Here is a 110,635-nt window from a genome sequence, read left to right as displayed (position 1 = left end):
CTCGACCGGCCCGTCGTTGCGTTCGAAGGCAATGTTCTCGAAGCCGGCGATCTCCAGCTGCTGGGTAACCACCTCGGGATTGGCCATGGAGAAGGGCCCCGGGCCACAGGTGCGGGCGTCCTCGCCGGGCGGTGGCAGGAAGTCCAGCACCACCTGTTTGGGCAGCCCCAGCCAGGGGTTGTCCTCGATATCGCGCCAGACGATGAACATCAGCTTACCGCCCGGCTTGAGCGCCTTGTGGACGTTGCGCATGGCCACTACCGGATGTTCGAAGAACATCATGCCGAAGCGCGAGAAGCACAGGTCGCATTCAGGCTCGAAGGGGTAGCGCTCGACATCGGCGGCGATGAAGCGCACGTTGTCGACGTCCGCCTCCGCGGCGCGGCGCTGGGCGTCCTCAAGGAACTGTGTGACGCAGTCCAGGCCCAGGACCTCGCCCCAAGGACCGGTGCGGCGTGCCAGCTCGATGGCGGTATCGCCCCAGCCGCAGCCGACATCGAGGATCCGGCTACCGGGTTCGATATCGAGTCGCGTGAGCGGAACCCGGCTGTGGTAGCTCAGGCCGTTCATCAGGATGTCCTGGAAGCGATCGAACTTGTCGGCCAGGGTGTCGTTCCAGAACTCGACGTATTCGCTGGTGGTTTGCGTGGTCTGTTGCATGGCGTACCTCCGGGATGGAAGCCATGGGACTCGCGGCGCCTCGGCACCGCAGCACGGCGACGGGGCATCACGCTGCCACGACCCGCCGCCTGCCTATCAGTTCTAGCAGTTGGTCTCCCTTCCTGCGGCCCCTGTCATGATTCAGGTCCTTGAACGGGCCAGGGGCCTGTCGAATCTGACCGATCGTCGCGAAGAACGAAGAAAGAGTCGGGTTTCGAGACAGCTTTATCGATCTGATGAACAGCCAGTATTTCAGTACGCAATTACCTTATGCCAGACGGATTGGCCTCATTTTAGCTAGCGATAAAGCAGAGCTTTTTGTACATCAGGAGGTCACTCGTGAAGCCCATAGATGAAAAAAAATCTCACATCGAAACCATTCAGCTTACGCGTCGTGGGCTACAATTAAGCAGCCAAAGCCAGACCTCCCTGACGGCGATCATCCCCCTGCACACCAGCCATGAGCTTGTCGTTCTGAGCAGAAAGCGGGTCCTGCATGGGCGACCTTCTTGCCTCCTCGAGAAGCGCCAGGCCGACGGCACGGCCCATACCGGCAAGGCATGGCGTCGTATCACTTACCCCGGTATCGGGGTGTCACTCGGCACCCAGGATCGGTTACCGATGACAGTTACTGCCTCGATACCTCAACGAGGCAACTTCCATGAAACTCATGGTATGCAGTTCGGCACTGATCATCGCACTGCTGTCCATCTCTCCCGTCATGGCGGCAGACTCGGTGTATCTGGAAGAGCGCACGAAACGTCTTCATGAAAAGACGCAGACATCCACCATGGAACCGGCCATGATGCAAAAACGGGTGGGACCGCGCACAACGGGAGCGAGGGCATTACCGGCGGCGACCGTCGCGTCCCCCGACCCCTGGTGGCACTGACGCCAAGCGACGGATATGGAGCTCCACCCAGGCCAAATCATCGGGGTGCAAGCAGCACTCCCCCTCACCGCCACGGCTCGCCATCGCGCCGTGGCGTCTTCGTGTCGTTCCGAGGGAATTCCGCAGCGTTCCGTCACTCGAGCGCGCCCTACCGGCGCATGGGACGGCAAGAGTTCGTGCCGTCTCGGCACCCTACCGGGAACGGTCAGGCGTTATGGACCACCCGCCCGAGTTCGCCGATGTCATAGCCACCCAGCGCCTCGGCCCGCTCGGCGAAACGCGCTTCCCGGGCGAAGGCGAGAAGCCTCTGGATCGGCGGCTCGAAGTAGCTTCGCCGCCACAGGGCCAGGTCGAAGGCCTCCTCATGCAGGGGCACGAAGGCCAACCCCTGGCGGCGGGCCGCTGCCTCGACCCCGAGCCCGGCGTCCGCCTCGCCCTGGCGGATCGCCAGCGCCAGGTCGTCCTCGTTGAGCGACGGGTGCGCGGTGAAGCGCAGCCGCCTGGCATCGACCCCCGCCCGGGCCAGCAGCCAGGTCAGCAGCCGCTGGGCCCCGGCATCGGGCTGGCGATGGGCCAGGCGCACCGCGTCCCCGGCCAGGGCCTCGAGGCCGGTGATGCCCAGGGGGTTGTCCGGCGCCAGCAGCAGACCCTGGCGCCGCGTCGCCCAACGCACCATCACCAGGTCCCGCATGCCGGAGAGCCCCAGCGACTCGGGCCGGTTGTAGCCGCCGCTGTGCGCATCCAGCAGGTGCAGCCCTGCCACCATCGCCTCGCCGGCCAGCAGGCGCCGCACTCCATCGCCGCTGCCGTGACACAGCAGCGCCAGCCCCGCCCCGCTCTCGCGCACCGCCCACTCCAGCAGCGGATCCTGGCTGCCCGCGAGCACCAGGGGCACCGGCCGGCGGCTGGCCCGGTCGCCCTCCAGGTGATTCATCAGCCAGAGGTCGATGCTCTGGCGGGGGAAGAGCAGCTTGCCGGTCACGCGCACGCAGGGCATCGCCCCCTGGCGCACCAGGTCATAGACCTTGCGCTCCTTGAGGCGCAGGTAGTCGGCCACCTCGGCGGTGGTCAGGTAGGCAGGGGACGCATGCCCCCGTTCGGTCTCCATGGTGCAAGGCCCCTCGTGGTGCTAGAACCGTCGTTATCCTGCATGGTACTGCATGAATTACAGCGTTGGATGCGTCACCGTGCTTCAACGCACATGATGCAGGGAGACCGCAGGAGCGCGCGATGTCCGACGATCCCAACGCCTTCCAGACCGCCCTGGCCCTGATCCTGGGCCGCGACCCCGACCTGATCGGGATCGTGACGCTGTCGCTGCAGGTCTCGCTGTCCGCCGTGCTGATCGCCGCGCTGATCGCCCTGCCGCTGGGCGCGGCCCTGGCGCTGTGGAGGTTTCCCGGCCGCGGGGCGGTGATCGTGATGCTCAATGCACTGATGGGGCTGCCCCCGGTGGTGGCCGGGCTGGCGGTCTACCTGCTGCTCTCCCGGGCCGGGCCCCTGGGCGAGTTCGGCCTGCTCTTCACCCCTGGTGCCATGGTGATCGCCCAGGTGATCCTGGTGCTGCCGATCATCGCCGCCCTGACCCGCCAGCAGGTCGAGGAACTCCACGGCGACTACCGCGAGCAGCTCGCCTCGCTGGGCGTGTCGCGGGCGCGCCGCATCCCGACCCTGCTGTGGGACGCCCGTTTCGGCCTGACGACCGTGATGTTGGCCGGCTTCGGCCGGGCCAGTGCCGAGGTCGGGGCGGTGATGATCGTCGGCGGCAACATCGACGGCGTCACCCGGGTGATGACCACCGCCATCGTGCTGGAGACCAGCAAGGGCAACCTGCCCCTGGCGCTGGGCCTCGGCATGGTGCTGCTCGCGCTGGTCGCGCTGGTCAATGCCGCCGCGCACCTGGTGGGCGAGACGGCGCAGAGGCGGCTGGGATGAACGATCTCAGGCGGCTACCCGTGGCAGCCATACCCTCGCTCGCGCTGGAAGGCGTCGGCTTCGTCCATCGCGGCCAGACCCTGCTGCATCCCCTCGACCTGCGCCTCGAAGGCTGCCACCGCACCCTGGTGATGGGCCCCAACGGCGCCGGCAAGAGCCTGCTGATGCGCCTGGCCCACGGGCTGCTGGCGCCCTCCCGTGGCCGCGTGCGCTGGGAAGGGCGCCCGCCCCGCCAGGCGATGGTCTTCCAGCGCCCGGTGCTGCTCAAGCGCTCGGCCCTTGCCAACCTCACCTACGCCCTGGCGATCCACGGCACGCCTCACCGTCGACGCAGGCCGCTGGCCCGGGAGGCGCTGGAGCGCTTCGGCCTGGCGGCCCTCGAGAAGCGCCCGGCCCGGGTACTCTCGGGGGGCGAGCAGCAGCGCCTGGCCCTGGCTCGGGCCTGGCTGGTGGAGCCCGAGGTGCTGTTCCTCGACGAGCCCACCGCCGCCCTCGACCCGGCCGCCATCCAGGCGGTGGAGGCCGCGGTGCGCGACTTCCACCGGCGCGGCACGCGAATCATGATGACCACCCACGACCTCCAGCAGGCCCGCCGCCTGGCCGACGACATCGTGCTGCTCTATGGCGGCCGACTGATCGAGCACAGTCCGGCCGAGCGCTTCTTCGCCGAGCCGCAGACCCCGGAAGGCAGGGCCTTCGTCCGCGGCGAGCTGGTCTGGTAGACCGCTCACGTCCACCAGGCACCCCCCAGAAAGGCACCCCCCAGGAAAGAAGGAAGGGCACCATGAAGACGACAGGACTCACCCTCGCCGCCATTGGCCTCACGGGGTTCGCGCTGGGTGTCTCGGCCCGGGAACAGGCCCCCTTCATCACCCTGGCCTCGACCACCTCCACCGAGGCCTCGGGCCTGTTCGACGCCATCATCCCGCCGTTCACCGAGACGACCGGCATCGAGGTCCGGGTGGTGGCCGTGGGCACCGGCCAAGCCTTCGAGATCGCCCGCCGCGGCGACGCCGACAGCCTGCTGGTGCACGACACCGTAGGCGAGGAGCGATTCGTCGAGGAGGGCTATGGCAGCGAGCGGGCCGACGTCATGGTTAACGATTTCGTGCTCATCGGCCCGGGGAGCGACCCGGCCGGCATCGCCGAGGCCGAGAGCGTGGCCGAGGCGATGCAGCTGATCGCCGAGGCCGAGGCGCCCTTCGCCTCCCGCGGCGACGACAGCGGCACCCATCGCGCCGAGCTGCGTCTTTGGCAGGCCGCGGGGGTCGAGCCCGAAGGCGAGTGGTACCGGGAGCTCGGCAGCGGCATGGGCCCGACGCTCAACACCGCCGCCGGCATGGACGCCTACGTGATGGCCGACCGCGCCACCTGGGTCGCCTTCGAGAATCCACAGGACCTCGAGCTTCTCTTCGAGGGCGACGAGGCGCTGTTCAACCCGTACGGCAGCGTGCTGATCGACCCCGAGCGCCACCCCCACCTCAAGCACGACCTGGCCGCGCAGTGGCACGCGTGGCTGCTTTCCGACGAGGGCCAGGCCGCCATCGCCGACTTCGAGGTCAAGGGCCAGCAGCTGTTCTTCCCCAACGCCCGCTCCGACTGACCCGGCGATAACATCGCCTCACCCGCAGACCCGCAAGTGCCCGGCCACGTCCAGCCGGGCCATGAAAGGCCTGCTCTCCGCCGTCGAGCCTATCGGGTATATCGCTTGAGCTCATCGGCAAATTCACTCCGCAATCGCGTCCACTCCATCTTGAACCAGGGCGTATAGTCTTCCGGGCGGGAGGCCAGCTCGGCATCGAGCCCTGCGGGTGATATCCAGCACCAGTTGGCGATCTCCTGGCGGTTGGGGCGTGGCTCATTGTCAGTGCCCCCAAGATATACCCAGCAAAGCTCGTGCTCGGCGCCGCTTGAACCGTACTGGACCTGATAGCGGAACTTGTAGAGGAAGGCGAGTTGCGCCTCGATGCCGACCTCCTGCCATAGTCGCCGGTGAATCGCCTCTTCCATGGGCTCGCCTCGGCGTGGGTGACTACAGCAGCTGTTGGACCAGCACAGCGACCAAAGACGCTTGCCTTCCGCCCGCTGCTGCAGAAGAAGCTCCCCGTCATGATTGAACACGAACAGCGAGAAGGCGCGATGCAGCACACCGCTTCCTTCGTGGCACTTTGCCTTGCTCAAATGCCCCAGCTCCCTGTCCTCGTCATCGACCAGGATCAGTTCCTCGTCATCGAAGGAAACGGTCTCGTCGCGCTCGCTCGAGCCAGTGCTAACCAATGGTCACCTCCTTGGCCATGATACCTGTCTACCCCTCGTCATTGCCTAGCCGAAGGGCATAACGTGCCGCTGAAGCGCCATCACCATCGGAAAGTTCGGAAGCCCATGCACTAAGTTCCGGGTGTGGGCCCCCGAGCGGCCCGAGTGGCAATCCTCTGGTCACACCGCTGAACAGCAGCTTGAGCATCCCATCATGACGTGTCACCAGGCGGGTACTCGCGATGACGGCCTTGACCGTGCGGCGTGACACCTTGACCTGTCGCCCCGTGCAATAGGTCGGCCGAGCATCTATCCGCCTGAGTGTTAGCACGGCCAGGCCGATGGCCCATAAGCAGAAACGCCTGATACCCGTTTCTTTCGCGGGAACCATCAGGGTGTAGCGAAAGGCATTCCGCAAATGGGCATGCGCAATACCGACCATGTATCGCAGTGCGGTGGCAAACTCCGGATCACTGCGTCCCGGCGCCAGGCTCGCCACGTCCACACCAAACTCCCGAAATTCCTGGCGGGGCAGCCAGCAGACGCCACGTTGCCGATCGTCCCAAAGGTCCTTGAGGATATTGGTAAGCTGCAGGCCTTGTCCGAACGACGGTGCCAGGGCCAGCATCTCGTCACGCTTCTCATGCATGTCGCCTGAATGCTGACAGAACAGTTCGGTGAGCATTTCACCCACGACGCCTGCCACGTGATAGCAATAGCGGTCCACCTCGCCCAGGTCTGCCAAGCCCTCCAGGCTGGCATCGTCCTGGTAATGGCCCATGCCCCGGCACATGATGCTCACACACTTGACCAGCGCCTGCTGTTGGGGCACTTCGAGGCTATGGGTGCAACGGACGACCAGTGGCGTGTTGGCCATCAACTCTCGCTCATCCGGTGACGTGGCCGGCGAGAGTAGCGGCGTGACCTGTCTGGCGAAACGCTGGGCCTTCTCCTCTCCTCTCAGCACCGCCAGAAACCGTTCATGCAAGAGGGTCTTCTGAACCGCGGAAAGCGTCGGTTCATCCTCCAGGGTGTCGGCAATACGACAGAGCAGGTAGGCATTGGTCACGACCTTGCTCAGATCGGCCGGGAGCTGAGGAATGGTGAAGGCAAAGGTGCGTGACACCCCGCGAAGGACCTTGCCCTGATAGGCTTCTGCTTCTGCAATTCCGGAAGCCGTCGCAAGGACCTTGGCCATGGCAGTACACCCATTCATGTGTGGCGATTGACCGACCCGCGTGACGTGCGAGTATCGAGACAGGTTGATCGGGCAGGCTATCACGCTGGCGTTGGGAGACTAACGACGCCCAGCCAACGTCAAGGCCCCCTCCCCCGGCAGCTTGCTTGTGATCATTGCGCGGTGGCCCTCCTTCCGGTGTCAGACCGTTAACGGGATGTCAGGGTCTGACACCGGGCGCAGGTCACTCGCTACGCGCCGCGTAGGCGCGTGACGTTCGTGTTTCCGGCTTCAGCCCATCAACACGAAGCCGTTGAACTGCCAGATCGTCAACAGCGTCAGCAGCAACACCACCACCAGCCCGACATGGCGCAGGCGCCGGCCCCGGGGCCAACCCTCCTCACCCAGCACGGGCACCAGCAGGGCAAGCGCCCCCAGGCTGGCCGCCCCCGCCAGCATGGCGACGCCCTGGGCGGCCACGAAGGCCGGTGGCGGGAAGTCGAAGAAGGCGAGTCCCACGTCCTGCGTGATGGGCAGCACACCGGCCAGGGCCAGTCCCATGCTCACCAGCCACAGACCGGCGGCCAGCAGCGTCAGCCGTGCGGCCCAGCGCACCACGGCGCGACGTGCTGGCGGCCGCTCCCGGCCGACCAGCGCCACCACCAGGGTGGCGACGAACATTCCCCCGGCCAGGCCCAGGAAGGCCAGCCGCCATCGCGGGTTGGCCAGCGGCCCGACCCGCTCCATCACCATGATCGGCTCCGGCACGGCCAGGTGCGTCACGGCGCCACTCTCGTCGGCGAGAAAGCGCAGCGACTCGCCGCTATCGGCCTGGCGGAAGTGCCCCTCGCCCGGCGCCTGCACCAGGCGCACCTGCCGCCCCCGGCGGCTCAGCACCAGCCGGCCGTCCCGGTCCGGGTGGACGCCGGTCATGTCGTGGTTGAGCAGCGCCTCGACGGTGGTATAGGGCCGCCGCGTGGAGAGGTAATCCCCCGCATAGCGCGCCGGGTCGTCGGGCGCCGTGGCCGCAGCGGGGGCTTCGGTCGGGAAGTAGCGGCGCACCAGCTGCTCGACGAAGCCGCGGATCAGCGCCTGGCCGCCGTTGCTGTTGGTGGAGATGAACACCCCCAGCTCGAGTTCGGGGATCAGCTGCAGGTCGGACACGAAGTGCACGGTACCGCCGCCATGGCCGATGGCCCGGTAGCCGGCGATCTCGCTCTCGATGAAGCCGTGGGCCATGCCGGGCTGCCCCGGGGCCACCCGATAGTGGGTTCGCTGCATCTCGCGTGCCGTGTCCGGCGTGAGCAATTGCACGTCGCCGAGGCGACCCTCGTTGAGGTGGGCGCGCATGAAGCGCGCCATGTCGGTCGCCGTGGTGGAGAGGCTGCCGGCCGGGCCGATGCCGCCGACGAAGGTGAAGCCGCCCGGCCGGAAGGCGCCCTCGACCCATTGGTAGCCCTCGCTGACCCGCTCGCGCAGGGCCGGCGCCATGGGGGCCTGCTTGCGCTGCGGCCCCCAGGGCTCGAGGAAGGTGCTGTCCCGCATGCCCAGCGGCTCCAGCAGGTAACGCTCGGCGTAGGCTTCCCAGGAGAGGCCGCTGACCTCGGCGACCACCAGGCCGGCCATCGCCACCCCGTAGTTGGAGTAGGCCGGCCAGGTGCCCGGCGGTCGCACCTGGGCCGGGGCATGGCGGCGTAGGTAGTCACGCAGCGAGAGCACGGCGTCGGGGTCATCCTCGAAGAGATGGCCCATGGCCGTGTCCTCGAAGCCCGGGGTGTGGGCCATCAGCTGGCGCAGGGTGATGGGCGCCGGGTAGCGGGTCGCCAGGGGGAAGTCGGTCAGGATGTCGCGGATATCGGCGTCCAGGTCGAGCCGTCCCTGCTCCACCAGCTGCATCACCGCCGTCCAGGTGAAGAGCTTGGAGATCGAGCCCGGCCGGAACAGGGTCTGCTCGGCGACTACCGGGCGCCCGGCCTCGAGGTCGGCCGACCCGAAGCCTTTGGCCAGCAGCAGTTCGTCGTCCTTGACCACCGCCACCGTGACGCCGGCCACGCGGTGGGCCTCCATGCGCGCCTTCACGAAGCCGTCGACGAAGGCCTCCAGGTCCTGCCTGTCGATGGCCGCCCCCATGGCCATTCCCGCCCACAGCCAGGCCAGCAGGCCGCACAGGACGCCTCGCACGAGGTTCATGATCGTGTGCCTCCCCGTGTCGCATCGCTGCCCTTCGCAGGGTCAAGCATCGGTCACCTCCAGCCCCGCCAACAGGTCGGGGATCTCGTTGCACAGGAAACGGGCCTCCACGCACTCACCCAGGTGCCCCTCGGCGAAGCGCAACAGCCCGAGTGCGGCATGCGGCAGTCGCCGGTCGCGGCGCACGATGAACTGCCAGTGGCTCTCGATGGGCAGCCCCGCCACCGGCAGGATCACCAGATCCGGATGCTCCGGCGGCAGCACGTGCTCGGAGAGCACGGCGAGCCCCATCCCCGAGGCCACGCCGACCCGGATCGCCTCGTTGCTGGCCATCTGCAACGTCGGCCCCAGGGTCAAGCCCTGCTCCTGCAGCCAACTCTCGAAGAGCATCCGCGTGGCCGAGCCGGGCTCGCGCAGCAGGAAGCGCTCGCCCAGCAGCTCGCTCATCGCCACCCGGTCGCGTTCCGCCAGCGGGTGGCCCCGCGGCGCCACGGCCACCAGGGGATTGCGCAGGAACCGGCCGGCCCGGGCATGGGCCAGCGAAGGGGGGTGGCTGAACACGTAGAGGTCGTCGTCCTGGCGCTCGAAGCGGGTCAGCACCTGGCGGCGGTTGCCGATATGCAGGGTGACGTCCACCTCGGGAAAGGCCCGGCTGTAGGGGCCGAGCAGGCGCGGCAGCACGTATTGGGCGGTGTTGACCAGGGCGATGGAGCAACGCCCCCGCGCCCCGCCGCGCAGCGAGGCCAGGTAGTCCTCGAAGTCGTCGAAGCGCCCCAACACCTCGCGGCTCGCCCGGTAGAGCTCGCCGCCCGCCTCGGTGGGCACCAGGCGCCCCTGGCGGCTCTCGAGCAGCGGCTCGCCCACCGTCTCGGCCAGGCGACGCAGCTGCTGGGAGACCGTAGGCTGGGTCAGGTGGAGCCGACGCGCCGCCTCGCTGATCGAGCCGGCACGCACCACCGCGGCATAGACCTGCAGCAGGCGGAAGGTCAGGTGTCGGATGTTCATTGGCGGGGTGCCCTGGATCGTCTATAGATGATCGTCAATGATGCAATGCGAAAGAGTTTATTGGAATCAATGTCCGGGGCTTCGCAGAATGCGTGGCGTTTTCCTTCAGCCACCAGAGACCTCCCGATGCCCGATATCGTGGTGATGTTCTTCCTGCTCGGCCTGCTGGCCGGGCTGGTGAAGTCCGACCTGACCATCCCCAAGGCCGCCTACGACACCCTGAGCCTGCTGCTGATGCTGACCATCGGCCTCAAGGGCGGCATGGCGCTCTACGGCAACCTGAGCTGGTCACTGGTGCCCGAACTGGCCGCGGTGGCCGCCCTCGGCGCGCTGATCCCGCTGGCCCTGATGCCGGTGCTGCGCCGCCTGGTGCGCCTCTCCGCTGCCGACAGCGCCAGCATAGCCGCCCACTACGGCTCGGTGAGCGCCGGTACCTTCGCCGTGGCGCTGGCCTTCGCCGAGAGCCGCGCCCTGCCCATCGGCGCCGAGGTCACCCTCTATCTCGTGATGATGGAGCTGCCCGCGATCATGGTCGCCATCGCGCTCTATCGCCGTCATGCGGGCAAGGCCGCCGGGGAAGCGATGCAGGGGATCTGGCACGAAACCCTGACCAACCGCGGCGTGATCCTGCTGGCCGGCGGCGCGGTGATCGGCGCCATGTATGGCCCCCAGGAGGGCGCCAACGTCACCGAGCTCTTCACCAGTGCCTTTCATGCCGTGCTCGCCCTCTTCCTGCTGCAGATGGGCCTGACCGCGGCGGACACCCTGCGTCCGATTCCCTGGTTCCACTGGCGACTGCTCACCTTCGCCCTGGTGGCCCCGCCGCTGCTGGCGATGGCCGGCCTGAGCGTCGGCCTGGCGCTGGGGCTGCCCCAGGGCTCCCTGCTGATCCTCACCGCCCTTGCCGCCAGTGCCTCCTACATCGCCGCGCCGGCCGCCATCCGCACGGCGATCCCCCAGGCCAACATCGGCCTGGCGATGCTGGCCTCGCTCGGCTTCACCTTCCCGCTCAACGTGATCCTCGGCATCCCGCTCTACCACCAGCTGATCACCTGGCTGGCCAGCTAGGCTCTCGAGACCGGCCACCGCCCGGTGGCCGGTCTCCTCACGCCTCACGCCTCACGCCTCACCCCTCACCCCTCATCCCTCATCCCCCTTTCGACATTCGTCGTAGCCGCCAAAACCTGCACTTTACGTTAACGTCAACCTCGCCTAGTCTTGTGCCATCTGCCATCCTGATGACCAACTGTTTGCCCCTGGCGCCTCACCCGAGCGGTCGGCGCCTCACCTGACAAGAACGGGAGCCCGCCATGCATACGCCCTACAAGCCCCTCGACTTCGGCCTCGACGACGAGCTGAACATGCTGCGTGACCAGGTCAACGCCTTCGCCCGGGACGAGATCGCCCCGCGCGCCGCCGAGATCGACGAGAAGAACGAGTTTCCCAACGATCTCTGGCAGAAGTTCGGCGACATGGGCCTGCTCGGCATCACCGTGTCGGACGAGGACGGCGGCAGCGGCATGGGCTACCTGGCGCACTGCATCGCCGTGGAGGAGATCTCCCGGGCCAGCGCCTCCGTGGGCCTCTCCTACGGCGCGCACTCCAACCTTTGCGTCAACCAGCTCAAGATCAACGCCAGTGCCGAGCAGAAGGCCAAGTACCTGCCCAAGCTCATCAGCGGCGAGCACGTCGGCGCGCTGGCCATGTCCGAGCCGGGCGCCGGCTCCGACGTGGTCTCCATGAAGCTCAAGGCCGAGAAGCGCGGCGACCACTACGTGCTCAACGGCAACAAGATGTGGATCACCAACGGCCCCGACGCCGATGTCCTGGTGGTCTACGCCAAGACCGACCCGGAAGCCGGCTCCAAGGGCATCACCGCCTTCATCATCGAGAAGGGCATGCCCGGCTTCTCCACCGCCCAGAAGCTCGACAAGCTCGGCATGCGCGGCTCCAACACCTGCGAGCTGGTGTTCCAGGACTGCGAGGTGCCGGAAGCGAACGTGCTCGGCGAGGTCGGCAAGGGCGTGCGCGTGCTGATGAGCGGCCTGGACTACGAGCGCACCGTGCTCGCCGCCGGCCCCATCGGCATCATGCAGGCGGCGCTGGACATCGTGGTGCCCTACGTCCACGAGCGGAAGCAGTTCAATCAGTCCATCGGCGAGTTCCAGCTGGTGCAGGGCAAGATCGCCGACATGTACACCACCCTGAACGCCTGCCGTGCCTACCTCTACGCCGTGGCCGCCGGCTGCGACCGCGGCCAGACCTCGCGCAAGGATGCCGCCGGCGTGATCCTCTACTGCGCGGAGAAGGCCACCCAGGTGGCGCTGGACGCCATCCAGCTGCTCGGCGGCAACGGCTACATCAATGAGTACCCGACCGGGCGCCTGCTGCGCGATGCCAAGCTCTACGAGATCGGCGCCGGCACCAGCGAGATCCGCCGGATGCTGATCGGCCGCGAGATCTTCAACGAATCCAAGTAAGGGCCGCGTTCCATGAGCATCCTCCAGACCCAGATCAATCCGCGCAGCGACGTCTTTCAGGGCAACGACGTCGCCATGCGCCACGAGGTCGGCAAGCTGCGCGAGCTGACCGCGGCCATCGCCCAGGGCGGCGGCCCGAAGGCCCGCGAGCGCCACGAGTCCCGCGGCAAGCTGTTCGTGCGCGACCGCATCGACCACCTGATCGACGAGGGCTCGCCCTTCCTCGAGTTCTCGTCGCTGGCCGCCCACGACGTCTACGACTCCGCGGTGCCCGCCGCCGGCGTGGTCACCGGGATCGGCCGCGTCTCGGGGGTGGAGTGCGTGATCGTCGCCAACGACGCCACGGTCAAGGGCGGCACCTACTTCCCGCTCACCGTGAAGAAGCACCTGCGCGCCCAGGAGATCGCCCGCAAGCACCGCCTGCCGTGCATCTACCTGGTCGACTCCGGCGGCGCCTTCCTGCCCCGCCAGGACGAGGTCTTCCCCGACCGCGACCACTTCGGCCGCATCTTCTACAACCAGGCCACAATGTCCGCCGAGGGCATCCCGCAGATCGCCGTGGTGATGGGCTCCTGCACCGCGGGCGGAGCCTATGTGCCGGCCATGGCCGACGAGTCGATCATCGTCAAGGAGCAGGGCACCATCTTCCTCGGCGGCCCGCCCCTGGTGAAGGCCGCCACCGGCGAGAGCATCAGCGCCGAGGACCTGGGCGGCGCCGACGTGCACGCCAAGGTGAGTGGCGTGGCCGACCACTACGCCGAGAACGACGCCCACGCCCTGCAGCTGGCGCGCGGTTGCATCTCGCGGCTCAACTGGCAGAAGCGCGGCCAGCTCGCCATGCAGGCGCCCAAGCCCCCGCGCCTCGATCCCAGCGAGCTCTACGGCATTGTCGGCACCGACCTCAAGAAGCCCTACGACGTGCGCGAGGTGATCGGGCGCATCGTCGACGACTCCGACTTCGACGAGTTCAAGCGCTACTACGGCGACACCCTGGTCACCGGCTTCGCCCACATCCAGGGCTACCCGGTGGGCATCGTCGCCAACAACGGCGTGCTGTTCTCGGAGAGTGCCGTCAAGGGCGCGCACTTTATCGAGCTGTGTGCCCAGAGGAAAATTCCGCTGATCTTCCTGCAGAACATCACCGGCTTTATGGTGGGTTCCAAGTACGAGCACGAGGGCATCGCCAAGCACGGCGCCAAGCTGGTCACCGCGGTGGCCTGCGCCAAGGTACCCAAGTTCACCGTGCTGATCGGCGGCAGCTTCGGCGCCGGCAACTACGGCATGTGCGGCCGCGCCTATGACCCCAACCTGCTCTTCATGTGGCCCAACGCGCGCATCTCGGTGATGGGCGGCGAGCAGGCCGCCGGCGTGCTCTCCCAGGTCAAGCGCGAGCAGATCGAGCGCGAGGGGCGCGAGTGGACCAAGGAGGAGGAAGAGGCCTTCAGGGCACCCACCCGCGAGCAGTACGAGCACCAGGGCCACCCTTACTACGCCAGCGCCAGGCTGTGGGACGACGGCGTGATCGACCCGCTGCAGACCCGCGAGATCCTCGGCCTGTCGCTGGCCGCCGCCATGAATGCCGAAGTGGAAGAGACCCGCTTCGGCGTGTTCCGGATGTGAGGTCGAGATGACACAGACAACTTCCCGACTGACGATCGACGACCGCGGCGTGGCCTGGCTGACCCTGGAGCGCCCGGACGTCCACAACGCCTTCGACGACCACCTGATCGCCGAGCTCAACGATCATCTGCGCCGCGTGGGCGAGCTCGCCCACCGTAACGAGGTGCGCGCGCTGGTGCTGGGCTCCCAGGGCAAGAGCTTCTCCGCCGGGGCGGACCTCAACTGGATGAAGCGCATGGTCGACTATGACTTCGAGGACAACCTGGCGGACTCCCGGGAGCTCTCGGCGCTGATGCACGGCCTGGACACCCTGCCCTGCCCCACCGTGTGCCGCGTGCAGGGCGCCGCCTTCGGCGGCGCCGTGGGCCTGGCCGCCTGCTGCGACATCGTCATCGCCTCCGAGAAGGCGAAGTTCTGCCTCTCCGAGGTGAGGATCGGCCTCTCGCCGGCGGTGATCAGCCCCTACGTGCAGCGCGCTGTGGGCTCCCGCCAGATGCGTCGCTACGCGCTGACCGCCGAGGTCATGGACGCCCCCACCGCCGAGGCCCTGGGCCTGGCCCACCGGGTGGTCGCCCACGAGGAGCTCGACGCCGCCGTGGCGGCCATGGTCGACACCCTGCTTGGCACCTCGCCCCAGGCCAGCCGCGCCACCAAGGCGCTGCTCGCCGAGGTGGCCCGCGAGCCCGACAGCAACACGACCCGCGATCATACCTGCCGGGTGATCAGCGAGCTGCGTGTCAGCCATGAAGGCCAGGAGGGACTCACCAGCTTCTTCGAGAAGCGCCGCCCCGCCTGGGCCCCCGACTCCCCCTCGAACACGGAGCGCCGACAATGAGCCAGACGACCCATAACACCAAGCGCTTCGACACCCTGCTGGTCGCCAACCGCGGCGAGATCGCCTGCCGCGTGATGCGCACGGCGCGTGCCATGGGCCTGCGCACCGTCGCCGTCTACTCCGACGCCGACGCCAACGCCCGCCACGTGCGCGAGGCCGACGAGGCCATCCGCCTGGGCCCGGCCGCGGCCCGCGAGAGCTACCTCAAGGTCGAGGCCGTGGTGGAGGCCGCGCGGCGCAGCGGCGCCGGCGCCATCCATCCCGGCTACGGCTTCCTCTCCGAGAACGGCGCCTTCGTCGAGGCCCTCGACCAGGCCGGCATCGTCTTCGTCGGCCCGCCCGCCTCGGCCATCGCCGCCATGGGCGACAAGTCCGCCGCCAAGTCGCGCATGGCCAACGCCGGCGTGCCGCTGGTGCCTGGCTACCACGGCGATGACCAGGACGACGCCCTGCTCAAGGCCGAGGCCGACAAGATCGGCTACCCGGTGCTGCTCAAGGCCAGCGCCGGCGGCGGCGGCAAGGGCATGCGCGTGGTGGAGGCCGCCGCCGGCTTCCAGGCCGCCCTGGACGGCTGCCGCCGCGAGTCCCAGGCCGCCTTCGGCGACCAGCGCATGCTGATCGAGAAGTACCTGACCCAGCCGCGCCACGTCGAGGTCCAGGTGTTCTGCGACAGCCACGGCAACGGCGTCTACCTCTTCGAGCGCGACTGCTCCGTGCAGCGCCGCCACCAGAAGGTGCTGGAGGAGGCCCCGGCCCCCGGCATGAGCGAGGGCCTGCGCCGCGAGATGGGCGAGGCCGCGGTGCGCGCCGCCAAGGAAATCGGCTACGTGGGCGCCGGCACCGTGGAGTTCCTGCTGGACATCGACGGCTCGTTCTTCTTCATGGAGATGAACACCCGCCTGCAGGTGGAGCACCCGGTCACCGAGATGATCACCGGCCAGGACCTGGTGGCGTGGCAGCTGCGCGTGGCCATGGGCGAGGCGCTGCCGCTGACCCAGGACGAGCTGACCATCACCGGCCACAGCTTCGAGGCGCGGCTCTATGCCGAGGACCCGGAGCAGGACTTCCTGCCCGCCACCGGCACCCTGACCCGCTTCGCCATGGACCTGGAAGGCGCCGGCCTGGACCCCGAGCGCGTGCGCCTGGACAGCGGCGTGGAGACCGGCGACGCCGTCTCGATGCACTACGACCCGATGCTCGCCAAGCTGATCGTCCATGGCGACGACCGCGCCCAGGCGCTGGCGACGCTGAACCGGGCGCTGGCCGCACTCGACGTGCAGGGGGTGGTCACCAACCGCGCCTTCCTGCAGCGGCTGGCCACCCACCCGGCCTTCAAGGCCTGCGAGCTCGACACCCGCTTCATCGAGAAACACGAGGAGACCCTCTTCGCGCCGCGCCGCTACAGCATCGAGGAGTATGCCGGGGCCGCCCTGGTGGGCCTCAACCAGCTCTCCCGCGAGTGCGAGAGCGACTCGCCCTGGGACCGCCACGACGGCTTTCGCGTAAACGCCCCGCACACCATCCGCATCGCCCTGTGCGACCCGGCCCATGCCCAGGACGACGACGATTCCGAGGCCGTGGTGGTGGTCGAGGGCACCCGCGAGGACAACGCCGGCCCCTGGCACCTGACCATCGGCGGCGAGACGCTCACCGCGCGCCTCGACCCGCTGGCCGGCGACGCCGTGGCCATGACCCTGGACGGCCACCGCCGCCGCCTGCAGGCCCGCCGCGACGGCAACGTGGTGGTGATGGTCGACCCGCGCGGCGAGACCCGCCTCTTCTGGCGGCGCATCGACGCCATCGACCACGGCCACCACGAGGCGGAGTCGACCCTCACCGCGCCCATGCACGGCACCGTGGTGGCACTGCTGGTGGAGGCCGGCGCCCGCGTCGAGAAGGGCATGCCGCTGATGGTCATGGAGGCCATGAAGATGGAGCACACCATGTCCGCCCCCGCTGACGGGCATGTGGCGAGCTTCCACTTCCAGGCCGGTGATACCGTGGGCCAGGGCGACGTGCTGCTGGAGTTCGCCCCCGACGAATAGCGCCGAGCGCCGAACTCAAGGCTAAGCCGCAACGCTATCCTCCAATGCTAGCGGCGCCGGAGACAGGTCGTATAGAGGGGGTCCTATGCCAGGGATGGCATCGGTAGCGCCCAGGGAGGGGTTCACAGCGCCCCCGGAAGGCCGGCCCCGCTCGTAGACCTGTCGCCGGGTAAGCCGCGGCTAATAGTCACCTCATCGGTTCGCCCTGAGCAAGACAGGAGAAGATTCATGGCATTCCCCCAACACGTGCGCCTGGTCGAGGTCGGCCCGCGCGACGGGCTGCAGAACGAGCCCGAGCCGATCAGCACCACCACCAAGCTCGAGCTGATCGAGCGCCTCGGCGCGGCCGGCATTAGCTACATCGAGGCGGCAAGCTTCGTCTCGCCCAAGTGGGTGCCGCAGATGGCCGACCACCGCCAGGTGATGAAGAACCTCGCCCGCCGCGACGGCGTGACCTACGCGGCTCTCACCCCCAACCTCAAGGGGCTGGAAGGCGCCCTGGAGTGCGGTGTCGAGGAGGTGGCGGTGTTCGGCGCCGCCTCCGAGGCGTTCTCGCAGAAGAACATCAACTGCTCCGTGGCCGAGTCCCTGGCCCGCTTCGAACCGGTGCTCGAGCGCGCGCAACAGGCCGGGGTGCGGGTGCGCGGCTACGTCTCTTGCGTGCTGGGCTGCCCCTACGAGGGCGAGATCGCCCCGGCCAAGGTGGCCGAAGTGAGCAAGGCGCTCTTTGAGATGGGCTGCTACGAGGTCTCGCTCGGCGACACCATCGGCACCGGCACCCCGCTCAAGGCCAAACGCATGCTCGAGGCCGTAAGCCGCGACATCCCCATGGACAAGCTCGCCGCCCACTTCCACGACACCTACGGCCAGGCGCTCGCCAACCTCTACGCCGTGATGGAGGAAGGCATCGCCGTGGTCGACAGCTCCGTCGCCGGCCTCGGCGGCTGCCCCTACGCCAAGGGGGCTTCCGGCAACGTGGCAAGCGAGGATGTGGTTTACCTGCTCGACGGCCTCGGCATCGAGACCGGCATCGACCTGAACGCCCTGGCTGACACCGGCACCTGGATCACCCAGACCATCGGCCGGCCCAACCGCTCCAAGGTGGGGGTGGCACTGGCCAGCCGCTGATCGGCGGCTGCCCTCTCTCTACAGCCACAAGGGCGCCTCGGGTAATGTGGCAAGCGAGGACGTGATCTACCTGCTCGACGGCCTCGGCATCGAGACCGGCATCGACCTGAACGCTTTGGCCGCCACCGGCACTTGGATCACCCAGGCCATCGGCCGGCCCAACCGCTCCAAGGTGGGGGTGGCGCTGGCGGCGAGATAATCGCAACGCCAACAAGCAAAAGCCCCGAGTCAGGTGACTGACTCGGGGCTTTGTTTGTGGGCAGTTGAACGCTTTTGTTCAGCGGCGCGCTCTAGCCCGTCCGGTGGAGGCCCAAAGGGCCGGAACGCACTGCAACTATTTGTTAGACACAGGTTTCCCAATGCTTTAGATACAGCGACCCGAACTCAATTATTGCTAGCCCATCAGAAAGCACTTGAGGATGGAAGAGAATGGGCTTTGGAGGTTCCTCCTCATAGGAGTGCAAGAACACAAAGGATGGCCTTCCGATTTGCGCTTGCTTTTCATACGTCTCCTCCAATTCCTGCCATCTCATCGCTTTAATCAGTTCAATTTTGAGGGACTCCAACTGATTGTATTGCTCTCCTTCCTCAGCGGTGAATTCGGCGGGTGGAATATATAGAGGAATTCTATGAGCCAGCGCGTCGCGGAATGACTTTAAGTACTTTTCCCGCCATTCGATAATGATATTCGACGACAAATAGTCTTTTAGGGGCTCAGGGCAATATTTTGCAGTGTTCTTGTGGAAGAGCCCCACGCCATGTTTGCCGCCCACCTTCTCCAAAAGGTCGTGTCGAAAAACAAACGCCCAAGCCCAGTTATCGAATATGCCGTAAAGGTTCATAACATATGCATGAAGATTTATTTGAACGTCGTAGAGTTTTTCTCTACTAATCGGCCTTTTAGTGCTTGGCGGAAATTCAGTGAATATGTTTTCAATTGACCTTTTAATAACACTTATTCGACGACCTGCTCCGTGTAACAAGTGCTCCTTTACGCTCGGGTGCGCGGAATTCTGACCAGCAATCACCGTTTGCAGCATCAGATTCTGAAGACCTTCGCAAACCCGACCATATTCTTGTTCGAACTTCGCAATTTGCTCATCAGAATATGGCACGAAAATATCCCATAGTTTGTCTAACGTTTGCAGCAGGGCGCGACGTCAGGAGCGCCCCCTGCCTGCGTTTGTTAGCTGATTTTCCAAAGCCTCTTTGATAGCGCCCCAAAATCGTTCGCGATCAAACGATATTCGATCGTATGGATAGCGTTCAGCAAGCTTCGAGCCCAATACTTTTGGTGCGTCGGAACTATGATCAGTCAACAGTACGAGGGTAACCGCAGACTGCTCGTGTGGCACCAATGTTTGGTGATATACTCCACGAGGAACCTCATAACGACTCCCGGACCGACGTAATTCATCCACTTCTGCAAAGGTATCGACTTCATTAGGTGTTCTAACTATCTCTGAACCACCACTATAATAACTGACGGAGTATTCACACCACTCCGTCCCCGGCTGAACACGATACTGTAAGTCCCTCACCGCTCCCGCCAGTACGAGGCTCTCCAATCTGTAAGTATGGGTATGAATGGGCCAATCAGGGTTTTTGACTCTTCGCTCACCTTCAGGCCAATAATGCACGCGTGCAATATGGCTTGAAGAAACTTCGTCGATAACACAGGAGACGAACCCAAGCGGATGCCAAAGCGGAACCAAATTGGCCGAGAGAGAACCAAAGTTTTCTCGAAGAAAACCGAGCATATCTGAAATTTCAGTTTTCATATGGATTTTTCGACTCCCGACACGCCTGAAGAACAACCGCCGGTTTAATTTTGTTACATAGCTCCGTCATTCCGGCCCTTTCAAGAGCATCAAATACATCACTTTCCTCAATCTGGGCGAATTCAATTCCACGCCGCATACCATCAAGGTTTACTTTCGTCCCCTGATCTCGCGCAAATTCCATTGATGTCTCAAAGTGTTCATAGATGAAATGATCTCGGTTGATTTTGAGCGCCGGTTGTCGACGGTCTTCCACTGTTATGATCATTGCCTCGTCATTTGAATCTATCCTAACAGGATCAAATGAAGCACTTAGATACAAATCTATGATTACCCTTCGATTATTTGAGTACCAAGAACAAATAACGACAGTTACTAGAATCTGAAGGGCGACGGTATCGGCATCGTACTGTTTTCCCTTATCGATTGAGTTTATTTGGCTTCGGTATGACGCGTGTTTTTCGCACAATGCCTTATTGTTAGGGTCGATCACGCAAGCACTAATATGGCAATTTTGTCGATCTGCCAGGGTTGGGAGAACCTTACCTCGCATATACCGGCCAAAGTTTCCCTTGTAACGCCACCTCGTGGCCGTGCTCAATAGCTTGTCAAATTCCTTCGTTATTTTTCCGGCTTCAAGCTCAATCATACCTTCGGCAGTTTTTTGCCGAGGAATGAAAGAGCTCACTACCCACAATAAGAACAGTGACGTAAAAATTGCTGCCGCAATAGCTCTAATATATCCAAGCAGCGTTTCAATGAAGGGTAATGTTCCGAGCTTCCAATCGAGCAGTAGCGCGATCGTAATAAAAGCAATCAACAGCACAACGAAGGTTCGTCGGTGTTTTTGGGGCAAAGTGAGAATAGATTGTGTATCCATCTTTTATTTTTAATCCAGAAGAAACGGTTATGATTTGACTTGAGCAGCTAACGCCCGCATTTGTGGCTCGTTTGGAGCGCAGCGGAAAACCAGTCCGACAACATGCGCTTGTTAGCCTAGCTTCGCTTCAAGCTTTGACAAAAACATTGCTTGAAATTCTGGCTGCATTTCTGTTTCCACACCCATCATAGAAACAACTTTTTCAACCAATTCGTTCTTGTTATACGAAACACCATTTCTCGATACGACATCCCCATCAATTGTCAATTCTTCGCCTAGACCGTATATCCTATCGATTAAAGAAGGTGGATAGTAGTATTCAATTCCGTTCTTAGGCCAAATGACAATGTTTTCAGGAAGGACTCCCATTCTTTCAAGTTGATCAGGAAGACCTGCCGAATGTACAGAATCCAAAATGATAAATATCCTGTCACGATATGGACTCCGCTGAAGATCCGATAGAAGTCCTTTTGCTACAGTAAGAACCTCCTTAATGCGATTATCTGAATTGGCAGCAATAACACTTATTTGCGAGCTAGAATGCTTAAGAGAAATCACTCTCTCTATGAACTTATGATCACACTTTCCTTCAACAAGAATAATTGACGAAGGCAGATATAGAGTTTCAAACCTATTACCTAATAAGAAAAAGTGGATGCTATTAAAGTCAGCTTGGGTTTGTACAGGTAATACCGTTATTTCATCCCCCGCCTTTGATACAGTGTAGTTATTGGATATGTTCAGTTTGTCGAGAAAAATTGTAGAGTGAGTTGCAAAAACCAAGGTTTTAATATGTGGAAAGTATTTTTGCCGATGTGCTCGGTCAAATAGAAAATCTGCCAAAATACCTTGAGCTTCTGGGCTTATCCCCAGCTCCGGCTCGTCAATAAGAAATGTATCATAGTCTTCGTCTAAAAGACTTGTTACTAGGGTTGTAATTAGACGAAATCCAGAGCTAGTGTATGAAATATTATGCCCATCGCATGAAATGTATTTTTGCGACATAGAGTTGTTTTCTACTGTATACCTAAACTCTAACGTAACTCCTAAAAGGTCGAATATAATCTCTGTCAATTTATCTCGCTGCTCATCGGCTAACTCAGCAATAGCCTGCTGCAAATTGACAGGGGAGTTATCGATATTCTGTTGCTGCTGTTGCCATTGCTGCATAAACTGTCGCCACTTTTCGTCGCGACGGTTTCTATTTGGAGTGTAGTGTCCTAGCAGATTGAAGTTTTGATACCTTGCTGGTCCAAGATACGAAGCGTTCTGTCCCCATTGCTGAGTGAGCGTCTTAAGTAAGAAGGATTTACCGCAGTTATTCCGACCAACTAAAACTGCATACTCAGATTCTCTTATTCTTTGAAGTGTTTCATTGGACTCATCTGTAAACCTTGTCCCTGGTTTTTGATCGTATCTGTACATTGGGTAATTCCTTATAAGGCTAACGCCGCAATAAGCGGTGAGTAACAGTTTGCTAAGATGTGAAGCGAAGCAGAACCGAGCAAACTGTTACGAATCCGAATTTATTGCCTTGTTAGCGATCAATATCTTCCATACCTTGAATACAACTTCCACATTCCCCACACCGCACCAGACGTAGATAAAAATGACAATATTGAAGAGAAAAAAGGAAAAATTATATTAAGCCAATCATCAAATGGTGAAATGCCATAGTCAGCACCAGAATTCCATTTATATATGTAAAGCCAAGAAAAGATTAGGGCTAACACACCTGACAAAATAAATGGAGCTAACAAAATAGCCCCGAAGTAGCTTTGATCTTTGTAATCAACTTTATTTTCAATATAGTTATAAATCCAAATACACATTATCGACCAAGGTATTCCCCAAACAAATGCATTTACTTCTTCTTGGTGCACGTACTACTCCATTTGATTGCTAACAGGTATTAGACAGCGCGCTCGTTTATTGACTTGAACGAGCATGCGTGTTCAACAATATTATCAGCGCAACCTTTCCTCAGCTAACCCTCTGATTTCATGACACCCAAAGGAAACCTTGGCCACCTATACAGAATTCGCACGCTTGCGCGTTTTGCCAACGCCAATAATACTGTATGTACATCCATGCATCGAGAGGATGGGAGTATGGATACGCACAGCAAACCGCCGAAGCTGAGGAACCGGATCAGGGTCACCCTGCGGGTGAAACGTTACAGCCCGCGCACCGAGAAGACCTACTGCTACTGGATACGCTACTTCATTCGCTTCCACGGGGTCCGGCATCCCGCCGGCATAGGATGCCGCGAGATGGAGTAGCCGATAGATCGCGCTCTTACCTACAGGGGTTCATTCAATAACTGAGAAGTTCTCCAGGCACGCTACCGCCCCTACCCGGCAAGCCATGATGGCGCCCTGCCATCCCTGCGGTAGTCCCTGCGTTCCGGCGATGTTGGTATACCGCCTGGTCGTCTAAGCAACCTTAACCAGCTAGCGTATGCAAGAGTCATGATGGATGCCACACATCGATTGGTCGCAGACGTCGCTCGCCCCGGCGTCTGGGGTCTTGGGCCCCGGGCCAGCGGGAATCCCAACCCTTCCATAGCGGGCGTGGCAAACGGCGTGAGGTGATGGCACCGCTGCAATCAAAAGCCCGCAAGCCGGATTACGGGCCCAGGGGTTTCGTGATGGTCACGCTCACCTACCCTTGCTGGAGCTTTGACCCTTGGCACAGCGGGCTGGCCATCAGCCGCAAACTGGTACGACGTGTTGAATGTCGTCCAGGCTGCCGGCTCACCCACCTGGCCGAGCGCCCGAACATTCGTTTGACTCGTAGTCAAACCGCCCCCCGTTGTCTAAACAGCGATCGATTGCCACCTGGCGGGCCACCCAGGGACCTGAAGTCAGGGCAAGGACAACGGTCACCGTTACAATGACCAAGGCCATGATCACTGCTTTCTTATGGCGCAACGGGCAAGTCCTGGCGACGCGCGGTACCTGGATGTGGAGGCCGCTCCGCTACCCCTGCCATGCGACGATCCTGATATTTCACCATGGGCATCACCGGGCGCCGGCTTTTCACTGCCACTTGAAAGTGCACCATCACTGGCTCCGCGTTCATGGCATGGTCATGTGTCTGCTTCGCGGTGCGGTTAGCCATCATCTTGTCGACGGACGGCTGAAGTGGTCAGAAAGTCGTTCAACTGATAGTCATCGATGAAATCCGGCGTGCCCGCGGGGACGGAAACGATCATCGTCGAGTTGATCACACGGCGTTTCGATTCGTCCGGTGGCGCAATCGTCGCGGCATGCAGGGTGCCCTGCCATGCCGGTTGCGACTCGGAATATGGCGAACACGAGTTGTTGATGCAGAGGACCTGGTAGTCGGTGCTCGAGAAGCAGGGCACGCGAGTTTTATAGGGCCGCAAGAGGTCGTGGCCGGGCTTGAACATGGGATTGTATCTGGCCATGAATTCATTCGGCGAGAGATCATGATCGAATGCGCATTTCGCGTAGTCGAAGATCTCGATGTCGGAATCGATGGCAGAAGGCTCGTAGCCGAGCATCAAGAAGCATTCATCCGGCCCGCCATCGAGATGCGGCCGTGTGGTTTCCTGTTGATCGAAGCGTGCGGCCGACAGGTACGCCAGCGTGTTGCCGGTGGTGGATTCATGGATCGCGGCCATTTCGCGCTTGAGGTCCACCATCACCTGACGGAGGTCGACGGAATCGATGTCTCGACCGAGAGGGAGCACGCAGAAGCCTGGCCTGTCGAAGTTGACGCGACACGTACGGCGGTAGATGTCGTCGGCAATCGACCTCAGGACCCACGATGAGGGACGAAGGCAGATCGCGTCACGTGACCATGTGAGGGGGTCATCGTTCATGGACGGTGGGATGTCCCCATGGGATCATTATGCATGTCGCTCATAAGACCTGATCCTTTCCTGGTGAATGGGGCTTTCAAGGCACGACAGGGTGTTCGGCGTCCTTTCCCGCAACGGTGGTCCATTCACGGACATGCCAGGCGGTCACAAGACCGTTGATGACGTAGGGATCCGCTTCGGCGAAAGACGCTGCGACGTCTCTGGAATTTCCCTTGAAGACGATGGCGGCCCCATCCGCCGGATCGGCAAACGCGCCCCCGAGGAAGAATTCCCCCCGCTCGATGGACGCCTTTGCCAGTGCGAGGTGCTGATCCCGGAATTCCCCACGCCGCTCCAGGTAGTCAGGAGCGTATTCATAGAACAGGATATAGTGCATTACCTCACCTCCACATTATCGGTCGTGCTCTTTTGTGGTTCTGGTCAGCAGCTTGCCTGCATCCAGGACACGCGGGCCATCCGCGCTGCCCATTTCCACCTTGACGCCTTGGTAACTGAACTGGACATAGGTCAGGCTCCAGCCCTCCTCCCGGCGGTGAGCGGCCGCCTTGGATGCGAATGCCTGGCCGGCCTGACCCACCGACGAGAAATGCTCGCCGGGCACGAAAGGATCGATGTCGTTCAGGGCACGCTCGGGGCCGTACCCCCTTGCCGCGAGCCCACCGCAGATCAGAAACGGGATATTCCGATCTTCCGGTAACCCCACCATCCACCGGACCGCGACGCGATGCACGCGCCCTCCTATTGCGAATAACGCTAATATACCGTGCGACTCTCCATGCAACGATGGCGGTGAACAGGATGGATAGGTCCGGCTGGCGTTCCAACGATGTCGTCATTGCGCCCGGTCGTCTCGGCGACCTTGAGCGGTCAGCGTATGCGGGAGTCCCGATGGATGCCACTCGCCGATTGGGCGCAGGCATCCCATGATCTGGCGAGGAAGCATCCCGAATACCCGGCAGGCCAGCCCTCCAGGGTCGGCATGGGGCTGGCCGCTGGGTCATCCCCTTGCCAGAGGGGTGAGTGACTCAGGGGCCGTTCGGCTGACGACGACGCCCCGTCAATGGCGGCGAAAAGGCAGCATATCCCGCCACCAATGCGCCAAGGAAGAGCCCCCAGTCCATTGACACACCGAGCCATATGGCGCCGAGCACCCCATAGAACAGGCCCATCGTGGCCAGCACGAGACACCACGGACGAGACCTCAATCCCCCCAGTGTCAGCGTGACCCCGATGACGATCGAGAGCGTTGGGCAAGGGATGAGCCCGGTTGGCGCAGCGTACAGGTACTGGACGGGGCTCGCGGGTTCGAGAAAATGCGGGTAGACCCACCCAAACCCTATCATCAGAGCGCCGAGAACCGTCAGCCAAGGTGGCGCCACTTCCACGGGGTTGCCTCCCAGCCGGAAGGCAACGGCAAGCAGGGCGATCCCCGCAAGCGCGAAGGATATGCCGTTGAACGGATTGGAGTGGCCCCACGCCAGGATGCTGACCGAGAAGAGCGGCAAGGCGAGCAATACCCCCATGACGCGCCTTGTCGGACGCACGCCCAGGATGAGGCCCAGCACAAGGACGGCAAAATAGGCGTGCCACATGACAGAAAGCAGGTGCCAGTCGTTGGCTATCACCTTCAGGCCTGACAGTACCTCTTCTGAAGTTGGCATGGCTCTTGACCGACAATGCCCGCCATCACACTGAAAAAGCTCGGCGAGGCGGAGGGGTTCACTTCCGGTGGGTGGACCGGTTACGCCCACACGGCGGGCAGGAATGTCCTCGCTACCCCGGAGTTGTGAAGGCGCCTTGTGTTAGCTGACTCGAGCTTCTTTCAACATAAGGGGCCATGTCATGACCAGCAAACGACCGGTCCGATGCTTCGCGCGCTGGTGCGCTTTTGCGCTTTCCCCGCGCCCAAGGGTGAGAGTGAAACGGGACAGCGCTGCTGCCGGCCCGAAAACGTCACATGGGAGCGGCACGCGACCGCCCTGCCCGGCACGTCGTGATGGCCTCCTGCCATCCCTGCGGTAATCCCTGCGCTGCTTGTTGGTGGCATATCGCCTGATCGTCTAAGCGACCTTAAGCGCTCAGCGTATGCGAGAGTGCCGATGGATGCCACACCCCGAATGGTCGCAGGCGTCGCTCAAAGGATGCCTGAATCACTGTGACCATGGTGAAATCGTCGCGCCATAACGCAAAGCCCCCGAGCCAGGTGACTGACTCGGGGGCTTGGTGTGTGAGCGGTTTAACACTCAGCCTCAGCGGCGGCACGCAGCGCCGTCCGCACCATGCTGTTATTAGACCGCCGGCTTCTAGCCGCGAACTGCCGCTTCGATCACGGCGATGTCGATTTTCTTCATCGTCATCATGGCATCGAACGCCCGCTTGGCGGCAAAGCGATCGGGGCTGGTATACGCCTGGATCAACGCAATGGGGGTAATCTGCCAGGAGACGCCCCATTTGTCCTTGCACCAACCGCAGTCGCTCTCTTGGCCGCCGTTGCCGACGATGGCATTCCAGTAACGATCGGTCTCGGCCTGGTCCTCGGTGGATACCTGGAACGAGAACGCCTCATTGTGCTGGATCCCTGGCCCACCATTCAGCCCCAGGCAGGGAATGCCCATCACGGTGAACTCGACGGTCAACACGTCACCTTGCTTGCCCGCCGGGTAGTCTCCCGGTGCATGATGGACCGCGTCGACGGAGGAATCGGGAAAGGTCCTGGCGTAGAACCTCGCCGCCTCTTCGGCATCGCGTTCGTACCACAGGCAAATCGTGTTCTTGGCAATCTTGGTCATAGGCGCCTCCATCATGGTTCCGGGTCGACCGCCCCGATAGCTTCCCCCCCAGGTACCAGGGCACGAACAGGTGATCGCAAGCGACACACCCCTGTGCGCTACCTGGACACTTCACCCGGTTGTCGAGCGAAGAAGGCCCAGATCGACAACCGGCGACGATTTTTTCCATGGAGGCCGATCCGACGGGTCCTGGCCGGCATGCGCTATGACGCCTGGGCCGCAAGCGCCACCTCCACCGCCTGTTCGGCATGGATGGCGGTTGTATCGAAGAGGGGAACGGCCGTATCGCCCGCCTGGATCAGGAGCCCGATCTCCGTGCAGCCGAGGATGACGCCCTGGGCGCCCTGCCCGGCCAGCGAGGCCACGATCGCCAGGTAGGCGGATTTCGAGTCTGCCAGGATCTCTCCACGGCACAGCTCGTCGTAGATGACGGCGTGCACCCGCTCGCGCTGGGCGGAGTCGGGAATCAGCACCTGGATGCCCTGCGCCTCCAGGCGCTCCCGGTAGAAGGCCTGCTCCATGGTGAAACGGGTGCCGAGCAGCCCCACCCGGGTCACGCCCTGCCGGTGCAGCTCGTTGGCGGTGGCATCGGCGATGTGCAGCAGGGGAATCGCCACGGCCTGCTCGAGCTGCGGGGCGACCTTGTGCATGGTGTTGGTGCACAGCACCAGGAAGTCGGCACCGGCCGCCGCCAGGGAGCGGGCCGCCCCGCCGAGAATCTGCGCCGTGGCCGCCCAGTCGCCGCGACGCTGGAGCGCCTCGATCTCGGCGAAATCCACGCTGTAGAGCACCAGCCGGGCGGAGTGCAGCCCGCCCAGCCGCGCCTTCACCCCCTGGTTGATGAGCCGGTAGTAGGTCTGGGTCGATTCCCAGCTCATGCCGCCGATCAGCCCTATCGTCTTCATCTTCCCTCCCCTTATCCCAGGATAAAGATCACGCAGGCGGCGGTGAGCGCCCCCATCACGCCGTTGAAGACCCGCCAGGCGCGCGGCGTGTCGAGCCAGCGGCCGATGGCCATGCCGAAGCCCGCCCAGAGGGCGATGCAGGGCAGCGCCACCAGCTCGGCGAAGCCGGCCAGCAACAGGGCGTTGACCAGGCTATTTCCCTCGCCGGGCAGGAAGCCCGCCATCAGCGCCAGCCCCATGACCCAGGCCTTGGGGTTGGCGAACTGGAAGGCCGCCGCCTGCCAGAAGCCTAGCGGCCGCCCCTCGCCGCGCCTGCGCAGGTCCGGCGGCGGCGCCGTGGCGATGCGCCAGGCCAGGTAGAGCAGGTAGCCGCTGCCCACCACCCGCAGGAGGGTCTGCACCAGCGGGTAGCGCTCGAAGAGCAGGCCCAGCCCCAGGGCGATACCGGCGAAGAGCAGGAAGCAGCCCCCCAGGATGCCCAGCATGTGCGGCAGCGTCCGCAGGAAGCCGAAGTTGGCCCCGGAGGCGGTGAGCATCACGTTGTTGGGGCCCGGGGTGATGGTCATGGAGATCATGTAGAGGGCCGCCGGCCCCAGGAACGCCACCGCTTCCAGCATATTGCACCCATACAATTTCAGCGTTATTGTCGATCCAGCCTGTGATCTTTCAGCTTAATGGGCGCAATCCTGGCGTCAAAGGTTTTATTGTCACCATGACAATCTGGACTCCCCGTCTCGCGGAGACGGGCCCCCGCTACCGCGCCATCGCCGAGGCGATCGCCCGCGCCATCCAGGCCGGCGAGCTGCCCCCGGGCCGCAAGCTGCCGCCCCAGCGCCACCTGGCCGATGCCCTGGGCGTGACCGTGGGCACGGTGTCACGCGCCTATGCCGAGGCCGAGCGTCAGGGGTGGGTCTCGGCGCGGGTGGGCAGCGGGACCTATGTGCGCGGCGCCGAGCAAGCCTCGGCTTCCCCTTTCCTGGCCGCCGCCTCGGCGAAGGACGACGGCATGGTCGACCTCAGCCTGAGCCTGCCGCCGCCCCACGCGCTGCGAGCCTCGCTACTGGGCCAGGCGCTCGCCGGGATCGCCGAGGATCGCGAGGTGCTCGAGCGCGCCGTGGCCTACCAGCCGGAGCGCGGGCTGGCGGGGCACCGCGAGCGCCTCGCCGCCTGGATGACCCGCCTGAGCATGCCTGTCTCGCCGGAGGCGCTGGTGATCACCCAGGGGGGCCAGCATGGCATCGACCTGACGCTGCGGGCGCTGACGCGCCCCGGCGAGCGGATCGCCGCCGATGCTCTCACCTACCCCGGGCTGATCGGCGCCGCCCGCCAGGCGCACCTCAAGACGCTGGCCGTGCCCCTGGACGATGCCGGAATGGACATGGAGGCCCTGGCACGGCTGTGTGCCCAGCAGCCACCGCGGCTGGTCTACGTCACGCCGGACCAGAACAACCCCACCGGCGCCGTGCTCAGCGAGGCGCGGCGCGAACGCCTGGCCGAGCTTGCCCGTCAGCATGAGTTCTGGATCCTGGAGGATGGGGTGCAGTACCTGCCGGAAGCCGAGCGCGGTACCCCGCTCTACCGGCTGGCCCCGGAGCGCACCCTGTTCGCCTTCAGCACCGCCAAGGTGCTGGCGGGAGGACTTCGCATCGGCGCCCTGCGGGTGCCAGAGGCGCTGCAGGAGCCGCTGGGCGCGGCGGTGCGCGCCCAGAGCTGGATGGTCCCGCCGCTGATGGTGGAGGCGGTGTGCCGCTGTGTGGAGAGCGCCGATGCCGAGCACCTGCTGGCCTGGCAGAGCGAGGAGCAGGCCGAGCGCCAGCTCCTGGCCCGCCGGTGGCTGGCGGACTATGCCCCCTCCGGGCGGCACCACGGCAACAACCTCTGGCTGACGCTGCCGGAGGGGCTGCGCGCCGCCGAGCTGCTCGCCGCCCTGGAGGAGCGCGGCGTGCGCCTGACCGGCCCAGAGCCCTTCTGCGTGGGCAGCGAGCCGGCGCCCCAGGCGGTACGGCTCTGCCTGGGTGGGGCCCGCTCGCGGGAGGCCCTGGAAGCGGCACTCAAGGCAGTGACGGAGACCCTGCAGGCGCCCCCGCCGATCCCGTGGCGCACACTCTGACCCCCGCCGGATGGGTGACGCGGGGGCCGTTTGGCCTTACGTTCAGGGGGAGTGCTCGCCAAGGGCCACGTCGGCATCGCCGCCTTCACGCGCCCTGGCGAGATGCGCATCCATTCACCAGGAGCCGCCATGATCGCCGTCATCTTCGAAGTCGTGCCTCATCCCGACCAGCGCGACCACTACCTCGATATCGCCGCCGGCCTGCGCCCGCTGCTGGAGGAGATCGAGGGCTTCATCTCCATCGAACGCTTCGAGAGCCTGGCCCAGCCGGGCAAGCTGCTCTCGCTCTCCTTCTGGCGCGACGAGGCGGCCATCGCCGAATGGCGCCGGGTGGAACGCCACCGCGCCGCCCAGTCCCTGGGCCGCGAGGTGGTCTTCGCGGACTACCGCCTGCGCGTGGCCGGGGTGATCCGCGACTACGGGATGCACGACCGCGAGCAGGCGCCGGCGGACAGCCGCGAGCGGCACGACACGGCGACGCGCTGATCCATCAGGAAAAGTGAGGCGGCGCCGCCGCCGGGGCGGTATGGTTGAGCCCGATGATATAGAGAATGAATGACAGGGCTGCGCCAAGCAAAAAAAGGAGTCAGCCCCTTTTCTCAACTTTACTTAAGCATTGGTTTAAGGCTTCACATCTTGTGCGCTATTCCAGCCAAAGGCGTCAATTTCAGTTTTCGTTGGATGAAACGTTCACGTAGCTCCCTCACTATAAGAATCTTTGTCGGTAGCTCTCAACATCGCACGAATGCGGTCAATGTGGACTTGCGAGTCTTTGGCTCGCTGGGAAATTGATGTGGGAGATTTTTCGCCTTCCTTTTTGCTCATGGTCACGAGCAGATTCTGGCGCTCCTCAAACATTCTCAGCGCAACCCAGAGAGTTTCTTCTATCTTGACTGTTTGCTGAGCAAGCAGCACCGAAGAGGTGAATGCATGACCCGTATGACAGCGGTACCTTAGGAATTGTCCATCCTCCACTTTCCATAACACGCCACCACAGTCAGGACAATTAAATGGCACCTGATCGCCGAGCGCCTCGACAGACGGCAGATCGCTCAAGACCCGCTGTGCGATCTTTGCCTCGATCACAATGTCCTCTGGAGCCGGCTTGTTCTTAGGCAGTTCCCTACTGACGAGCTCGGATAGCACCGCCCCCATCCCGGCTACCGGCAAACAATAATCGGCTCCAACATTCGCTATAACGGATTGCGGCATATCCGGATAAGACGCATCTTCAGGATCCTGTGCAATGCAGACGCCCCCGCATCTTTTGATCGCCATCATGCCACTGGTGCCATCATCCAGGTACCCTGTAAGGATAATTCCTACTACACGGTTGCCATAGGACACTGCTGCGGAACGAAACAAGGGATCAATAGCTGGACGCGAACGGTTTTCCCGGGCACCTTTGGTGACGAGAATCTTACCTTTCGCGATCAGCATATGTTGATCGGATGGTGCCAGATAAATATGACCGCTTTTGAATGATTGTTTATCGTGCGCATGTACACAGGGCAGACTGCCGCTCTCATTCAAGCCCCTGACAAGCGCTTCTCCGGTGGTATCTGCGCTCATGTGGTTGACGATAAAGACTGGAGCCGGAAAATCCTTCGGTAATTGAGCTACCAGCTTCTTCAATGCTGCCATGCCACCGGCGGACGCTCCAATAACAATGAGCATTGGACTTCTGATTTTATTCATCACCACCTCTATCGATGAATGTGCTGGGCCAGGGCTTCGCCGGTGTCCGCCCCGCTCGGAAAGCGGCGATAGATGAGATTCGGGCACGCCACCCCCCTGCCTGGGCATATGGCGATGATCACCCGTCATCCATGAGATAGTCGCTGCGCGCCGCGAAGGGTGACTCTCATGGCCCGGTAGCGGAGGCTTGATGATTGAGCCTATGCGAGGCCTTGCAGGGTTGCAAAGTCGAGTTTGAGCGTAAACCAGAACGTCGGCCGGATTGGCGGTGCGGTCAATCAGCCCAGGATGGAGATCACGCAGGCGGCGGAGAGAGCGCCTATCACGCCATTGAAGATCCGCCGACACAGTTCCGGCGGCGGAGCCGTGGCGATGCGCCAGGCCAGATAGAGGAGATAGCCGCTGCCCACTACCCGCAGGTGGTCTGCACCAGCGGATAGTGCTCGATGAGCACTCCCGGCCCCAGGGCGATGGCAGTCCTGGTGCCATCGAGGCGAAAGAGGCTTACCGAGAGCTCGAGGAGACGCTCAACGCCGTCACCGTGAGCAGGATCAGGCCCATGCCGACCAGCTCGAGCCCGACCAGGCGCTCATCGAGCACCAGGACGCCGAACAGCGAGGCCGTGACCGGCTCGACCATGGCCACGATGGCGGCCACCGCCGGGGCCGTATAGTTGAGCCCGACGACATAGAGGATGAACGACACACCGGCGCCGAGCACGCCCAGCGTGACGAAGAGCGGCCAGCTCGGGGTGCCCAACGCCGAGAGGGTCTGGCCGGTATCGCCCAGCAGGAAGAGGATGAGCGAGAGTAGCGCGAAGGCGATGACGAGCGTGGCCTGGGGGCTGCCGTGGGGGGCGGCGTACTTGAAGCAGAAGATGAAGAGCGCATAGGAGAGCCCGGCGAGCAGCCCGGCGATGACGCCGATGGGGGTCACCCCACCCGGCTGGACGTCGTAGATACGCGTCAGCAGCACGATCCCCAGCATGACCATGACGATGGCGGCCCACTTGAGCGGCGTGGGCCGTTCGAGCTTGAGGGCGAAGGAGACGAGAAAGACGAACACCGGGGCGCAGTACATTAGCGTCGCCGCCACCGAGACGCTGCCCTCGGAGATGCTCACGAAGTAGAAGGTGAAGTTGCCGGCAACCCCCAGGCCGGCCAGCAGCGACCAGCCCCATAGCCGGGGGTTGGCCAGCCCGCTGCTGCCCGGGCGCAGCGCCAGCCAGGCGAGCACGAACACCAGGCCGATCGCGCCGCGGTAGAACGAGACGACGAGCGGCTCCCAGCCGTCGGCCATGAGCACGCCGCCGATGCCACCGGAGAGCCCCCAGAACAGTGCGGCCAGCACCACGTACAGCGTACTTAATGTCGCCATCTGCGCTCCTTCTCGTGGTGTCGGTGTCGGTGAACCCGCGGCGCGCTCGGCGGCCAGCGGCTCAGGGAAGGGAGCCGAGAACGCGGCGCATGATGGTCACCGCCTCGCCGCCGTAGTCTCGCGCCTCGATGTCGCGCCATCCCAGGCGCCGATAGAGCGCCTGCTGATCCGGCGTGTAGAGGTAGAAATGCGCAACCCCATGGGCATGCGCCTCGTCTTCCACGCGCCGGACCAGCCGCGAGGCGATGCCCCGGCCGCGCCACCCGGGCGGCACGAAGACCGAGGCCAGCCAGGGCGTCAGGTCGCGGCGGTCGCTCATGTCGCCGGCCACCAGGCTGGCGGTGCCCACCGGCGTATCGCCCTGCAGGGCGACAAACACCGACGGCACGCCGCCCGCCCCACACTCCTCGCGCAGCAAGGCAATGGCGGTATCCAGACTTCTCCCCGGGTGCAGATGCCCCCAGGTATCGTGGGTCCACTGAGCCAGGATGGCCACATGGGGCGAGTCGCCCTCGAGGCGGGCAATCCGGATCCGTTCCGGCATCTGGGGGGTCCTCTTGTGGTGCTCCATGATCGCCGCGCTTGCCGGCACCGCCTGGCCATCGCGATGCGTCCGGTACGCTGGCGCTTGCCAACCCTACGATAACAAGGGGCCAGGGTGTAAGGCCTGCCCCTGGCCGCCTCCGCCCCGCCCTGCGCCTCGGGGTTTCGTCCCGGGGCCGGTCAACGGCTACGCTTCAGGCATGATCGCACTGGCAGACATCCAGCGGGCGCAAGCGCGCCTCGCCGACACGCTCGCCCCCACGCCCCTGGTGCTCGACCACGCCTTGAGCGACAGGCTGGCGCGGCGGGTCTGGCTCAAGGGCGAACTCTTCCAGCGCACCGGCTCCTTCAAGGCGCGTGGCGCCCTCAACTGGCTGCGCACCGCCGGCCCGAAGGAACTCGCCGGCGGGCTCGGCGCCGTCTCGGCCGGCAACCACGCCCTGGGCCTGGCCTGGGCGGCCCGCCAGGCCGAGGTGCCGGTCACCATCGTGATGCCCGAGAACGCCAGCCCCTTCAAGGTGGCCGGCAGCCGCGACCTCGGCGCCGAGGTGATCCTGCACGGCGACATCAACGCCGCCTGGGCGCTGATGCATCGGCTGGTCGAGGAGCGTGGCCTGACCCTGGTGCACCCCTACGACGACGAGCGCATCATGGCCGGCCAGGGCACCGTGGGGCTGGAGATCCTCGAGCAGGCGCCCGCGGCCAGCGCCATCCTCTGCCCCATCGGCGGCGGCGGGCTGATCGGCGGCATCGGCGTGGCCGCCGCCAGCCTGCGCCCCTCGCTGGCGCTGCTCGGCGTGGAGCCCGCCGGGGCGGCGAGCATGGCCCACGCCTGGGCCAGGGGCGGCGCGCACCGGCTCGCGCATGTCGAGACCTGCGCCAAGAGCCTGGCCGCGGCCATCGTTGGCGAACACACCTATCCGCTGAGCCGGCAGCACGTCGAGGCACTCGCCACCGTGGACGAGGCCGCCATCCACCGCGCCATGCGCCACCTCCTCTACCGCAGCAAGCTCGCCGCCGAGCCCGGCGCCGCCGTGGGGGTGGCCGCCCTGCTGGAGGCGGCCGTGGCCCTGCCGCCCGACGGCGATGTGGTGGTGGTGATCACCGGCGGCAACCTGGGGCGCGAGGAGCTCGAGGCCTTCCTGTAGCCGCTCGACCGAGGATGCCCACACCGGCCGCAACGCAGAGCCCCCGCGTCAGGCAACCGGCGCGGGGGCTTCGTCAGGGGCCGGCGCAAGGTGCCGGCGCGGCGGGCTACGCCTTCGCCACGGCCACCCCGGCCCGTGCCGCGCGGTGGGCATGGAGCTTCTGGTAGCTCTCGATCAGCCGCTGGTGCTTCTCCAGCCCCTCCAGCGCCATGCTGGTGGGCGTCAGGCCGTGGAAGCGCACACTGCCGTTCACCGAGCCCACCACGGCTTCCATGGTCGCCTCGCCGAACATGCGCCGGAAGTTGTACAGGAAGTCGTCCAGCTCCAGCTCGTCATCGAGGAGGACCTCCAGTACCGCACTCACCGCGCGATAGAAGAGGTTGCGCGCCACGGTGTTGTCGTTGTACTGCAGGAAGATGTCGACCCGCTCCAGGGCCTCCTCGTGCTGGCCCAGCGCCAGGTTGATCAGCAGCTTCAGCTCGAGGATGGTGAGCTGGCCCCACTCGGTGTTCTCGTCGAACTCGATGCCGATCAGGGTGATGATGTCCTGGTGGTCGTCGATCTGGCTCTCCTCCAGGCGCTCGAGCAGGTCTGCGAGCTGGGCGTCGCTCAGCTCGTGCAGGTGCAGGATGTCCTCGCGGAACAGCAGCGCCTTGTTGGTGTTGTCCCAGATGAGGTCCTCCACCGGGTAGACCTCGGAGAAGCCGGGCACCAGGATGCGGCACACCGGCGCGCCCAGGTCCTCGTGGACGGCCATGTAGGATTCGAGGCCCAGTTCCTCGAGGATGCCGAACAGCGTCGCCGCCTCGTGGGCGTTGCTGCCGGAGAAGTCCCAGTCGACGAACTCCACGTCCGAACGGGCACTGAAGAAGCGCCAGGAGACCAGCCCCGAGGAGTCGATGAAGTGCTCGACGAAGTTGTTGGGCTCGGTGACGGCCAGCGTATTGAAGGTGGGCGGCGGGAAGTCGTTGAGGCCCTCAAAGCTGCGGCCCTGGAGCAGCTCGGTGAGGCTGCGCTCCAGCGCCACCTCGAAGCTCGGGTGGGCGCCGAAGGAGGCGAAGACCCCGCCAGTCTTGGGGTTCATCAGGGTAACGCACATCACCGGGAACTGCCCGCCCAGCGAGGCATCCTTGACCAGCACCGGGAAGCCTTGGGCCTCCAGCGCCTCGATGCCCTCGACGATGGCCGGGTAGCGCGCCAGCACCTCCTGGGGCACGTCCGGCAGCGCCAGCTCCTCCTCGATGATCTGCTTCTTCACCGCCCGCTCGAAGATCTCCGAGAGGCACTGCACCTGCGCCTCGTGCAGGGTGTTGCCGGCGCTCATGCCGTTGCTGAGGTAGAGGTTCTCGATCAGGTTGGAGGGGAAGTAGACCACCTCGCCGTCCGAGTGACGCACGAAGGGCAGCGAGACGATGCCGCGCGCCTCCTGGCCGGAGTTGGTGTCGATCAGGTTCGAGCCGCGAAGCTCCCCCTCCGGGTCGTAAATCGCCCGGCAGTACTCGTCGAGGATGCCCGCCGGCAGGGCGTCGTCGGGGCCGGGCTGGAACCACTCCTCGTTCGGGTAGTGGACGAAGGCGCTGCCCGCGATCCGCTCGCCGAAGAACTGGTCGTTGTAGAAGAAGTTGCAGCTCAGCCGCTCGATGAACTCGCCCAGCGCCGAGCAGAGCGCGCTCTCCTTGGTAGCGCCCTTGCCGTTGGTGAAGCACATCGGCGAGGCAGCGTCGCGGATGTGCAGCGACCAGACGTGGGGCACGATGTTGCGCCAGGAGGCGATCTCGATCTTCATGCCCAGATCGGCCAGGATCGCGGTCATGTTGGCGATGGTCTGCTCCAGCGGCAGGTCCTTGCCCTCGATCCAGGTGGCGCCCTCGCCCTGCGCCTTGCCCAGCAGCAGTGCCTGGGCATCCTCGTCGATGTTGTCGACCGCCTCGACCTGGAACTCGGGCCCGGTCTGCACCACCTTCTTCACCGTGCAGCGGTCGATGGAGCGCAGGATGCCCTGGCGATCCTTGTCGGACAGGTCCGCCGGCAGCTCCACCTGGATCTTGAAGATCTGGTTGTAGCGGTTCTCCGGGTCGACGATGTTGTTCTGCGACAGCCGGATGTTCTCGGTGGGGATGTCGCGCGCGTTGCAGTAGACCTTGACGAAGTACGCCGCGCACATCGCCGAGGAGGCCAGGAAGTAGTCGAACGGTCCCGGCGCCGAGCCATCCCCCTTGTAGCGGATGGGCTGGTCGGAGATGACCGTGAAGTCGTCGAACTTGGCCTCCAGCCGGAGGTTGTCGAGATAGTTGACCTTGATTTCCATGGACGGGGCACCGGAGCGTTGGGCGAAGCGAGGGTAGCAAACCCGCCATTATCCAGTTTTTGGGGGGCTTCGTCTTGGGCAAGTGGTCAAAAAATCGCCAATCCGAGCACACCGGGGGCAATGCCCCGCTCGGTCCCGAGGCCCTGGGCTCGGCGCGGGAACGGCACGGTGATGGCGGCGCAGGGCGGTGAGCGGGTGCCTGCCGCTTGCCGCCTGCCGCCTGCCGCCTGCGTGGGCGTCGCCGCCAGGCACCATGCCGACGATGCTCAATATCGGTAGCGAACCTCGATCATGTGGAAATCCGCCCCGGTGGTATCCGAGCCATTAACGCCGGCGTCGGAATAGTGCAGAAACCGATAGCCAAGCCCCAGCTGTCGATATAACGGCCCCCCGATGCCCAGGGTCAGGGCGAACTGGAAGGGCCCCCCATAATCCTGCGTGCCGAAGCGATGCCGACTGAATAGGGCGCCACCCGCGCCCAGGTCCAGGAGGAAGCGCCCATCTTGGCTCCCGAGCGTCACCTCCGGGATAACCGACACGACGAGCGCATTCTCCCCCGCTCCCCGCAACACGCCGGCACTCGCCATCAACCGGGTGCCCGTCCCCCAGCCCGACGTGGAGTAGCTCTCCCAGGGCAGCGCGAAGTTGGCCGACAGGTCATACTCCTCGAAATCCTCCGGTGCCTCATCCCCCAGCAGGGTCTTCTCCGAGAGTCGGGCACGCAGGCTGAGACTCTGCAATTCCAGGTCATCGGCGAAGCTCGGGGGGCTAGCAAGCAGGCAAGCGAGGACGATCGGTAACAGCCCGAAAGATACTGAATGGCGAGGCATCCCGATCACTGGCATCGTAGGCGCTCCTGAAGGAAAGACTTATCGGCCAGGCCCATGTTAGTGGCGGGAAGTGAGCGCGGCGAGCCGATTATTCTCGGGGAACGTCGTGGAAGTCCCATCACCGGCGTACCAACGCGAAGCTTTGAGGCAATTTTGAGCCGCGAAACGTTGGAAAAATTGTCCGGCAACGGCGGCTGGTTATGCATTATTCGTAGTGACTCCAGAGCCTGAGAATTTTCACCACTCGCTCATCCTCGAGCACTTGGTAGACCAGACGATGCTGAATATTGATGCGGCGTGAATAAGCCACCGCAAGATCACCAACGAGCTTCTCAAACGGGGGCGGCTTGCGGAATGGGTCTTCTGCGATCAGTGCCAACAATTCTTGGGCTTTTGGTTTGAGCCCGCTGGAGGCGAGTTTCATTGCGTCCTTCTGTGCTTGCTTGGTGTAAACCAACTTCCATGTCACCAGCCCAGTTCCTCATCACACTCATCCACGGGAGTATCTACCCCCTCACGAATAGACTCTCGCATACCGGGTACGGAAAGCAGGTAAAGTGTTTCCTGAATTGCCGACCAGTCTTCTTCGGATACCAAGACCGCTTTGTTCCGCTTGCCCATGATGACGATTGGTTGGTGGGACTCGGCGGTTTCGTCGATCAACCGATAGAGGTTGCTGCGCGCCTCAGTTGCTGTGATTCCGGTCATGACGCACCTATTGCGTGTTCAACTTTCCGCCACTGTACGCCTTTAGGTACGTACGTCAAGACGAACGTCCTGCATGACAGTAATTAGATGGAAATCAGACCGTCGAAGCTGATGGACCGCGTGAAGGCGACCATGCGAGGCTGGACGGGCACCAGCGCGGAGGAAGCACGCTTTGTCACGATCGAACGATTTCCAGGCGCCCGACGAGGTCCGCCGCCGGCTACGACTGGTCTACGATGGCGACTGCCCGATGTGTCGGCGCTATGTGCGCTGGCAGCGCATTCGCCACGACGTCGGCGAGCTCGAGCTGATCGATGGGCGCCAGGCCAGCGAGGCACGCCGCGAGCTCAGCGCCCGGGGTATCGACCTGGACCAGGGCTTCGCCCTGCAGGTCGGCGATCGCTGGTATCACGGCAGCGAGGCCCTGCATCGCCTCACCCTGCTCGGCACGCGAAGCGGCGTGTTCAACCGGCTGATGTATCGCCTGTTCGCCAGCCCCCGGCGCGCCGCCCGCCTCTACCCTTGGCTCAAGGCCTGTCGCAATACCCTTCTGCGCCTGTGCCGCATTCCGCCCATCGACAACCTGCGCCGGTGAGCGGCATGGGCGGCACACGCCTTCACGAGCGGCCGGCGATACGCCGCAGCCAGAGCTTCTCCAGTTCCAGCACCGCGAACAGGCCGATGCCGATCAGGACGATCTCGACGCCATGGATGAAATCCACCGGCCGGGTATCGAAGAAACGCTCCATGAAGGGCGCGTAGGTGAACATCAGCTGCAACACGGCCACCACGGCGACGGCGATGATGGCGGCGCGGGAATCGACCATGTGCGCCCAGCTCAAGGAGGGCGTGCGCAGGAAGCGGACGCTGAACAGGTAGAAGATCTCCATCACCACCAGGGTGTTGACGGCATAGGTGCGGGCCTCCGCCAGGCTCGCCCCTTCGGCAAGGGCCAGCTGGAATATCCCGAACACGCCGGCCGCCATCAGCACTGCCACCAGGGTGATGCGCCACAGCAGGAACCCCGAGATCATGGCTTCATCGGCAGGTCGCGGCGGCCGATGCATGATATCCGGCTCGGTGGCCTCGAAGGCGAGGGCCATCGCCAGCGCCACGGAGCTGACCATGTTGACCCAAAGGATCTGCACCGGGGTGATCGGCAGGGTGAGACCGAACACGACCGCGACCAGGATGCTCATGGCCTCCCCGCCGTTGATGGGCAGCAGGAAGACGATTGCCTTCTTCAGGTTGTCGTAGACGGTGCGGCCCTGTTCGACGGCGCGCACGATGGAGGCGAAGTTGTCATCGGCGATGACCATCTCCGAGGCCTCCTTGGCCGCTTCGGTCCCCTTCCGGCCCATGGCGATCCCCACGTCGGCCCGCTTCAGGGCGGGGGCGTCGTTCACGCCGTCACCGGTCATGGCGACGATCGCCTGCTGCGCCTGCAAGAGGGTGACCAGGCGCAACTTGTGTTCGGGGCTAACGCGGGCATACACGTCCACGTCCCCGACGCGCCGGGCCAGCGCCTCGTCGTCCATGCTCTCCAGCTGCTGCCCGGTAATCACCTCATCGCAGTTGGAAAGATCGAGCTGGGCAGCGATGGCCCGAGCGGTGCCGGCATGGTCCCCGGTGATCATCTTGACCCGGATCCCCGCCTCCCGGCAGTCGGCGACGGCCCGGATGGCCTCCTCGCGGGGCGGATCGATCAGGCCGAGCAGCCCGAGCAGCACCAGCCCCGACTCCACGTCGGCGAAATCCACCGACTGGGCATGCGACGGCATGGCCTTGCAGGCCACCGCCAGCACGCGCTGCCCTTCCGCCGCCAGGGCCTCGATGTGCTGCTCCCAGGCCTCGAGGTCCAGCGGCGCCTCGCCCTGCTCGCCCCACACGGCGTGGCAGGCACGCAACACCTGCTCCGGCGCGCCCTTGACATAGACGAACGCCTCCCCCTGGTGGTCGTGATGCAGGGTGGCCATGAACCTGTGCTGGGAATCGAAGGGAATGAGATCGGTGCGCGGGTTCGCGGCGCGTTCGTCATCGGCATCCAGGCCGCCCTTCAGCGCGGCGGTGATCAAGGCCCCCTCCATGGGGTCGCCATGCACCTGCCAGTCCTCGTCCGTCTGTTCCAGGGTGGCGTCATTGCACAGCAGGCCCGCCCGCAGGATCCGCCACAGCCAGGGGTGTCGGGCCGGGTCGAGGGTCTCCTCGCCATGCAGGAAGTTGCCCCGCGGATGGTAGCCCTCGCCTTCCACCCGGCAGCGGCCCGCGGCCGAGATCAGGCTCTGGACCATCATCTCGTTGCGGGTCAGGGTGCCGGTCTTGTCGGAGCAGATCACGCTGAGTGAGCCCAGCGTCTCCACGACCGGCAGGCGGCGGATGATGGCATGGCGACCGGCCAGTCGTTGAACGCCGATGGCCAGGGTCACGGTGAGGATTGCCGGCAGGCCTTCGGGAATGGCTGCGACGGCCAGGCCCACCACCGTCATGAACATCTCGGCGGGCGCCATGTCGCGCCAGAGGATGCCGAACAGGAAGATCAACAGGGCCAACCCCAGCACGGCGCCCGTCAGCCAGCGCGAGAAGGTGGCCATCTGGCGCAACAGCGGCGTGGTGAGGGTCTCGACCTGCGACACCAGGCGACTGATGCGGCCGATTTCGGTGTCCGCCCCGGAGCCCACCACGATCCCGGCCCCCTGGCCGTGGGTCACCAGGGTGCCGGAGTAGGCCATATCGAGGCGATCGCCGAGCACCGCATCGCCTGGTACCGCGTCGATGGACTTCTCCTGTGCCACCGACTCGCCGGTCAGCGCCGCTTCCTCGATCTGCAGGCCACGGGCGCGCCACAGGCGCATGTCGGCCGGCACCCGGTCACCGGCCTGCAGCAGCACGACGTCGCCGGGCACCAGCTCCTCCGCCGGCACGGTGTACTGACGCGCTTCGCGAACGACCATGGCCCGGGCAGAGAGCATGTCACGAATCGCCCTCAGGGCGTCCTCGGCCTTGCCCTCCTGGACGAAGCCGATGACCGCATTCACCAGCACCACCCCCACGATCACGGCCGTATCCACCCAGTGGCCGAGCAGGGCCGTGATCAAGGCCGCCCCGAGCAGCACGTAAATCAGCAAATTGCGGAACTGGGCCAGGAAGCGAATCAGCGGCCCCCGGGGCTTGGCCTCGGGCAAGCGGTTGAGGCCGTAGCGTTCGCGGCGTCGGGTCACCTCCGCTTCATCCAGCCCTGTCTCCGGCGAAACTGCCCAGTGCTGCGCCACGGCATCGGCCGACCGTGAATGCCACTGGGGCGTGCTTGAGCCTGTCGCCTCGTTCATTGCGTCCCCCATCACTCCGCTCACTCGCCGACGACCGACGCCCTCAAGGCCACGCGACCCCGATGTTTCGATCGTGTCACGAGACCTGGGGCCGGGGTCACGTCAGGGTGACCGGCGAGACGAAACCCGGCGGCTTCAGCGCCAGCACCGAACACTGCAGTTGATGGAGCACGGCCTCGGCCGTGTTGCCGATGATGAAACCAGGGATGCCGGTTCGCGCCACCGTCCCCATCACGACCAGGTCAGCCTTCAGCTTCTCGACCAGTTGGGGAATCTGTTTTCGCGCCGACCCCATGGTCAAGTGAACCCGGGGAGACAGGTAGTCATAGGCGTCCGAACCGATGCGTTCGCGAAGTCGATACGTCAGCCTGTCCATGCCAACCTGGTGACGGGACTGTTCCATCTCGACGATGTGTCGCTCCGTCGTATCGGGATCGTTGGCCCAGATGCCCACGAAACCGGCTTCCGGCGCATCCCAGGCATGCACGAGATGAAGCTCGGCGAAGTCCGACAGGGCCAGAGAGAAGGCAAGGTCCAGGATGCTGTCGTTCAGCACCTGTTCGTCGGGCACGGCACGATGGACATCGACATCGACGGCCGCGACGATGCAGCGGTAGTCGGGCCTTTCCCCCGGCTTCATCAGCCATACCGGACAGGGGCACTTGCGCATCAGGTGCATGTCATCGCTGCCGAACAGCAGCCGGCTCCACTCCGGGTTTTCCGCCGTCTTGATCACGAGATCATGGTCATCCCGCAGCACCGCCCGAATGACCTCGATGAACGTGATCCCGGTCAGCACCTCGATATGGCAGGCGACCCGATCGGCATGGGGGACGATCAGCGACTCGATCCAAGTCCGGCGCTCGGCCATCACCGCGTCCCTGAACTCGACGGCTGATGGTCCACGAGGCACCAGGGAGAGGTCCAGCATCTCCTCGGGGATGACATCGATGAGGGTCAGCATTGCCTGGTTGTTCTCCGCCAGCGACACCGCCCGGGCGAGCCCGGCCTCCTGGGAGACGGACGGCTCGACGACATAGAGGATGTTTCGGAAGCGTTTCATGCGTTCTCCCCTCCACGGGATTCGACCGACGCCTGGGGCGCCATCACCCGGATGGCGGCCTCCCTTGCGGCGTCTGCGTAAGGCACCAGCACCAGATCCACGCCCTCCTGCTCGAACCGTCGGGCTTCCCGAGGCTGGGAGACGGCGACCGCCACCTTCCCCGCGAACCCCTGCTGACGAAGGCCATGCAGCAGCGTGCGGTTGATGACGGGGTCCCGGACGGTGCTGACGACCCAGCGAGCCTGGTGCAGCGGCAGGGTGGCCAGGAACTCCGGATCTTCCGCATCCCCGTAGCACACCCGGTATCGGTCGCGTGCATGTTGCTGGACGGTGGTGGGATCGAAATCCACCGCCAGGAGACGACAGCCCCGCTGCCTGAGGTCTGCCGCAAGGGCCGCGCCATAGCGACCCAGCCCGATCAGCAGGACGTCCACCTCATTGGTGTCACCCACCAGGTCATCGAGTTCCCTGTGCGGCACCTGGCGCTCGAAGATCGAGAGCCTGGGCGCCAGGCGCTCATAGAGGGCATGCGAATAGAGGATCATGTAGGTGGACACGCTGATGGTGATCAGGCCAACGAGGGTGATCAGCCCCACCGTCTCCTGTTGCAGGTGACCCAGGGCCAGGCCCATCGCCGCCAGGATCAGGGAGAACTCGCTGATCTGGGCCACGGTGAGGCCGGCGAGGAAGCCCGTACGCTTGCGATAGCCCATGTAGCCCATGATGGCCATGACGATCAGCGGATTACCGACCAGCACGAACAGCGAAAGGACCGCCGAGGCCCCGAGCTGTGCCCCCAGCGTCCCCAGGTCCAGGGTCGCCCCCAGCTCAATGAAGAAGAACAGTAGCAGGAAATCACGAAGGCTCACCAGGCGTGACGCCACCTGCTCACGATAGGGTGTCGAGGCGATGGACACACCGGCGAGGAAGGCCCCGACTTCCTTGCTGAACCCGAGGGCCTCCCCTGCCATGGCACCCAGTACCGCCCAGGCGATGGCGAAGAGCATCAAGAGTTCCGACGAGTGGGCCAGTCGATGCAGCAGCCCCGGCAGGACATAGCGCATCAACAGGGCCACCCCCGACAGCATGGCGGCACCTGTCAGCAGGACTTTCAGGGCCTCCCAGCCCATGTTGACGTCGCCGTCGGCCTGGCCGTAGGCGGTCAGCCCGATCATGACCAGGACCACCACGATGTCCTGCACGATCAGGAAGCCGACCGCGATCCGACCATGCAGGGAGTCCACCTCCCGCTTGTCGGACAGCAGCTTGACGATGATGATGGTACTGGAAAAGGTCAGGGCCACGGCCACGTAGAGGGCGGTCACCGGTGACATGCCGAGCCATAGCGCGATGACGTAACCCACCGCCGAGGTGAACACCACCTGGCCCAGGCCGGAGGCGAGCGCCACCGGCCCCACGGTCCGAATGATGTGCAGGTCGAGCTTCAGCCCCACCACGAACAACAACAGGGCAATGCCGAGCCGGGCGAACAGCTCGATCTCGGTGCGTTGCTCCACCAGGCTCAAGCCCGAAGGCCCGAGCAGGATGCCCACGCCGATGAAGGCGACGATCAGCGGCTGGCGCAGCAACTGCGCCAGTGCACCTCCCAGCACGGCGAGGCCGAGGACCATCCCGATCTGGGCAAACACGCTCTCGAGCATCTTGACCGCCTTCGCAATTGATAACACAACATACTGATTATGCTTTCTTTTCAGGCCACGCCTACGGCCACACCCGAAAGTATAATCTAGCCCGTTGCGCAGGATTTGGCCTGATGCGAACGAGAGGCGGCATAGAGGCCCCAGGCCATAGCGGCCGCTGCTGGCCGCGGCCCTGGGCAGGCACTTGCCCGCTGGCATCGAAGCTGCCCTGCCCAGGTGCTTATCGAAGATGCCCGGCGCGATGGCCGGTCCGACCGTTCAGGCATAACAGACGGTATCAGCTCACTTCGCCCGGGTCGCCAGAAACCCGGTAATGGCCTCGTTGACCCGTGCCGGCTGCTCGAGGGCCGACAGGTGACCGGCGCCCGGGATCACCTGGAAGGTGGAGTCGGGTAGCCGCTCGTGGATCCGTCGGGAGAGCGCCACCGGCAGGGAGCGATCCTCCTCCCCCACGAGAACGAGCGCCGGCACCTGGATCTCGTGCAGGCGATCGAGGACCGAGTCCCGCCGGATCAGCGCGTCCAGGCACAGCAGCGCGGAGGGGACGTGGTTGCCGGCGAACTGCGCCTTCCACTCCTCGACCAGGGGGCGGTTCTTGTACCGGGTGGTGGCGCCGAACATCAGCCCCGCGATGGCCGGCAGCAAGGGGCGAAAGCCGATGGCTCGCGCCCCGGCGCCCATGGCACGGTACTTCACCTTGTGCCATGCGGTTTCCGCGCCGGCATCCGTATCCATGAGGATGAGACCGGCCACCCGCTCCGGGTGGCTCAGCGCGGCGCGAAGCGCCACCATCCCCCCGATGGAGAGGCCACACCAGAACGCCCGCTCGATGCCGAGCGCGTCCATCACGGCGATGACGTCGTCGACGGCATCATAGAGGGAGAAGCGATCCGTGAGGTGGCTCGACCGGCCATGACCCCGGAAGTCGGGGTTGATGACGCGGTAGCGATCGGCCAGCACGGGCACCTGCTCGCGCCACATCTCGCCCGAGCATAGAAAACTGTGGCCGAGGACGACGGGGTGCCCCACCCCTCTGTCCTCGAAGGCGATCTGGATGCCTTGGTGGTCAACCACGGTCATGGGTGTCTCCAATTGGTTGGGAATGAAGGGCATAGGCTGCATCGGGATCCGGCAGTTGGCTCGCTCAAGCAGTGAGACGCCGCGGCGCCGGGACGAGGCATGGACAGGGCGCGCTCATTTCGGGACCACCGCCGTGACGGCCCCCTCGCGGCGGAACATGGGCTGGCGGTGGTGCCAGACGACGCCCACGGCCACCGCCAGGAACAGCAGGTTCTCGAGCGGCTGGGCATCCGGCCAAAGCGGGTTGATCAGCTGGAAGTGGAACACCACCGGCAGCAGCAGGCTGCCCCGCGAGGCATTGAACATCGGCGTGACGATGAGGCTGAGCGCCACGGCGCCGACCAGGAACGGCAGGAAGGACCAGGCCCCCTGCGGCGTTCCACCGAGGAAGAACGCCGGCAGGTGCCAGATGCCCCAGATCAACCCCAGGAGGATCGCGGCCCAGAAGGGCGTGACGCGGCGCTGCAGCAGCGGAAGCGCGACCCCTCGCCAGCCGAGCTCCTCCACGGGCCCCTTGATGACCATCAGCAGCGCGGCCACCAGCCAGGCGGATAGCGACGCGAAGTCGGGCGGGTTGCCGAATCGCCAACCCTGCAGCAGGGCCGCCGCATAGAAGAGCAGCGGCACCCCCAGCAACAGGAACGCGTACCAGCCGAGGGAGGCGCGCCACAGCAGGAACCGCCCCAGCAGGCGACGCACGCCACCGGGCCCCGCGCCGTGGAAGACGACGAGCAGCGCCGCAATGGCCGGCGCATAGACCGCCAGATAGAACAGCGGATGATGGCCGGTGATGGGGCCGAACGCACGGCTCATCGGCGTGTTGAGGAACAGGTAGCCGGCGAGGATACCCCAGGCGATCGTGAAGGTGATGACCAGGAAAGGCAGGAGCGCGCGTTCGCGCATCACGCCTCCCCCTGCTGCATCACGCGCTCCACCGGGCGGCGCAACGAGCGCGGCATGGCCGGACCGCGGCCGAAGCGCACCACCAGGTCGGGTCGCCCGCCGGCCAGCCCCAGCGCCCGGGCGAACTCGGGGCGCACGCTCGCCTCCTCCACCGGCTGGTTGACGAAGGCGTTGCGAACGCCCAGCGCCGTGGCCTGCAGTGCGAAGCGCTGGTAGCAGCGGCCGGCCTCGACCCAGTGCGCCCGGTCATCCGCCGACGAGACGAACACCGCCAGGCCGGCGGCGCTGCGCACCTGGCGGGCCAGCTTGGCGTTCTCCGGCTTCGGCCGCAACATGGCACGCATCAGGTACTTCCCCAGCCAGCGCGGCGCCTGGGGGTTGCCGGTGGCCCGGCCGCTCAGGCCATCGCCGCTGGCCACCGCCTCGGCGTCATTGAAGCGGATCCACGCCTCGAGCTCGCGCCGGAAGGCGGGATTTTCCAGTTGCCGGGTGTTGGCGTCCAGGATGAACGCCAGCGCCCGTTTGATGGCCTCGCGCTCGGTGAGCAACACCACCGAGACGCCGTTCCCGCTGCCCGCCGCCTCGAGCGTGGCCAGATCCTCGGCGGAGAGCGGCGTGCCGTCGTAGTCGCTGCGCGTGCACTGCCGTGAGGCGATGGCCTCGAATAGCGGCGACGCCTCGGCCTCGCCGGGCGTGAGAGTCACCCGGATCTCGCCGTCGCCGTGCGGCCGGAACTCTGCCTGGGCGGAGAGCCCCCTCGCACGGGCGGCCAGGCAGAGGTTCTCGGTGGCGCAGCCGAGCGACGCATAGAGGTGATGGTCGTCGGGGTCGACCACCGGCGTGCGCCGGGTCAGGTCCGGCTGGATGCGGATGGCGCCCTCCTCTACCCCGAACCGCCAGCACTGGGTGTTGTGGCCGGAGGGCGCCAGGGTGGCGTAGCGGATGAGCGTCTTGAAGTGCTCGGCCTCTTCCTGCGCCGGTCCCTCATCCATGGTCCAGGTGCGTTTCACCGCCTCGTCGTAGGTCATGATGCCCTCGCGATCGTTGCCCGATGCTGCGGATGAGTATCGCCCAGGATCCCACCAGCAGAGAAGACAGCGCGTGGCATGGCAGGCATGCTGGACAACTGGCGACACGCGATCCCGGAGGCCCCCAATGACAGCACGCCTGATCGACTTTCAGCACGCGGACGAGGCGCCGCGCTGGCGAGCCATCAACGACGACGTGATGGGCGGCATTTCCCACGGCAGCCTGCATGTGGAAGATGGCATCGGGGTGTTCAGCGGCGAGACCTCGCTTGAAAACAACGGCGGTTTCGCCTCGGTGCGCCGCGAGCCCGAGCCGTTCGACCTGAGCGACGCCGCGGGGGTGACGCTATTCGTCCGCGGTGACGGCCGCCGCCACCAGCTTCGCCTCTATACCGAGCAGCTGCCACAGGGCGCGGCTTACCGGGCGATCTTCGAGCCCGAGGCCGGCGAGTGGCAGCATGTCACCCTGCCCTGGCACGACTTCGAGGCGGTATTCCGCGGCCGGCGGCTGGCGGATGCCCCGCGGCTCGACCCTGCGGCGATCCGGCAGGTGGGGTTTCTCATCGCCGACCGGCGGCCGGGCCCCTTCCGGCTGGAGGTGGTGTGGTTGGGGACGCTGGAGAGTGGCGGCAACGGATAAGATTGCGGGGGGCACCTCAGCGCTCCCGCCCCGGAACAGAAGCAGGCGAATCGCCAGCGAGACTCTCCCTGCCTCGGGGCAGGTTCACTGACGTGGTCCCGTGGGCTCCCTGCACAGCTGCTTCGCCGCCTGGTAGCGGTGCTCAACCACTCGGCGATCCTCCGCTTCCAACAGCCCCTTGCGCGCCCCACGGACGATCATCTCGACATGCATCAGGAGTGACGCTCGATCCTCTGGCCGATGGGTGAATCGACCGACCACGATTATCGTTTCCAGTAGACGTATCGTCACCGCGGCATTGGCGCGAGCCTGTTGCCGGATCTGGTTGAACGCCACACCCGTGACCTCGGGGAACGTCGCCGCCAGCGCAATCACCCTGAGCCGTCCCTGGCTGTCATATCGATAGGGCGACGGCATCTCGCGCGCCGCCAGCCGACTCAACGCTGACGCCAGGTGGTCGACGCAAGTGATGGCCGTGAAGGGGTCGTTCACCCCTGACGACAGGGCCCGCAGCGCGATCTCGACGAGCTGGGTCACCGCGAACTCGATATCCTGGCTCGACGTGCGCTGGTTCCCCAGGGCAAAAGCGGCATTGGCGTGCTCCACCGGCAGGTCGGCCGCCCTCTCCCCTGGCCAGACCCGCATCAGCGGACAGCCGGCGACGACATAGTGGCCGGGCAAACGCTCCAGTCGAATCACCACATCCTCTTGAATCGCCAAGGCCAGCAGGGCATTGGTGTCGATGAACTGCAGGTAGCCGTCCGCGTTCGCTGGAATCGGGCGCGCTTCTCGCTCGAAGGCGTCGAGGAAATCCGCATCGGGGGGTGCCATCGAATTCCCGGGTGCGTCCTGTCCGATATGTTCCGGAAACAGGCGGTCGGTCGCGGCAATCAACTCCTTGCTGACACGCGCCACGATCTCGTTCGCCTGCATCGACACGGACACATGGTGGATGAAATAGATCAGCACCCCGACGCTCACGATGGCAAGGAAGACGCCGAGGGCAACCGACACGTTGGGAACGAAAGCGATCTCTTCCTCGCGCCGGATGGTGAGGAGGACCAGCAAGCAGTAGAGGAAGGTGGCGACGAAGGTGCCCAGCACGATCTGGGTCGTGGTGTCGCGCAGGAAGTTGCGCAGCAGACGGGGGCCCAGCTGCGAGGTGGCCAGCGACAGGGCAACCAGCGTCATGGAGAACACCACCCCGGCGATGGTGATCATGGATCCGGCGATGACCCCCAGCACGGCGCTGGCACCCTCCGCGCCACCGGTGAATGTCCAGCCCCAGGCATGCAGCAGCCAGTTCGTCACCTGCCGGTCCAGGGCAACACTGGTCAGGGCCAGTGACACCGCGACGATGGCCATGAGCGTGGGAATGAACCACAGGCTGGAACGAACGCGATCCCAGTACCTCAAGATCAGTATCTTCACGACGAGGGTGCCTCATTCATTCGCCTGCGCTCCACGGCCGCTCGCTCGGCCCAGGCATGGTGTATCCAGTCGCCGCCATCGGGATTGGCCGGGTTCCTCGATTTCCCTCGTAGGTGGGCCTGGGCCGTGTTGCCCGATGCCTTGAAGCCATGCCCTGGGTGCGATGTGAGCTCATGAATGATAGTCATGATCCATCACCCCGGCATCCATGCTGGGCAACTGACGAAGCCCGACCACGAAGGCCCCGTGCCACCCCTGATCAACCGTCAGCAGGCGCATGAGACGCCGTGTTGGGCAAGGCGACATACGGCTTCTTCACGCCAGACTCGACCAGGCAGCACCGTCCGGCCTGCGTCTTCACGCATCTTGCCTATCCTGATGTTATGGATGACAGCCCGTTCACTGGAGGCACGACCGTGATCATCAAGGGATTCATACTCAGTTTTATCCTCTTCGGTTCCGTCGGACTGGCCAGCGCCGATTACACCGACGGCATGCGCTACTACGAGCGGCAGGAGTACCGCCAGGCACTGCAGGAGTTCGGCGACGCGGCGAGAAGCGGCGATGCCGATGCCCAGTACATGCTGGGCCGCCTGTACGAGGCCGGCAACGGGACAGCCCAGGATTTCGTCCAGGCCCACAAGTGGTACAACCTGGCCGCGGCCCGCGGCCACCGCCATGCCGCCGAGGCACGTGATTCGCTGGCCGAACGCATGACGGCCGGACAGGTCGCCGAGGCGCAGCAGGCGACACGCGGCTGGCAAACGGAAGAGGCCGCTTCCTCACAGGCGGGTGAGCGAGCGCGGCCCGACATCGAGACCCTGTCGGATCGGCAAGGCATAGCCGAGATACAGCGCGAACTCAATCGGCTCGGCTATGACGCCGGCCCGGTGGATGGCGCCATGGGACGCCGCACCCGCAGTGCGATACGCGAGTATCAGGCCGACAGGGACATGGCCCAGGACGGCCGCGCTTCGGCCGACCTGCTGAAGCGCCTGCGCGAGACGCAGAGACAGGACGTGGCGGCCCCCTCCGAGCCGCCACCCGCCGCCGAGCCTCGGGTCGCCCTGCAGGACGACTTCAGCGACGGCGATTACCGTCGCGATCCTCCCTGGACGGTGCTCAGCGGCGACTTCGAGGTCGATGAGAATGGATTGCGCAGCATCGTGGAGACACGGCGCACGACCGATCGAGAATCACGGAGTCTCAGCTCCGATCGGCCGGAGGAGATCGGCCTGGCGATGCTCGCGCTGATCCTCGAGCAGACGGGCAATGCCCGGCAGGACGAGGTGCCTGTCCCCGTGGAACCGGCGCGCATCTTCGTCAATGGGCCGGTCGACAACGCCTTCAGGATGGAACTGGACGTCACCTCCCGGCAGCGGCCTGGCAGCCTGGAACTCGGGGTCTTCCAGGGCAACCGACCCAACGGCACCGGCTATCGCCTGGTCTACACGCCCGGCTCGCGCCCCGGGCTCAGCCTGGTCAGGCTGATGTCCGGAAGCGCAGAGGTGATCGCCCGCCACGAAGCCAGTCTCGACCTCGAGGACGGCCGGGTCCACCGCATCGTCTGGACCCGCGACGATAACGGACAGATGCAGGTTCGCGTGGATGAGCAGCGACTGCTGCGTGTGCAGGACAATGGCCTGCGCGACCCCTTCCAGGGCTTCATGCTGGCAAATCAGGGGGGCGACTACACCCTGCGTCGGATCAGGCTGGAGGACTAGGCGCCTGTGCCGACTCACTCCAGGCGGTGTCGCCCTCATCTGCTCACTGGCGAACAGAGCGAACGCTGCCCGGTTCCACGGGCAGGAAGCGGTGCCATTCGGTCGAGCTCCCCCGCGTTCTGATAAACGCCCGTGAGCGACGGGCAGCTATCATCGCCCGCGGCCGGCGAGAGGCCGCCACATTCGACGGGATAGACACCGTGCGACGTACGCCCCGGCGCAACGACGGCAATGACGAGAACCAGATACCAGGCAGCGCCAGCTGATAGTGTCATAGGCGATTCTTCGCATCCTGGAAATTGGGGTACGTCGCCACGTTCTGACGTTCGCGATCCCTGCACCCCCCCCCTGCCCCAGCCGAGGCGCGCTCTCTCTAGCCCAGCGGGTGGCCGTGGGCCTCTACCCGGCGCCTGAGCCAGGCGCCTGTCAGCAGCAGCAGGGTCAGCGCGACCAGCGGCAGGATCACGTCGGGCCTGACAGCCTCCTCCTTCTCCACCGCCTCCAGCGCGCCGTAAATTGCGCTGGAGTAGACCGCCCACTTAACGCTCAAGCCGATGATGGCCGCCAACATGAAGGTCGCCAACGGCAGGCGCAGCAGGCCGGCGGCGAAGTTGACCACGGAGTGGGGGAAACCCGGCAGCACCCGCAGGGCGCACTGGGTCAGGAAATCACTGCGCTTCTCCAGGTTGACCATGACCTTGCGAGTGAGCCCCCTGGGCGTCCAGCGGTCGCTGAAGCGGGAAGAGAGGTAGAAGGCCCCCAGGGCGCCCGCCACGCTGCCGACGGTCAGCATCAGGGTGGCCGCCAGCGGCGGATAGAAGGGCGCGATCAGCCACAGTCCGATGCTGCCAGGCAGGCCGAGCGTCAGGGTCACCGCCATGATCAGGATCACCGAGATGATTACCCCGGGGTGGTGGGAGGCCGCGTCGGCCCATTGCTGGACGTCGGCCAGTTCAGGCGAGTGCCAGATCCACAGATAGCCAGCCATCAGCAGCGTGGCGCCGATCGCCACCCAGCGCCAGGGTCGGCTTGGCGGACTGTCATTGAACATCAAGGCGTCTCGGTCATCCATCAGGCGCCATCGTGACACGCCCAGTGCGCCGGGTCACGGCTCGCAACACCCGCGAGACAACAGGAGGCCAGAAATCGTGTACGCCCCCGATTGTTCGTTGCCAGGGCAAGATGAAGCGAGAACCGCGTCCTGGTGCCCCGAGGGCTTTCACGAGTTCCGCTATCGAGATAGACACATCATCGAGCGCTGCCTACGTGCCGACTTTCCAGACAACACCTGGCCAGAGGGTTTCGGGGTAGACCTGTTGTTCCGCGGCGTCCTTTCCTGAAGGATGAGTTTCTTACACTCTGCTGTAATGAATCCTTAGCTGCTTCACACCTTATGATACTAATGCGGGATGTATCAGAGGACGCCAGCATGACCAGAGACAATCATCTCAAGAAGATGGGGATCATGAATCGTTCACGGCGCAGTCGAAGACGGTTCTCTTTCTATGGTCTAGTGTCAATGAAGGACATGGCGATAAGTGCCGGACAAAGCACTGGTCACGGTCCCGGTTGGCAATGGCCACTTAAGCATGGGGGCAAGTAGCTACCTGACGGGAAGAAGGGTGCAGGCGCCCGAAGAAAGCCGTACTGTTGCGCCTTGAGTAGTTGCTTGAACAATGCCCCGCCACTCACTGCTGGGAGACATGACATGTCAACAGGAACAATTTTACTCATCATCGTGATTCTGCTTCTGATCGGCGTGATACCTGCCTGGCCCCACAGCAGGGGATGGGGATATGGCCCAAGCGGGGGTCTCGGGCTGGTGCTGATAATCCTGCTCATCCTGTTGTTGATGGGCAAGATATAGCCTCGGAAACCGGTGGCGAATGGGGCAGCTCCTGGTTAAACGGAGGCATCCCTTTTCATGGCGATGTTTCCCATTCAGCGTCTCGAAGTCGAACGTAAGCCGTGGTGTGCAACGGCGTCTTATCGCTGACTTCGAGTCGCAGGCACCCGGTACAGCAGCAGTCTCATGAAGCAGATCAGCAGGAAAGGAAGGGATGGGGATAGACCCTGTTTAATGATAAATCGAGCGCCTGCAACCCGGCAAGGAGGTTTTGCTGAGATGGTCGATCGAGATGTTGAGAGTGACATTTCGAACGCCACTTCCCGACATGGCGTGATGACGACCTGACAACGGCCTGCGGTTTTCCCTTGATTTCCTGGGCAGCGCTGTTCCATTTCCGCTGCCCATCGACTCGCCGTCTCGAGCAGCCTTGACCATCCAGGCCATGTCACATTAGGTCACTTCGAAAGCATGCACCTACGACGTTGACCCCAGGCTCGGCAAGGGCCACCTCCGGTTGGACTGAGCGCCGAGCGGGTTTAGACCTTGGTCGCATGTTTTGGTAAACTTGCATCGCTCTAGTCGGCGTCATGTCCCATCGACGCACACATCCTCCGCAACTAGAGCGTCCTCATGCCTCCGAACAACACTCCCGCCCCACACGGGACCTCGGCGCTGTCGCGCCTGGGCGATCCCATCGTGCTGCTGCTCACGGTCGGCTTCATCGTCGCCTTCGTCGGCCTGTCGCTTTACGACATCGACCTGGTGGCCGATAGCATCAGCGCCGGCTTCGCCTGGACGGCGGCCACCCTGGGCACCTACTTCCAGCTCCTGCTGCTGCTGACCTTCCTGATCGCCATCGGCGTGGCGATCTCGCCGGCGGCCGGGGCCCGGGTCGGCAACCTCACGAGCCCGCAGATCGGCACCTTCAAGTGGCTGTCGATGATCATGTGCACCCTGCTGGCCGGAGGCGGCGTGTTCTTCGCCGCGGGCGAGCCGGTCTACCACTTCGTGGTGACCCCGCCGGCCTTCGACACCGAGGCGGGCACCGCCGAGGCCGTGGCCGGCGCCCTGGCCCAGTCGTTCATGCACTGGGGCTTCCTGGCCTGGGCAGTGCTGGGCTCGCTCTCCGCCATCGTGCTTGCCCACGCCCACTACGTGAAGGGCCAGCCGCTGCAGCCGCGCACCCTGCTCTACCCGGTGTTCGGCGAGCGCGTCATGAAGGGCGCGCTGGGCAGCCTGGTCGATGCCTGCTGCGTGATCGCGGTGGTCGCGGGCACCGTCGGCCCGATCGGCTTTCTCGCCACCCAGGTGAGCTTCGGCCTGCACGAGCTGTTCGGCGTCAGCGAGGGCTATGCCACCCAGCTCGGCATCCTGGTGCTGCTGGCGGGGGTGTACGTCACCTCGGCGATGACCGGCATCCACAAGGGCATCCAGATCCTGTCGCGCTTCAACGTCTTCCTGGCGCTGGGCATCGCCGCGGTGATCCTCGTGGCCGGCCCCACCCTGTTCCTGGTCAACGCCTTCAGCCAGGGCTTCGGCGAGTACCTGTCGTCGTTCTTCACCATGGCCACCATGAGCGCCGAGACCGCACCGGCCTGGTGGATGCAGTGGTGGACGGTGTTCTTCTTCGCCTGGTTCATCGGCTACGCGCCGCTGATGGCGATCTTCGTGGCGCGCATATCCCGCGGGCGCACCATCCGCGAGATGATCCTCGCCGTGGCGGTGATGGCCCCGGTGGCCACCGCGATCTGGTTCACCCTGCTGGGCGGCTCCGGCATCCACTACCAGCTGACCGGCGCGATCGACCTCGCCGAGGCGCTGAACAACTTCCAGTTCGACGTGGCGACCCTCACGGTGGCCCAGGCGCTGCCGGGCGGCAGCCTGATGGCGCTGGCCATCCTGCTGCTGACCAGCATCTTCGTGGCCACCACCGGCGACTCCATGAGCTACGCCATCGCTGTGGTGTGCGCCGGCCACGACGCGCCGAGCCCGCTGGTACGCGCCTTCTGGGGCATCGCCATGGCGCTGATGGCCGGCATCCTGCTCTACATGGGCGCGGGGCAGATCGGCGCACTGCAGCAGTTCATCGTGATCACCGCGATTCCCGTCTCGCTGGTCCTGCTGCCCTCGCTGTGGGCGGGCCCCCGGGCCGCCTATGCCATGGCGCGGGAGCAGGGCATCATCGCGCCCCATTCGGTGGCCAGCGCCGGGGCCGAGTGAGCCTGCCGGGAATGACGGCCTGACGGCCAGACGCGGCATCCTTGGCGTATCATGGAGGCATCGGGTGCGGTGCCTCCCGCGCCTCCTGGCCGATGGCCGGCCACTCTGCAGAAGGAGCCGTCATGAAAGTCCTCCCCGCCCTGATTCTCGGCATCGCCGCCATCGTGGCGGCGTCGCTGATCGCCGAGGGGCTGACCGACCTGCGCACCGGCGACCGCTACGTCACGGTCAAGGGCCTGGCCGAGCGGGAAGTGCAGGCGGATCTCGCCCTCTGGCCGCTCCATTTCGTGGCCACCGGCGAGACGCTGCGACAGGCCCACGACGCGGCCAGTGCCAGCCGCGAGGCGGTGCTCGCCTTCCTGGAGGACCACGGCATCGACACTGCGCAGGTGGAGCTGCAGCGCCTCAACGTCAACGACACCGCCGCCAACCCCTACCAGGGCGGTGAACGCGAGCAGAAATTCATCATCAACCAGACGCTGACGGTGCGCAGCGAGGAGATCGCGCGCATCCGCGACACCGCCCAGGCGGTGGGCGAACTGCTCGACGCCGGGGTGGTGCTCTCCTCCGACTACGGCCCCGGCGGCCCCCTCTATCTCTTCAGCGGGCTCAACGACATCAAGCCCGAGATGATCGTCGAAGCCACCGCGGCGGCCCGGGAGGCCGCCGAGCAGTTCGCCCGTGACGCCAACGCGGACGTGGGCGACCTGCGCCGCGCCAACCAGGGGGTATTCGAGATCCGCGCGCGGGACCAGGCCATGGGCATCACCGAGGCGCAGCAGCCGGTCAAGAGCGTGCGGGTGGTGACCACCGTGGAGTACTACCTGCGCTGAGACGCCGGCAGCAGGCCAATCGCCAATGGACGGCGGCGATCCAGGAGGAGAGCGTCGAGCACTTCATCCGTGCCTTTCGCCGGCCGCCGAAAAACGCTTGACCCTCGACTTCGTCGCCACCGACGACCCAGTGCATGGCGAGCAGCACGCTCGGCATTTCTCCGGCTTATACGACGGATATTACTTCCTGCCGCTCTACGTATTCTGTGGCCAGCAGTGGCTGGTCGGCCACCTAGGATGCAGCCCTCCATGCCGGCACCATACTCGCCCTGCTGGTGCGCGCCACGCCAAGCCTGCTCAGGCTGACCCTCGACTCCTGCTGTTCCGGACGCACGGCAATTTCACCCGGACGCACGGCAATTCCGGGACTCGCGGCCGGCTCGTATGCTTGCGGCGAGCCCTCGGAAACGGGATCGACGATGGCTCGACGCGCTGGCGGCTGATCACGGAGAAGAACGATGGACGCCTACAGAGACTACGTGACGTACGCCAAGGACGTCGGCCTTCGATGAGAGCGCTTCCCGAGCGGCGCCACGCGCATCGTGCGGCACTGATCCCACCACCTTACCGATCCAGGAGAAACTTCATGCAACGCTACAAGACCACTCTTCTTGCCGCCATGACCAGCGTCCTCACCCTCGCGGCGGGCGGCGCGGCGGCCGAGCAGACCGCCCTCGTCCTTTACGAAACGAAAGGTGCCGATCAAAGCGACCGACAGGAAGGCATCGCCTTCGTCGAACTCGACACAAACGAGCCCGACTACGGCCAGATCCTCGCCCAGATCCCGTTACCGCCAGAATTCCACTCGCACCACATCTTCTACAACCCGGCGCGGGACAAGGCCTACGTCACCTCGCTCGCGACGCACGAGTTGCGGGTCTTCGACGTTAGCAAGTTTCCCTACCGGTGGAACTCGGTGGAGGTCGCGGATTGCGAGGTGGGCGAGGACGTCTCGTTCTCCGAGGCGCAGAGCAAGTGGTACCTCACCTGCATGGGCTCGTCGGTGGTCATCGTCGGGGATGCCGAAACGGACGAGGTACTGGAAACTGTCGCGATGCCCGCGCCTTGGCCGCACGGGATCGCGACGAACGACGCGATCGACCGGCAACTGGTGACCAGTACTGCCAACCCCTCCGACCCGAATGAATGGGGCGAGGAAATCGTCGTCCTGCAACACAGCAACGGCGAAATTCTGTCGACCCACAAGACGTCGAACGCGCCGTCGCCTTCGGGCGCAGGGCCGGTCGAGGCATTTTTCGTGCCAGGCGTCGAGCCGCCGCTGGCCTACATCACCAACATGGAGGGCAGCCTGTGGCTCGCCGAGTGGCAGACGGAGACCGAAGAATTTACCTTCCGCGAGGAGTTCCGATTCGACGAGGTGGGCCAAGGCATGACACTCGAGGTCTACTTCAATGCCGAGGGTGACCGGGCCTATGTGACGTCGGCAATGCCCGGGCATCTCAACGCCTTCGACATCACGAATCCTCGGGCGCCCGAGCATCTGTGGGCAACAGAGGCCGCGGGCGGCGCACACCACCTGGTGTTCTCGCACGACGGCAGCCGGGCCTATGTGCAGAACAGCCTGCTCAACATCGAAGGCATGAACGATGGCTCGATCTCGGTCATCGACCTCGAGACCGGCGAGAAGATCGACAGCATCGACACGTTCAAGGACGCGGGACTCACGATCAACACCATCGCACTGACCCCCGAGGCCGAGGACTTCCACAGCCACTAAGACAGACGGTGACGGCGGAAATATACGCCGTCACCGCTCGCCTGAACGTGCGATATCCAATAAGAGATGAGGCAGTGGTCGCGCCGACGAAGCGACGACGCGGCTCTGGGTCGTCGAAGCTGGGGAAGGTGGTCGCTACACGTCGGCGATCTTGTTGGTGAATCTGGCGATTTGCACGGCCACCGGATCAACGTGCTCCGCCTCGATCCGATCCGCGCGGGCGTGCCTGCGCGCTTTCCCTGGACCGTCGAAAGGGACGGCATACCGGTGACTGGCCGGAGCCCCTTCCTCGGTGCTCCCTTGCACCTGGCCGGGGTCAAGGACGATCTGAGCCAATGTCCGCACGAGCACGGCAACAGAGTTCTGGTTATGCGGTTCTCCGTCTGGGTCCAGCAGCCCGAAGCCGCATCCTTAATCAGTACTGATCACCGCCGACCGCCTAACGATCCCTTTCCGAGCGCCAGATGCCGGGGGAAAGGCCCGTGGCGCGGCGGAAGGCACGGCTGAAGGAAGCGTCGGATTCGTAGCCGACGGCTTCGGAGATGTTGTAGATAGGCGTGTCGGTGTCGGCCAGCAGGCCGGCCGCGATCTGCATGCGCCAGCTGGTGAGATAGCTCATCGGCGGTACGCCGAGCGTCTCCTTGAATGTCGACGCAAGCACGGTGCGCGACACGCCACTGGCCCGCGCCAGCGACGACAGCGTCCAGGCCCGCGCCGGGTTGTCATGGAGCAGCGCGATGGCACGGGCGACATGCGGGATGCGCAGCGCCGCGAGCCAGCCGCGGGCGTCCTGCGGCAGGCGTTCGGCATGAATGCGTACAGCCTCGATGAAGATCAGCTCGCTCAAGCGTGACAGCACGTTGCGGCCGCCGTCCCGACTGTCCCGACCCTCGGTCGCGGCGGCCCGGATCAGGCTGGCGAGCCATCCGTCCCTTTCAGAATACCCGTCCGTGATGACCAGCATGCTCGGCAGCGAGTTCAACAAGGGATTGAACGGCAGCACATCACAGCCGAGAAAGCCACAGATCAGGCGGACCGTCTCGGGACCATCGCCATTCCGTGTCAGCATGAGCGGCTTGATGTCCTCGGGCGGGGGCTCGTCGAAGATGGCCGGGTCGAACGGCGCCCTGAGGCCCGGCTCGCTCGAGAGCACGTGCGGCAGCCCCTGCGGAAAGACGATCACGCTTCCTGCTGTCAAGCGGACCGGTTCGGCATCGCCGTCGAGCAATCTTGCCCAGCACACACCGTTCGCGACCACGTGATAGTTGATGACGTGCTGCGCGCGCGGCATGATCAGTGCCTTCAACTCGCGGGAGGGCGGCGCCTCGGCGACCCAAGGCGCACATCCCTCTACGTCGAAGAAGAGCGCACCTGACAGGTGCACCTCCTTCAACACGTCCGACAGGATGTCCGCAGCCATTCCAATTCCTTCGAATATTCGTCTGTGAAACTAAAGGAAACCGGCTTCTGATGTGATTACTAGGGCCGGGGCTCAGAACCAGAACATGACGGTTGCTGCGATGCAGATGGCGAAGAGAAGCAGTTGGCCACACCTGTCGTAGCGAGTTGAGATGCGTGCTGTCGATCATGATCGTGTTGCCGTCGGCCCCCGGTTGCGTCGGCGTAACGCAGATACGCGCGAGCACGCCCATCCGCGACCAACGGACGAACTGGTTGTAGAGCGTCTTGGGCGGCGCATGGACGGAAGGCGCATCCTTCCACCCTAACCCTTCTTCTCAATATAGATTATCCCTCTCGGCACAGGCCGGTCATCGATCCGTGGCTTGCCTCTGGGCTTGGAAAAGTACGGCCGCAATCGCTCCATCCGCTCGTCGGTCAATCAAAAACTCCCGCGCCTCTCGCCCCCTCTGTTCGGGAGCTCGAATCAAGCAGCCCGCCCAGCCTCAAGCGGATTTATGGGGCCCGATCCTCAAGTCCTGCGACGGGACACTGCGCATCTGGACGATCAGCCATGACACCAGGACGGGCGGCCGTGGGGCGGGAGCGGATAGCGCCATAGGATAAGGATGCCATCGGCGCTGATTCGCGCGTCGAGGCGAACCCGACACGCGCCGAGGTGGCGCTCACCTATGGAGAAGACCATGTTGACCGACTGGAGAGGCTTGCCGGTAACGGCGAGCGGAGACGCCACTGTCGAGGCCATCGACACCTTCGTCGAGGGGTTGCTCGGCTACGAGAACAGGGCAGCAGTCATCGTCGCCGCGGCCGACGCCGACGGAGAGAGTACGCTGGCCAACGCCTACGCCGCCATGTTCAGCATGTTTCTGGAAAGCCGTGAAGCGCCGGGGATGGCCGCAGGCTATATCGCCCGGGCCGAGGCCGCGGCGAAACACGCGACCGCGCGCGAGCGACTGGTGCTGGACGCGGTCCGGGCCTGGGCCGAAGGAGACATACCTCGAGCAATCGCTGTCGGCGAGGAGTTGGCCGCCAGCCACCCGCGCGAGATCGCGACGGCGAAGACCACGCAGTACCACTACTTCAATCTCGGCGACGCGGCGGGGATGCTGCGGATCTCGGAGAAGATCGGCGCGATGAACGACGACCTCTCCTATGCCCATGGCATGGCCGCCTTCGCCTACGAGCAGGCGCACCTGCTGGAAGACGCCGAAGCAGCCGCCCGCCACGCGATCAAGCTCAAGCGCAAGGAGCCGTGGGCCCACCACGCGCTGTCCCACGTCTTCCTGGCGCAGGGCCGCACCAGCGAGGCGCGCGGCTTCCTGGAAGACGTCAAGGAGACCTGGACCGATCTGAACTCGTTCATGTTCAGCCATAACTGGTGGCACATGGCGCTGGTGATGATCGACCAGGGCGACAGCGAGGCGATCCTTGGCTTCTACGACCGCAATATCTGGGGCATCTGGAAGGAATACTCGCAGGATCAGGTCGGCGCGGTATCACTTCTGGCGCGGCTCGAACTCGTCGGCATGGACGTCGGCGATCGCTGGTCCGATCTCGGGCAGTACTTGAAGGCACGCGTCGACGATCACGTGCAGCCGTTCCTGAGCGCACAGTATCTCTACGGTCTCGCCCGCGCCGGCCTTCCCGAGGCGGACGCGATGATGGCCAGTGTCCGCGCGCATGCCGCAACGGCGCCTGCTTTCATCCAGCCGGTCTGGACGGAGGTCGCGGTGCCCCTGTGCGAGGCGCTTCTTGCCCATGCTCGCGGCGATGTCGAAACCACGGTGCGCAGGCTCGGACCGGGCCTGCCGCGTCTGGTCGAGATCGGCGGAAGCCACGCGCAGCGTGACCTGTTCGAGCAGATCTGGCTTGACGCGCTGATCCGGACCAACCGTCTGGGGGCCGCGCAGCGCATCCTCGAACAGCGCCGCGAAGCAAGTCCGGAAGCCAAGCCCACCTACGGCAAACTCGCGCTGATCTACGACCGGCTCGACCTGCCGACCGAGGCCGGGCGAATGATGGTCCGCGCCCGCGCCGCCGCGCTCATGCACTGAGGTCGTCAGGCATCTCGCTATGGGAGGCACGTACGGTGAAGTTTCTCTCGATGAAAGGGCTCGGCTAGTATGGGGAATCCCTGATACACCGAGCCCTGTCTATGCAAGCCACCCTCGAGCAGCGCGCGCTGAAGCTCTCCATCCTCGTGACCCTGGGGGTCTCCAGCCTGGGGGTCACCTTCGGCCTGCTGGCCGGCTCGCAGTCGATCCTCTTCGACGGCGTCTTCTCCACCATCGATGCCGCCATGTCGGGGCTGGCGCTGCTGGTGGCGCGGCTCGCCGTGCGCGAGGCCAGCGAGCGCTTCCAGCATGGCTACTGGCACCTGGAGCCGCTGGTCGCGGCGCTCAACGGCAGCATCCTGATGCTGCTCTGCTTCTATGCCTTCCTCACCGCCCTGCTCGACCTGCGCGAGGGCGGCCGCGAGCTCTCCTTCGACCTGGCGATCGGCTATGCGGTGGTGGTGGCCATCGTCTGCTTCGCCATGACCGCCTACCAGCGGCGCATCAATCGCACGGCGGACTCCGAGTTCGTGCGCATCGACATGCAGGGCTGGCTGATGGCGGCGCTGATCACCACCTCGCTGCTGGTGGCCTTCATCATCGCCCGCTTCCTGCAGGGCACCCCCTGGGCGCACCTCACCCCCTACGTGGACTCGGTGCTGCTGATGGTGCTGACGGCCAGCTTCATGCCGGTGCCCATCGGCATCGTGCGGCGTGCCATGAAGGAGGTGCTGCTGATCGCGCCGAGCGAGATCGACCGCGAGGTGCATGTGGCCATGGCGCCGGTGATGGCGCGCGAGGGTCTGCTGCGCTACTACAGCCACGTGGCCAAGGCCGGCCGCGGCCACTACATCGAGATCCATATCGTCACCACGCCCGAGTACGGTCAGGGCCAGGGCATCGTCGTGCTCGACGAGATCCGCGAAGAGATCAGCGCCGGGCTGAGCCCGCCGCCGGAGCGGCGCTGGTTCACCGTGGCCTTTACCGCCGACGAGCGCTGGGCCTAGGCCAGGTGACTCGCCCTGAAGGCCATCCGGGCGAGGGCGGTCCTCACTCCTCCCGCGAGATCCACTGCCCCGCCTGCTGCACGGCGCGACCCTCGGCCTCCAGCTTGAGCAGGTGGGCCAGCGCCGAGCGCGCCGCCACCCCCAGCTTCTCCGCCGGCACGTCGTCGTAGGCGTGGCGCGTCAGCGCCTCGAGGCTTGCCGGGGCGTGGCATGCCAGGGCCCGGCGCACCTTGTGCTCCCGGGCCATGCGATGGGTGACCAGGAAGTCGATGGCGGCGTGGGCCTCGCCGATCAGGAAGCCGTGGCCCGGGGCGATGGTACCGAAGGGCTCCTCGCCCAGGGCCTGCAGGGCGGCCAGGTAGGCGGCCATGTCGCCGTCCGGCGGGTTGATCACCACCGTGGAGCCCTGCATCACCTGGTCGCCGGCGAACAGCAGCCGCCTGGGCTCCAGCAAGTAGCAGAGGTGGTTGGAGGCGTGCCCCGGCGTATGCAGCACCTTGAGCGTGCCGGCGGGCGTTTCGAGGCGCTCGCCGTGGGCCGGCCGGTGGTCGGGCGCGAAGCCAGCGTCCTGGCTGACCCCGGGCGGCGGCGGCAGGCCCACCAGCCGGGCGCCGGTGCGCGCCTTGAGCCAGGCCGCCCCCGGGGAGTGGTCGATATGGGTATGGGTCACCAGCACCCGGGAGATCTTCCCGGCGGCCAGCGCCAGCAGCCGCTCCAGGTGGGCCGGATCCGCGGGGCCGGGGTCGATCACCAGATGGTCATCGCCATCGCCCAGCAGGTAGCTGTTGGTGCCGGGGCCGGTCATCGCGCCCGGGTTGGACGCGGTGACCCGGGTAACCCCCGGGGCCAGTTCGACAGGCCGGCCGGGCTCGATCTCGGCGCTGGCCGTGCCCCGCCGCTGCGGGTCCAGGCGGCACACCTCCGCATAGGCCGGGGCATCCGGCTCCACCAGCCAGGCGACCCCGCCCTTGCGGGCCGGCCAGGAGCGGCTGGGGCGCGACATCGGCGGGTTGGCGTGGGCATGGCGCAGCAGCGCCTCGGCGGTAGCGAAGTCGGCAAGCAGGCGCAGGGTGCGCAGGGTGGGATAGCCCAGCGCCATCCGCCCGTGGCGATGCGCTGCCAGGGCCGCGGCGGGGGTCAGCCAGGCGTGGGCGATGGTCTCGCTGCCGTCGTGCGCCGCCTGCTGGCCGGGCGGCGCCAGGGCCACGAAGAAGCGCGTGTCGAAGCGCCGCGCTGCGCCCCGGGGCGTGACCCAGTGGCCCAGGTAGGCCAGCCGGTCCAGCGGCAGGCCGAGGCCATACTGCTCGCACAGCGCGCTGAAGCTCGTCTCCTCGCGCCGCAGCGCCTCGCGCCCCTCGCTCAGCACCGGGTGGTCCCCCGGCGGCAGGCGCCCCTGGCCGTCCACGGCCAGCAGCAGGCCCGCCTCCTCGAGGCACTCGCGGAGTGCCGCGATCATGTAGTCGGCCCCGCCCTCGTCGAGGCTCAGGGTCTGGCTGATGGCGGCATCGCCGCGACCGGAGGTGAAGGCCCGCACGTCCGGGTCCTGGGGGTCCACGGCCCCGCCGGGGAAGACGAAGTTGCCGGGCAGGAAGGCGGCCTGCCGGGTGCGCTGCAGCAGCAGCACCTCCAGCCCCCGGGCGCCGTCGCGCACCAGGGCGAGGGTCGCGGCGGGACGGATCTCGACCATCTGCTCCCCCGCCATCAGCGCGGCCTGACCACCGCCAGGGTCACCGTGGCCTTGGCCACCAGGGTGGCGCCCTCCTCGCCGGTGTAGACCTCGGACTCGGCGACGATCAGGGTGCGCCCGGGCTTGAGCACCCGCCCCACGCAGCGCAGTTCACGCCCGCGGGCCGAGCGCAGCAGGTTGATCTTGAACTCGGCGGTGAGCACGATCGCGCCGGCCGGGATCAGGGAGGCACCCGCGGCGCCGGCGGTGTGGTCGGCGAGGGTGGCCAGCACGCCGGCATGCACGAAGCCATCCTGCTGCTGGTGGTCCTCGCGTACCGCCAGACGCGTCACGCACCGGCCCGGGGCGATCTCATCGGCCTCGACGCCGAGCGCGCGGATGAAGGGCGCCGCCTGGAGGATACGCTCCACCTCGGTGCGGTAGTCGGGGTTGGCCGGCGGGAAGTCGGGGGCCTGGGGCATCACGGGGTCCTAGTGGTGATTGGCTTGGCCACCAGCAATACCATGCCCGAGGCGCCCGTCCCATTGGCCGATGGCAGGGGGCAGCCCCGACGCTCTCGTCCGAACGGCCGGCCTGTCCCCCCACCCCGCCATGCATTCTGCTCTATTCGTCCACCACCACGTCGAAACCACCGTAGATCAGCCGTTTGCCGTCGAAGGGCATGGGGTTCGCCTCGGGCTGCAGGCGCGGGTCCTCCATGACCTTGGCCATCCCCCGGTCGCGCACCTCGCGGGAGGGCCAGGTGATCCAGGAGAAGATCACGGTCTCGTCCGGCTGGCACTTCACCGCCATGGGGAAGGAGGTGACCTTCCCCTCCGGCACGTCGTCTCCCCAGCACTCCACCATCGAGAGGGCGCCGTGCTCCTTGAACACCACGGCGGCGTCGCGGGCGTGCCGGATATATCTCTCGCGGTTGGCGGTGGGGACCGCGGCAACGAATCCATCGACATAGGTCATGAGGGGTCTCCCGTATCTCTTGGGGGCAGTTCCCGCACCGGGCGCACCTCGATGGTGCCGAACCGGGCGGGGGGAATGCGGCTGGCGAGCTGCAGGGCCTCGTTGAGGTCGCGGGCGTCCAGCAGGTAGAAGCCGGCCAGCTGCTCCTTGGTCTCGGCAAAGGGGCCGTCGGAGATCAGCACCTCGCCATCGCGCACCCGCACGCTGGCAGCGCACTCCACCGGCTGCAGGGCCTGGCCGGCGAGGTAGTGTCCCTGATCGGTCAGGCGCTCCACCCCGGCCAGGCACTCCTGGTTGAGGTCGTGCCATTCCTGCTCGTTCATGGCCTGGATGAGGCGCTCCTGGTAGTAGACCAGTGCGGCGTATTTCATGGTTGGCTCTCCTTGTCGCTCATCGGACATTGGCCGGTCCGGCAGCCGATCATCCAGGGGACACCGAAGCGGTCGGTGAGCATGCCGAACCCCTGCGCCCAGAAGGTGGCGCCGAAGGGCATGATGACCCCGGCCTCGAGCAGCCGGTTGTTGTCGTCGGCCATGGCCTCTAGCACGCCCTGGGCGGGCAGCTCGCCGGCCTCGGTGGCCGAGTCGGCCTTGCGCATCAGCATGTAGCGCATGAGTTCCACCTCCGTTGGCTGGTTGCCTCCCTGAGTCGTGCGACGGCCGTTCGGATCGACATCACCGCGCGATTTTTTTATCGCGACGAGGTGGTCAGTTCGGCCAGCCGGCGTTGCAGGAAGCGGCGTTCCGGCTGCTGGGAAGTCAGCGCCAGGGCCCGCTCATAGGCGAGCCGGGCCTCCCGAGAGTGGCCGGCACGGCGATGCAGGTCGGCCCGGGCGGCATGGAAGAGGTGGTAGTTGACGATCGCCTTGTGGGCTTCCAGCGCCTCCAGCAGGCGCAGGCCTGCCTCCGGACCGTCGCGCATGGCCACCGCCGCCGCCCGGTTGAGGGCGATCACCGGCGAGGGCTGCTGGCGATACAGCGCCTCGTAGAGCATCACGATCCGTCGCCAGTCGGTCGCCTCGGCGCTGGATGCGCGGACATGCTCGGCGGCGATCGAGGCCTGCAGCGTGTAGGGGCCAGTGGGCGTCAGCGCCAGCGCCTGGCCGAGATGCGCCATGCCATCGCGGATACGTAGCCGGTCCCAGCGGCCACGGTCCTGCTCCTCCAGGGGGACCAGTTCCCCGTCCGGGCCCTGGCGGGCGTCGCGCCGGGCGTCATGGAGCCACATCAGCGCCAGCAGGCCGTACACCTCCCCCTCGGGCAGCAGTCGCACCAGCGCCCCCGCCAGTTCCATGGCCTCGGCCGAGAGGCTGACGTCGACCAGGGCATCGCCGGCACTCTGCGAGTACCCCTCGTTGAACACCAGGTAGATTACCCGCAGGACAGCGGGCAGGCGCCCCGGCAGGGCCCTGGCATCCGGCACCTCGTAGGGTATGCCGGCGTCGCGGATCCGGCGCTTGGCCCGCACGATGCGCTGGGCCAGGGTGGCAGGCCTTTGCAGCAGCGCCCTGGCCACCTGCTCGGTGGTCAGCCCGCACATCTCGCGCAGGGTCAGGGCCACCCGCTCATCCAGGGCCAGGCCGGGATGACAGCAGGTGAAGAGCAGCCTCAGCGGGTCGTGCTGGATGCTGCGCTCGTCGAGGCTCGCCGCCGGTTCATCGGGCGCCCCGAGGTGGGCATGCCGGCGGGAGGTCTGGCGGCGGCGAATCTGGTCGATGCCGCGCCGCTGGCCGGTGCGGATCAGCCAGGCGGCGGGATGCTCGGGTACGCCCTGCGACGGCCACTGCTGCACGGCTGCCATGAAGGCCTCCTGGAGCCCCTCCTCCGCCAGCTCGAAGTCGCCGAGCAGGCGAATCAGCGTCGCCAGCACCCGGCGCGAGTGCTGCCGATAGAGCAGCTCGATGGTGGCATCGTGATTCATGACGCTGGCAGGCTCGGCCGGAATCTTCCAGGAAAGCTTAGCCGCGGGGCGGGAAAACGCCGACTTCCGAGCGGCGCAAGTTCAGCGTGTGCTTCACCACGGGTGGCCGCGGCGCATTGCGCACCGGGAAGGGAACTGGCATGAAAACCGTTCAGGGATGGAAAACCGTGTACGCCTGGACGACGCTTCACGAGATGCCGATCCACCTGCCCCGAGGGCTCCACCATGCCGCAATACCACAACGATGCCACCCTGCCCCTGCCACTCTTCCCCGGCAGCCATATGGTGATCGACGACGACTACGTCTTCCTCTCGGGGCTGACCGCCGAGGATATCCAGGGCGGCGAGACGGTGATCGGCGACATGGCCGAGGAGACCCGCCTGGTGATGCGCAGCCTCCAGCGCATGCTGGCCTCGGCCGGCTGCGACATGGCGGACGTGGTGCGGGTCGACGTGCACATCACCGACCTCGACATGATCCGCGACATGGACGCCGCCTACGCCGAGTTCTTCGACGCCCATCGCTACCCGGCACGCACCTGCACCCAGTCGCCCCGCCTCTACGGCGGCGCCCACGTGGAGGTCACCGTGATGGCGCGCCGCCCCGCCGGGCGCAAGGAGACCCCGGCCTCGGGCGCCTGAAGAGCGGCACGTGAGTCACTGCAGGGTCAGGCGCAGGCCGCGGAAGCGCCGGCGATACGCCCGCGGGGTGAGCCCCACGCGCCGGCCGAACAGCCGCCGGAAGAAGCTCGGGTCGGCATAGCCCACCTGCTCGGCCACCGCCTCGATGGGCTCGTCGCCGCTCTCCAGGATCTGCTTGGCCTCCTCGAGGCGCAGGGTATGCACGTAGTCCATGGGCGTCATGCCGGTGGCGGCCTTGAAGCGGCGCTTGAAGGAGCGCTCGGTCAGTCCGCTGCGGCGGACCATGCCGGCCACCGGCGAGTGGGTATCATAGTGCAGCGCGACCCATACCTGGGCCTCGCCGATCAGGGCATCCTCCACCTGTCGGGCGGCGGTCAGGGCCGCGTAGGGCTGCTGGCCCTCGTGGTGCCAGTCGATCAGGAAGATACGCGCCAGGTGCATCGCTTCGTCCACCCCCACCAGTCGCGCCACCAGGAACAGCGCCAGGTCGATCCAGGTGGTGCCACCGCCGGCCATGATCAGGCGCCCGCCCTCGCCGCTGACCACCAGGGCGCGATGGGCATGCACGCATACCTCCGGATGCTGGCGGGACAGGGCATCGCAGTAGGCCCAGTGGGTGGTGGCATCCTGCCCGGCGAGCAGCCCCGACTCGGCGAGCAGCAGCGAGCCGGTGCAGGCCGCGGCCAGCAGTGCCCCGCGTCCATGGCAGTCCAGCAGCCAGGCCAGTTCCGGGTCGTAGTGCCCCTCCAGTACGGCGCCGGGCACCACCAGCAGATCGGGAATGCAGACGGCCGTCGGCGCCTTGCAGTCGGCCAGCGATGCATCCGGCTCGATCCAGGCCCCGTTGCGGGTGCGAAAGCCGCGTCCGTCACGGGAGACGATCAGCGGTTGCAGCAGCGGCGTCCCGGTACGACCGTGCATCAGCAGCTCCCAGTCGCGGCCGGCCGACCCGAACAGGTCAAACATGCCATACAGGGTGCTGGCGGTGGTCTCGGGCGCCGCCAGGATGGCGACTTGCGTGGCGGTTACCGTGGTCATGGCAGAAAACACCCCTTTGCGGCGCAATCCCCTTTCGTTCCGATGCCGATCCGGCCGTAGGGTTCTCCTGCACGCCCTCCACAATCCCAGAACAACAGGAGAACCATCATGTGCAACGTCCATACCCTTCCCGCCACCGAGGCCGACAGCGGCGCCTTCGAGGACCGGCTGGTCAATGCCCTCAACGAGAGCGGGCTGATGCTGCTCACCGCCATCGGCCACCGCACCGGGCTCTTCGAGACCCTGGCCGGCCAGCCGCCCCTCACCAGCCTGCAGTTGGCCGAGCGCGCCGGCCTCGACGAGCGCTACGTGCGCGAATGGCTCGGCGGCATGGTCGCCGGCGGTGTGATCGATACCGAGCCAACCGCCGGCACCTATCGCCTCCCCGACGTCCATGCCGATCTGCTCACCGACCGGGGCCCGGCCAACCTCGCCGTCTATGCTCAGTTTATCTCGCTGCTGGGCAGCGTGGAGGATGACGTGGTCCGCTGCTTCCGCGAGGGCGGTGGCGTGCCCTACTCCCGCTATCCGCGCTTCCAGGAGGTGATGGCCAGCGACAGCGGCCAGACCGTGCTGCCGGCACTGTTCGACGCCATCCTGCCGCTGGCACCGGGCCTGGTCGAGCGGCTCGAGGCCGGCATCCGGGTGCTGGACTGCGCCTGCGGCCGCGGCCGTGCCCTGCTGGCCATGGCCGAGCGCTTCCCGGCCAGCCGCTTCGTCGGCTACGACCTCTCCGAGCAGGCCATCGCCTGGGCACGGGAACAGGCGCGAGCGGCCGGGCTCGACAACCTGGCCTTCGAGGTGCGTGACCTGAGCGACTTCGATGTCACCGCCGAGCCCGGCGCCTTCGATCTGGTGACCACCTTCGACGGCATCCACGACCAGGCCCAACCGCGCCGCCTGCTCGCGGGTATCCACCGCAGCCTGGCGCCGGACGGGGTCTACCTGGTGCAGGACATCCATGCCTCGAGCCACCACCACCTGGACCGCGACCACCCGCTGGGGACGATGCTCTATGCCGTCTCAGTGAGCCACTGCATGACGGTCTCGCTGTCCCAGGGCGGCGAGGGGCTCGGCACCATGTGGGGACGCGAACGGGCGCTGGCCTACCTGGAGGAGGCAGGCTTCCGCGACATCCGGGTCCATCAGCTGGAGCACGACATCCAGAACGACTACTTCGTCTGCCGGCCATGACGAGGCGTCAAGACAGGTGACAGCAAGAGGGCCGTCCGGCGCCTGCCGGACGGCCCTCTTGCTGTCACGGGAGGTGCGATCGCCAAGGATTGGTGCGCCACCGGCCTACTCCGGGGATGACGGCTCGTCGCCGGTGGCTGACGATTCGTCGACCTCCTGCACCGTGGCGGGCCGCCGGAGCCGCCGCTTCGCCGGGGTGTCGCCTCGGGCGATGTCGTGATGGCTGAGCACCACCACCTCCCTGGGCCACCATTCGGGATGATGGTCGCGGATGAAGGCCAGCAGCTTCTCCCGGACCCTCGCCTCCGCTTCCCAGGCGCCCATGGCCTCGGGACCCATCAGGTAGAAGGAGATCTCCTGCGTGGCCTCGTGCTGCCCCGTCACGTAACACGACAGCTTGTGGTGCTCGATGACCTGTTCCTCGGCCATCGCGAACTCCTTGAACTTCTCCCTGAGGGTTGCCACATCGGCGCTGAGATGGAGGGTCAGCACGATGGTCCGGTAGAGCTTGGCATGCTTCGAGGAGAGGTTCTCGTAGGGCTTGGAGACGAAGTACCTCACCGGTACGATCAGACGCCGCTCGTCCCAGGTCCTCAGGCGGATGTAGGTATAGTAGATGGCTTCCACGTAACTCCAGTGGCCCTCGAAGACCACCAGGTCGCCGATGCGGATCGCCTTGGTCAGGGATATCTGGAAGGAGGCCAGGATGTTGCCGAGCACGGCCTGGCCCGCGACCCCCACCAATACCGTCAGGACACTGGCCGAGGCCAGCAGGGTCATGCCGAGGGACTCGAAGATGCTGACCTGGGCGATCACGAAGACGGCCACGCCCAGCACGGTGACCAGGATCACGGCACGACGCAGCGCATAGAGGGTAGTCAGCAGATTGCGTTCGTCGCGGTGCCTGGTGTCGTCGATCTCGCCCACAAACCGTCGAGACATCCGGATCAGGAAGGCGTCCACGAGCCTCACCGCAATCAGACCGACGCCCCAGGCCATGATGATGATCAGCACCACCTGCAAGGGGGCGGTGACCACGCCCGAGAAGGAGACCACATAGTCGAGCAGCCACTGTGCGAGCAGGGCCATGACAATGAACGCCATTGGCAGCCGGATCATCTGGGCAAAGACGCTGGGGAGTCCCGGGGGCAGGCGGCTCGCCAGCAGGCCCATCAGCCCATGGACGGTCCATCCTACGGCACCGGTGATGAACAGGAAGACCGGGATGGCGACCCACTCCCATATCTTCAGCATGCCGATGGAACTCTGGAAGCGCTCCGGGATATGGCCCTCCAGCCAGGAGGGGCCATATTTTTCGTATAGATCGGGGATCGCAGTGAGCGTCTCTGGGGCAATCAGCCAGACAGCGTCCTGCTCTCCCACTCGGTAACGGGAAACGCGGAGCATATAGCTCTGGTCATCGACCTCCAGGGTGGCCAGCTCCACGTCGCGCCGTGGCTCGCCGGCGCGAGATTCCTCCCCGGAAGAGCCCTCGACCATGGCATTCTTGCGCGCAGAAAGGCCGGAGAGGTTGATCCACTCTCCTCGCTGAAGGACGGCGGCGAGCTGCCTGGCCAGAATGGCACCTCGCTCGGCCTGCTCCTCTAGAGTCAGGTCGTTGAGATTGAGGAGATGGGCCGCGACTGCATAGTCTTCCTCTTCGGTCAGCTCCATGAAACTGCGTACCGCATCCCGCGGCGTCTCGCGCTGAACCTCTTCAGGCGGCTCGCCGAGGCCGGCATTCACCGCATCGACGGTGTACCAGCGGGTCTCCTCGTCATCCTCCTCCTGGGCCGCCCCCAGGCAGGAGACGGCCAGCAGCACCACCAGCAAGAACCAAGCGAGCGGGGTCTTCATAAGCGTCCTTCACGGGTTGTCGGAAACTCCCTGTTCCGGTCGTCGTCACCCCTCCTGGCGCGTCTCCAGCTGGCGGTGCCAGGGCCGCATCGCCAGGATCTCGTCGAACCACTGCAGCGACTCGGGCTCGATGGCCTCCTCCGCCAGCGGTGCCAGCGCCACCGGCTGCCAGCTGCTGGCCTCCAGCGACTCACGCAGCCGGGCATAGTCCACCGGGATGTCGGCCGCGGCCTCGTTCGCCTGCAGCTGGCCCAGCGCCTCCAGCAGGTCGCCCATGCCGTTCTCCTGTTCCTCGAGCGGCTTGAACGACTGCACGTAGAGGCGCTCGCCTTCCTGGCCCACCTTCACCGGCATGTCGATGATGTTGACCCGCTCGCCGACCTCGATGCGCGAGAAGAGCGCCTCGATGGTCTCCGGCATCATGCGGATGCAGCCGCGACTGGCACGCATGCCGATGCCGTCCGGACGATTGGTGCCGTGGATCAGGTAGCCCGGGATGTCGAGCATGATGGCGTGCTGGCCCAGCGGGTTGTCCGGGCCGGGCGGCACCACTTCGGGCGGGGGCTCGCCGTTCTCCCTGGCTTCCTGGCGGACCGACTCGGGCGGGTACCAGGCCGGGTCCTTGAGCTTCATGGTGGTCTTGGTCACGCCCAGCGGGGTGTTGAAGCCCTCACGGCCGATGCCGATGGGGTAGGTCTCCACCCGCGGCGTCTCGCCTTCGGCAGTGTCAGGATAGTAGTAGAGACGCAGCTCGGACACGTTGATCACCACCCCCTCGCGTTGCGCCGGCGGCAGGATATAACGCGCCGGGACCACCACCTCGGTGCCCGGGTCAGGGGCCCAGAGGCTAACCTCCGGGTTGGCGTTGCGGATCTCCTCATAGCCGACGTTGTGCTCACGGGCGATGTCGAGCAGCGTCTGCCCCTCGCTCGTCTCGACGGTATAGACCTCGCCGACCATGTTGCCCGTCTCCGGCAGCGGGTAGTGGCCGCGGGGCCACTCCTTCTCGGCCATGGCCGTCACCGGCAGGAGCAGCAGCGCGAGGGACAGGGCCAGGGGGCGGCAGCGCCTGGCCACGGGGGGGGTCACGGAAGCGTTCATGGTGTTCATGGACTCGAGGATGTCGTCGGGGGAAAGGGGGTTGCTTTGAGAACAGTGTTTCATGGCACCCGCGTCACGGCAACCGGGGGCGAGGCAGGCCCGCCACCCGCAAGCCGCGAGAGGAGCACCTGCTCACCACTCCTCGCGCAGGACCCGACCGACATCGCGCAGTGTGCGCTCGGCCAACGCCACGTCCGCCACCCCGCGGACACAGGCGACCACCACCAGCCGGTGCTCTTCGGTGTCGGCGATGCCTGCATCGCAGGCCCGGCGTCGCTTGGTCCCGGTCTTGTGGGCGAAGGGGATGGCCGGTCCGAAGCCGGCCTTGAGGCGTCGCTCCCCGCTGCGGGTCCGTGCCATCACGCGAAGCAGCCGCTCGGTGGCCTCGGGACCCAGCGCCTGCCCCTCGGCGAGCGCGGCCAGCAGCTCGGCGAAGCCATCCAGCCGGCCGCTGTTCAGTGCTCCGCCATAGTAGGCGTCGAAGGCGGCATCCAGGGAAGGCAGCCGCCAGGCCGAGCGCGGCACCCCGAGACGGCGAGACAGCCAGTCGAGCCGCGCCTGGTCGGAATCCCGCTTCTGCAGCTCGATGAAGTCGAGTCCGTCCAGGGCGAAGGCCTCGTGGTGCAACTGCGCGTAGACATGCCGACGCACGTCCACCAGGGTGGTGATCGGGCCCAGTCCCTCGGGCACCAGGGCCCGGGCCCGCGTATTGATCGCGGGGAGGCCGAGGTGACGGATCAGCATGTCCGTGGCGGTGTTGTCGCTGACCGTCAGCATCGCCTCGAGCAGCGTCTCGAGCGACAGCCGGGCGCCGGGCGGCGCCCAGTTGGTGGGGCCGGCGCCATCCACGTAGTCGCTCTCGGCCAGCGTCAGCCGCTCGTCGAGGGACAGCGCCCCCGCCTCCACCCGGGCCATCAGCTCGATGGCCACCGGCACCTTGACCAGGGAGGCCAGGTACCAGGGCTCCTCGTCCCGCCAGCCCCGGGTCCGTCCGCTGCCGAGCTCCCGGATGTGCACGCCCAACTCGCCGGGAAAGCCGGCCTCCAGCGCCGCCAGGCGCGACTCGAGGGGCGCCGCGGCCCCCGGCGCCCCCCACAGCGAGAACAACGCCGCCCCGACCAGGCGAGTGAGCCAGCGCCTCATGATCGCGCCCTGATCCAGCGGGTCAGGGCGATCCAGGCCGCGGTGGCCGGCACCAGCGCCAGGCCGATGCCGAGCACCTGGGGATAGCCGTAGACCTGCCAGGCCTCGAGCAGCAGGCGGAAGACCCCGAAGATCACCACGATATGGAAGATGAAGGCCGCGAGGGCATCCGAACCGACGACCGTGATCGGGCGCAGCCAGGCCGCGGCACGCGCCCCCCCTGTCAGGCAGAGGGCGAGCACCAGCAGCGCCCCGCCGAGGCTGAAGAGCATGAAAGCGAGCGCCGGCGGGTGCTTGCCCGCGTTGCGGGCCACCGCCATCAGCGCCTCGTCGAGACCGGGGAGCGAGACCCCCACGAACCCCAGCAGCATGGCCGCGCCAACCCCGGCCAGGGCTGGCACCAGGCGCCGGCGCAGCGCGTTGCCCTCGCGGCAGCGTAGCACCCCCTCGCCGATCAGCAGGCCGAGCATCACCAGCGGCAGCCGCGAGAGCTGCCCCCAGGTGTAGTGGTCGTCGTGCTCGACGAGGATCGCCTTGAGCGGTTCGATGCCCCAGAAGTCGAAGTGGCGCTCCAGCCAGCCGGCCAGCAGCGCCACCGCCAGCGGGGCGACCAGCCGCGCCCAGAGCGGCATCCTGCGCCACAGGGGCAGCACCCAGGGGAGCCACAGCAGGGCGATGGCATAGAACCCCAGGATCTCCACCCAGATGGGGAAGCGCTGGTAGAGCAGGGTGTCGAGGATGTCCTGCGGGCCGTAGAGCGGCAGCATCTCGACGACGGTCAGCACCTTGTACCAGAACAGCACCTCGACCCCGCGCAGCATCAGCTTCAGGCGCCGCCTGGGCCAGTCGGACGCGTCGGTCTTCGGCAGGAAGGCCACCGCCAGGGCGATGCCGAACACCATGATGAACAGCGACGAGGAAAACTTGGTGAGCAGGTGGATCGGCACCATGCCCCACTCCGGGACCTGACCGATGCCCAGCAGCCCGCTCACCGCATGGCTGACGATCATCAGGGCGATGGCGACGCCCCGGGCCAGGTCGATCGCCTCGATGCGTCCCTGCCCCGCCGGGAGGGAGGGGCACTCCCCCAGACGGACCTGGATCGCCCGCCGCGTTCCGTTCCCTTCTGGCATCACTCGCCCTCCAGCCGCTCGACGCTCTCCAGCGTCAGCCGTCGTCCCTCTCGAGGCGAGAAACGGAAGTGACCCTCGACCCGCACGGCCTCACCCAGGTGGGGGGCGATCCGCTCATGGGGAAATATCTCGACCCGGTTGAGGTCCTCGTCCTCGATCCAGTAGTGCAGCGGGTCCTCGAAGTGGCGCACCACGCCCCGGGTGGCGACCCGGCTGTCGTCATGGGCCGCGGGGTTGTTGGCCAGCACCGGCAGGGGCACCTCGGTGGGCGGCGCCTCCCCGCCACAGCCCGTGAGCAGCAGCCCGGCAAGCAGCGTCGCCGCCAGGCCAGCGGCGCTTCTGCGGTACGGTCTCGTCATGTCTCCCCCGCTGGTCGATGGTCGTCCGCCATGGACGACGCCGGCGCCAGTATCGCCGAAGCGCCGCGGCCCCGTCACCGCCAGGGGTATCTCGCCAGGGTTCTTTTCGCCCACGGGGCCTCGGGGTAGGCTGGGCGGATGCTGATCCACCGAGAACCGCCGATGTCGCGATCCCGCTCCTTCCCCGTCCGCTCCCTCTGCGTCGGAACCGCCCTGGCCTGGCTGGCGCCGCTCGCCGCCCTGGCCGATGACTGCCCTGTCCCTGGCCAATGGCAGGTCGCCGGCGGCGAGACGCTGACCACCGCCGGACTGATGGCGGAACTCGCCGGGACCGACGTTGTGCTGCTTGGCGAGCAGCATGACCGCCTCGACCACCACCGCTGGCAGCTCCACACCCTGGCCGCCCTGCATGCCCATCGCCCGGAGATGGTGATCGGCCTGGAGATGCTGCCTCGCGAGGCCCAGCCGGCGCTGGACGCCTGGGTGGCCGGCGAGCTCGACGAGGCGGCCTTCCTCGAGCAGAGCGACTGGCGCCGGGCCTGGGGCTTCGACCCCGACCTCTATCTGCCGATCCTCCACTTCGCACGCATGCAGCGGATCCCGCTGCTGGCGCTCAACGTCACCCCCGAGCTGCGTGGCCGCCTGGCCAGCGAAGGGTGGGCAGCGGTGCCCGAGCAGGAGCGCTTCGGCATCACGCCGCCGGCCCCGGCCCAGCCCGCCTACCGCGCGTCGCTGGCGGCGATCTACGCCGAGCATGCCGACCGCGACCAGGACCCGGCGGACCTCGAGCGCTTCATCGCGGCCCAGCTGGTCTGGGACCGTGCCATGGCCTCCGCCCTGGTCGATGCCGCCGCGGACGGCCCTCTGGTGGCAGGGCTGTTGGGCGAGGGCCACCTGGCCGACGGCGACGGCGTGCCCTACCAGCTCGACGACCTGGGCCTGGGCAACCACCGCAGCCTGCTCCCCTGGACGCCGGGCCCCGACTGCCAGCTGCCTGCGGCGAAGACTGATGCCCGCTATGTGCTGGGCGACGAGTCCGCCTTCCAGCCGCCCGACCCGCCGCGGCTGGGCGTGCTGATCGGCGAGCACGCGGATGGCGTGCTCGTCCAGGGCATCGCGCCCGAGAGCGTGGCCGAGGCGGCCGGCCTTGCCGAGGGGGACGTCATCGTCAGCGCCGCCGGGCTGCCCATGGCGGTACCCGCCGACCTGACCGCCGTGATTGGCCGCCAGGCCCCCGGCACCCTGCTGCCGCTGGAGATTCGTCGCGACGGCGAGCGCCAGGAGGTGCTGGCGCGCTTCCCGCCCGCCGCAAGCTGAGCGCCCGGTGCGGCGAGCCGCTGCCCTCCCTCGGGAACCCCGCCGCCGGGCGGGAACGGCTATGCTGAAGGCATGGAGCGCACCACCAACGCAAGGGAGGCAACCACTGTCGTTCACGGCCCCCGTGGCCGAAGGAGGAAGTGTCATGAGCATGCCCATGACGATACGGGAGTACCTCCGAGCCTGTGACATCGACTTCGAGGAGGTCCCCCACCCGCGCGAGGTGACGACCAGCCGCATCGCCCAGCAGGCCCATATCGCCGGCAACCAGCTGGCCAAGGCGGTCATGCTGCACGGCGACGCGGGTTATCGCCTGGCCGTGGTCCCCAGCACCTGCGACGCCGACCTCGAGCGGCTCTCGGCGCTCTTCCACGAGAAGGTCGAGCTCGCCTCGGAGGACGAGATCAGCGACTGCTTCAAGGACTGCGACCCCGGCGCCACCACCCCGGTGGGTCAGGCCTACGGCCTTCAGGTCTACATCGATGACCTGCTGCGCCACCAGCCCGACATCTACTTCGAGGCCGGTGACCACGAGACCCTGGTGCACATGAGCGGCAGCGAGTTCGACCGCCTGATGACCGCCAGCCCCCACGGCCAGATCAGCCGCCACCACTGAACAGCCCCCCGGAGGGGAGACGGGCCGCGACCGCGAGGATCGCGGCCCGTCGATGTTCTCGCAACCCGAGGCCACGACAGGCATCATGGGCGCCCCTGACCCATCCATCGTCCGCGAGGTTGATCACCGCCGATGAGAATCCTGATTCGTACCTTCTTCCGCGGCCTGCGCCTGGTGCTGGCGCCGGTCATGCTGGTCTCCGAGAAGCTCTCCACCCCCCAGGCCGTCGAGCGCAGTCCCGAGGCACAGGCCCGGGTCGACGAGGCGTGCCGTAACCTGGCGCTCTACCAGTTCCGGACCTGCCCGTTCTGCATCAAGGTGCGCAAGGAGATCGCCCGGCTGGGCCTGCAGATCGAGCTGCGCGATGCCCAGCTCGACCCCGACCACCGCCGCGCGCTTGCCGAGGGCGGCGGGCGGGTCAAGGTGCCCTGCCTGAAGATCGCCCACGACGACGGCCCGGACGAGTGGCTCTACGAGTCAGACGACATCAACGCCTGGCTGCATCGCCGCTTCGCCACGGCCGACGCCCAGGCCGCCTGACCCCGCCGCGCCCGAGAGGGCGCATCGGCGACGCCCGGCGGGCGGGACGGCACTTGCCCTGCGCCGGGTGGCCGCCTACACCTTGAAGATGGACACCCTTCCGGCACGCCCCGCTTCCGGTCGCGGTCCGCTGGCCGTCGTCCGCTTCCTGGGCCTGGTGCTCCTGGGGGCCCTCGTCGGCGCCGTCGCCGCCCTCGCCGCCGTGGCCTTCGTCAGCGCGGTGCTGGTGCTCAATGAGCTGCTGCTGATCTCGCCGCGCAGCCGCATGATGTTCGACCACCCCGGCCTGCTGCTGGCCGCCACGATCGCGGTGCCCGCGCTGGGTGGCCTGGTGGTCGGGCAGTTGCATCGCGCGATCCCCGAACGGCGCCCCCATGCGCCCGCCGATGTGATCGCCGCGGTACAGACCCGTCGCGGCCGGCTGCCGGCCCGGGCCGGGGGAGTCTCGGCGCTGAGCGCGCTGGTCTCGCTTGGCACAGGGGCCTCGGTGGGGCAGTACGGCCCCCTGGTGCACCTGGGCGCCACCCTGGGCTCGCTTGGCGCCCGGCTGCTGCGCCTGGGGCGCTCCGACGACAACATCACCATCGCATGCGGGGTGGCCGCGGCCATCGCCACCGCCTTCAATGCCCCCCTGGCGGGTATCGTCTTCGCCCACGAGGTGGTGCTGCGCCACTACGCGCTGCGCGCCTTCGCCCCGGTGGCAGCGGCGGCGCTCGTCGGCTACGTGATTGCCACCAGCGTGCTCGAGCGCGGCGCCCTCTTCCACGTCGCCGACACCGCCGTGCCTCGCCCCTGGGTGTTCGTGGCCTTCCTCGCCATCGGCGGCCTGGGGGCCCTGGTCGCAGGGGCCTACATGCACGCCATCCTCGGTGTCACGCGCCTGGCCGGCACCCTGCCGCTCGCCCCGCCGCTGCGCCCCGCCCTGGCCGGCGCCCTGCTGGGGATCACCGCCCTCTGGGTCCCTGACATCCTCGGCATGGGCCAGGAGACCCTGCGCTTCGCCACCATTGCCGGCGCCTTCGGCAGCGCCGAACTGCTGCTGGTGCTGGTGCTGAAGATCGCCGCCACGGGGCTCTGCCTGGGCATGGGCTTCAGCGGCGGGGTGTTCAGCCCGGCGCTGGTCATCGGCACCCTCTTCGGCGCCCTCTGCGGGAGCCTGGTCGGCCAAGTCAGCGGTGCGCCTCAGGAGACCTTCGTCTTCTATGCCGTCTGCGGCATGGTGGCGGTGACCTCGCCGGTGATCGGCGCGCCCCTGACCAGCCTGCTGATCGTCTTCGAGCTGACCGGCAGCTATGCACTGACCACCGCCGCCCTGGCCAGCGTGACCCTGGCCAGCCCCATCGCCGCCCAGCTCTTCGGCCGCTCGCTGTTCGACATCCAGCTCGAGCGCCGCGGCCTGGACCTCTCCGCCGGGCGCGGGCGAGCCGTGCTGCGCACCACCCCGGTGACCGAGTACCTGACCGACGACTGCGTGACCCTTCACCCGCGGACCCCGGTGGCCGAGGCGGTGACCGCCCTCTGCAGAGCCCGCCATGGCGAGGGCTACCTGGTCGATGGCCGGGGACGCTACCTGGGCTGCGTGGGCCTGGCCGACCTGGAGGCCGCGCGGGAGGCGGTGACGGGGCCGGCGCGGGTCGGCGAGGTGGCAACCCTGGCGCGACCGGTACTGCAGCCGGACACCTCGCTGTGGGACGCCATGGCCGAGCTGCAGGACGTCACCGGCGAGGCCCTGCCGGTGGTCGACCCCGCCGCGGATGACGCCTTCCGGGGGGTGGTCTTTGAATCGAGCATCGCCCGCGCCTACCTGGCCCACAGCGACGAACTGAGACGGGAGGAACATGGCACGGGGTGAGCGCAGCGGGTGGTTGGCGAGCGCACCGAAGTTGACGCTACTGGGGCTGGCGCTGTTCGCCGCCGTACCCGGACAGGCGGACGACGACACCCTCACCGTGCTGAGCTGGGGCGGGGCCTACGAGCGCGCCCAGCAGGCCGCCCTCTTCGCCCCCTACACCGCCGCCACGGGCACGCGCATCGAGGTGGGCCAGTACGACGGGGGGCTCGAAGGCCTCCGCCGCGCCATGGCCGAGGGGGAGGTGCCCTGGGACCTGATCGACATGACCCGCAGCGAGGCCATGGCCGCCTGTGCAGAGGGGATGCTCGAGCCGCTCTCGCCCGCGCTGCTGGCGCCGGCCCCGGACGGCACGCCGCCGGAGGAGGACTTCCTCCCGGATGCCTTCGGGCGCTGCGCCATCACCCACAGCATCTTCGCCACCGTGGTCGCCTACCGCCCCGATGCCTTCCCCGGCAAGCGCCCCGACAGCATCGCGGACCTGTTCGACCAGCAGCGCTTCCCCGGGCCCCGGGCGCTGCAGCGCACCCCGGCGGTCAATCTGGAATGGGCGCTGCTCTCCTATCGCGTGCCTCACGAGGAGCTCTACGGCCTGCTGAGCACCCGGCGCGGCCTGGACCTGGCGCTGGCGCGCCTCGACGAGTTGGAGGAGATCCGCTGGTGGGAGGCCGGCGACGCCCCGCCGCGGCTGCTGGCCGAGGGCGAGGTGGTGATGGCCTCGGGCTACAACGGCCGCTTCTTCGATGCCATGGTCAACCGCGGGGCACCCATCGAGATCCTCTGGGACGGCCAGGTCCAGGAGCACGAGACCTGGGCGATCCCCCGCGGCGCCCCGCATCCCGAGGCGGCCCGCGACTTCCTGCGCTTCGCCACCACCACCGAGCGCCTCGCCGACCTGGCGCGCCACATTCCCTATGGCCCGGCCCGTCGCTCGGCGGCGGTCCTTGTCACTACCCACCCCGACAGCGGCGTGGACATGCGCCTGCACATTCCCACCCATCCGCTGAATGCCGAACGCGCCCTGGCCAAGGACGAAGCGTGGTATGCCCGCACCCTGGGGCGCATCCACGACTACTTCCGGACCTGGCTGGCCAGGCGGGAGGAGGAGTGACGCCCTCCGATCACCTCACTCGTCGAGGGTCTCCCCCGTGCCGCCCATCTCGGCAGGCACGTCGCGCATCTTGGGCAGGCCATCGGCAATGCGCAGCACCGACTCCTGATAGTGGACATGCAGGGCCGGTTCGAAGGTCAGGTCGGGGAGGATCGCCGCATAGACATCGACCAGCCCCATACCGGGATGCTCGGTCAGCACATGCCCGCCGCAGCTTCGGCACCACTGGCGCAGGCTGGCCGGCGTCCTGTGGTAGCTGCCCAGCGTGTCGGCCCCCTGCACCACGTCCACCGCCGCCGGCTTCCACAGCGTGAAGGCGTTCACCGGGCCCGCCGACCAGTGGCGGCAGTCCTCGCAGTGGCAGTAGCCCATGGCCTCCGGCTCGCCGGACACCCTCAGCTGGACGGCACCGCAGAAGCAGGCGCCGTGATAGGTCTTGGCATCGCTCATTTCGCACCTCCCGGGCGGGTTCCTCCGAACAAGGGAAACAGCTGAAGTGTAGAAGCTCCCTCTCTAGCTCCGCGAGGCCCGCAGCAGCAGGTTGCGCGGCGTGAGACGCCGATCGCAGAAGGTGCCGAGCTCGACCCTGAAGCCCGCCTCCTCGAGGCGGCGCTGGCGGTCCAGCACCAGCCACACCTCCAGCGGGCGCCGGAAGAGGTGGCGGACCAGCTCCAGCCGGGTGACCTCGGCCTGGCGGCGCTGGCCTTCCTGCTCGAAGGCGCGCCAGTCGATGCCCGCCGGCAGGGCCAGCCCCTTGCGCTCGGCCGCCCAGCGGCAGAAGCCGGCGAAGCTCTCGGGCATCCGGCCATAGGCGAGGCTCGGCACCGGCAGGTAGGCATCCCGGCCCCGTACCTGGCGCTGCAGGGCATCGAAGCCCAGCCGCCAGGCATTGGCCCGCTCGCGATGGCGGCGCACGTAGCGCGGGGCGGTCACGGTCTCCTGCACCGCCATGGCCAGGTCCTCCCGGGAGAGCGACAAGCCATGGGCGACGGCCAGCTCGCGTCCCCGCCGCGAGAACGGCCGATAGTGCGCCCAGGCGGTGCGATGATAGCAGCAGGGCGCCAGGGTCACGGCGCTGCCCTGCTCGGCGGCCAGCTCGATCAGCCGCCCGTGCAGGTCACCGCAGGCATGCAGGGCCGCCACCTGGGTGTCCGCCGTGAGCCAGCGGGCGGCATCGGGTGCCAGCACGTCCTGCCGTGCCAGCTGCACCCGGGCCCCCTGTCGCTCGGCCAGCGCCTGACCGTCGTGGCAGAGCGCGGCCTGCCACTCCAGGCCGGTGACCTCGCGGTCGAGATGGCGGGACAGGGTGCGGGACAGGTGGCCCTTGCCCGCGCACCATTCCAGCAGCGAGGCCCTTGGCAGTGCAGCCATCCGGGGCACGAAGGCCGCGACCTGCTGCCACTTGCGCCCACCCATGTGCTCGGCCCACTGCGCCGACAGGCAGGGCCCTTCGCCGGGCAGTTCGGGGAGCTCGACCAGGGCCGCGAGCTCTGCCACCGGCAGGCGCTCGGCCAGGGGGGAGGCGGTGAAGGGGTCGGCCTGCAGCCGCACGCACTCGGCGTCATCGAGTGAGCGCAGGCTGTCGACGAGGTCGGGATGCGCCTCGGCCCAGGGAGGCCGGCGATGCTGGAACGGCATGGGCCGCCACAGCGGCTGCCACTCGGCCAGCAGCGCGGTCAACCGTGCGAAGCGCTCGGCATGGTAGGGGGAATCGGGCATGGCGTGTCAATCTCGGAACAGGGGCGCATTGTAGGGGCTTCGCGGCCGGCTTGCATGGCCGGGCCCCAGGCGACAGAGTGCAGGGTGCATCCTCCGAGCGTCCTCGAACCCGACCGCCCACCTGCCTGGAGCCCCGCCGATGCCCGCCTCTCCCGATGCCTCCCCCCGCAGCGTGCTGGTCACCGGCTGCTCCAGCGGTATCGGCCATGCCGCTGCCCATGCCCTGGCCGGACGCGGCTGGCGGGTCTTCGCCACTGCCCGACGCGAGACGGACCTGGCCAGGCTGCGCGACGCGGGCCTCGAGGCCGTGGCGCTGGACCTGGACGACAGCGCCTCGATCGACGCCTGCGTTGCGCAGGTGCTGGAAGCGACCGGCGGACGGCTCGATGCGCTGTTCAACAACGCCGCCTACGGCCAGCCCGGGGCCGTGGAGGATCTCGGCCGCGAGGTGCTGCGTGCCCAGCTGGAGACCAATCTGCTCGGCACGCATGAACTCACCTGCCGGGTGCTGCCGGCGATGCGCCGCCAGGGACACGGGCGCATCGTGCAGAACAGCTCGGTGCTGGGCCTGGCCGCCCTGCCCTATCGTGGCGCCTACGTCTGCTCCAAGTTCGCCCTGGAGGGGCTGACCGACACCCTGCGTCTGGAGCTGACCGGCAGCGGCATCCACGTCAGCCTGATCGAGCCGGGGCCCATCACCAGCCGCTTTCGCGAGAATGCCTACCGCGCCTTCAAGGCGCATATCGACACCGCCCACAGCGCCCATGCCGACACCTATCGCGCCGTCGAGGCGCGGCTCGCCGGCGACGACGGCGGCGGGCGCTTCACCCTCGGCGCCGAGGCGGTGGTCGACAAGCTGGTGCATGCCCTGGAGAGCTCGCGTCCCAGGGCGCGCTACTATGTGACCCTGCCGACCCACCTGTTCGGCACCCTGAGGCGCCTGCTCGGCACCCGGGCCCTGGATCGGGTGCTGCTGCGCTCGACCCGCGACGAGCGCCAGCCCTGAGGGCACGTCGAACTGTACGAACCCGGTAGCCAGCCACAGAAGTAACGACTTCCCCCTGGGAGCGCACGGTCCAGCGTTCCGGCTTGCGGCGCGATGGAGCTGGGTGCTCTTTGCCGGGGAGACCTTCGCCTCTTCAGATGGTATTGCGCAGCCCCAGCTCGTAGGGATGCGGGTCCAGGTAGGTCTGCTCGCGGACATAGTCAGAGCCGTGGCGCTTCACGTAGTGGTTGAGCAGGCGGATCGGCACCACCAGGTGCACGTGCCCCAGGCGATAGTCCTCGATGGCCGCCAGCAGGTCCTGGCGGGTCTCGCCGTCCACCGCCTCCCTGAGGTAGCCCAGCACGTGCATCAGCGCATTGGCGTGGGTCTTGCGGGTCGCCGGCCGGCCCAACGACGCCATGAAGCGCTGCAGGTAGTGGGCCATGGCCTCCTCCAGCGGGAGCTTGCTCGACTCGGCCAGGTAACGCCCCAGTTCGCGATAGGCCTCCACGTGATGGGCCATCAGCAGGTACTTCTGGCGGCTGTGGAACTGCAGCAGGGCATGATAGCTGGGGGCGGCCTCCACTCGACGCTTCCAGTCATCGAAGGCGTAGACCCGGGTGATGAAGTTCTCGCGCAGCACCGGGTCATTCATGCGCGCCTCTTCTTCCAGCGGCAGCTCCGGGAAGTGGCGGCGCAGGGCGCGCACGAAGGCGCCCGAGTCGGCATGGCTGGGCATGCCGTTGGGGTGGTAGACCTTGACCCGCTCCAGCCCGCAGCTCGGCGACCCCTTCATCAGGATGAACCCGCGCAGGTGGCGGTGGCTGGCGGCAAAATCCGCGCTGACCTCACCCAGCCGCTCGGTGACATCGAGGCCGGGATCCCGGGTTCCCTGCACGCGGGGCTCCTCGCCCTGTAGCCCGACCAGCCGGATGGGATCGCGGGGCACGCCGAGACCGGCCTCGAGCTCGGGGCAGAAGGGCTCGAAGGCGAAGCGGTCCTGGAGGACCTCCAGGCAGTAGCGGGAACGCTTGTGCCCGCCGTTGTAGCGCACCTGCTCGCCCATCAGGCAGGCGCTGATACCCACCGGAATCAAGTCACCGCTGGCCGCCTGATCCGCCATTGCCGCTCGCCTCCTCTCAGACATGCATCCCTCGCCGTGCATCGCTTGCCGGGTGCTCCCCCCGGCACACCCAATCGGGCAGCGCCATTGTGGCACAGCCGTAGCGTAGTGCCAGTCCCGGCGACTAGCGTTCCAGGCCCAGGCGCCGGTGCCACTCGGCGAGGCTCTCCTCGGGATAGCCGGCGAAGCACCTGTCGTTGTCGTGAGCCTCGACCTCGACCCAGGTGGCCTTGCTGTCGAGCAGCAGGTGGACCCGCTCGGGCGGGACCGGCAACTCGCTGTCGATCGCCGAGGCGAAGGGATGCACCAGCTCGGGCCAGCCGGGGTCGAAGACCCACAGCGCGCTGGCACAGCGACCGCAGAAGTGGCGCTCGCCCGGGCTCTCCTCGCCGTCGATCACGGCATGGTTGACCCGCATATGCTCGGCGCCCACTACCTCGAGGGTCTCGGCGCGGGCCCCCAGGTTGATGGCGTAGCCGCCACCGCCGGCGGTCTTGCGGCAGATCGAGCAGTAACAGCGCTGATAGGGATAGGGGTGGGGTGAGTCGACGCGAAAGTGCACCGCGCCGCAGTGGCAGGAACCTTCGAGCAGCATGACGATACCTCGCTTGAGAACACGGGCATGTGGGCCATCGGCCTCCGGCAGGACCGGGCACGCCCGGTGAGCGTCGAAGGGTAGGCCCCTGGTTGACGGTTCACCCGAGGCGTGGCGGGGAGGATGCTTGCCAAGCCGGACCCAGCCCCTCAGGATGACCATCCTGACCGATTGGTGCAACGCAGTAGCGGCAGCGAATGACACGATAACGCCAGGACAGGGACGACCGCATGGACCTGAACAACCGCGACCTCGCCCTGCAGGCGATCCTGCTGATCCTGCTGGCCGGCAGCCTGCTGATGGGCCTTGGCGGCCTGCTGCTCGACCTCTTTCCGCGGTTCCCCATGCCGCCGCAGCTGGACATCAGTCTGGACGGCTCGCTCGCCATCCTGATGATCGGGGGCGGACTGACCGGCGTGGTGCGCGGCAACCGCTGCTGCCGGGTCGCGGCGTTGCTGGGCATGTTGGCCCTCGGCGGCTACAGCCTGGGGCACAACCTCCTGGCGGGAGCCGAGGACGACGGCCTCTCCTGGCTGACCGGCCGGCGACGGCTGCACACGACCCCGGCACTGCTGACCCTCCTGGTGGCGCTGTGCTGCGCGGTAGGGATCGCAAGTGAGTGGCGGCGTCGCGTCTGGCGCACGGCCGGCGGACTGGCCCTGGTGCTCGGCCTGCTGGGGGTGGCGGCCCTGCTGGGCCCCGGCACGCCCCCCCTGCTCGCCTGGCTGGCCCACGACTTCACTATGCTGGGGGCCCTGTTCAGCGTAGTGCTGGGGGCCGGCATGCTGATCATCGCCGACCACCGCAGCCGTCCCATCCTGGCCCTGCCACGCCACGCCGTCACCGTCGGCGTGACCGGCGTCGTCCTGAGCATGGCCCTGTGGCTGCTGGGCAGCTGGACCCAGCACAACGAGCAGCTGGCCAGCGCCGAGAAGCTGGCCGGCAACCTGGCGATGAACCTCGAGGAGGTCACCCGCTCGCGAGCCGAGCTCATCCAGCGCATGGCCAAGCGCTGGCAGGCGGCCGGCGGCCTGCCCGAGACGCAGGTCCGCGAGGAGGAGGCGCGCAACTACTTCAAGGACGAGGCAAGCCTGCAGGCCCTGGCGTTCCTCGACGGCGAGAAGCAGTCGCTGTGGCGCCGCGGCCGGCACCCCGGAGCCCTGCTGTGGCTGATGGACCGGCTGGTGGAGCCGGAGACCCTGGCCTGGCTGCGCGAGGTCGAGCGCCAGGGCAGCGAGATGGCCTGGCGCTTCCCCGACCCCGCACGGCCTCGGATGGTGACACTGGCCGTGCGCGCCAGCGGCAACAGCGACCAGCTGATGCTGGCGGTCCTCGACCTCGACGTGCTGATCCACGAGACGATGCGTCGCAACACCGGCGACTTCCGGGTCACCATCGCCGGCGCCGGGCAGCCAATCAGCGTGCTGCCGCCCCCGTCGCCGAACGATGGCTGGTACGCCCTGGCCACCGCCCAGGCACGACTGTCCGAGGGTCCCCGGCTGACCCTGACCACGGCCGCCACACCCCCGCTGTTCGCCTCGCTGCATGGCATCCTGCCCCTCGGGGCAGGTCTGGTAGGGCTCCTGCTCACCTACCAGCTGATCATCGGCCGCTCGCTGGTGGCAATCCGCGACGAGCAGGCCCGCGCCCTGAGCACCAGCGAACAGCGCTTCCGGTCGCTGTTCACACAGCACCCGGATGCGGTGTTCGCCATGGACCGCCGCGGGACCTATCGCAGCCTGAACCCCATGACCCAGGCCATCATCGGGATGGGGGAGCGCGACTGGCGAGGCCTGACCTTCCGGGACATCGTGCACGAGGACTCGACGTCTTCCATCGACCTGCAGCGCGTGGAGGCCGGCTTCCAGACGGCCGCCAGCGGCCGGCCGCACAGCCTGACCATGCGCTACCACCGCCAGGACGCCCCGCCCCAGGACCTGGAGGTGACCTTCCTGCCGATCCTGGTGAACGGGCAGGTCGACGGCGTCTTCGGGATCGCCAAGAACATCAGCGAGCGCATTGCCGCCGCCGAGCGCCAGCGCATCCTGGAACGCAGCCTGGAGGCCAGCAGCAACGCCGTGGTCATCACCGACGCCCGGCAGCCGGGCCACCCGGCGGTCTACGTCAACCCCGCCTTCACCCGCATCACCGGCTACCTGGCCCGGGACGTACTGGGCCACTCGCCACGCTTCCTGGGAGGACCGGACACCGACGACCGGGATGTCGCGCAGATCCGCGCCGCGCTGGCCGAGGGTCGCACCCTCTCGATCACGTTGCGTGCCCACCGCCGCGACGGCTCGCCGTTCTGGAATCAGGTCTTCCTATCGCCGGTTCATGATGACGACGGCGTGGTGACCCACTTCGTGGCCATCATGAACGACATCTCCGAGCGCAAGGAGCAGGAGAACCAGCTGGCCTACCAGGCCACCCACGACGCCCTCACGGGGCTCGCCAATCGCGCCCTGTTCGGCGACCGCCTGGTCCACGACGTCGCCCTGGCCCGGCGCCATGCGCAGATCCTGGCGGTGCTGTTCATCGACCTGGACGAGTTCAAGCCGATCAACGACACCCTGGGTCACAAGGTGGGTGACCAGTTGCTGATCAGTGTCGCCCGGCGCCTGGCCACGGGACTGCGCGTCAGCGACACCCTGGCCCGCTTCGGCGGCGACGAGTTCGTGCTGCTGCTGCCGGACCTCGACCATCCCGGCGAGGCCGAGGAGGTGGCCGAACGCCTGCTGCTTCAGCTGAGCCGCCCCCACAAGGTCAACGGCCACGAGCTGCATATCTCGGCGAGCATCGGTATCGCCCTCAACGACGAACCCCGGCAGGACCCCGAGAAGCTCCTGCAGCATGCCGACATGGCCATGTACAAGGCCAAGCAGCAGGGGCGCAACGCCTTCCAGTGCTATACCGGCGATCTGGACAGCAAGCTCTCCCTGCGGGTGATGCTGCGCAACGAGTTGCAGGAGGCCATCGATCACGACCAGCTGGTGCTGCACTATCAGCCGCTGCTCGATGCCGCCGGTCGCGTCGACGGTCTGGAGGCGCTGGTGCGCTGGCGCCACCCCGTCAAGGGGTTCATCTCCCCCGCCGACTTCATCCCGCTCTCCGAGGAGACTGGCCAGATCATTCCGCTGAGCCGCTGGGTGATGGCGCAGGCCTGCCGCGACGCCCGAACCCTTGTCGACCAGGGGCTGCTCGCGGGACGCATGGCCGTCAATCTCTCGCCGATGCAGTTCCACCGGCCGAGCTTCCTGGCCACCCTGAGGGGGGTCCTGGACGAGACCGGCCTGCCGGCCTCGCATCTGGAGCTGGAGCTCACGGAGGGCATCCTGATGCGCGATACCGAGGGCGCCATCGACATCCTCAATGCCCTGAACGGCATGGGTATCAGCACCGCCATCGACGACTTCGGCACCGGCTTCTCGAGCCTGGGCTACCTGCGCACGCTGCCCATCGACAAGATCAAGATCGACCGGACCTTCGTCAAGCACGTGACCGAAAGCGACAAGGATGCCGCCATCTGCCAGGGGGTCATCACCCTGGCCCGCGAGCTCGACCTGAGGGTGGTAGCCGAGGGGATCGAGACCCACGACCAGCACGACTACCTGAGGCATCACGGCTGCGAGGTCTTCCAGGGCTACCTGTTCGCCCGGCCGATGCCCCTGGATGCGCTGGTCGAGTGGCTGGAGGCACGTCCGCGGCCGTGAGGGGCATCGCGCTGTTTCACACGCCTCGGGGTTGATTGATGCCGGTCAAGGGGGAACGCCCCTGGCGGACTATGCTGGAGGACAGGTCACCACCGCGGACTCGGCGCCACGGTGATCAGGCATAACGCGCCAGCAATGTGAATCCACAGGAGATGCCTCATGAACCTTCGCAAGCAGTCGCTCGCCATCGGACTGGCCATGGCCGTGGGGACAGGCGCCAGCGGCACCGCCCTCGCCCAGGGGATGATGGACAACGACCAGGACGGCCAGGGCTATGGCCAAGGCCAGGGCCAGATGGGTCCCGGCATGATGGGACCGGGCTACGGTCAGGGCCAAGGCCAGATGGGTCCCGGCATGATGGGACCGGGCTACGGTCAGGGCCAGGGCCAGATGGGCCCCGGCATGATGGGTCCGGGCTACGGTCAGGGTCAGGGCCAGATGGGCCCCGGCATGATGGGTCCGGGCTACGGTCAGGGTCAGGGCCAGATGGGCCCCGGCATGATGGGGCCGGGCTACGGTCAGGGTCAGGGCCAGATGGGCCCCGGCATGATGGGTCCGGGCTATGGTCAGGGCCAGGGCCAGATGGGCCCCGGCATGATGGGACCGGGCTATGGTCAGGGTCAGGGCCAGATGGGCCCCGGCATGATGGGGCCGGGCTATGGTCAGGGTCAGGGCCGGATAGGCCCCGGCATGATGATGGGTCCGGGCTATGGTCAGGGTCAGGGCCAGATGGGCCCCGGCATGATGGGGCCGGGCTACGGTCAGGGTCAGGGCCAGATGGGCCCCGGCATGATGATGGGACCGGGCTATGGTCAGGGTCAGGGCCAGATGGGCCCCGGCATGATGATGGGTCCGGGCCAGATGGGACCCGGCATGATGGGATTCGGACAGGGGGGCTTGTATCAGCTGTTCGATGAGGAGCAGCGCAGCGCCGCACGCGAACTGATGCAGGAACAGCGTCCCGCCCGGGTCGAACGCATGAACCGGATGATGGAGTTGCGCGAGGAGATGTTCAGCTTGATGCAACAGGAGCGCCCCGATCCCGACGAGGTGCAGACGCTGCATACCCGCATGGCCGAGTTGCAGGGCGAGATGATGGCCGATCAGCTGCGCCTGCATCACCAGATGCAGGACCTGCTCACCGACGAGCAGCGTCAGCAGCTGCGGGAGGCCATGCCCTACCGCCGGTAACGCCCAGTCCGAGGCGACAGCCGGCCGTGAATGCGCCGTCGTGAAAGGGAGCCGGGGGCGCGCTCGGGTATCACGAGCCAACTGGCCGCTTTCCGCCGGGAACGGCAGGAGAGCGGCGAGCCCCGAAGGACAGGCCGCTGATCAAGGGGCCTGAGCCCGCCAGGATTCATGACACGGCATCGGGAATGCGATGGTGGCGATGGACGCTTGTTGGTATCGTCTGCGCGCCAATCATCCACCCGGAGTCACCATGTCACAGAAGATCTACTGCATCGCCAGCTTCAAGCCCAAGCCCGGCCGGGAGGCTGCCGTCTTCGAGGCACTGCAGGCCCTCGAGCCGAATGCCCACCGCGAGGACGCCTGCCTGCAGTACACCGTGACTCGCCACATCGACAACCCCTTTGCCCAGGGTACCGGCTATCCCATCGTCTTCCACGAGATCTGGGCCAACCGAGCGGCCTTCGAGGCGCACTGCCAGCGTCGTGAGATACGTGAGTTCTTTGCCCGCCAGGTCGAGGACCCGAACGGCGACATCGAGGATGCCAACGTCTGCGTCTATAGCGACGAACCGGCTGATTTCGACGCTCCCGCGCTATGAAGGGCGTCAGCTCGCGGCGAGAGGGCCGAGCAACCTCTCGGACTGGCTTGCACCGCCTAGCCGCTTCAGCCCGGCCCACAGGGTCACCTGGTTGGCGGTGAGCACCACGCGGCCGGCCTCGCGGCTCAGGGCCTCGCGCAGGAACAGCGAGTTGACCGCCGTATCGGGCACCAGCAGCGGCCGCGAGGCGTCGGGGTAGCGGGCGCAGAAGCGACACACCTCAGCCAGGATGTCGGCGCGGTGGGAATCGGCAGCATAGGGGCAGTCCAGTGTCTTGTCGTTGACCACGCTGACGCCTCCCTCACGCAGGAAGCTCACCAGCCGCAGGGTCACCTCGTCCGGATAGGGGCTGAGCAGGTCCACCCGGGTGTGGCCGAGGGCGGCCAGCGCTTCATGGAAGGCCAGCGCCGTGCTGGTAACCGGCACGCCCAGCCGGGACGCCAGGGCCGCACTCTGTTCCCTGGCCCAATCGAGCCCGCCGATGAAGCTGGCGCTGGTGCAGGCCCATACCACGGCCTTGGCACCGCTCTCCTCCACCAGGGTCCGGCCCACCGGCGCCAGCCGCTCCACCTCGCCGAGCGCCAGCAACGCCGTCAGCGCATGGTGGCCGTCGCTCGCCACCTTGCCCACCTGGATCCGCGGCAGCCCGCTTACCTCGTCGCCGAGGGTATACCACTCGTAGTCATCCGGTCCGTCGTCGGGCAGCAGGATGCCCAGGCAGGATTCTGGCGACATGCGATGACCTCCCGGTCTGGCTGTTGACGTTGCACAACTGGTCAAGCCTAGGCTATCGCAGTTCCCCCAGCGCCTGGCAATGCCCCTTAAGGCTCACGGCGGTCACGCTCAGAGGAACTCACGTGTGGCCTCCAGTACCCGGCCGTCGACCGTGCGCTGCAGCTTGTCCTCGATCTCGCTGCACAGCGACTCCACGTCCCGCGAGGTGGAGCCCACCACCACGAAGGTCCACTCGCTGGCCTCGTGGCGGTCAAGGTCGCCGCTCTCGCAGACCGCAATCGACGGATGGCGTCCGAATCGCTCGTGCAGGCCGCCCATGCGCTGGCGCTTCTCCTTCAGCGAGCGGCACCCCGGCAGGGCGATCCTGAGGGTGAGGACGGCGATATGCATAAAGGACTCCTCTGGCCTGCAGGGGCATCTTCCCGGGGAGACGCCTGGCACACCGGGCGTCTACCCAGACTGAGGGCAGCATAGTAGTCTTTTCCCGTCGCCGGCCCCGACGGGGGGACGATCACGCCAGGAGACCCCATGATCCGCCTCCATCACTGTGTCAGCGCCCGCTCCTTCCGCCCCCTCTGGATGCTCGAGGAACTGGGGTTGCCCTATGAGCTGATCCTGCACGACTTCCCGCCGCGGGTGCACGACGAGGCCTTCCTGGCGATCAATCCGCTGGGCACCGTGCCCGCCTTCCTGGACGGCGAGGTGTGCATGACCGAGTCGGCGGCCATCTGCCAGTATCTCGCCGCCCGCCATCCCGAGGCCGGCCTGGACGTGACCTGCCAGGATCCCGCCTATGGCGACTACCTCAACTTCCTGCACTTCGGCGAGGCGACCCTGACCTTCCCGCAGACCCTGGTGCTGCGCTACGGCCAGTTCGAGCCCCCGGAGCGCCGCCTGCCCCAAGTGGTGGAGGACTACAGCCGGTGGTTCCTGTCCCGGCTGCGGACCCTGGAGCCCCGGCTCGCGACACGGCGCTGGCTCTGTGCCGAGCGCTTCACCGCCGCCGACGTCTCGGTGGGCTACGCCCTGCTGCTGGCCAGCCACCTGGGGCTGGAGGAACGCTTCAAGCCGAATGTGCGCGACTACTGGGCGCGCCTCCAGGCACGCGAGGCCTTCCGGCGTACCCTGGAGGCCCAGCATGACGCCGCCGTGGCCCAGGGCGTCTCGCCGACGGCGGCCATGGCTCTCCGCTGACCGGTAAGCCACCGGCAGGCTAGACCTTCCAGGGAATCGGCGGCGGCATCAGCCGCTCGCCGTCATACTCGGGGACGCTGCCGAAGCGCTCGCCGCCGGCTTCCCATTCGCGCTGGGCCTCGGCGATCTCGGCCCTGCTGTGGCCGACGAAGTTCCACCAGATCACCACCTCCTCGCCGAGCGGTTCGCCACCCAGCAGCAGCGCCCTGGCGCCCGTCGGCAGCGTCAGCTCCAGCGTCTCCCGTCCACGCCCCAGGTAGGCCAGCTCGTCGGCGGCGAACGTCTCGCCGTCCAGCGTCACCTCCCCTTCCAATGGCAGCACGGCATATTCGAACGCGTGGCGCAGCCCCAATCGCAGGGTGGCCGCCGCCTCGGCGGCGAGGTCCAGCCCCACCAGCGGCGAGAAGGACAGCGTGGGGGCCCGGCGCCCGGCGAACTCCCCGACCAGCAGGGTCAAGGCCACGCCCTGGTCACGCCACACCGGCAACTCGGGGTAATGGTCGAAGCGCGGCGTCGTGTGACGCTGGGCGAAGGGCAGCGCGATCCACAGCTGGGCGGCATGCAGTTGCGGATCCTCCAGCAACGACTCCTCGGTATGGCTGATGCCGCGCCCCGCCGTCATCAGGTTGACCTGCCCCGGGCGGATCACCTGCTCGCTACCCAGGCTGTCGCGATGCAGCACACGCCCCGCGATCATCCAGGTAAAGGTCTGCAGGCCGATATGCGGATGCGGCCCCACGCGCATGCCGCGGCTTTCGCCCTTGAACACCACCGGCCCAGCGTGGTCGAGGAAGCACCAGCCGCCCACCAGGCGCCGTTGCCGCGACGGCAGTACCCGGTGGATCGGGATGCCGCCGACCTCGGCGCGGCGCGATGACACATGCTGCAGTTCTCGCCGCCCCTCGACCACGGGGCAGTCCAGCGAGGATGACGGGGTCGCATCCTTGATCATGTTGCTCATGGGAAGGTCCTCCGGGCCCAGCGACGACGCTGATGGCAGTATGGCACTGGCATGCCCGGGACGCCCCGGGCGAACAACGGCGACGGCATGGCATCGAGCCAGGGGCCGAGGGTATCCTCCCGACAGGCACATGACAGCATTCCGGAGCCGGCCCGCATGCACACTCCCGCCCTCGCCATCACCCGCACGCCCCTGGTCGCCGTCTACGGCACCCTGAAGCGCGGGCTGCGCAACCACCACTGGCTGGAAGGCGCCCACTTCCTGGGGGCGGACGTCCTCACCTCGGCGACCCTCTACGACCTCGGGCCCTATCCCGCGGCCAAGCCCGAGGCCTCGCGGGGCATCGAGGTGGAGGTGTTCGAGGTCAGCGCTCGGCTGCTGGCCGGGCTGGATCGGCTCGAGGACTATCGGGTGCGGACGCCGAAGCATGGCGACTACGAGCGCGTCATCCAGGCCACCGCCTTCGGCCCCGCCTGGCTCTACCTCTACAACCGCGAGGTGGCCGGCTGCCCGGTGATCCGCGAAGGGGCCTGGCGGCCCCGATAGTCCTGCGGCTGTGGTATAAACGCGGACGCTAAGGAACCCCACCCGGAATGTCACCAAGGAGACGGCCATGGTCCGCTTCATGCTCTACCTCGCCGCGCTGGCCGGCCTGGCCTATGGCGGGCTCTACTTCTACTACGACGTGGAGGTCAAGCGCGCCCTCGACCAGCGCCTCGACGACCTCGGCCTCACCGCCGTGGAGGTCAGGCGCGTCGACTTCGCGCCCATGGCGCCCCTGGCCAGCGACAGCCGTGTCAGCGCCGAGGTGACCTACGGCGGCGCCGAGGCGAGCCTCGACATCCGCGTCATCGGCCATCCGGTGTTCTCCGACGAGACCCGCCTGGAGCTCGACAGCCTGCAGGCCCTGCGGCTGACCCTCGGCTCCGGCGGCTGATACGGCAGCTCTCGGCCCGACCGACGCCCGCTGCGTGGGACTCCCTTGTTGTGAAGCATTAGTGCGCATACGCTATACGCATATCCCTTCGCAACGGGAGACTGCACCATGTCGCCACTCTTCGATGTCACAGCACCCAAGAAACCCACCAATGTCAGCATCAACAGCGACCTGCTCCAACGCGCGAGGCGCCTGGGGATCAACCTCTCTGCCACCTTCGAGAGCGCACTGACCGAGCGGGTGCGTACCGCGCAGCAGGAGCAGTGGCGGCGGGAAAATGTAGCTGCCATCCGAGCCTACAATCGCACCGTGGAGGAGCACGGCACCTTCGGTGATGGCGAACGGCAGTTCTGATGGCCCAGTTCAACGCCTACGAAAACAGAAACCCGGCCTCGCGCGAACGCTATCCCTACCTGCTTGATATCCAGAGCGACCTGCTCGAAGAGCTATGCACGACTGTTGTCGTACCACTCTGCCCTGCCACTCAAGCCGAAAGCGTGCGAATGACCTACCTGAATCCCATCATCGAGATCGATGGTGAACGCTACATCGCCTTGACGCAGGAACTCGCCGGAATTGAAAGGAAGCGTCTCGGCAGAGCCGTGCATGACCTTGGCATGAATCGCGACCGGATCATGGCCGCTATCGACTTCCTGATGACCGGCATCTGATTCAACCTGCGGCCACCTATTATGGCGGCCTACCGATCCAGCCCCAGATACTTGATCCGGCGATACAGCGCCAGAAGAGTCCCACCGCCAAGCATCATGCCAAGGCCCGCCGCCACCACGAAAAGGGCGTCGTAGGCGACGGCGCCTGCAGCCGAGTAGGCCGCCACCAGCATGCCGACGTGGCGCACCACCAGGGTGAAACCGATCAGGAAGGTGCCGGCACGCACCAGGTCGTCATCCTTGACCCGCCCTGCCTCCTCTACCTCACCATGCAGCTTGCCAGCCAGCCGGCCGGCGAAGCACCAGAGCAGCACCCCGCCCACCATCGGCACCGCCACCGTGGCAACCAGCACCGGCAGCAGTTCACCGTACCAGCGCTCGCCGACATTTGGGCCGAGCAGCGCCGGCAGCAACGAGAACAGCGTGTTCAGGAAGAGATAGAGACCCAGCAGCCGGATCAGCAGGATGGAGAAGGGCTTCATGGGGCCTCCGGTAATTAGGCAGTCAGCCTGGCAGGTGCAACGTTCCTCTTCCCACGATCACTGCCTGTCCCGCAATGCGGATCGCAAGGTCGTCTTCGGTGCGCTCAACCTCGGCAAGGATGCGGCTTGGGCGACCCATCTCGATACCCTGTTCGATCCGCCAGTGCCATCGACCAACTCCCTTCTTCTGCGCCAGATGCCCCGTCAGGGCCGCGGCAGCACTGCCGGTCGCCGGGTCTTCGCGCACACCACCCTGGGTGGACAACATCCTGGCTCTCACGATTTCTGTTGCATCAGCCTGATTACCGGCCACATAGAGATAGATCTGATCCTGGCCGCTGGGTGACACCCATTCCGTCCAGGCACTCGGCGATGGCCGTGCCCTCTCGAGGGCTTCCAACGAATCGAGCTCGACCAGGTGATAGGGCACCCCGCAGGAGGCAAGCACCGGCTCGGGTTTGCCTCCAGCCCCAGCAGCTCAGCGGCGGCGGCCTGGTTCAAGGTGCTGGCCAGAATGCTGACCGCCTCTGCCGTGGTAAAACGGGCCAGTTCGTGCTCGATCTCCAAGACCAGGGGGCCGATGCCGGCCTCGAGAACCAGAGGATGGTCAGGCTCTGCCATGCCCAGCTCCACCAGCAGGTGGGCAGTGCCTACCGTCGGATGGCCAGCGAAGGGCAGTTCCGCGGTGGGCGTGAAGATGCGGATGGGATAACGATGCTGGTCGGTTGCCTCACCAACGAACACCGTCTCGGAGAGGTTCAGCTCGTTGGCGATGGCCTGCATGGTGCCGGTGTCCAGTTCGCTTTCGTGGGGGAAAACCGCCAGCGGGTTGCCAGCAAAGGCTCGGTCTGTGAAGACATCGAGCAGGAAGTATTCAGTCATACAGCCTCGCCTGAAACCCGAGCTTCAGAGCTGGCCAGCATGTTCATGATCAGCCGGACCATGATCTCCTTGTTGGCCGGGTCTGACTCGGCGATCAGCAGCGTCAGGGCGGCGAGGCCCACGTCGTTGACCACCACCTCGCCATAGGCATTGAGCAGGCGATCGTTGCGGTAGAGGAAGTCGACGAAGAGGTAGGCCGCGCTGCGCTTGTTGCCATCGGCGAAGGGGTGGTTCTTGACCACAAAGTAGAGCAGGTGCGCGGCCTTGGCCTCCACCGAGGGATAGGCCGGCTCGCCGAAGATCGTCTGGTCCAGGTTGCCGAGCAGCGAATCGAGGCCGTCGCCACGCTCGCGGGCGAACAGGTCTGTGGCCTCGCCCTTGGCGATCAGCTCTGCCTTCAGCGAAGCCAGCGCCGTGCGGGCCTCTTCCAGGGTCGGCAGCCGGCCACCAGCCTCGGCGCGAGGCTCGGTGAGCAGGCCCTCGTCGTAGCGCTGCAGCAGCAGGAAGGTCTGGGCATAGCGGGTGACAATATCCACCAAGCCCCGTCCGCTCGTGGCATCCAGCGCCGGGCTGCCGGCGGTCTTGCGCACCAGGGCCATGGCGGCCTCCAGCTCGCGGGCGTTCTCCTCGAAGCGCTGGCGGTTCAGCGTCCAGCCCTGGGAGAGGTGCTCGCGCAGCACCCGGGTGGCCCATTGGCGGAACTGCACTGCGCACCGGGAGTTGACGCGATAGCCCACCGAGATGATGGCATCGAGGTTGTAGTGCTGAAGCTTGCGGCGCACCTGTCGCTTACCTTCCGTTCGAACTACTAAGAAATCCTTAGCAGTTGCCGGTTCTTCCAACTCCTTGTCCGCATATATGTTTTTCAGGTGCATCAGGACGTTCTCGGGCGTCGTATCGAAGACTTCGCCCATCTGCCGCTGCGTCAGCCAGACGGTATCTCGCTCGGCATCCAGCCGCACCTCGACCGCCTGGTCTGCCTCCTGGTAGATGACGATGGGTGCCTGGCTCTCGGTGCTCATGCCGTCGCCTCCTCCACCGCTGCCTCGGCCTCCCTGACCGTCAGCTCGCCGGAGAAGGCGTTCTGCAGCAGGGACTGCTTCAGTTCACCAAAATTGGCGTAAGCGACGCGGCGCTGCAAGAGATAATCCCGGTGATTGAGGAAGAGCAGCCAGGAGGTCTGCTCGGTGTAGTCCAGCTCGGTGGCGCAGCCGGCCTCCTTCCACAGCACGTCCTCGATGTTCTTGAAGGTCTGCTCGAACATGGGGGGGTCGCGGTTCCTTGCGATGAGAATCGTGGGGGCAATGCTACGCCGCGGCGTCGGGAGGCGCCAATCGCCCGTGGCGGAGAGATTCGCGCTGCCAGCAGCGCGCCCACAAAGATCCGCTGGGTGTCATGCCTGGGGGCTCCCACGAAAACCGGAAAGTGGCGTGATATGCTCGGGGGCACATCAACCGGCATCCCTGCCGATCATCGAGGAGAGCAACATGGTTCAGGCAAGCGCACGTCATATCCTGGTGGACAGCGAAGCGAAGTGTAACGAACTCAAGGCCGAGATCGAGGGCGGTCGCGACTTCGCCGAGGTCGCCCGCGAGCACTCCTCCTGCCCGTCCGGCAAGCAGGGCGGCGAGCTCGGCACCTTCGGCCCGGGCCAGATGGTGCCGGAGTTCGACAAGGCGGTCTTCGAGGGGGAAGTGGGCAAGGTGCAGGGCCCAGTAAAGACCCAGTTCGGTTACCACCTGCTGGAGGTCACCGAGCGCAGCTGATCTCCTGACTCGCCGGGATCGACGCCGTGCATGGCCGCCATGCACGGCTTTTTCTTGTACAACCCCTGTATCATCCGGCCAGTCGCGCTAGGATGGAGGGCATCAGCGATCACCACAGGAGAAGCAGAGAATGAACGACGAGGCCTTTCAACAGAGCATCCGCAAGCTGCTGAAGACGGTGGGCGTCACTACCCAGCAGGAGATCGAGAAGGCCGTGCAGCGAGGGCTCGCCGAAGGACACCTCAAGGGCAACGAGAGGCTGCCGGCACGGGTGACCGTGGAGGTGGATGGCTTGAACCTGGCGCTCGACTTCGACGGGGACATCACCCTTGAGTGATGCGCCTATGATCCAGGTCGAGGGGCTCTCGAAGACCTTCGCCGATGGCTTCAAGGCGCTGGCGGATGTCGACCTCACGATCCAGCGGGGCGAGATCTTCGCCCTGCTCGGCCCCAACGGCGCGGGCAAGACGACCCTGATCAGCGTGATCTGCGGCCTGGTCAACGCCAGCAGCGGCCGAGTCCTGGTGGATGGTCACGACAACGTCGGCGACTACCGCGCCGCACGGGCGTTGATCGGCCTGGTACCCCAGGAGCTGACCAACGAGGCCTTCACCACGGTGTGGGACACGGTGAGCTTCAGCCGCGGGCTGTTCGGCAAGCCGCAGGACCCGGCGCACATCGAGAAGGTACTGCGCTCACTGACGCTGTGGGAGAAGCGCAACAGCCGGCTGCTGGAGCTCTCCGGTGGCATGAAGCGCCGGGTGCTCATCGCCAAGGCGCTCTCCCACGAGCCCCAGGTGCTGTTCCTGGACGAGCCCACCGCGGGCGTGGACGTGGAACTGCGCCGCGAGATGTGGGAGGTGGTGCGCGGGCTGCGCGACCAGGGGGTGACCATCATCCTCACCACCCACTACATCGAGGAGGCCGAGGAGATGGCCGACCGCATCGGGGTAATCCGCCGCGGGGAGATCGTGCTAGTGGAGAACACCCACGCGCTGATGCGCAAGCTCGGCAGCAAGGAGCTGACCCTGCACCTGCAGGAGCCGCTGCAGGCGGTGCCGGAGTCGCTGGCGGGCCACGGCCTGGCACTCGCCAACGAGGGCCATGCGCTGGTCTACAGCTACGATGCCGCCAGTCAGCGGGGGGGCTCGACGATCTCGGGACTGCTGGCCGACCTCGAGGCAGTGGGGCTGCGGGTCAAGGACCTGCACACCCGCCAGAGTTCGCTGGAGGACATCTTCGTCAGCCTGGTCCAGGAGCGACACTGAGCATGAAGCGTTTCAACCTGCAATCCGTCAAGACCCTCTATCTCGCCGAGATGGCGCGCAGCCTGCGCACCGTGCTGCAGAGTATCGTCTCGCCGGTGATCTCTACCTCGCTCTACTTCGTGGTGTTCGGCGCGGCCATCGGCACGCGGATCAGTGAGGTGGATGGCATCAGCTATGGCGCCTTCATCGTGCCGGGCCTGATCATGCTGATGCTGCTCACCCAGAGCGTCTCCAACGCCTCCTTCGGCATCTTCTTCCCGCGCTTCTCGGGCTCGATCTACGAGATCCTCTCGGCGCCGATGTCCTATGTCGAGGTGGTGCTGGGCTATGTAGGCGCGGCGGCGACCAAGTCGCTGATCCTCGGCGCCATCGTGCTGGTCACGGCGCGGCTCTTCGTGCCCTACTCCATCGACCATCCGCTGATGATGGTGGTGTTCCTGGTGCTTACCGCGCTGACCTTCAGCCTGCTCGGCTTCATCATCGGCATCTGGGCCGACGGCTTCGAGAAGCTGCAACTGGTGCCGCTGCTGGTGATCACCCCCCTGACCTTCCTGGGCGGCACCTTCTACTCCATCGACATGCTGCCGCCCTTCTGGCAGGCGGTGACCCTGGCCAACCCGGTGGTCTACCTGATCAGCGGCTTCCGCTGGAGCTTCTACGGCATCAGCGATGTCAGCCCGCTGGTCAGCCTGGGCATGATCCTGCTGTTCCTGGCCGCGGCGCTCGCGGTGGTGGGCTGGATCTTCCGCAGCGGCTACCGCCTGAAGCCCTGACCCCTCACGCGCTGATCAGGGTCCCGGCCTGGCCATCGAGAATACGGCCGGCGTCCTCCAGCGCCCCGATACCGGCGACGCCACCCCGGGCCAGGACGAACTCACAGGCGGCCGCCACCTTGGGGCCCATGGAGCCCGGCGCGAAGGTCCGGCTGGCCAGGTCGCCCGGCGTGACTCGGCCCAACGGCCGGGGCGCCGGGCCACCCCAGCCATCGTAGACCGCCGCCACGTCGGTCAGCAGCAGCAGGGCATCGGCGTCCAGCCGCGCCGCCAGCAGCCCGGCGGCATGATCCTTGTCGATGACCGCCTCCACGCCCTCCAGGCGTCCGCCGGCCCCGCGCACGGTGGGAATGCCGCCACCCCCGGCACAGATCACCACCACCCCGGCGTCTACCAGACGGCCGATGATGTCGATGGGCAGGATACGCCGCGGCAGGGGCGAGGCGACCGCGCGTCGCCAGTGGCCGGTGGCCTCCTCGACGAAGGCCCAGCCCTTCTCGGCCTTGAGCCGGTGCATGGTGTCGCGGTCGTAGCCGGGGCCAATGAGCTTCGACGGGGTCAGAAAGGCGGTGTCGTCGGCATCCACCTCGACCCGGGTCAGCAGGCTGGCGCAGCTGGCGCCGGGCGGCATCGCGTTGAGCAGCTCGGCCTCGATCAGGTAGCCGATGATGCCCTCGGTCGCGGCGTCCATCACGTCCAGCGGATAAGCGGCCACCTCGGCGTAGGCTTGCGCCTGGAGGGACAGCAGGCCTACCTGGGGACCGTTGCCATGGGTCACCACCAGCTGGTGGCTACCGGCGAGGTCGGCCAGGGCGACCGCCGCGCGCCGCACGTTGTGGCGCTGGTTGTCGATGGTCATGGGCTCGCCACGCCGTAACAGGGCATTGCCGCCCAGGGCTACCACGATTCGCATGCGAAGCCGCCTCCGGCGTGGATGTAGGTGGGCACCTTCATGCCGGGGCACGCGGCAGGACGGGGTCCGGCCAGGGCACAGGCGCGGTGCCGGCGACGTCCCCTCGCATCAGCATAGTCCCGTGCTGCGATACCACGCACGCCGACCTGTCCCGGGCCTCGAGGGCGGCTATCGAGGCGCGCCCGGGGCGGGTATCATCGCCCACCTCGCCACCTCACCGCGGAGTTCCCATGCCGATCCTGCACAGCATCATCCATCGCATCGACAAGGCCGCCGGCGAGGCGCCGATGCGCCTGGTGCCCGCCACGGCGGAGCTGCCCTCCTCCCCGGCCCTGGACGACCTGCTGGCAGGCTTCAACGATGCCTTCAACGCCAAGCCCAAGGCCTGGGGCCACTTCGCCGAGACGACGCCCGAGGGCGAGGTGAGCTCGCCCTTCGCCAGCGAGCTGGCCGACTACCTCGACGGGGGCCGAGACTTCGCCCACTTCTCACGCGACCTGGCCCAGCGCATCGCGGAACTGGTCGGCGCCCACCTATCGCTCTCCGGGGACCTGCTGGTGCTCGACCACCAGGTCGGCGACACCCGCTACCTGAGCCTTGCGCTGCTGCACCATCGAGAGGGCTTCGGCATCGACGCCAACCTCGCCGTGGTGCCTGTGCGCCAGCTTAATCTGGCGCAGATGACCCTGGCGGCACGCCTCAACCTCAACCAGTGGCAGGCCGGAGCCTCGAAGCAGTACCTCTCCTGGACCCGCGACCGCGGCGGCAAGAAGCTCGCCGAGGGTTTCGCCACCCTGCTCGGCGCCGAGGAGGGCGTGGATGCCAGCGGCGAGACCCGCACCCTCCTCAAGGCCTTCAGCGACTACGTCGAGCGGGAGGACCTGCCCGAGGAGGCCAGCCGCGAAAAGACCGACGCGCTGATCGACTACGCCAGCGACCAGGCCCGCCGCGGCGAGCCGATGACCCTGGAGGTGCTCTCGGAGGTCCTCGACGAGCAGCAGCCGAAGGCCTTCTACGACCATATCCGCAACGCCGACTATGGCCTCTCCCCGGAGATCCCGCCGGACCGGCGCACCCTCAACCAGTTCCGCCGCTTCACCGGCCGCGCCGGCGGCGTGTCGATCAGCTTCGATTCCCACCTGCTCGGCTCCGGCGTGGAATACGACGAGGACCAGGACCGGCTGATCATCAAGCAGGTGCCCAGGCAGCTGCGCGAACAGCTCAAGCGCCAGGGCTGAGTACGGGCCGGCACTCGACCACCGTGCCGTGTCCCGGAGGGCGCACCTCCCGCTATGCTGAAGCCCTGACCCATGTCACTGCGGGAGAGTCGCCATGCGCCGCATCCTGATCCTTCAGGGCCACCCCGATGCCAACGCCCCCCACCTGCTGCATGTCCTGGCCGAGCACTACCGCCTGGGCGCGCAGACGGCGGGGCATGAGGTGCGCACGGTGAGGGTCGCCGACCAGGACTTCCCGCTGCTGCGCAGCCAGCTGGCCTGGATGGAAGAGAGCATGCCCGCCTCGCTCGACGAGGCAGCGGACGCCATCCGCTGGTGCGAGCACCTGGTGCTGTTCTTCCCGCTGTGGCTCGGCGACATGCCGGCGCTGGTGAAGGGGTTCCTCGAGCAGGTGATGCGGCCGCACTTCGCCTTCGAGTACGAGGAAGGCAATCCCCTGGGTCGCAAGGGGCTGAAGGGACGCTCGGCGCGCGTCGTGGTGACCATGGGCATGCCCGCCGCGATCTACCGCCATCTCTATCGTGCCCACAGCGTCAAGTCGCTGGAACGCAATATCCTGGGGTTCGTGGGCTTCGCACCGGTGCGCGAGACGCTGATCGGTTCGGTGGAGGCGCTCGATGCGGACGACTGTCGCAAGTGGTTCACCCGCCTGGAGAAGCTGGGTGCCAAGGCAGAATAACCGCTGAGTTCCCTCTAGTACGTGACTCACACTTGCACTGTAAGCGATCGCAGACAGACGCCGTGAGACCTTCCTGACACTTTCTCGGGGTGGCTGGCGGGAAGCGGAAATTGCCACCATGCTTCATCGGAACCGCTGCCGTATGAGCAGGCACCACGGCAGGACTTCCATCAGACGACCCACTCAAGGGAAATGGGCGGCCGTTGTCATGACTGTCATGAAAATGGACGCCGTCCCTCAAGGAAGTGCGAATGGCTACCGACGCAGGGAATGCCAATGAACTCGATTGGCGTGGCGAGTTTCGGGACTCCGCCAAGGAGGCCCTGTTCCGCCGCACCATGCAGGCCCACGACGCCTGCCAGCTGCGTCATGCCCTGGTGGTAGCCACCGTCCTCTTCCTCGCCTTCAGCCTGACGGATTTCAGCCTGCTGGGATCGAGTACCACCTTCCTGGTGCTGCTGGCCATGCGTGCTACGGTCGCCGCAAGCTTCCTGCTGCTGGCCCTGGCGGTATGGCGGCGCCCCTCCCTGGCCCAGACTCCAATGCCGATCAACCTGGTCTGCCTGCTGGCCGTCAGTGGCGTGCTGCTCACCATCCCCCTGAAGCCTGATGACCTCGTGACCAGCCTCGCCTCGATCGTGACTGCCAGCATGGCTCTCTACCTCTTCATACCCAACCGGCTGCCCTGGATGCTGGCCAGCAACGCCTACCTGCTCGGCGGCTTCCTTATCTTGGTGGTCGTGTGGTCACCGCTGCCCGGCGGGGTCCTGGCGAACAGCCTGCTGCTGTTGGGCTTCGTCAACCTGCTCTGCTGGCTGACGGTCTCGCGGATCCACCGGCTGCAACGCGCCCAGTTTGCCAGCCTGCTGGAGGAGCGCGCGATCAACCGCCGGCTGAAGGAGGAGATCGAGGAGCGCAATCAGTTGGAACAGCGCCTGCGTCATATGGCCAGGACCGACGAGCTGACGGGGATCACCAACCGCCGGCGCTTCTTCGAACTGGCCGAACAGGAGCGTCGCAGGGCCCACCGTGACGGTACCCCCCTGTCACTGTGCATGGTGGATATCGACTACTTCAAGGCCATCAACGACATACATGGCCATGCCATCGGCGACCTGGCGCTGACGGTGGTCGCCGCCCGCTGCCAGTCGGTACTGCGCGAGAGCGACATCATCGGCCGCTACGGCGGAGAGGAGTTCGTCATCGCCCTGCCCCTGGCCAACCTCTTGACCGCCCGGGAGATCGCCGAACGACTGCGTCAGGCCGTCTGCCGGCAACCCCTGGAGGTCAAGGGCGTGGTGCTGGACCTGACGGTCACGGTCGGCATCAGCCGTGTCGACGATGGCGAGATGACCCTCGACCCAGGCCTGCTGCGCGCCGACCGGGCCCTCTATGACGGCAAGGAGAGCGGGCGCAACTGCGTGGTGGTGACACCCCAGGGTCCCGAGCTGACCCTGCTGGAGAGCGTACCGACGGCCGTCACGCCAGGTGCGGTCCGAGCCACTGCCTCAGTTGCGGCCCCTGCAGCAATCCCGGCTGGCGGGCGACTTCCCGGCCGTTCCTGAAGACGATCAGGGTGGGAATGCTCCGGATGCCGAAACGCGCCGCCAGCACCTGCTCGGCCTCGGTATCGAGCTTGGCGAAGCGCAGGCGGGGCTCGAGGTCACGAGCGGCCTCGGCGAAGATCGGCGCCATCATCTTGCAGGGCCCGCACCAGCTGGCCCAGAAGTCCACCACCACCGGCAGCTCGCTGCGCTCCACCAGGGCGGGGAAATTGTCCGCGGTCAGCGCCACCGGCGCGCCGGTGAACAGCGCCTGCTTGCACTTGCCGCATTTCGGCCCGTCGCCGAGGCGCGCCCTGGCGACGCGGTTGATGGCCCCGCAGTGGGGGCAGCCCAGGGTAAGGGAATCGGCCATCTCGCTCTCCATACGGGAAGGGTTTCCCGCACTATGCTGGCGCCCGTTTGGCGCATCAAGCGGCATCGCATCGCGGCCTCTCCCGCCCCGCCATGCAACGCCCTCCCCGGGCTGCTATCGTCGCGGCAACACCTGCCGACGATGCCGACGAGCCCCATGACCTCACGACCCGACCCTCGCGTGCTGCTGCGACTGCTCACCCTGCTGCACCCCTATCGCTGGCGCCTGATGCTGGCCGCCCTGGCGCTGCTCGCCGCCGCGGCCAGCGTGCTGCTGCTCGGCCAGGGCCTGCGCCTGGTCATCGACCAGGGGTTCATGGCGCAGGATCGCGCACGGCTCAACCAGGCCCTCGGCCTGATGCTCGGGGTGGTGGCGGTACTGGCGATGGCCTCGGCGCTGCGCTACTACCTGGTCACCTGGATCGGCGAGCGGCTGGCGGCCGACCTGCGGCGCCGGGTCTTCGACCACCTGCTCGAGCTCGAGCCCGGCTTCTTCGAGAGCAGTGCCGGGGAGAGCGGCGGCGCCGGGGAGATCACCTCGCGGCTGACGGCGGACACCAGCGTGCTGCAGAGCCTGTTCGGCTCGTCGATCTCACTGGCGCTGCGTAACCTGCTGATGCTGGTCGGGTCGGTGGCACTGATGCTGGTGACCCAGCCGTGGCTATCGGCCATCGTGCTGCTGGGCATCCCCGCCACCGTGCTTCCGATCCTCTGGTTCGGACGCCGGGTGCGACGCCTCTCGCGCTTCAGCCAGGACCGGGTGGCGGAGCTCGGCCGCTATGCCGGCGAGGCCCTGGCCGGCATCCGCACCGTCCAGGCCTTCACCCACGAGGCACACGATCGCCAGGCCTATGGGGCACGGGTCGAGGAGGCCTTCGCCACCGCCGTGGCCCGCACTCGCCAGCGTGCCTGGCTGACGGGCATTGCCATGCTGGCGGTCTTCGCCGCGGTCGGCGTGATGCTCTGGCAGGGCGGCCAGGCGGTCCTGGCCGGCAGCATGACCGCCGGCGAGCTCTCGGCCTTCGTCTTCTATGCCGTGCTGGCGGCGGGCGCCGTGGCGACGCTGGCCGAGGTCGCGGGCGACGTTCAGCGCGCCGCCGGGGCCGCCGAGCGCCTGCTGGAACTGCTGGAGGCACGACCGACGATTCGGGCGCCTGCGCGTCCCGTACCGCTGCCCAGGCCGCTCTCCGGCGAGATTCATCTGGAGGCTGTGAGCTTCACCTATCCCGGCCGCGAATCCCCGGCGCTGGAGGCGCTCGACCTGCGGGTCCTCCCGGGCGAGCGGGTGGCGCTGGTGGGGCCCTCCGGAGCCGGCAAGAGCACCCTGCTCGCGCTGCTGCTGCGCTTCCATGACCCGGACCGGGGCTCCCTGCGACTGGACGGCATCGACCTGCGCGACCTGGACCCGCGCGAACTGCGCTCGGCGCTGGGCCTGGTGGCCCAGGAGCCGGTACTCTTCACCGGCACCGTGGCCGAGAACCTGCGCTTCGGCTGGCCCAGGGCCAACCTCGAGGACCTGCGCAGGGCCGCCGGGGATGCCAATGCCCTGGACTTCATCGAGGCCCTGCCCCGGGGATTCGACACCTCGCTCGGCCCCGGCGGCGTGCAGCTCTCCGGCGGACAGCGCCAGCGCCTGGCCATCGCCCGGGCGCTGCTCAAGGCGCCCCGGGTGCTGCTGCTCGACGAGGCGACCAGCGCCCTTGACGCGGAGAGCGAACGGCTGGTGCAGCAGGCCCTGGACCGGCTGATGGTGGGCCGCACCAGCCTGGTGATCGCCCATCGCCTGGCCACCGTGGTCGCCGCCGACCGCCTGCTGGTGCTGGACCAGAGCCGGCTGGTGGCCAGCGGCCGCCACGAGGACCTTCTCGAATCGAGTCCGCTCTACCGCCACCTGGCCGAGCTGCAGTTCGGGCGCCATCCCGCGGCCGCCATGACCGACTCCCCTTCGCTCCCCTGACCGGGCCTGTCGGCTCAGAACAGCCCCAGCTGGCGGTCGATCAGGCTTTCGAAGTCGTCGCCGACGAAGGGCAGGATGGCGTCGGCCACCGGCTGCAGCTGGCGGGTCAGGTAGTGGTCGGTATCGATGGGGGACGAGTGGGCTTCCAGGGGTTCGGGGCCGGCCACTGTCATCACGTAGCGGATCCAGCCGCCGTTCTGGTACTGGCGCGCCCGGCCCAGGCGGTCGTTCTCCGCGTCGGCCAGCCTGGCAGCGCGCACGTGGGGCGGCACGTTGCGCTGATAGTCACCCAGACGACGGCGCAGCCGCTTGCGATAGACCAGCCGCTCATCGAGTTCCCCTGACCGGGCACGCTTCATGAAGGCCTGCACGAAGTCGCGCACGTAGTCACGCCAGGGTTCACCGGTGAAGATGCGCCGGTAGAGCGCCTGCTGGAATTCCTTGGCGAGCTCCGTCCAGTCGCTGCGCACTGTCTCCAGCCCCTTGAAGACCATCCGCTCCTCGCCGTCGGCATCACGAACCAGCCCGGCATAGCGCTTCTTGCTGCCGGCCTCGGTGCCTCGGATGGTGGGCATCAGGAAGCGCCGGTAATGGGTCTCGAACTGCAGCTCCAGGGCGCTCTCGAGGCCGTACTCACGGGCCAGGTGCTCGCGCCACCAGGCGTTGACCCGGTTCACCAGCCGCCGGCCGACCTCCGTAGCATCGGCCTCATCGAAGACCCCACCCAGCCAGACGAAGGTGGAGTCGGTATCGCCGTAGATCACGGTAACCCCTTCGGCCTCGATCAGCTCCCGGGTGCGCCGCATGACCTCATGGCCGCGCATGGTGATCGACGAGGCAAGCCGCGCATCGAAGAAGCGGCAGCCCTTCGAGCCGAGGACCCCGTAGAAGCTGTTCATGATGATCTTCAGCGCCTGGGAGAGCGGCGCGTTGCCGGCACCCTTGGCGGCCTCGCGTCCCGCCCATACCCGGGCCACGATCGCCGGCAGGGCGTGCCGGCTGCGCGAGAAGCGCGCGCCGCGAAAGCCCGGCACCGAGGCGGCGTCCGAGGGGTCGGCGAGCCCCTCCACCAGACCCGCCGGGTCGATCAGGAAGCTGCGGATGATCGAGGGGTAGAGGCTCTTGAAGTCGAGTACCAGCACCGAGTCGTAGAGGCCGGGCCGCGAGTCCATGACGAAGCCGCCGGGGCTCTCGTCCGGCTGCCCTTCGCCGAGATTGGGGGCCACCAGCCCCAGGCGATGCAGCCGGGGCAGGTAGAGGTGGGTGAAGGCCGCCACCGAGCCGCCGCTGCGATCGGCGGGCAGGCCGGTGACGGTGGCCCGTTCGAGCAGGAATTCCAGCAGCTCGGTCGCCTCGAAGATTCGCGTGACTAGCTCGCAGTCCCTGAGGTTGTAGCGGGCCAGCGCCGGCTTGTCTTCGGCGAACATGCGCAGGATGCCCTCGAGGCGCTGGTAGGGATTGTCGATCGCCTTGCCCTCACCAAGCAGCGTCCGGGCGACGTTCTCCAGGCTGAACGAGGGGAAGTGCCAGGTGGCCGAGCGCAGCGCCTCGATGCCGTCGACGATCAGCCGACCGGGGGCGGAGACGAAGAAGTGGTTGGGCTGGTGCCCATGGGGGCGCCACTCCATCTCGGCGCCACCCCGCCCCAACCGCAGTGGTATGCCGAGCGCGCGGGCATGCTCGTGCAGGATGCGCAGGTCGAACTGCACCAGGTTCCAGCCGATGATGGCATCGGGGTCGAACTCGGCGAACCAGGCATTGAGCCGCGTGAGCAGCTCGGCTCGGGAGTCGCAGTAATCGAGCGCGAAGTCGAGCTCGCCCGCCTCGCTCTCGTCCTCGCCAGGGTGCGGCCCCAGCATGTAGACCTGACGTGCCCCGCAGCCCTCCAGCGCAATCGAATAGAGCTCGCCCCGGGCGCTGGTCTCGATATCCAGCGACACCGTGCGCAGCCGCGGGCGATAGTCCGTCGCGGGCCGCAGGCGCGCCTCCGCCAGGCCGCCCTCTCCGTCCGGCGTGCCGTTAACCGCCACGGGCGCGGTGATGAAGCGCTCCATCAGGTAGCGCTCCGGCGGGCGAATGTCGGCCTCGTACAGCGCCAGGCCGGCCTTGTTGAGGCGCCGCTCGAGGGCAATCAGCTGGCGATGCTGACGGCAATAGAGACCCAGCACCGGGCGCCGGTGGAAGTCGCGCAGCTCGAGCTCAGACAGCGTGACGCCCGGCTCGCCGGCGAGCAGCGCCTCGGCCCGGGCGCGCTGCTGGGCCGGCAGGAAGGCCACCGAGGGCTGCACCGGCAGGCGCACCCTGAGCGGGCCGTCGTCGGTGGCCAGCCAGACACTGACCTCTGTGCCCCGCGGGGTGTCCTCCCAGTGCCGAGTCAGGATGAAGCCGTGACGTGTCATGCCGTCCCGATCTGTCATGCGATGGTCCGACAAGGGCCCTACTCGAGGCTCGCCAGCTGGCGTAGGCCCGCGGCGGCATCCGCCGTGGCAAGCCACGCCACCAGGCCAATGTTGAGGGCCGCACAGCCCCACAGGATCATGCCGAAGGGCTGCTTGCGCGTCTTGTGGCGAAAACCGCGCCGGGCCAGCAGGGCGCCCGGCCAGCCGCCGACGACGGCGACGAGGTGCAGGGTCGACTCGCGGATGCGCCGCTTGCCTCGCCGCGCCGCGGCCTTGTCGATGCCATAGAGGATCACCGCCGCCAGGCTCGCCAGCAGGTAGGCACCGATGAGCAGCGTCATGGGGCGTTCACC

General features: G+C 66.5%; 110 protein-coding genes and 3 pseudogenes (2 of these 113 cut by a window edge). 48 read left to right on the top strand and 65 right to left on the bottom strand.

Translation table 11 applies throughout. From position 1 onward, the window contains the following. A protein-coding gene (locus tag QLQ86_RS04930) for a class I SAM-dependent methyltransferase (RefSeq protein ID WP_282816100.1) crosses the window boundary here: on the bottom strand, window positions 1-660 show its 5' portion. It extends 210 nt beyond the left edge of the window; only the first 660 of its 870 coding nucleotides appear in the window; it begins with the start codon at window positions 658-660; its stop codon lies beyond the left edge, outside the window. A 661-nt stretch (window positions 661-1,321) separates the two neighbouring features. Here QLQ86_RS04930 and QLQ86_RS04925 point away from each other — a divergent pair. Continuing rightward, window positions 1,322-1,552: a hypothetical protein gene (locus tag QLQ86_RS04925; protein WP_282816099.1), complete on the top strand. Its 231-nt coding sequence runs from the start codon at window positions 1,322-1,324 to the stop codon at window positions 1,550-1,552. 205 nt (window positions 1,553-1,757) lie between these two features. Here QLQ86_RS04925 and QLQ86_RS04920 read toward each other — a convergent pair whose 3' ends face one another. Next, on the bottom strand, window positions 1,758-2,660 hold the full coding sequence (locus QLQ86_RS04920) for a helix-turn-helix transcriptional regulator (RefSeq protein WP_282816098.1): 903 nt from the start codon (window positions 2,658-2,660) through the stop codon (window positions 1,758-1,760). Between the two features lie 122 nt (window positions 2,661-2,782). Between QLQ86_RS04920 and QLQ86_RS04915 the strand changes: the two genes are divergently transcribed. The 3 genes from QLQ86_RS04915 (at window position 2,783) to QLQ86_RS04905 (ending at window position 5,090) form a co-directional block, all read left to right on the top strand. Then, window positions 2,783-3,487 (top strand): ABC transporter permease, encoded by a 705-nt coding sequence (locus QLQ86_RS04915; protein WP_282816097.1) that lies wholly within the window; start codon window positions 2,783-2,785, stop codon window positions 3,485-3,487. A 20-nt stretch (window positions 3,488-3,507) separates the two neighbouring features. After that, complete coding sequence (locus QLQ86_RS04910; protein ID WP_282816096.1) at window positions 3,508-4,209, top strand: ATP-binding cassette domain-containing protein; 702 nt, start codon at window positions 3,508-3,510, stop codon at window positions 4,207-4,209. Window positions 4,210-4,271: 62 nt separating this feature from the next. Then, window positions 4,272-5,090 carry a substrate-binding domain-containing protein gene (locus QLQ86_RS04905; RefSeq protein ID WP_282816095.1) on the top strand — a complete coding sequence of 273 codons (819 nt, stop codon included), beginning with the start codon at window positions 4,272-4,274 and terminating at the stop codon, window positions 5,088-5,090. Between the two features lie 89 nt (window positions 5,091-5,179). Here the strand turns inward: QLQ86_RS04905 and idi are convergent, their stop codons facing one another. From idi to QLQ86_RS04885, 4 genes are all read right to left on the bottom strand, one after another. Continuing rightward, complete coding sequence (gene idi, locus QLQ86_RS04900; protein ID WP_282816094.1) at window positions 5,180-5,764, bottom strand: isopentenyl-diphosphate Delta-isomerase; 585 nt, start codon at window positions 5,762-5,764, stop codon at window positions 5,180-5,182. 28 nt (window positions 5,765-5,792) lie between these two features. Beyond that, window positions 5,793-6,941: a phytoene/squalene synthase family protein gene (locus tag QLQ86_RS04895; protein WP_282816093.1), complete on the bottom strand. Its 1,149-nt coding sequence runs from the start codon at window positions 6,939-6,941 to the stop codon at window positions 5,793-5,795. A 270-nt stretch (window positions 6,942-7,211) separates the two neighbouring features. Continuing rightward, entirely contained in the window at window positions 7,212-9,110 is a 1,899-nt protein-coding gene (locus QLQ86_RS04890) for a serine hydrolase domain-containing protein (protein ID WP_282816092.1), read from the bottom strand. 42 nt (window positions 9,111-9,152) lie between these two features. Beyond that, complete coding sequence (locus tag QLQ86_RS04885) at window positions 9,153-10,115, bottom strand: LysR family transcriptional regulator (protein ID WP_282816091.1); 963 nt, start codon at window positions 10,113-10,115, stop codon at window positions 9,153-9,155. A gap of 126 nt (window positions 10,116-10,241) precedes the next feature. Here QLQ86_RS04885 and QLQ86_RS04880 point away from each other — a divergent pair, with 126 nt between their 5' ends. The 7 genes from QLQ86_RS04880 to QLQ86_RS04850 all read left to right on the top strand — a co-directional run bounded on the left by QLQ86_RS04880 (window position 10,242) and on the right by QLQ86_RS04850 (window position 18,422). Beyond that, the gene (locus QLQ86_RS04880) at window positions 10,242-11,183 is read left to right on the top strand and encodes a sodium-dependent bicarbonate transport family permease (RefSeq protein ID WP_282816090.1); all 942 of its coding nucleotides are present in this window, start codon (window positions 10,242-10,244) and stop codon (window positions 11,181-11,183) included. A 242-nt stretch (window positions 11,184-11,425) separates the two neighbouring features. Further along, window positions 11,426-12,595 (top strand): isovaleryl-CoA dehydrogenase, encoded by a 1,170-nt coding sequence (locus QLQ86_RS04875; RefSeq protein ID WP_282734694.1) that lies wholly within the window; start codon window positions 11,426-11,428, stop codon window positions 12,593-12,595. 12 nt (window positions 12,596-12,607) lie between these two features. Next, window positions 12,608-14,215 (top strand): carboxyl transferase domain-containing protein, encoded by a 1,608-nt coding sequence (locus tag QLQ86_RS04870; protein WP_282816089.1) that lies wholly within the window; start codon window positions 12,608-12,610, stop codon window positions 14,213-14,215. Between the two features lie 7 nt (window positions 14,216-14,222). Then, window positions 14,223-15,050: an enoyl-CoA hydratase-related protein gene (locus QLQ86_RS04865; protein WP_282816088.1), complete on the top strand. Its 828-nt coding sequence runs from the start codon at window positions 14,223-14,225 to the stop codon at window positions 15,048-15,050. Continuing rightward, window positions 15,047-17,095 carry an acetyl/propionyl/methylcrotonyl-CoA carboxylase subunit alpha gene (locus QLQ86_RS04860; RefSeq protein ID WP_282816087.1) on the top strand — a complete coding sequence of 683 codons (2,049 nt, stop codon included), beginning with the start codon at window positions 15,047-15,049 and terminating at the stop codon, window positions 17,093-17,095. Before QLQ86_RS04865 ends, QLQ86_RS04860 begins: the two co-directional genes overlap by 4 nt. A 228-nt stretch (window positions 17,096-17,323) precedes the next feature. After that, window positions 17,324-18,223 (top strand): hydroxymethylglutaryl-CoA lyase, encoded by a 900-nt coding sequence (locus tag QLQ86_RS04855; protein ID WP_282816086.1) that lies wholly within the window; start codon window positions 17,324-17,326, stop codon window positions 18,221-18,223. A 46-nt stretch (window positions 18,224-18,269) separates the two neighbouring features. Continuing rightward, complete coding sequence (locus QLQ86_RS04850; RefSeq protein ID WP_407650042.1) at window positions 18,270-18,422, top strand: hypothetical protein; 153 nt, start codon at window positions 18,270-18,272, stop codon at window positions 18,420-18,422. A gap of 142 nt (window positions 18,423-18,564) precedes the next feature. On the opposite strand, the gene QLQ86_RS04845 is transcribed toward QLQ86_RS04850, so the two are convergent. The 5 genes from QLQ86_RS04845 to QLQ86_RS04825 all read right to left on the bottom strand — a co-directional run bounded on the left by QLQ86_RS04845 (window position 18,565) and on the right by QLQ86_RS04825 (window position 22,767). Further along, the gene (locus QLQ86_RS04845) at window positions 18,565-19,338 is read right to left on the bottom strand and encodes a hypothetical protein (RefSeq protein ID WP_282816085.1); all 774 of its coding nucleotides are present in this window, start codon (window positions 19,336-19,338) and stop codon (window positions 18,565-18,567) included. Window positions 19,339-19,383: 45 nt separating this feature from the next. Continuing rightward, the gene (locus tag QLQ86_RS04840; protein ID WP_282816084.1) at window positions 19,384-20,004 is read right to left on the bottom strand and encodes a hypothetical protein; all 621 of its coding nucleotides are present in this window, start codon (window positions 20,002-20,004) and stop codon (window positions 19,384-19,386) included. Further along, a complete protein-coding gene (locus QLQ86_RS04835) occupies window positions 19,994-20,884 on the bottom strand; it encodes a hypothetical protein (RefSeq protein WP_282816083.1) in 891 nt (296 codons plus the stop codon). The genes QLQ86_RS04840 and QLQ86_RS04835 overlap by 11 nt, the downstream gene beginning before the upstream one ends. Window positions 20,885-20,995: 111 nt before the next feature. After that, window positions 20,996-22,309, bottom strand: coding sequence for an ATP-dependent nuclease (locus QLQ86_RS04830; protein ID WP_282816082.1), 1,314 nt, complete (start codon window positions 22,307-22,309; stop codon window positions 20,996-20,998). Between the two features lie 119 nt (window positions 22,310-22,428). After that, on the bottom strand, window positions 22,429-22,767 hold the full coding sequence (locus QLQ86_RS04825) for a hypothetical protein (protein WP_282816081.1): 339 nt from the start codon (window positions 22,765-22,767) through the stop codon (window positions 22,429-22,431). A gap of 228 nt (window positions 22,768-22,995) precedes the next feature. On the opposite strand from QLQ86_RS04825, the gene QLQ86_RS04820 reads away from it, so the two are divergent. Next, window positions 22,996-23,166: a phage integrase N-terminal SAM-like domain-containing protein gene (locus QLQ86_RS04820; protein ID WP_282816080.1), complete on the top strand. Its 171-nt coding sequence runs from the start codon at window positions 22,996-22,998 to the stop codon at window positions 23,164-23,166. Between the two features lie 833 nt (window positions 23,167-23,999). Here QLQ86_RS04820 and QLQ86_RS04815 read toward each other — a convergent pair. The 7 genes from QLQ86_RS04815 to QLQ86_RS04785 form a co-directional block, all read right to left on the bottom strand. Next, on the bottom strand, window positions 24,000-24,734 hold the full coding sequence (locus QLQ86_RS04815; RefSeq protein ID WP_282816079.1) for a hypothetical protein: 735 nt from the start codon (window positions 24,732-24,734) through the stop codon (window positions 24,000-24,002). Between the two features lie 76 nt (window positions 24,735-24,810). Beyond that, window positions 24,811-25,110, bottom strand: a complete 300-nt coding sequence (locus QLQ86_RS04810; protein ID WP_278033606.1) for a YciI-like protein — start codon at window positions 25,108-25,110, stop codon at window positions 24,811-24,813. Window positions 25,111-25,125: 15 nt separating this feature from the next. Further along, entirely contained in the window at window positions 25,126-25,464 is a 339-nt protein-coding gene (locus tag QLQ86_RS04805; RefSeq protein ID WP_282816078.1) for a hypothetical protein, read from the bottom strand. Window positions 25,465-25,759: 295 nt separating this feature from the next. Continuing rightward, window positions 25,760-26,395 carry a hypothetical protein gene (locus QLQ86_RS04800; protein WP_282816077.1) on the bottom strand — a complete coding sequence of 212 codons (636 nt, stop codon included), beginning with the start codon at window positions 26,393-26,395 and terminating at the stop codon, window positions 25,760-25,762. A gap of 642 nt (window positions 26,396-27,037) precedes the next feature. After that, on the bottom strand, window positions 27,038-27,523 hold the full coding sequence (locus QLQ86_RS04795; RefSeq protein WP_282816076.1) for a VOC family protein: 486 nt from the start codon (window positions 27,521-27,523) through the stop codon (window positions 27,038-27,040). Window positions 27,524-27,726: 203 nt separating this feature from the next. Beyond that, window positions 27,727-28,428: an aspartate/glutamate racemase family protein gene (locus QLQ86_RS04790; RefSeq protein ID WP_282816075.1), complete on the bottom strand. Its 702-nt coding sequence runs from the start codon at window positions 28,426-28,428 to the stop codon at window positions 27,727-27,729. Window positions 28,429-28,439: 11 nt separating this feature from the next. Beyond that, complete coding sequence (locus QLQ86_RS04785; RefSeq protein WP_282816074.1) at window positions 28,440-29,045, bottom strand: LysE family translocator; 606 nt, start codon at window positions 29,043-29,045, stop codon at window positions 28,440-28,442. A gap of 95 nt (window positions 29,046-29,140) precedes the next feature. Here QLQ86_RS04785 and QLQ86_RS04780 point away from each other — a divergent pair, with 95 nt between their 5' ends. Continuing rightward, the gene (locus QLQ86_RS04780; RefSeq protein ID WP_282816073.1) at window positions 29,141-30,538 is read left to right on the top strand and encodes an aminotransferase-like domain-containing protein; all 1,398 of its coding nucleotides are present in this window, start codon (window positions 29,141-29,143) and stop codon (window positions 30,536-30,538) included. 129 nt (window positions 30,539-30,667) lie between these two features. Then, window positions 30,668-31,024 carry an antibiotic biosynthesis monooxygenase family protein gene (locus QLQ86_RS04775; protein WP_282816072.1) on the top strand — a complete coding sequence of 119 codons (357 nt, stop codon included), beginning with the start codon at window positions 30,668-30,670 and terminating at the stop codon, window positions 31,022-31,024. A gap of 204 nt (window positions 31,025-31,228) precedes the next feature. Here QLQ86_RS04775 and QLQ86_RS04770 read toward each other — a convergent pair whose 3' ends face one another. The 4 genes and pseudogenes from QLQ86_RS04770 to QLQ86_RS04755 all read right to left on the bottom strand — a co-directional run bounded on the left by QLQ86_RS04770 (window position 31,229) and on the right by QLQ86_RS04755 (window position 34,157). After that, a complete protein-coding gene (locus QLQ86_RS04770) occupies window positions 31,229-32,236 on the bottom strand; it encodes a chemotaxis protein CheB (RefSeq protein ID WP_282816071.1) in 1,008 nt (335 codons plus the stop codon). A 347-nt stretch (window positions 32,237-32,583) separates the two neighbouring features. Further along, window positions 32,584-32,711, bottom strand: a pseudogene (locus QLQ86_RS04765) (LysE family translocator); the annotation flags it as partial. Window positions 32,712-32,740: 29 nt separating this feature from the next. After that, window positions 32,741-33,613 carry a DMT family transporter gene (locus tag QLQ86_RS04760; protein WP_282816070.1) on the bottom strand — a complete coding sequence of 291 codons (873 nt, stop codon included), beginning with the start codon at window positions 33,611-33,613 and terminating at the stop codon, window positions 32,741-32,743. Between the two features lie 61 nt (window positions 33,614-33,674). Continuing rightward, window positions 33,675-34,157, bottom strand: coding sequence for a GNAT family N-acetyltransferase (locus tag QLQ86_RS04755; RefSeq protein ID WP_282816069.1), 483 nt, complete (start codon window positions 34,155-34,157; stop codon window positions 33,675-33,677). Window positions 34,158-34,356: 199 nt separating this feature from the next. Between QLQ86_RS04755 and QLQ86_RS04750 the strand changes: the two genes are divergently transcribed. Next, on the top strand, window positions 34,357-35,304 hold the full coding sequence (locus QLQ86_RS04750) for a threonine ammonia-lyase (protein WP_282816068.1): 948 nt from the start codon (window positions 34,357-34,359) through the stop codon (window positions 35,302-35,304). Window positions 35,305-35,410: 106 nt separating this feature from the next. Here QLQ86_RS04750 and QLQ86_RS04745 read toward each other — a convergent pair whose 3' ends face one another. The 4 genes from QLQ86_RS04745 to QLQ86_RS04730 all read right to left on the bottom strand — a co-directional run bounded on the left by QLQ86_RS04745 (window position 35,411) and on the right by QLQ86_RS04730 (window position 39,150). Beyond that, complete coding sequence (locus tag QLQ86_RS04745) at window positions 35,411-37,612, bottom strand: OsmC domain/YcaO domain-containing protein (protein WP_282816067.1); 2,202 nt, start codon at window positions 37,610-37,612, stop codon at window positions 35,411-35,413. Window positions 37,613-37,878: 266 nt separating this feature from the next. Further along, on the bottom strand, window positions 37,879-38,457 hold the full coding sequence (locus tag QLQ86_RS04740; RefSeq protein ID WP_282816066.1) for an acyloxyacyl hydrolase: 579 nt from the start codon (window positions 38,455-38,457) through the stop codon (window positions 37,879-37,881). Between the two features lie 190 nt (window positions 38,458-38,647). Next, the gene (locus QLQ86_RS04735; protein WP_282816065.1) at window positions 38,648-38,911 is read right to left on the bottom strand and encodes a Txe/YoeB family addiction module toxin; all 264 of its coding nucleotides are present in this window, start codon (window positions 38,909-38,911) and stop codon (window positions 38,648-38,650) included. Then, the gene (locus QLQ86_RS04730; protein ID WP_282816064.1) at window positions 38,908-39,150 is read right to left on the bottom strand and encodes a type II toxin-antitoxin system Phd/YefM family antitoxin; all 243 of its coding nucleotides are present in this window, start codon (window positions 39,148-39,150) and stop codon (window positions 38,908-38,910) included. Before QLQ86_RS04730 ends, QLQ86_RS04735 begins: the two co-directional genes overlap by 4 nt. Before the next feature lie 172 nt (window positions 39,151-39,322). Here QLQ86_RS04730 and QLQ86_RS04725 point away from each other — a divergent pair, with 172 nt between their 5' ends. After that, entirely contained in the window at window positions 39,323-39,745 is a 423-nt protein-coding gene (locus QLQ86_RS04725) for a DCC1-like thiol-disulfide oxidoreductase family protein (RefSeq protein ID WP_282816063.1), read from the top strand. Between the two features lie 22 nt (window positions 39,746-39,767). Here QLQ86_RS04725 and QLQ86_RS04720 read toward each other — a convergent pair whose 3' ends face one another. From QLQ86_RS04720 to QLQ86_RS04695, 6 genes are all read right to left on the bottom strand, one after another. Further along, window positions 39,768-42,476: a cation-transporting P-type ATPase gene (locus QLQ86_RS04720; RefSeq protein WP_282816062.1), complete on the bottom strand. Its 2,709-nt coding sequence runs from the start codon at window positions 42,474-42,476 to the stop codon at window positions 39,768-39,770. A gap of 97 nt (window positions 42,477-42,573) precedes the next feature. Beyond that, window positions 42,574-43,539, bottom strand: coding sequence for a universal stress protein (locus QLQ86_RS04715; protein WP_282816061.1), 966 nt, complete (start codon window positions 43,537-43,539; stop codon window positions 42,574-42,576). Beyond that, window positions 43,536-45,200, bottom strand: coding sequence for a cation:proton antiporter (locus QLQ86_RS04710; protein ID WP_282816060.1), 1,665 nt, complete (start codon window positions 45,198-45,200; stop codon window positions 43,536-43,538). The genes QLQ86_RS04715 and QLQ86_RS04710 overlap by 4 nt, the downstream gene beginning before the upstream one ends. A 282-nt stretch (window positions 45,201-45,482) precedes the next feature. Continuing rightward, a complete protein-coding gene (locus QLQ86_RS04705) occupies window positions 45,483-46,280 on the bottom strand; it encodes an alpha/beta fold hydrolase (RefSeq protein ID WP_282816059.1) in 798 nt (265 codons plus the stop codon). Window positions 46,281-46,394: 114 nt separating this feature from the next. Continuing rightward, window positions 46,395-47,183 (bottom strand): CPBP family intramembrane glutamic endopeptidase, encoded by a 789-nt coding sequence (locus tag QLQ86_RS04700; RefSeq protein WP_282816058.1) that lies wholly within the window; start codon window positions 47,181-47,183, stop codon window positions 46,395-46,397. Then, window positions 47,183-48,211 carry an Acg family FMN-binding oxidoreductase gene (locus QLQ86_RS04695; RefSeq protein ID WP_282816057.1) on the bottom strand — a complete coding sequence of 343 codons (1,029 nt, stop codon included), beginning with the start codon at window positions 48,209-48,211 and terminating at the stop codon, window positions 47,183-47,185. The genes QLQ86_RS04700 and QLQ86_RS04695 overlap by 1 nt, the downstream gene beginning before the upstream one ends. A 127-nt stretch (window positions 48,212-48,338) precedes the next feature. Here QLQ86_RS04695 and QLQ86_RS04690 point away from each other — a divergent pair, with 127 nt between their 5' ends. Beyond that, window positions 48,339-48,851: a CIA30 family protein gene (locus tag QLQ86_RS04690; protein WP_282816056.1), complete on the top strand. Its 513-nt coding sequence runs from the start codon at window positions 48,339-48,341 to the stop codon at window positions 48,849-48,851. A gap of 84 nt (window positions 48,852-48,935) precedes the next feature. On the opposite strand, the gene QLQ86_RS04685 is transcribed toward QLQ86_RS04690, so the two are convergent. After that, window positions 48,936-50,282, bottom strand: a complete 1,347-nt coding sequence (locus tag QLQ86_RS04685) for a DUF2254 domain-containing protein (RefSeq protein ID WP_282816055.1) — start codon at window positions 50,280-50,282, stop codon at window positions 48,936-48,938. Between the two features lie 416 nt (window positions 50,283-50,698). Here QLQ86_RS04685 and QLQ86_RS04680 point away from each other — a divergent pair, with 416 nt between their 5' ends. After that, window positions 50,699-52,006, top strand: a complete 1,308-nt coding sequence (locus QLQ86_RS04680; RefSeq protein ID WP_282816054.1) for a peptidoglycan-binding protein — start codon at window positions 50,699-50,701, stop codon at window positions 52,004-52,006. Window positions 52,007-52,379: 373 nt separating this feature from the next. On the opposite strand, the gene QLQ86_RS04675 is transcribed toward QLQ86_RS04680, so the two are convergent. Then, complete coding sequence (locus tag QLQ86_RS04675) at window positions 52,380-53,078, bottom strand: TVP38/TMEM64 family protein (RefSeq protein ID WP_282816053.1); 699 nt, start codon at window positions 53,076-53,078, stop codon at window positions 52,380-52,382. A 636-nt stretch (window positions 53,079-53,714) separates the two neighbouring features. Between QLQ86_RS04675 and QLQ86_RS04670 the strand changes: the two genes are divergently transcribed. From QLQ86_RS04670 to QLQ86_RS04650, 4 genes are all read left to right on the top strand, one after another. Then, the gene (locus QLQ86_RS04670; RefSeq protein WP_282736294.1) at window positions 53,715-53,873 is read left to right on the top strand and encodes a DUF3309 family protein; all 159 of its coding nucleotides are present in this window, start codon (window positions 53,715-53,717) and stop codon (window positions 53,871-53,873) included. Between the two features lie 612 nt (window positions 53,874-54,485). Then, on the top strand, window positions 54,486-56,075 hold the full coding sequence (locus tag QLQ86_RS04665) for a BCCT family transporter (protein WP_282816052.1): 1,590 nt from the start codon (window positions 54,486-54,488) through the stop codon (window positions 56,073-56,075). A gap of 122 nt (window positions 56,076-56,197) precedes the next feature. After that, the gene (locus QLQ86_RS04660; RefSeq protein WP_282816051.1) at window positions 56,198-56,908 is read left to right on the top strand and encodes an SIMPL domain-containing protein; all 711 of its coding nucleotides are present in this window, start codon (window positions 56,198-56,200) and stop codon (window positions 56,906-56,908) included. A gap of 586 nt (window positions 56,909-57,494) precedes the next feature. Continuing rightward, window positions 57,495-58,646, top strand: a complete 1,152-nt coding sequence (locus QLQ86_RS04650; protein WP_282816128.1) for a YncE family protein — start codon at window positions 57,495-57,497, stop codon at window positions 58,644-58,646. Window positions 58,647-59,085: 439 nt separating this feature from the next. Here QLQ86_RS04650 and QLQ86_RS04645 read toward each other — a convergent pair whose 3' ends face one another. Next, window positions 59,086-60,066: an AraC family transcriptional regulator gene (locus QLQ86_RS04645; protein ID WP_282816050.1), complete on the bottom strand. Its 981-nt coding sequence runs from the start codon at window positions 60,064-60,066 to the stop codon at window positions 59,086-59,088. Window positions 60,067-60,202: 136 nt separating this feature from the next. After that, window positions 60,203-60,471: pseudogene (locus tag QLQ86_RS04640) on the bottom strand (transposase); the annotation flags it as partial. A 277-nt stretch (window positions 60,472-60,748) separates the two neighbouring features. Here QLQ86_RS04640 and QLQ86_RS04635 point away from each other — a divergent pair. Both QLQ86_RS04635 and QLQ86_RS04630 read left to right on the top strand, forming a co-directional pair. Further along, window positions 60,749-62,119 carry a tetratricopeptide repeat protein gene (locus QLQ86_RS04635; RefSeq protein ID WP_282816049.1) on the top strand — a complete coding sequence of 457 codons (1,371 nt, stop codon included), beginning with the start codon at window positions 60,749-60,751 and terminating at the stop codon, window positions 62,117-62,119. Between the two features lie 101 nt (window positions 62,120-62,220). Beyond that, a complete protein-coding gene (locus QLQ86_RS04630; protein WP_282816048.1) occupies window positions 62,221-63,126 on the top strand; it encodes a cation diffusion facilitator family transporter in 906 nt (301 codons plus the stop codon). A 43-nt stretch (window positions 63,127-63,169) separates the two neighbouring features. Here QLQ86_RS04630 and QLQ86_RS04625 read toward each other — a convergent pair whose 3' ends face one another. From QLQ86_RS04625 to QLQ86_RS04600, 6 genes are all read right to left on the bottom strand, one after another. Then, the gene (locus tag QLQ86_RS04625) at window positions 63,170-64,828 is read right to left on the bottom strand and encodes an MBL fold metallo-hydrolase (protein WP_282816047.1); all 1,659 of its coding nucleotides are present in this window, start codon (window positions 64,826-64,828) and stop codon (window positions 63,170-63,172) included. Then, window positions 64,828-65,274: a PaaI family thioesterase gene (locus QLQ86_RS04620; RefSeq protein ID WP_282816046.1), complete on the bottom strand. Its 447-nt coding sequence runs from the start codon at window positions 65,272-65,274 to the stop codon at window positions 64,828-64,830. Before QLQ86_RS04620 ends, QLQ86_RS04625 begins: the two co-directional genes overlap by 1 nt. Window positions 65,275-65,416: 142 nt before the next feature. After that, window positions 65,417-65,770 carry a DUF1428 domain-containing protein gene (locus QLQ86_RS04615; RefSeq protein WP_282816045.1) on the bottom strand — a complete coding sequence of 118 codons (354 nt, stop codon included), beginning with the start codon at window positions 65,768-65,770 and terminating at the stop codon, window positions 65,417-65,419. Further along, the gene (locus tag QLQ86_RS04610; RefSeq protein WP_282736285.1) at window positions 65,767-66,141 is read right to left on the bottom strand and encodes a YciI family protein; all 375 of its coding nucleotides are present in this window, start codon (window positions 66,139-66,141) and stop codon (window positions 65,767-65,769) included. The genes QLQ86_RS04615 and QLQ86_RS04610 overlap by 4 nt, the downstream gene beginning before the upstream one ends. Beyond that, entirely contained in the window at window positions 66,138-66,383 is a 246-nt protein-coding gene (locus QLQ86_RS04605) for a hypothetical protein (RefSeq protein WP_282816044.1), read from the bottom strand. The genes QLQ86_RS04610 and QLQ86_RS04605 overlap by 4 nt, the downstream gene beginning before the upstream one ends. 77 nt (window positions 66,384-66,460) lie before the next feature. Then, window positions 66,461-67,690, bottom strand: coding sequence for an RNA polymerase sigma factor (locus tag QLQ86_RS04600; RefSeq protein WP_282816043.1), 1,230 nt, complete (start codon window positions 67,688-67,690; stop codon window positions 66,461-66,463). 225 nt (window positions 67,691-67,915) lie between these two features. Between QLQ86_RS04600 and QLQ86_RS04595 the strand changes: the two genes are divergently transcribed. After that, complete coding sequence (locus tag QLQ86_RS04595) at window positions 67,916-68,332, top strand: RidA family protein (RefSeq protein ID WP_282816042.1); 417 nt, start codon at window positions 67,916-67,918, stop codon at window positions 68,330-68,332. A gap of 15 nt (window positions 68,333-68,347) precedes the next feature. On the opposite strand, the gene QLQ86_RS04590 is transcribed toward QLQ86_RS04595, so the two are convergent. After that, complete coding sequence (locus QLQ86_RS04590) at window positions 68,348-69,370, bottom strand: GlxA family transcriptional regulator (RefSeq protein WP_282816041.1); 1,023 nt, start codon at window positions 69,368-69,370, stop codon at window positions 68,348-68,350. A gap of 108 nt (window positions 69,371-69,478) precedes the next feature. Between QLQ86_RS04590 and QLQ86_RS04585 the strand changes: the two genes are divergently transcribed. Then, the gene (locus QLQ86_RS04585; protein WP_282816040.1) at window positions 69,479-70,564 is read left to right on the top strand and encodes a class I SAM-dependent methyltransferase; all 1,086 of its coding nucleotides are present in this window, start codon (window positions 69,479-69,481) and stop codon (window positions 70,562-70,564) included. Between the two features lie 105 nt (window positions 70,565-70,669). On the opposite strand, the gene QLQ86_RS04580 is transcribed toward QLQ86_RS04585, so the two are convergent. The 5 genes from QLQ86_RS04580 to QLQ86_RS04560 all read right to left on the bottom strand — a co-directional run bounded on the left by QLQ86_RS04580 (window position 70,670) and on the right by QLQ86_RS04560 (window position 76,157). Then, complete coding sequence (locus tag QLQ86_RS04580) at window positions 70,670-72,421, bottom strand: mechanosensitive ion channel family protein (RefSeq protein WP_282816039.1); 1,752 nt, start codon at window positions 72,419-72,421, stop codon at window positions 70,670-70,672. A 45-nt stretch (window positions 72,422-72,466) separates the two neighbouring features. Then, a complete protein-coding gene (locus QLQ86_RS04575) occupies window positions 72,467-73,522 on the bottom strand; it encodes a L,D-transpeptidase family protein (RefSeq protein ID WP_407650044.1) in 1,056 nt (351 codons plus the stop codon). A gap of 132 nt (window positions 73,523-73,654) precedes the next feature. Beyond that, entirely contained in the window at window positions 73,655-74,665 is a 1,011-nt protein-coding gene (locus tag QLQ86_RS04570) for a serine hydrolase (protein ID WP_282816038.1), read from the bottom strand. Next, window positions 74,662-75,798 carry a heparan-alpha-glucosaminide N-acetyltransferase domain-containing protein gene (locus QLQ86_RS04565; protein WP_282816037.1) on the bottom strand — a complete coding sequence of 379 codons (1,137 nt, stop codon included), beginning with the start codon at window positions 75,796-75,798 and terminating at the stop codon, window positions 74,662-74,664. The genes QLQ86_RS04570 and QLQ86_RS04565 overlap by 4 nt, the downstream gene beginning before the upstream one ends. Beyond that, window positions 75,798-76,157 (bottom strand): hypothetical protein, encoded by a 360-nt coding sequence (locus QLQ86_RS04560; RefSeq protein WP_282816036.1) that lies wholly within the window; start codon window positions 76,155-76,157, stop codon window positions 75,798-75,800. The genes QLQ86_RS04565 and QLQ86_RS04560 overlap by 1 nt, the downstream gene beginning before the upstream one ends. A gap of 162 nt (window positions 76,158-76,319) precedes the next feature. Between QLQ86_RS04560 and QLQ86_RS04555 the strand changes: the two genes are divergently transcribed. The 5 genes from QLQ86_RS04555 (at window position 76,320) to QLQ86_RS04535 (ending at window position 81,590) form a co-directional block, all read left to right on the top strand. After that, entirely contained in the window at window positions 76,320-77,474 is a 1,155-nt protein-coding gene (locus tag QLQ86_RS04555; protein WP_282816035.1) for a ChaN family lipoprotein, read from the top strand. A gap of 145 nt (window positions 77,475-77,619) precedes the next feature. After that, window positions 77,620-78,090 carry an aminoacyl-tRNA deacylase gene (locus QLQ86_RS04550; RefSeq protein ID WP_282816034.1) on the top strand — a complete coding sequence of 157 codons (471 nt, stop codon included), beginning with the start codon at window positions 77,620-77,622 and terminating at the stop codon, window positions 78,088-78,090. 132 nt (window positions 78,091-78,222) lie between these two features. Further along, window positions 78,223-78,630, top strand: a complete 408-nt coding sequence (locus QLQ86_RS04545) for a glutaredoxin family protein (RefSeq protein WP_282816033.1) — start codon at window positions 78,223-78,225, stop codon at window positions 78,628-78,630. Between the two features lie 88 nt (window positions 78,631-78,718). Next, the gene (locus tag QLQ86_RS04540; RefSeq protein ID WP_282816127.1) at window positions 78,719-80,482 is read left to right on the top strand and encodes a chloride channel protein; all 1,764 of its coding nucleotides are present in this window, start codon (window positions 78,719-78,721) and stop codon (window positions 80,480-80,482) included. Then, a complete protein-coding gene (locus QLQ86_RS04535; RefSeq protein ID WP_282816032.1) occupies window positions 80,469-81,590 on the top strand; it encodes an extracellular solute-binding protein in 1,122 nt (373 codons plus the stop codon). The genes QLQ86_RS04540 and QLQ86_RS04535 overlap by 14 nt, the downstream gene beginning before the upstream one ends. 15 nt (window positions 81,591-81,605) lie before the next feature. Here the strand turns inward: QLQ86_RS04535 and QLQ86_RS04530 are convergent, their stop codons facing one another. Both QLQ86_RS04530 and QLQ86_RS04525 read right to left on the bottom strand, forming a co-directional pair. Then, complete coding sequence (locus tag QLQ86_RS04530; protein ID WP_282816031.1) at window positions 81,606-82,040, bottom strand: GFA family protein; 435 nt, start codon at window positions 82,038-82,040, stop codon at window positions 81,606-81,608. A 63-nt stretch (window positions 82,041-82,103) separates the two neighbouring features. Beyond that, the gene (locus QLQ86_RS04525; RefSeq protein ID WP_282816030.1) at window positions 82,104-83,309 is read right to left on the bottom strand and encodes a methyltransferase; all 1,206 of its coding nucleotides are present in this window, start codon (window positions 83,307-83,309) and stop codon (window positions 82,104-82,106) included. 139 nt (window positions 83,310-83,448) lie between these two features. Between QLQ86_RS04525 and QLQ86_RS04520 the strand changes: the two genes are divergently transcribed. Then, window positions 83,449-84,315: an SDR family oxidoreductase gene (locus QLQ86_RS04520; protein ID WP_282816029.1), complete on the top strand. Its 867-nt coding sequence runs from the start codon at window positions 83,449-83,451 to the stop codon at window positions 84,313-84,315. Window positions 84,316-84,448: 133 nt separating this feature from the next. Here the strand turns inward: QLQ86_RS04520 and QLQ86_RS04515 are convergent, their stop codons facing one another. Next, a complete protein-coding gene (locus tag QLQ86_RS04515; RefSeq protein ID WP_282816028.1) occupies window positions 84,449-85,417 on the bottom strand; it encodes a YbgA family protein in 969 nt (322 codons plus the stop codon). A gap of 124 nt (window positions 85,418-85,541) precedes the next feature. Further along, on the bottom strand, window positions 85,542-86,012 hold the full coding sequence (locus QLQ86_RS04510; protein WP_282816027.1) for a GFA family protein: 471 nt from the start codon (window positions 86,010-86,012) through the stop codon (window positions 85,542-85,544). 230 nt (window positions 86,013-86,242) lie between these two features. Here QLQ86_RS04510 and QLQ86_RS04505 point away from each other — a divergent pair, with 230 nt between their 5' ends. From QLQ86_RS04505 to QLQ86_RS04495, 3 genes are all read left to right on the top strand, one after another. Continuing rightward, the gene (locus QLQ86_RS04505) at window positions 86,243-89,722 is read left to right on the top strand and encodes a putative bifunctional diguanylate cyclase/phosphodiesterase (RefSeq protein WP_282816026.1); all 3,480 of its coding nucleotides are present in this window, start codon (window positions 86,243-86,245) and stop codon (window positions 89,720-89,722) included. A gap of 159 nt (window positions 89,723-89,881) precedes the next feature. Further along, window positions 89,882-90,913: a Spy/CpxP family protein refolding chaperone gene (locus QLQ86_RS04500; protein WP_282816025.1), complete on the top strand. Its 1,032-nt coding sequence runs from the start codon at window positions 89,882-89,884 to the stop codon at window positions 90,911-90,913. Window positions 90,914-91,163: 250 nt separating this feature from the next. Continuing rightward, window positions 91,164-91,511, top strand: a complete 348-nt coding sequence (locus tag QLQ86_RS04495; RefSeq protein ID WP_282736258.1) for a putative quinol monooxygenase — start codon at window positions 91,164-91,166, stop codon at window positions 91,509-91,511. Window positions 91,512-91,517: 6 nt separating this feature from the next. On the opposite strand, the gene QLQ86_RS04490 is transcribed toward QLQ86_RS04495, so the two are convergent. Together QLQ86_RS04490 and QLQ86_RS04485 are read right to left on the bottom strand one after the other, a co-directional pair. Continuing rightward, a complete protein-coding gene (locus QLQ86_RS04490; RefSeq protein ID WP_282816024.1) occupies window positions 91,518-92,246 on the bottom strand; it encodes an aspartate racemase/maleate isomerase family protein in 729 nt (242 codons plus the stop codon). A 108-nt stretch (window positions 92,247-92,354) separates the two neighbouring features. Beyond that, window positions 92,355-92,636, bottom strand: a complete 282-nt coding sequence (locus QLQ86_RS04485; RefSeq protein WP_282816023.1) for a DUF503 domain-containing protein — start codon at window positions 92,634-92,636, stop codon at window positions 92,355-92,357. Window positions 92,637-92,774: 138 nt separating this feature from the next. Here QLQ86_RS04485 and QLQ86_RS04480 point away from each other — a divergent pair, with 138 nt between their 5' ends. Next, window positions 92,775-93,440, top strand: coding sequence for a glutathione S-transferase family protein (locus tag QLQ86_RS04480; RefSeq protein WP_282816022.1), 666 nt, complete (start codon window positions 92,775-92,777; stop codon window positions 93,438-93,440). Between the two features lie 19 nt (window positions 93,441-93,459). Here QLQ86_RS04480 and QLQ86_RS04475 read toward each other — a convergent pair whose 3' ends face one another. After that, the gene (locus QLQ86_RS04475; protein ID WP_282816021.1) at window positions 93,460-94,401 is read right to left on the bottom strand and encodes a pirin family protein; all 942 of its coding nucleotides are present in this window, start codon (window positions 94,399-94,401) and stop codon (window positions 93,460-93,462) included. A 156-nt stretch (window positions 94,402-94,557) separates the two neighbouring features. Here QLQ86_RS04475 and QLQ86_RS04470 point away from each other — a divergent pair, with 156 nt between their 5' ends. The 4 genes from QLQ86_RS04470 to QLQ86_RS04455 all read left to right on the top strand — a co-directional run bounded on the left by QLQ86_RS04470 (window position 94,558) and on the right by QLQ86_RS04455 (window position 96,009). Further along, window positions 94,558-94,947: a gamma-glutamylcyclotransferase family protein gene (locus QLQ86_RS04470; protein ID WP_282736253.1), complete on the top strand. Its 390-nt coding sequence runs from the start codon at window positions 94,558-94,560 to the stop codon at window positions 94,945-94,947. A 67-nt stretch (window positions 94,948-95,014) separates the two neighbouring features. Then, window positions 95,015-95,338, top strand: coding sequence for a hypothetical protein (locus QLQ86_RS04465; protein ID WP_282736252.1), 324 nt, complete (start codon window positions 95,015-95,017; stop codon window positions 95,336-95,338). A 108-nt stretch (window positions 95,339-95,446) separates the two neighbouring features. Continuing rightward, complete coding sequence (locus tag QLQ86_RS04460; RefSeq protein ID WP_282736251.1) at window positions 95,447-95,692, top strand: type II toxin-antitoxin system CcdA family antitoxin; 246 nt, start codon at window positions 95,447-95,449, stop codon at window positions 95,690-95,692. Then, window positions 95,692-96,009, top strand: a complete 318-nt coding sequence (locus QLQ86_RS04455) for a CcdB family protein (protein WP_282736250.1) — start codon at window positions 95,692-95,694, stop codon at window positions 96,007-96,009. The genes QLQ86_RS04460 and QLQ86_RS04455 overlap by 1 nt, the downstream gene beginning before the upstream one ends. 29 nt (window positions 96,010-96,038) lie before the next feature. Here the strand turns inward: QLQ86_RS04455 and QLQ86_RS04450 are convergent, their stop codons facing one another. From QLQ86_RS04450 to QLQ86_RS04430, 5 genes and pseudogenes are all read right to left on the bottom strand, one after another. Then, window positions 96,039-96,491, bottom strand: a complete 453-nt coding sequence (locus tag QLQ86_RS04450) for a hypothetical protein (RefSeq protein WP_282736249.1) — start codon at window positions 96,489-96,491, stop codon at window positions 96,039-96,041. A gap of 22 nt (window positions 96,492-96,513) precedes the next feature. Further along, window positions 96,514-96,921: a PhzF family phenazine biosynthesis protein gene (locus QLQ86_RS04445; RefSeq protein WP_282736248.1), complete on the bottom strand. Its 408-nt coding sequence runs from the start codon at window positions 96,919-96,921 to the stop codon at window positions 96,514-96,516. 95 nt (window positions 96,922-97,016) lie between these two features. Then, window positions 97,017-97,373: pseudogene (locus QLQ86_RS04440) on the bottom strand (PhzF family phenazine biosynthesis protein); the annotation flags it as partial. Continuing rightward, complete coding sequence (gene rhuM, locus QLQ86_RS04435; RefSeq protein ID WP_282816020.1) at window positions 97,370-98,395, bottom strand: RhuM family protein; 1,026 nt, start codon at window positions 98,393-98,395, stop codon at window positions 97,370-97,372. The gene rhuM and the pseudogene QLQ86_RS04440, both read right to left, overlap by 4 nt. Beyond that, the gene (locus QLQ86_RS04430; protein WP_282736246.1) at window positions 98,392-98,637 is read right to left on the bottom strand and encodes a hypothetical protein; all 246 of its coding nucleotides are present in this window, start codon (window positions 98,635-98,637) and stop codon (window positions 98,392-98,394) included. The genes rhuM and QLQ86_RS04430 overlap by 4 nt, the downstream gene beginning before the upstream one ends. Before the next feature lie 223 nt (window positions 98,638-98,860). On the opposite strand from QLQ86_RS04430, the gene QLQ86_RS04425 reads away from it, so the two are divergent. The 4 genes from QLQ86_RS04425 to QLQ86_RS04410 all read left to right on the top strand — a co-directional run bounded on the left by QLQ86_RS04425 (window position 98,861) and on the right by QLQ86_RS04410 (window position 101,180). Beyond that, window positions 98,861-99,139: a peptidylprolyl isomerase gene (locus tag QLQ86_RS04425; RefSeq protein WP_282816019.1), complete on the top strand. Its 279-nt coding sequence runs from the start codon at window positions 98,861-98,863 to the stop codon at window positions 99,137-99,139. Window positions 99,140-99,269: 130 nt separating this feature from the next. After that, window positions 99,270-99,476, top strand: coding sequence for a DUF6494 family protein (locus tag QLQ86_RS04420; protein ID WP_282736245.1), 207 nt, complete (start codon window positions 99,270-99,272; stop codon window positions 99,474-99,476). A gap of 7 nt (window positions 99,477-99,483) precedes the next feature. Continuing rightward, the gene (locus tag QLQ86_RS04415; RefSeq protein ID WP_282816126.1) at window positions 99,484-100,407 is read left to right on the top strand and encodes an ABC transporter ATP-binding protein; all 924 of its coding nucleotides are present in this window, start codon (window positions 99,484-99,486) and stop codon (window positions 100,405-100,407) included. Between the two features lie 2 nt (window positions 100,408-100,409). Then, a complete protein-coding gene (locus QLQ86_RS04410) occupies window positions 100,410-101,180 on the top strand; it encodes an ABC transporter permease (protein ID WP_282736244.1) in 771 nt (256 codons plus the stop codon). Window positions 101,181-101,184: 4 nt separating this feature from the next. On the opposite strand, the gene QLQ86_RS04405 is transcribed toward QLQ86_RS04410, so the two are convergent. Beyond that, window positions 101,185-102,093 carry a carbamate kinase gene (locus tag QLQ86_RS04405; RefSeq protein WP_282816018.1) on the bottom strand — a complete coding sequence of 303 codons (909 nt, stop codon included), beginning with the start codon at window positions 102,091-102,093 and terminating at the stop codon, window positions 101,185-101,187. Between the two features lie 230 nt (window positions 102,094-102,323). Between QLQ86_RS04405 and yejK the strand changes: the two genes are divergently transcribed. The 3 genes from yejK to QLQ86_RS04390 all read left to right on the top strand — a co-directional run bounded on the left by yejK (window position 102,324) and on the right by QLQ86_RS04390 (window position 105,575). Further along, complete coding sequence (gene yejK / locus QLQ86_RS04400; protein WP_282816017.1) at window positions 102,324-103,331, top strand: nucleoid-associated protein YejK; 1,008 nt, start codon at window positions 102,324-102,326, stop codon at window positions 103,329-103,331. 94 nt (window positions 103,332-103,425) lie between these two features. Continuing rightward, entirely contained in the window at window positions 103,426-104,010 is a 585-nt protein-coding gene (locus QLQ86_RS04395) for an NAD(P)H-dependent oxidoreductase (protein ID WP_282816016.1), read from the top strand. Window positions 104,011-104,261: 251 nt separating this feature from the next. After that, the gene (locus QLQ86_RS04390; RefSeq protein ID WP_282816015.1) at window positions 104,262-105,575 is read left to right on the top strand and encodes a GGDEF domain-containing protein; all 1,314 of its coding nucleotides are present in this window, start codon (window positions 104,262-104,264) and stop codon (window positions 105,573-105,575) included. Here QLQ86_RS04390 and trxC read toward each other — a convergent pair. Beyond that, window positions 105,490-105,927, bottom strand: coding sequence for a thioredoxin TrxC (gene trxC, locus QLQ86_RS04385; protein ID WP_282816014.1), 438 nt, complete (start codon window positions 105,925-105,927; stop codon window positions 105,490-105,492). The two genes, QLQ86_RS04390 and trxC, sit on opposite strands and share 86 nt — an antisense overlap. A gap of 156 nt (window positions 105,928-106,083) precedes the next feature. Between trxC and QLQ86_RS04380 the strand changes: the two genes are divergently transcribed. Further along, window positions 106,084-107,883: an ABC transporter transmembrane domain-containing protein gene (locus QLQ86_RS04380; protein WP_282816013.1), complete on the top strand. Its 1,800-nt coding sequence runs from the start codon at window positions 106,084-106,086 to the stop codon at window positions 107,881-107,883. A 14-nt stretch (window positions 107,884-107,897) separates the two neighbouring features. Here the strand turns inward: QLQ86_RS04380 and QLQ86_RS04375 are convergent, their stop codons facing one another. The 3 genes in view from QLQ86_RS04375 to QLQ86_RS04365 are tightly spaced (at most 20 nt apart) and all read right to left on the bottom strand, a layout consistent with a single transcriptional unit that may run on beyond the window. Further along, complete coding sequence (locus tag QLQ86_RS04375; protein WP_282816012.1) at window positions 107,898-110,300, bottom strand: DNA polymerase II; 2,403 nt, start codon at window positions 110,298-110,300, stop codon at window positions 107,898-107,900. A 20-nt stretch (window positions 110,301-110,320) separates the two neighbouring features. Further along, on the bottom strand, window positions 110,321-110,623 hold the full coding sequence (locus QLQ86_RS04370) for a DUF1294 domain-containing protein (RefSeq protein ID WP_282816011.1): 303 nt from the start codon (window positions 110,621-110,623) through the stop codon (window positions 110,321-110,323). Further along, window positions 110,620-110,635, bottom strand: partial view of a metallophosphoesterase gene (locus QLQ86_RS04365; protein WP_282736235.1) — the 3' end only. The gene runs 755 nt beyond the window's last position; the window shows 16 of its 771 coding nt (coding positions 756-771); its start codon lies off the right edge, out of view — the gene reads right to left on this strand; the stop codon is at window positions 110,620-110,622. The genes QLQ86_RS04370 and QLQ86_RS04365 overlap by 4 nt, the downstream gene beginning before the upstream one ends.

It is taken from the genome of Halomonas rhizosphaerae (assembly GCF_030012485.1).
Classification (GTDB): domain Bacteria; phylum Pseudomonadota; class Gammaproteobacteria; order Pseudomonadales; family Halomonadaceae; genus Halomonas; species Halomonas rhizosphaerae.
Note: the sequence above shows the minus strand (reverse complement) of the source record. Positions and strands in the feature narration are given on the sequence as shown.

Coding starts and splice junctions, on each gene's coding strand:
- QLQ86_RS04915 (WP_282816097.1), top strand. CDS start 2,783: ATGTCCGACGATCCCAACGCCTTCCAGACCGCCCTGGCCCTGATCCTG.
- QLQ86_RS04890 (WP_282816092.1), bottom strand. CDS start 9,110: ATGAACCTCGTGCGAGGCGTCCTGTGCGGCCTGCTGGCCTGGCTGTGG.
- QLQ86_RS04745 (WP_282816067.1), bottom strand. CDS start 37,612: ATGGAAATCAAGGTCAACTATCTCGACAACCTCCGGCTGGAGGCCAAG.
- QLQ86_RS04800 (WP_282816077.1), bottom strand. CDS start 26,395: ATGCCAACTTCAGAAGAGGTACTGTCAGGCCTGAAGGTGATAGCCAAC.
- QLQ86_RS04460 (WP_282736251.1), top strand. CDS start 95,447: ATGTCGCCACTCTTCGATGTCACAGCACCCAAGAAACCCACCAATGTC.
- QLQ86_RS04370 (WP_282816011.1), bottom strand. CDS start 110,623: ATGACGCTGCTCATCGGTGCCTACCTGCTGGCGAGCCTGGCGGCGGTG.
- QLQ86_RS04470 (WP_282736253.1), top strand. CDS start 94,558: ATGCACACTCCCGCCCTCGCCATCACCCGCACGCCCCTGGTCGCCGTC.
- QLQ86_RS04650 (WP_282816128.1), top strand. CDS start 57,495: ATGCAACGCTACAAGACCACTCTTCTTGCCGCCATGACCAGCGTCCTC.
- QLQ86_RS04835 (WP_282816083.1), bottom strand. CDS start 20,884: ATGGATACACAATCTATTCTCACTTTGCCCCAAAAACACCGACGAACC.
- QLQ86_RS04540 (WP_282816127.1), top strand. CDS start 78,719: ATGGACACCCTTCCGGCACGCCCCGCTTCCGGTCGCGGTCCGCTGGCC.
- QLQ86_RS04485 (WP_282816023.1), bottom strand. CDS start 92,636: ATGCATATCGCCGTCCTCACCCTCAGGATCGCCCTGCCGGGGTGCCGC.
- QLQ86_RS04580 (WP_282816039.1), bottom strand. CDS start 72,421: ATGAAGACCCCGCTCGCTTGGTTCTTGCTGGTGGTGCTGCTGGCCGTC.
- QLQ86_RS04590 (WP_282816041.1), bottom strand. CDS start 69,370: ATGACCACGGTAACCGCCACGCAAGTCGCCATCCTGGCGGCGCCCGAG.
- QLQ86_RS04780 (WP_282816073.1), top strand. CDS start 29,141: ATGACAATCTGGACTCCCCGTCTCGCGGAGACGGGCCCCCGCTACCGC.
- QLQ86_RS04595 (WP_282816042.1), top strand. CDS start 67,916: ATGCCGCAATACCACAACGATGCCACCCTGCCCCTGCCACTCTTCCCC.
- QLQ86_RS04610 (WP_282736285.1), bottom strand. CDS start 66,141: ATGAAATACGCCGCACTGGTCTACTACCAGGAGCGCCTCATCCAGGCC.
- QLQ86_RS04600 (WP_282816043.1), bottom strand. CDS start 67,690: ATGAATCACGATGCCACCATCGAGCTGCTCTATCGGCAGCACTCGCGC.
- QLQ86_RS04375 (WP_282816012.1), bottom strand. CDS start 110,300: ATGACAGATCGGGACGGCATGACACGTCACGGCTTCATCCTGACTCGG.
- QLQ86_RS04565 (WP_282816037.1), bottom strand. CDS start 75,798: ATGCCAGAAGGGAACGGAACGCGGCGGGCGATCCAGGTCCGTCTGGGG.
- QLQ86_RS04625 (WP_282816047.1), bottom strand. CDS start 64,828: ATGGCGGGGGAGCAGATGGTCGAGATCCGTCCCGCCGCGACCCTCGCC.
- QLQ86_RS04700 (WP_282816058.1), bottom strand. CDS start 47,183: ATGCGCGAACGCGCGCTCCTGCCTTTCCTGGTCATCACCTTCACGATC.
- QLQ86_RS04665 (WP_282816052.1), top strand. CDS start 54,486: ATGCCTCCGAACAACACTCCCGCCCCACACGGGACCTCGGCGCTGTCG.
- rhuM (WP_282816020.1), bottom strand. CDS start 98,395: ATGAGCACCGAGAGCCAGGCACCCATCGTCATCTACCAGGAGGCAGAC.
- QLQ86_RS04495 (WP_282736258.1), top strand. CDS start 91,164: ATGTCACAGAAGATCTACTGCATCGCCAGCTTCAAGCCCAAGCCCGGC.
- QLQ86_RS04775 (WP_282816072.1), top strand. CDS start 30,668: ATGATCGCCGTCATCTTCGAAGTCGTGCCTCATCCCGACCAGCGCGAC.
- QLQ86_RS04730 (WP_282816064.1), bottom strand. CDS start 39,150: ATGACCGGAATCACAGCAACTGAGGCGCGCAGCAACCTCTATCGGTTG.
- QLQ86_RS04710 (WP_282816060.1), bottom strand. CDS start 45,200: ATGCTCGAGAGCGTGTTTGCCCAGATCGGGATGGTCCTCGGCCTCGCC.
- QLQ86_RS04885 (WP_282816091.1), bottom strand. CDS start 10,115: ATGAACATCCGACACCTGACCTTCCGCCTGCTGCAGGTCTATGCCGCG.
- QLQ86_RS04675 (WP_282816053.1), bottom strand. CDS start 53,078: ATGGATGACCGAGACGCCTTGATGTTCAATGACAGTCCGCCAAGCCGA.
- QLQ86_RS04920 (WP_282816098.1), bottom strand. CDS start 2,660: ATGGAGACCGAACGGGGGCATGCGTCCCCTGCCTACCTGACCACCGCC.
- QLQ86_RS04545 (WP_282816033.1), top strand. CDS start 78,223: ATGAGAATCCTGATTCGTACCTTCTTCCGCGGCCTGCGCCTGGTGCTG.
- trxC (WP_282816014.1), bottom strand. CDS start 105,927: ATGGCCGATTCCCTTACCCTGGGCTGCCCCCACTGCGGGGCCATCAAC.
- QLQ86_RS04475 (WP_282816021.1), bottom strand. CDS start 94,401: ATGAGCAACATGATCAAGGATGCGACCCCGTCATCCTCGCTGGACTGC.
- QLQ86_RS04390 (WP_282816015.1), top strand. CDS start 104,262: ATGGCTACCGACGCAGGGAATGCCAATGAACTCGATTGGCGTGGCGAG.
- QLQ86_RS04500 (WP_282816025.1), top strand. CDS start 89,882: ATGAACCTTCGCAAGCAGTCGCTCGCCATCGGACTGGCCATGGCCGTG.
- QLQ86_RS04550 (WP_282816034.1), top strand. CDS start 77,620: ATGAGCATGCCCATGACGATACGGGAGTACCTCCGAGCCTGTGACATC.
- QLQ86_RS04420 (WP_282736245.1), top strand. CDS start 99,270: ATGAACGACGAGGCCTTTCAACAGAGCATCCGCAAGCTGCTGAAGACG.
- QLQ86_RS04820 (WP_282816080.1), top strand. CDS start 22,996: ATGGATACGCACAGCAAACCGCCGAAGCTGAGGAACCGGATCAGGGTC.
- QLQ86_RS04875 (WP_282734694.1), top strand. CDS start 11,426: ATGCATACGCCCTACAAGCCCCTCGACTTCGGCCTCGACGACGAGCTG.
- QLQ86_RS04895 (WP_282816093.1), bottom strand. CDS start 6,941: ATGGCCAAGGTCCTTGCGACGGCTTCCGGAATTGCAGAAGCAGAAGCC.
- QLQ86_RS04620 (WP_282816046.1), bottom strand. CDS start 65,274: ATGCCCCAGGCCCCCGACTTCCCGCCGGCCAACCCCGACTACCGCACC.
- QLQ86_RS04505 (WP_282816026.1), top strand. CDS start 86,243: ATGGACCTGAACAACCGCGACCTCGCCCTGCAGGCGATCCTGCTGATC.
- QLQ86_RS04695 (WP_282816057.1), bottom strand. CDS start 48,211: ATGACCTACGACGAGGCGGTGAAACGCACCTGGACCATGGATGAGGGA.
- QLQ86_RS04635 (WP_282816049.1), top strand. CDS start 60,749: ATGTTGACCGACTGGAGAGGCTTGCCGGTAACGGCGAGCGGAGACGCC.
- QLQ86_RS04555 (WP_282816035.1), top strand. CDS start 76,320: ATGTCGCGATCCCGCTCCTTCCCCGTCCGCTCCCTCTGCGTCGGAACC.
- QLQ86_RS04670 (WP_282736294.1), top strand. CDS start 53,715: ATGTCAACAGGAACAATTTTACTCATCATCGTGATTCTGCTTCTGATC.
- QLQ86_RS04660 (WP_282816051.1), top strand. CDS start 56,198: ATGAAAGTCCTCCCCGCCCTGATTCTCGGCATCGCCGCCATCGTGGCG.
- QLQ86_RS04560 (WP_282816036.1), bottom strand. CDS start 76,157: ATGACGAGACCGTACCGCAGAAGCGCCGCTGGCCTGGCGGCGACGCTG.
- QLQ86_RS04830 (WP_282816082.1), bottom strand. CDS start 22,309: ATGTACAGATACGATCAAAAACCAGGGACAAGGTTTACAGATGAGTCC.
- QLQ86_RS04645 (WP_282816050.1), bottom strand. CDS start 60,066: ATGGCTGCGGACATCCTGTCGGACGTGTTGAAGGAGGTGCACCTGTCA.
- QLQ86_RS04720 (WP_282816062.1), bottom strand. CDS start 42,476: ATGAACGAGGCGACAGGCTCAAGCACGCCCCAGTGGCATTCACGGTCG.
- QLQ86_RS04515 (WP_282816028.1), bottom strand. CDS start 85,417: ATGGCGGATCAGGCGGCCAGCGGTGACTTGATTCCGGTGGGTATCAGC.
- QLQ86_RS04520 (WP_282816029.1), top strand. CDS start 83,449: ATGCCCGCCTCTCCCGATGCCTCCCCCCGCAGCGTGCTGGTCACCGGC.
- QLQ86_RS04815 (WP_282816079.1), bottom strand. CDS start 24,734: ATGAACGATGACCCCCTCACATGGTCACGTGACGCGATCTGCCTTCGT.
- QLQ86_RS04810 (WP_278033606.1), bottom strand. CDS start 25,110: ATGCACTATATCCTGTTCTATGAATACGCTCCTGACTACCTGGAGCGG.
- QLQ86_RS04740 (WP_282816066.1), bottom strand. CDS start 38,457: ATGCCAGTGATCGGGATGCCTCGCCATTCAGTATCTTTCGGGCTGTTA.
- QLQ86_RS04410 (WP_282736244.1), top strand. CDS start 100,410: ATGAAGCGTTTCAACCTGCAATCCGTCAAGACCCTCTATCTCGCCGAG.
- QLQ86_RS04430 (WP_282736246.1), bottom strand. CDS start 98,637: ATGTTCGAGCAGACCTTCAAGAACATCGAGGACGTGCTGTGGAAGGAG.
- QLQ86_RS04465 (WP_282736252.1), top strand. CDS start 95,015: ATGGTCCGCTTCATGCTCTACCTCGCCGCGCTGGCCGGCCTGGCCTAT.
- QLQ86_RS04415 (WP_282816126.1), top strand. CDS start 99,484: ATGATCCAGGTCGAGGGGCTCTCGAAGACCTTCGCCGATGGCTTCAAG.
- QLQ86_RS04570 (WP_282816038.1), bottom strand. CDS start 74,665: ATGAGGCGCTGGCTCACTCGCCTGGTCGGGGCGGCGTTGTTCTCGCTG.
- QLQ86_RS04630 (WP_282816048.1), top strand. CDS start 62,221: ATGCAAGCCACCCTCGAGCAGCGCGCGCTGAAGCTCTCCATCCTCGTG.
- QLQ86_RS04395 (WP_282816016.1), top strand. CDS start 103,426: ATGCGCCGCATCCTGATCCTTCAGGGCCACCCCGATGCCAACGCCCCC.
- QLQ86_RS04855 (WP_282816086.1), top strand. CDS start 17,324: ATGGCATTCCCCCAACACGTGCGCCTGGTCGAGGTCGGCCCGCGCGAC.
- QLQ86_RS04785 (WP_282816074.1), bottom strand. CDS start 29,045: ATGCTGGAAGCGGTGGCGTTCCTGGGGCCGGCGGCCCTCTACATGATC.
- QLQ86_RS04490 (WP_282816024.1), bottom strand. CDS start 92,246: ATGTCGCCAGAATCCTGCCTGGGCATCCTGCTGCCCGACGACGGACCG.
- QLQ86_RS04690 (WP_282816056.1), top strand. CDS start 48,339: ATGACAGCACGCCTGATCGACTTTCAGCACGCGGACGAGGCGCCGCGC.
- QLQ86_RS04860 (WP_282816087.1), top strand. CDS start 15,047: ATGAGCCAGACGACCCATAACACCAAGCGCTTCGACACCCTGCTGGTC.
- QLQ86_RS04790 (WP_282816075.1), bottom strand. CDS start 28,428: ATGAAGACGATAGGGCTGATCGGCGGCATGAGCTGGGAATCGACCCAG.
- QLQ86_RS04585 (WP_282816040.1), top strand. CDS start 69,479: ATGTGCAACGTCCATACCCTTCCCGCCACCGAGGCCGACAGCGGCGCC.
- QLQ86_RS04840 (WP_282816084.1), bottom strand. CDS start 20,004: ATGAAAACTGAAATTTCAGATATGCTCGGTTTTCTTCGAGAAAACTTT.
- QLQ86_RS04455 (WP_282736250.1), top strand. CDS start 95,692: ATGGCCCAGTTCAACGCCTACGAAAACAGAAACCCGGCCTCGCGCGAA.
- QLQ86_RS04755 (WP_282816069.1), bottom strand. CDS start 34,157: ATGCCGGAACGGATCCGGATTGCCCGCCTCGAGGGCGACTCGCCCCAT.
- yejK (WP_282816017.1), top strand. CDS start 102,324: ATGCCGATCCTGCACAGCATCATCCATCGCATCGACAAGGCCGCCGGC.
- QLQ86_RS04760 (WP_282816070.1), bottom strand. CDS start 33,613: ATGGCGACATTAAGTACGCTGTACGTGGTGCTGGCCGCACTGTTCTGG.
- QLQ86_RS04535 (WP_282816032.1), top strand. CDS start 80,469: ATGGCACGGGGTGAGCGCAGCGGGTGGTTGGCGAGCGCACCGAAGTTG.
- QLQ86_RS04525 (WP_282816030.1), bottom strand. CDS start 83,309: ATGCCCGATTCCCCCTACCATGCCGAGCGCTTCGCACGGTTGACCGCG.
- QLQ86_RS04705 (WP_282816059.1), bottom strand. CDS start 46,280: ATGACCGTGGTTGACCACCAAGGCATCCAGATCGCCTTCGAGGACAGA.
- QLQ86_RS04880 (WP_282816090.1), top strand. CDS start 10,242: ATGCCCGATATCGTGGTGATGTTCTTCCTGCTCGGCCTGCTGGCCGGG.
- QLQ86_RS04615 (WP_282816045.1), bottom strand. CDS start 65,770: ATGACCTATGTCGATGGATTCGTTGCCGCGGTCCCCACCGCCAACCGC.
- QLQ86_RS04380 (WP_282816013.1), top strand. CDS start 106,084: ATGACCTCACGACCCGACCCTCGCGTGCTGCTGCGACTGCTCACCCTG.
- QLQ86_RS04450 (WP_282736249.1), bottom strand. CDS start 96,491: ATGAAGCCCTTCTCCATCCTGCTGATCCGGCTGCTGGGTCTCTATCTC.
- QLQ86_RS04750 (WP_282816068.1), top strand. CDS start 34,357: ATGATCGCACTGGCAGACATCCAGCGGGCGCAAGCGCGCCTCGCCGAC.
- QLQ86_RS04605 (WP_282816044.1), bottom strand. CDS start 66,383: ATGCGCTACATGCTGATGCGCAAGGCCGACTCGGCCACCGAGGCCGGC.
- QLQ86_RS04795 (WP_282816076.1), bottom strand. CDS start 27,523: ATGACCAAGATTGCCAAGAACACGATTTGCCTGTGGTACGAACGCGAT.
- QLQ86_RS04770 (WP_282816071.1), bottom strand. CDS start 32,236: ATGAATAAAATCAGAAGTCCAATGCTCATTGTTATTGGAGCGTCCGCC.
- QLQ86_RS04510 (WP_282816027.1), bottom strand. CDS start 86,012: ATGCTGCTCGAAGGTTCCTGCCACTGCGGCGCGGTGCACTTTCGCGTC.
- QLQ86_RS04575 (WP_407650044.1), bottom strand. CDS start 73,522: ATGAACGCTTCCGTGACCCCCCCCGTGGCCAGGCGCTGCCGCCCCCTG.
- QLQ86_RS04865 (WP_282816088.1), top strand. CDS start 14,223: ATGACACAGACAACTTCCCGACTGACGATCGACGACCGCGGCGTGGCC.
- QLQ86_RS04715 (WP_282816061.1), bottom strand. CDS start 43,539: ATGAAACGCTTCCGAAACATCCTCTATGTCGTCGAGCCGTCCGTCTCC.
- QLQ86_RS04405 (WP_282816018.1), bottom strand. CDS start 102,093: ATGCGAATCGTGGTAGCCCTGGGCGGCAATGCCCTGTTACGGCGTGGC.
- QLQ86_RS04530 (WP_282816031.1), bottom strand. CDS start 82,040: ATGAGCGATGCCAAGACCTATCACGGCGCCTGCTTCTGCGGTGCCGTC.
- QLQ86_RS04425 (WP_282816019.1), top strand. CDS start 98,861: ATGGTTCAGGCAAGCGCACGTCATATCCTGGTGGACAGCGAAGCGAAG.
- QLQ86_RS04905 (WP_282816095.1), top strand. CDS start 4,272: ATGAAGACGACAGGACTCACCCTCGCCGCCATTGGCCTCACGGGGTTC.
- QLQ86_RS04480 (WP_282816022.1), top strand. CDS start 92,775: ATGATCCGCCTCCATCACTGTGTCAGCGCCCGCTCCTTCCGCCCCCTC.
- QLQ86_RS04870 (WP_282816089.1), top strand. CDS start 12,608: ATGAGCATCCTCCAGACCCAGATCAATCCGCGCAGCGACGTCTTTCAG.
- QLQ86_RS04925 (WP_282816099.1), top strand. CDS start 1,322: ATGAAACTCATGGTATGCAGTTCGGCACTGATCATCGCACTGCTGTCC.